Source organism: Streptomyces sp. GS7, from assembly GCF_009834125.1.
GTDB lineage: Bacteria > Actinomycetota > Actinomycetes > Streptomycetales > Streptomycetaceae > Streptomyces.
Genome location: NZ_CP047146.1, coordinates 5,090,601 through 5,205,943, shown reverse-complemented (window position 1 = coordinate 5,205,943; position 115,343 = coordinate 5,090,601). Strand labels below are relative to the sequence as shown.

44 protein-coding genes, 1 tRNA gene and 2 pseudogenes (2 of these 47 cut by a window edge) are annotated in these 115,343 nt (G+C 72.0%); 18 read left to right on the top strand and 29 right to left on the bottom strand.

The annotated features are described in order from the left end of the window. On the bottom strand, positions 1-1,616 hold the 5' portion of the coding sequence (locus tag GR130_RS22760; RefSeq protein ID WP_159506404.1) for an ABC transporter ATP-binding protein. 193 nt of this gene lie to the left of the window's left edge; 1,616 of the gene's 1,809 nt are visible here — the first part of the coding sequence; its start codon is at positions 1,614-1,616; its stop codon lies off the left edge, out of view. A 347-nt stretch (positions 1,617-1,963) separates the two neighbouring features. Between GR130_RS22760 and GR130_RS22755 the strand changes: the two genes are divergently transcribed. From GR130_RS22755 to GR130_RS22715, 9 genes and pseudogenes are all read left to right on the top strand, one after another. After that, positions 1,964-2,998, top strand: coding sequence for a GDP-mannose 4,6-dehydratase (locus GR130_RS22755; RefSeq protein ID WP_159506403.1), 1,035 nt, complete (start codon positions 1,964-1,966; stop codon positions 2,996-2,998). 223 nt (positions 2,999-3,221) lie between these two features. Continuing rightward, positions 3,222-3,989, top strand: a complete 768-nt coding sequence (locus tag GR130_RS22750; protein WP_159506402.1) for a thioesterase II family protein — start codon at positions 3,222-3,224, stop codon at positions 3,987-3,989. A gap of 132 nt (positions 3,990-4,121) precedes the next feature. After that, on the top strand, positions 4,122-7,010 hold the full coding sequence (locus tag GR130_RS22745; protein WP_159506401.1) for a helix-turn-helix transcriptional regulator: 2,889 nt from the start codon (positions 4,122-4,124) through the stop codon (positions 7,008-7,010). 19 nt (positions 7,011-7,029) lie between these two features. After that, positions 7,030-9,843 (top strand): helix-turn-helix transcriptional regulator, encoded by a 2,814-nt coding sequence (locus GR130_RS22740; protein ID WP_236573386.1) that lies wholly within the window; start codon positions 7,030-7,032, stop codon positions 9,841-9,843. Beyond that, positions 9,833-12,613, top strand: coding sequence for an ATP-binding protein (locus GR130_RS22735; protein WP_159506400.1), 2,781 nt, complete (start codon positions 9,833-9,835; stop codon positions 12,611-12,613). Before GR130_RS22740 ends, GR130_RS22735 begins: the two co-directional genes overlap by 11 nt. Before the next feature lie 377 nt (positions 12,614-12,990). Next, the gene (locus GR130_RS22730; RefSeq protein ID WP_268977977.1) at positions 12,991-13,674 is read left to right on the top strand and encodes a LuxR C-terminal-related transcriptional regulator; all 684 of its coding nucleotides are present in this window, start codon (positions 12,991-12,993) and stop codon (positions 13,672-13,674) included. Positions 13,675-14,028: 354 nt separating this feature from the next. Next, on the top strand, positions 14,029-42,519 hold the full coding sequence (locus GR130_RS22725) for a type I polyketide synthase (RefSeq protein ID WP_159510151.1): 28,491 nt from the start codon (positions 14,029-14,031) through the stop codon (positions 42,517-42,519). Positions 42,520-42,569: 50 nt separating this feature from the next. Next, positions 42,570-47,993, top strand: a pseudogene (locus GR130_RS22720) (type I polyketide synthase); the annotation flags it as partial. A 36-nt stretch (positions 47,994-48,029) separates the two neighbouring features. After that, a complete protein-coding gene (locus GR130_RS22715; RefSeq protein WP_159506397.1) occupies positions 48,030-54,131 on the top strand; it encodes a type I polyketide synthase in 6,102 nt (2,033 codons plus the stop codon). Between the two features lie 360 nt (positions 54,132-54,491). Here GR130_RS22715 and GR130_RS22710 read toward each other — a convergent pair whose 3' ends face one another. Together GR130_RS22710 and GR130_RS22705 are read right to left on the bottom strand one after the other, a co-directional pair. Further along, the gene (locus GR130_RS22710) at positions 54,492-55,868 is read right to left on the bottom strand and encodes a glycosyltransferase (protein ID WP_159506396.1); all 1,377 of its coding nucleotides are present in this window, start codon (positions 55,866-55,868) and stop codon (positions 54,492-54,494) included. Between the two features lie 248 nt (positions 55,869-56,116). After that, positions 56,117-57,310: a cytochrome P450 gene (locus GR130_RS22705; RefSeq protein WP_159506395.1), complete on the bottom strand. Its 1,194-nt coding sequence runs from the start codon at positions 57,308-57,310 to the stop codon at positions 56,117-56,119. A 258-nt stretch (positions 57,311-57,568) separates the two neighbouring features. Here GR130_RS22705 and GR130_RS22700 point away from each other — a divergent pair, with 258 nt between their 5' ends. Next, entirely contained in the window at positions 57,569-77,956 is a 20,388-nt protein-coding gene (locus GR130_RS22700) for a type I polyketide synthase (protein WP_159506394.1), read from the top strand. A 385-nt stretch (positions 77,957-78,341) separates the two neighbouring features. Here the strand turns inward: GR130_RS22700 and GR130_RS22695 are convergent, their stop codons facing one another. The 6 genes from GR130_RS22695 to GR130_RS22670 form a co-directional block, all read right to left on the bottom strand. Next, positions 78,342-79,463 carry a tyrosine-protein phosphatase gene (locus GR130_RS22695; protein ID WP_159506393.1) on the bottom strand — a complete coding sequence of 374 codons (1,122 nt, stop codon included), beginning with the start codon at positions 79,461-79,463 and terminating at the stop codon, positions 78,342-78,344. Positions 79,464-79,561: 98 nt separating this feature from the next. Next, on the bottom strand, positions 79,562-84,793 hold the full coding sequence (locus GR130_RS22690) for a type I polyketide synthase (protein ID WP_159506392.1): 5,232 nt from the start codon (positions 84,791-84,793) through the stop codon (positions 79,562-79,564). 81 nt (positions 84,794-84,874) lie between these two features. Next, positions 84,875-85,066, bottom strand: a complete 192-nt coding sequence (locus tag GR130_RS22685; RefSeq protein WP_159506391.1) for a ferredoxin — start codon at positions 85,064-85,066, stop codon at positions 84,875-84,877. Positions 85,067-85,145: 79 nt separating this feature from the next. Further along, positions 85,146-86,387 carry a cytochrome P450 gene (locus GR130_RS22680; RefSeq protein WP_159506390.1) on the bottom strand — a complete coding sequence of 414 codons (1,242 nt, stop codon included), beginning with the start codon at positions 86,385-86,387 and terminating at the stop codon, positions 85,146-85,148. Positions 86,388-86,416: 29 nt separating this feature from the next. Then, a complete protein-coding gene (locus GR130_RS22675) occupies positions 86,417-87,475 on the bottom strand; it encodes a DegT/DnrJ/EryC1/StrS family aminotransferase (protein ID WP_159506389.1) in 1,059 nt (352 codons plus the stop codon). A 399-nt stretch (positions 87,476-87,874) separates the two neighbouring features. Further along, positions 87,875-89,482 carry a GMC oxidoreductase gene (locus GR130_RS22670; RefSeq protein WP_159510150.1) on the bottom strand — a complete coding sequence of 536 codons (1,608 nt, stop codon included), beginning with the start codon at positions 89,480-89,482 and terminating at the stop codon, positions 87,875-87,877. Between the two features lie 539 nt (positions 89,483-90,021). On the opposite strand from GR130_RS22670, the gene GR130_RS22665 reads away from it, so the two are divergent. Both GR130_RS22665 and GR130_RS22660 read left to right on the top strand, forming a co-directional pair. Next, positions 90,022-90,549, top strand: a complete 528-nt coding sequence (locus GR130_RS22665) for a hypothetical protein (RefSeq protein WP_159506388.1) — start codon at positions 90,022-90,024, stop codon at positions 90,547-90,549. Between the two features lie 19 nt (positions 90,550-90,568). Then, positions 90,569-91,498 (top strand): ribosome-inactivating family protein, encoded by a 930-nt coding sequence (locus GR130_RS22660; protein ID WP_159506387.1) that lies wholly within the window; start codon positions 90,569-90,571, stop codon positions 91,496-91,498. 158 nt (positions 91,499-91,656) lie between these two features. Here the strand turns inward: GR130_RS22660 and GR130_RS22655 are convergent, their stop codons facing one another. From GR130_RS22655 to GR130_RS22645, 4 genes are all read right to left on the bottom strand, one after another. Beyond that, positions 91,657-92,139, bottom strand: coding sequence for a hypothetical protein (locus GR130_RS22655; protein ID WP_159506386.1), 483 nt, complete (start codon positions 92,137-92,139; stop codon positions 91,657-91,659). Next, positions 92,136-92,354, bottom strand: a complete 219-nt coding sequence (locus GR130_RS40865) for a hypothetical protein (protein WP_236573383.1) — start codon at positions 92,352-92,354, stop codon at positions 92,136-92,138. The genes GR130_RS22655 and GR130_RS40865 overlap by 4 nt, the downstream gene beginning before the upstream one ends. Before the next feature lie 69 nt (positions 92,355-92,423). Continuing rightward, complete coding sequence (locus tag GR130_RS40860; protein ID WP_236573381.1) at positions 92,424-92,597, bottom strand: hypothetical protein; 174 nt, start codon at positions 92,595-92,597, stop codon at positions 92,424-92,426. Positions 92,598-93,798: 1,201 nt separating this feature from the next. Next, on the bottom strand, positions 93,799-94,200 hold the full coding sequence (locus tag GR130_RS22645; RefSeq protein WP_159506385.1) for a hypothetical protein: 402 nt from the start codon (positions 94,198-94,200) through the stop codon (positions 93,799-93,801). A 200-nt stretch (positions 94,201-94,400) separates the two neighbouring features. Here GR130_RS22645 and GR130_RS22640 point away from each other — a divergent pair, with 200 nt between their 5' ends. Beyond that, positions 94,401-94,781: a hypothetical protein gene (locus tag GR130_RS22640; RefSeq protein ID WP_159506384.1), complete on the top strand. Its 381-nt coding sequence runs from the start codon at positions 94,401-94,403 to the stop codon at positions 94,779-94,781. A 661-nt stretch (positions 94,782-95,442) separates the two neighbouring features. Here GR130_RS22640 and GR130_RS22635 read toward each other — a convergent pair. The 3 genes and pseudogenes from GR130_RS22635 to GR130_RS22625 form a co-directional block, all read right to left on the bottom strand. Beyond that, a pseudogene (locus GR130_RS22635) lies at positions 95,443-95,625 on the bottom strand (NUDIX domain-containing protein); the annotation flags it as partial. 343 nt (positions 95,626-95,968) lie between these two features. Continuing rightward, positions 95,969-97,240: an IS256 family transposase gene (locus GR130_RS22630; protein WP_159506383.1), complete on the bottom strand. Its 1,272-nt coding sequence runs from the start codon at positions 97,238-97,240 to the stop codon at positions 95,969-95,971. A 176-nt stretch (positions 97,241-97,416) separates the two neighbouring features. Next, a tRNA-Tyr gene (locus tag GR130_RS22625) sits at positions 97,417-97,506 on the bottom strand. 179 nt (positions 97,507-97,685) lie between these two features. On the opposite strand from GR130_RS22625, the gene GR130_RS22620 reads away from it, so the two are divergent. After that, positions 97,686-97,889 carry a hypothetical protein gene (locus tag GR130_RS22620; protein WP_159506382.1) on the top strand — a complete coding sequence of 68 codons (204 nt, stop codon included), beginning with the start codon at positions 97,686-97,688 and terminating at the stop codon, positions 97,887-97,889. Here GR130_RS22620 and GR130_RS22615 read toward each other — a convergent pair. The 3 genes from GR130_RS22615 to GR130_RS22605 all read right to left on the bottom strand — a co-directional run bounded on the left by GR130_RS22615 (position 97,878) and on the right by GR130_RS22605 (position 100,663). Continuing rightward, positions 97,878-98,696 carry an IS5 family transposase gene (locus GR130_RS22615; RefSeq protein ID WP_159504155.1) on the bottom strand — a complete coding sequence of 273 codons (819 nt, stop codon included), beginning with the start codon at positions 98,694-98,696 and terminating at the stop codon, positions 97,878-97,880. The two genes, GR130_RS22620 and GR130_RS22615, sit on opposite strands and share 12 nt — an antisense overlap. An 83-nt stretch (positions 98,697-98,779) precedes the next feature. Then, positions 98,780-99,025 (bottom strand): hypothetical protein, encoded by a 246-nt coding sequence (locus tag GR130_RS22610; RefSeq protein WP_159506381.1) that lies wholly within the window; start codon positions 99,023-99,025, stop codon positions 98,780-98,782. A gap of 987 nt (positions 99,026-100,012) precedes the next feature. Beyond that, on the bottom strand, positions 100,013-100,663 hold the full coding sequence (locus GR130_RS22605; protein ID WP_159506380.1) for a TetR/AcrR family transcriptional regulator: 651 nt from the start codon (positions 100,661-100,663) through the stop codon (positions 100,013-100,015). 134 nt (positions 100,664-100,797) lie between these two features. Here GR130_RS22605 and GR130_RS22600 point away from each other — a divergent pair, with 134 nt between their 5' ends. The 4 genes from GR130_RS22600 (at position 100,798) to GR130_RS22585 (ending at position 105,630) form a co-directional block, all read left to right on the top strand. Next, the gene (locus GR130_RS22600; RefSeq protein WP_159506379.1) at positions 100,798-101,829 is read left to right on the top strand and encodes a medium chain dehydrogenase/reductase family protein; all 1,032 of its coding nucleotides are present in this window, start codon (positions 100,798-100,800) and stop codon (positions 101,827-101,829) included. 316 nt (positions 101,830-102,145) lie between these two features. Beyond that, positions 102,146-102,652 (top strand): nuclear transport factor 2 family protein, encoded by a 507-nt coding sequence (locus GR130_RS22595; protein ID WP_201304970.1) that lies wholly within the window; start codon positions 102,146-102,148, stop codon positions 102,650-102,652. 321 nt (positions 102,653-102,973) lie between these two features. Then, complete coding sequence (locus GR130_RS22590; RefSeq protein WP_159506378.1) at positions 102,974-104,335, top strand: carotenoid oxygenase family protein; 1,362 nt, start codon at positions 102,974-102,976, stop codon at positions 104,333-104,335. 614 nt (positions 104,336-104,949) lie between these two features. Continuing rightward, the gene (locus GR130_RS22585; protein ID WP_159506377.1) at positions 104,950-105,630 is read left to right on the top strand and encodes a phosphatase PAP2 family protein; all 681 of its coding nucleotides are present in this window, start codon (positions 104,950-104,952) and stop codon (positions 105,628-105,630) included. A 12-nt stretch (positions 105,631-105,642) separates the two neighbouring features. Here GR130_RS22585 and GR130_RS22580 read toward each other — a convergent pair whose 3' ends face one another. The 10 genes in view from GR130_RS22580 to GR130_RS22535 are tightly spaced (at most 13 nt apart) and all read right to left on the bottom strand, a layout consistent with a single transcriptional unit that may run on beyond the window. Then, positions 105,643-107,055, bottom strand: coding sequence for a glutamate-1-semialdehyde 2,1-aminomutase (locus GR130_RS22580; RefSeq protein WP_159506376.1), 1,413 nt, complete (start codon positions 107,053-107,055; stop codon positions 105,643-105,645). Between the two features lie 7 nt (positions 107,056-107,062). Continuing rightward, positions 107,063-107,614, bottom strand: a complete 552-nt coding sequence (gene rfbC, locus GR130_RS22575; protein ID WP_159510148.1) for a dTDP-4-dehydrorhamnose 3,5-epimerase — start codon at positions 107,612-107,614, stop codon at positions 107,063-107,065. A gap of 11 nt (positions 107,615-107,625) precedes the next feature. Then, on the bottom strand, positions 107,626-108,873 hold the full coding sequence (locus tag GR130_RS22570; RefSeq protein ID WP_159506375.1) for a polysaccharide pyruvyl transferase family protein: 1,248 nt from the start codon (positions 108,871-108,873) through the stop codon (positions 107,626-107,628). Beyond that, on the bottom strand, positions 108,870-109,817 hold the full coding sequence (locus GR130_RS22565; RefSeq protein ID WP_159506374.1) for a glycosyltransferase family 2 protein: 948 nt from the start codon (positions 109,815-109,817) through the stop codon (positions 108,870-108,872). Before GR130_RS22565 ends, GR130_RS22570 begins: the two co-directional genes overlap by 4 nt. Continuing rightward, positions 109,814-111,124 carry a hypothetical protein gene (locus GR130_RS22560; RefSeq protein WP_159506373.1) on the bottom strand — a complete coding sequence of 437 codons (1,311 nt, stop codon included), beginning with the start codon at positions 111,122-111,124 and terminating at the stop codon, positions 109,814-109,816. The genes GR130_RS22565 and GR130_RS22560 overlap by 4 nt, the downstream gene beginning before the upstream one ends. A 5-nt stretch (positions 111,125-111,129) precedes the next feature. Next, on the bottom strand, positions 111,130-112,413 hold the full coding sequence (locus tag GR130_RS22555) for a DUF4910 domain-containing protein (RefSeq protein ID WP_159506372.1): 1,284 nt from the start codon (positions 112,411-112,413) through the stop codon (positions 111,130-111,132). Continuing rightward, positions 112,401-113,426, bottom strand: a complete 1,026-nt coding sequence (locus GR130_RS22550; RefSeq protein WP_159506371.1) for an NAD-dependent epimerase/dehydratase family protein — start codon at positions 113,424-113,426, stop codon at positions 112,401-112,403. Before GR130_RS22550 ends, GR130_RS22555 begins: the two co-directional genes overlap by 13 nt. 3 nt (positions 113,427-113,429) lie before the next feature. Beyond that, entirely contained in the window at positions 113,430-114,077 is a 648-nt protein-coding gene (locus tag GR130_RS22545; RefSeq protein ID WP_159506370.1) for a PIG-L deacetylase family protein, read from the bottom strand. Then, positions 114,074-114,901 (bottom strand): glucose-1-phosphate cytidylyltransferase, encoded by an 828-nt coding sequence (locus tag GR130_RS22540; protein ID WP_159506369.1) that lies wholly within the window; start codon positions 114,899-114,901, stop codon positions 114,074-114,076. Before GR130_RS22540 ends, GR130_RS22545 begins: the two co-directional genes overlap by 4 nt. A 13-nt stretch (positions 114,902-114,914) precedes the next feature. Further along, positions 114,915-115,343, bottom strand: the end of a protein-coding gene (locus GR130_RS22535) for a class I SAM-dependent methyltransferase (protein WP_159506368.1). 816 nt of this gene lie beyond the right edge of the window; 429 of the gene's 1,245 nt are visible here — the last part of the coding sequence; its start codon lies off the right edge, out of view; its stop codon occupies positions 114,915-114,917.

The following is a 115,343-nucleotide window of genomic DNA, read 5'->3' as shown; positions in this document are numbered from 1 at the left end:
ATGCGCCGCGCGCGGCGGACGGTGCTGACGCGCTGGGCGACGGTGAGCACCGTCGCCCCGGAGAGTTCGGGCTCCAGGGCGGCCCGCAGCGCGGCGTCCGTGGCGTGGTCCAGCGCGGAGAAGCAGTCGTCGAAGAGATAGATGTCCGGCTTGCGGAGCAGGGTGCGGGCGATCGCCAGACGCTGCCGCTGCCCGCCGGACACATTGGTGCCGCCCTGGGTGATCGGGGCGTTCAGCCCCTCGGGCAGGTTCCGTACGAAGTCGCGGGCCTGGGCGATCTCCAGCACGCGCCAGAGTTCGTCGTCGGTGGCGTCCGGGTCGCCGAAGCGCAGATTGCCGGCGACGGTGCCGGAGAAGAGGTACGGCCGCTGCGGTACGAAGCCGACGGTGCGGCGCAGCACCTTCGCGTCCAGTGCGCGGACGTCGACGCCGCCCACGTGGACGGAGCCGCCGGTGGCGTCGAAGTGCCGCAGCACGAGGTTGAGCAGGGTGGTCTTGCCACTGCCGGTGCTGCCGAGGATCGCCACCGTCTCGCCCGGCCCGGCGCTCAGGTCGATCCCGCGCAACACCGGCTCCTCGGCCCCCGGATAGCGGAACTCGACGTCATATAACGCAAGTCGGCCGGATTCGGGCACGGCGGGCACAGGCTCGTGCGGCGCCGCCACGCTCGGCTCGGTGGTCAGCACCTGCTGGATGCGCTCGGCGGAGACTCTCGCCCGTGGCATCGCCAGGCACACGAACGTCACCATCACCACCGACATCAGGATCAGTGCCAGATAGCTCAGAAAGGCGCTGAGCGCGCCGAACGGAATCGCTCCGGCCTCGACGCGGTGGGCGCCGAACCACAACACGGCCACCATGAAGCCATTCAGGGCCAGCAGCACGACGGGGATGACGGCCGCCAGCAGCCGGCCGACGCGCAACGAGATGTCGCGCAATTCTGAATTGGTGCGGTCGAATCTCGCGCTTTCGTGGGCGTCGCGCACAAAAGCCCGTACGACACGGACTCCGGCAATGCGTTCGCGCAGCAGCCCGTTGATGCGGTCCAGGTACTCCTGCATACGGGCGTAGAACGGATCGGTACGGCCGAGAATGAGTCCGAAGCACATTCCGAGGACCACTATCAGTGCCACGAGGAGCAGGGAGAGCTCGATGTCCTGCTGGAGGGCGAGCGCGACGCTGCCCAGACACATCAGGGGCGCTGACACGGCGACGTCGAACGCGGACGCCGCCAGCATCTGTACCTGCTGCACGTCGTTGACGGTCCGCGTCAACAGCGACGGGGTGCCGAACTGCCCGACCTCGCGGGCGGAGAAGTCCAACACCCGGCGGAAGACCGCCGAGCGGATGTCGCGGCCCATTGCCATGGCCGTGCGGGCGCCGAGCGACACCGCGCCCACGGACGCCGCGACCTGGACGAGCGCCACGGCCAGCATGGCCAGGCCGGCCCGGATGATGTAGCCGCTGTCGGCCTTGACCACGCCGTTGTCGATGAGTGCGGCGCCCAGCGTCGGCAGGGCCAACGTGGCGAGGATCTGCGCCAGTTGCAGCAGCCCCAGCACGGCGACGGAGCGCCGGTGGGGCCGCACATGGATTCGCAGGAGTCTGAGCAGCACCGGGCGACGCTCCAGAAGACGGGCAGGTCCGTTCGGCGGGAGGGGCGACGGCGCCGACCGGGGCCTGGGGGGACACCTGGACAGTGCAGCGCACCGCACACCGGAAAATCCCTAGTTTCCGCCGGCGCGTCCCAACAGGCAGGTAAATCCTGGTGGTTGGACTCGGGAATTCCCTAGTGTGCCCGGAATTTCTTGACACCGCGATCGGTCGCTTGGAAGGTGTGATTACCCAGCGTGTGGACCGCGGCTGTTTTTGCTGTCACAAAAAACATTCGACGCCAAGCGGTCAAGTAGCCGACTCGGCTCTGCGTTTGGGCGCTCTGTTCTGTGCGTAGGAGAGGAATGAGATGTCCAAGCGTGCGCTGATCACCGGAATTACCGGGCAGGACGGCTCCTATCTGGCCGAGCACCTGCTCGCGCAGGGGTACCAGGTGTGGGGCCTGATACGGGGTCAGGCCAACCCCCGCAAGTCGCGGATCAGTCGGCTCGTCTCCGAACTGTCCTTCGTCGACGGGGACCTGCTGGACCAGGCCAGCCTGGTCTCCGCCGTCGACAAGGTGCAGCCCGACGAGATCTACAACCTCGGTGCGATCTCCTTCGTGCCGCTGTCCTGGCAGCAGGCCGAACTCGTCACCGAGATCAACGGCATGGGCGTGCTGCGGATGCTGGAGGCGATCCGCATGGTCAGCGGCCTGAACGGCTCGCGCGGCGGCGACGGAGGCGGCGGGCAGATCCGCTTCTACCAGGCGTCCTCGTCGGAGATGTTCGGCAAGGTCGCCGAGACCCCGCAGTGCGAGACCACCATCTTCCGGCCGCGCAGCCCCTACGGCGTGGCGAAGACCTACGGGCACTTCATCACCCGCAACTACCGCGAGTCCTTCGGCATGTACGCGGTCTCCGGCATGCTCTTCAACCACGAATCCCCGCGCCGTGGCGCGGAGTTCGTGACCCGGAAGATCTCCCTCGCGGTGGCGCGCATCAAGCTCGGCTACCAGGACAAGCTGTCCCTGGGCAATCTCGACGCCGTGCGCGACTGGGGCTTCGCCGGCGACTACGTCCGCGCCATGCACCTGATGCTCCAGCAGGACGAGCCGGGCGACTACGTGATCGGCACCGGCGAGATGCACTCGGTCCGCGACGCCGTCCGCATCGCCTTCGAGCACGTGGGCCTGAACTGGGAGGACTACGTCACCATCGACCCCTCGCTGGTGCGTCCGGCCGAGGTGGAGATCCTGTGCGCGGACGCCGAGCGCGCCCGCAACCAGCTGGGCTGGAAGCCCAGCGTCGACTTCCCCGAGCTGATGCGCATGATGGTCGACTCCGACCTGCTCCAGGTGTCCCGCGAGCGGGAGTACGGGGACCTGCTGGCCGCCACCTGGTAGTCGGGCGGGCGCACGGGGTACCGCCGGCGTGCGGGCCCCCGCCCCCGGGTGTATCCCGTACGGCTTCTCGACGGGCGGGCAGCCGTCACGCAGAGCATGGAAACTAGGTGATTTCCCGCATTCCTCCCTGTGGAATGGGCGGGTGGACCACAGGAGCCGGTGTCCGGCCGCCGCATCCCGGCGGGACGGTCCGGCGCCCTCGCGAGGAGGAGGAATCAGCGCTATGACGAGAACCACGGCGGAAGGGCTCTGGGCCCGGTGCTACCACCCTGCGCCGGACCGCCCGCGCCAGCTCGTCTGCTTTCCGCACGCGGGTGGTTCGGCCTCGTTCTTCTTCCCGGTGTCAGTACAACTGTCGCCCGTGGCGGAGGTTCTGGCGGTGCAGTACCCCGGCCGTCAGGACCGGCGCACCGAGACCAGCCCCGGCGACATCGGAACCATGGCCGATCAGGTCTACGCGGCCCTGCGGGACCGGATCGGGTCGCTGCCGACGGCGTTCTTCGGGCACAGCATGGGCGCCATGGTCGCCTTCGAGGTGGCCCGGCGGCTGGAGGCCGACGGCGGCGAACTGACGCACCTCTTCGCCTCGGGACGGCGTGCGCCCTCGCGCTACCGGGCGGAAAGCGTGCACCGGCGCGACGACGACGGGATCGTCGCCGAACTGAAGCTGCTCTCCGGTACGGACGCCTCACTGCTGGGCGACGAGGAGTTGCTGCGCATGATCCTCCCGGCGATCCGCAGCGACTACACCGCGGTGGAGACCTACCGCTGCGCTCCCGGGGCGACGATCAAGGCGCCGATCACCGCGTTGACCGGTGACGCCGACCCCAAGACCACGCTGGAGGAGGCCGGGGACTGGCGCGCGCACACCACGGGCGCGTTCGACCTCCAGGTCTATCCGGGCGGCCACTTCTTCCTCGGCTCCCAGGCCCCCGCCGTGCTGGCGCTGCTGCGTGGACACCTCACCGCCGCCGGGGAGTTGACACGCTGAGAGGCGTCCTGGCCAGCGATTCTGTGATCATGTACTCTGACGTACGTCGGACATCACTCTTTCGGGTGATTTGCAGCGTGATGTGGTGGAGTCCCGCCATATCGGCTGTATCTCCGAGGTGCGAGGAGCCCTATGGTGCGAGACCGGATCGGCAATTCCGGTTTAGCCAGCGGCTTGGTCGGCCGCGTCGATGATGTCCGGGCGCTCAACCGCCTTGCCCACGCGGCGCGCCGAGGGTGCGCACGCTCGGCGGTCGTGACCGGCTCCACCGGGATCGGCAAGTCCGCTCTCTTGCACGCCTTCCTCAGTGGGGACGCCTGCCGGCACGCGACGGTTCTGCACGGCTCGTGCGAAGAGGGCACCGCGGGCGACTCCTTGGGCGGCGTACGCACCCTGCTCGGGCCGACCGCGCGGGAAGGCGCCGCCCGGTACGCCCGCCGCGCCCTCGTCCCCGGCGCGCTGGCCGGTGAGCCGCCGCACGCTCCCGCCGTCCAGCACGCGTTCCACGGCCTGTACCGGCTCGCGGCGGACGCACTGAGCCGCCGCCCGCTGGTCCTGGCCCTGGACGACGTCCACCACTGCGACGAACTCTCCCTGCGCTGGCTGGACTTCCTGCTGCGCCGGGCTCACGCCCTCCCCCTGCTCGTCGTCCTCACCCAGCAGACCGAGGCCGCGGCCCTCGCGCACGGCGTCCCGGCCGGCCGCGCCCTGGCGGACCTCATCGCCCACCACCGCACCACGACGCTGCGCCTGCGCCCGCTGACCGAGACGGATGTCGCCGAGGCCGTACGGCGGTGCTTCCCGGAGCCCGCCGCCCCCGCCTACGCCACCGGTGCCTGGGCCGTGACCCGTGGCAACCCCCACCTCCTGGACCGCCTGCTGAGCGCGCTGCGGGCCGAGGGAGCCGGCCCGAGCGAAGGCGGCGCCGACCGGATCGCCGGGAGCGGCTCCCGCGTCCTGGCGCGCTGGGCACGCGATCTCCTGGACCGTCGCCCGCCCTGGGTCGGCGAGGTCGCGCGGGCGGTGGCGGTCCTCGGTGAGCGGGGCGCCGACCGCGTCGGGCCCCTGGCCGCCGTCCCCGCCGAGGTCGTCGAGGACGCCCTGACGGTGCTGCGCGAGGCCGGACTGCTGGCAGCCGGCGGCAGGCACCTGATGGACGACGCGGTGCGGGCGGCGGTGCTGGCACCCCTGGACGCCCGGGGGCTGTCGGACCTGCGCACCCGGGCCGCGCTGCTCCTGAGCGACGCGGGCCGTCCCGCCGAGGACGTCGCCGAGCACCTCCTGCCGCTGCCCTGGATCCGCGAACCGTGGATGCCCGGCGTCCTGTTGGAAGCCGCGGCACAGGCCGAGGCGCGCGGCGCCCCGGAAACCGCGGCCCGCTACCTGTACCGGGTACTGGAAGGGGACCCCGGCAGCGTGGAGGTCCGCGTCCGGCTGGCCGGAGTGCTGGCCGAAACCGACCCGTCCGAGGCCATCCGCCTGCTGCGCGGGGCGCTGGCGCCGAGCGTCGACGTCCGCACCCGGGCGAGGATCGCCGCGCAGTTCGGCACCACCTCCCTGGCCGCGCGCGAGGGCTCCGCCGCGCTGGGCATGCTGGAGGACGTCCTGGGCGCGCTCGACGCCGAACTCGGCCCCGACCCGCTGCCCGCCGACCGGGAACTGCGCACGCTCGTCGAGTCGGTGCTCCTGATCGTGGGCTCGCATGGCCGCAGCACGATCGCCGCGACACGGAAGCGGGCCGCGACGATGACCGTCCCCGAGGGCGACACCCCCGCCCAGCGGCAGAAGCTGGCGGCGATGGCCGTCCTGACGGCACTCGACGGCCAGGCCCCCGAAGCGGCGGTGCAGTGCGCCCAGCGCGTGGCGAGTTTCTCCCAACTCCCCCTGAAGAGCTGGTCCCTGATCAACTCCGCCTTCGTCCTGGGCCTCGCCGACCACACCGACGACGCGCTGCACGAGCTGGACCGTCTCCTGCGGCACGGCCGGGAGAACTCCGCGGTATGGACCTACTCCGTGGCCCTGGCCACCCGCGCCATGCTCCTGCACGGCCTGGGCGCGCTCCCCGAAGCGCTCGCGGACGCCAGGACGGCGGTGCAGATCAGCGGCGCGGAACGGTGGGCGGGGACCGTGGTCCTGCCGCGCCTGGCGCTGGCCGGCGTACTGGTGGACCGGGGCGAGGCCGTGCACGCCGAGAAGCTGCTGACCGGCACCGAACCCGTCTGGCGCGACCCGTACATGTGGACCCACCACCGCTACCTCATGGTCCTCGGCCGGACCCGCCACGCCTTGGGGGACGCGGAGGGCGCACTGGCGCTGTTCCGCGAGTGCGGCAGGTCACTGGAGGAGGCCGAAGTGCGCAACGCGGCATACCTGCCCTGGTGGGCGGAGGCGGCCTGCGTGCTCGCGGAACTGGGCCGCGCCGAGGAGGCCCAGGAGCCCGCCGCGCACGGCACGCGGCTCGCCCGGCGCTGGGGTACCTCGCGCGCCCTGGGCCTGGCCGCTCTGGCCCGCGGCGTGGCCACTCCGGGCGAGGAGGGTGTGGAACTGCTGGGCGAGGCGGTGCGGGAGCTGTCCGCCTCTCCGGCCCGCGTCGACCACGCCCGCGCCGAACTCGTCCTGGGCCGGTCCCTGTTGGCGGCCGACGACCGCCGCGCCGCACGCGAGCACCTGCGCGCCGCGGCCGACCTCGCGCAGCGCTGCGGCGCCCTCGCGCTGGGGCAGCAGGCCCGCGGCGCCCTGTTGGCGGCGGGCGGCCGCATGCGGAGGATGACCACCTCGCCCCTGGACCTGCTCACCAGCATGGAACGCAAGGTCGCCGGCCTCGCCGCCGGCGGCGCCGGCAACCGTTCGATCGCACAGTCGCTGCACGTCACCGTGCGCACGGTCGAGACGCATCTGACAAGCGTGTACCGCAAGCTGGACATCGCCGAGCGCGCCCAGCTCGCCCAGGTCCTCCGCTCCCCGGGCGTCCGCGGGGCTCCGGCGCCACGGCAGGTGCCGCGGCCGCGCGGACAGCGCTGACGACGGCCGGAGGGTGTCCGTGACGAGGCTGACCGATGAGCAGCTATACGCTGGATTCATACGGGCGGGGCGTGGGCGTACCGACCCGCCCCTGCTCGAACGCGAGGAGGAACAGGCGCAGTTGCGCGACGTGGTGGCCGCGCTCGACGAGGGCCGCCCCGCCGTCGTCTCGGTGACCGGCCGCCCCGGTTTCGGCCACAACGCCCTGCTGCGCTGGACCGCCCGCCTCGCCGAGGAGCGCTCGGTGCGCGTGCTGCGCGTCAGCGGATCCCTGGCCGAGCGCGACCTGCGCCACGGAGCCGTGACCCAGCTCCTCGCCATGCTGAGCGAGCCGGTCGAACCGTCCCTGCGGGCCCTGCGCGGGCACCGCGACGCGGACGGCCTGCCGGGCCTGCCCCAACTCCTGCAGACCACGCGCCGCACCCCCACGCTCGTGACGGTGGAGGACGCACAGTGGCTGGACGCCGCCTCCCTGGACTGGCTGCAGGCCCTGGTGCGCCGGCTGTCCACCGGCATCCCCCTCGCACTGCTCATCGGCCGCACCGGCATCGACCCGTACGGGCCCGACTGGCTGGCCGACGCCGCCCCCTCCGCGCGGCTGACCCGCCACCTCACCGTGCGGCCGCTGAGCCCTCACGCGGTGGCCGCCCTCGTCGAACGGATCTGCGGCACACCCTGCGACGAGGCGTTCGCCGCCGCGGCCGCCCAGGCGTCCCAGGGCAGCCCGGCCGTACTGGACGCGGCCCTGCGCTGCTTCGCCGACGCCGGCCACCGGCCGACCGCCGACCGCCTCCCGCAGCTGTGCGGCCTGATCACCGGCATCATCGGCGACCGCTCCGGGCGCGCCCTGAGGGGACTGACCGACGAGGCCACCGCCGTGCTGCGCGCGCTGGCCGTCGGCGGCGACCTGCTGGACTTCACGCTGGCCTGTTCGCTGGCCGGGCTGCGCACCGTACCCGAATCGCGGCTGCGCGCGGCACTGGAGATGGCCGGCTTCACCGCTCCCGACGGTTCCTACGCACGCATTCGCCTGCCCATCGTCCGGGGCCGCGTCCTGGAGGACATGCCCGCCGCCGAACGCGCCGACCTGCACGCCCGCGCGGCCCACCTCGCCTACCGGGCCGTGGCCGACGACGAGGACATCGCCCGCCTCCTTCTCCAGGCGCCCCCCATCGGCGAGCCCTGGGCGGTCCACACCCTGCGCGGCGGCTTCGGCGCCGCCCTGCGCCGCGGCGACTTCGCCCGCGCCGCCAGCTACCTCAACCGCGCCCTCGACGAGCCCCAAGCCCCCCTGGAACGCGCCCACATCAGCCTCAAACTGGCCGCCGCCGAGGCGGTCGCCGCCCCCGATGCCAGCGACCGCCGGCTCACCGCCCTCCTCCGCACTCCGGGCGAGGGCGGAGCCTGGGCCCAACTGCGCGTACGGGCCCTGGACATGGGCCTGGCCCGGGGCGACGACTCCTGGGGCCGCCGCGCCGCCGTCCAGGCCCTCGCCACCGCAGACGGCAGCGAGCGCGACGACCTGATCGCCCTGTACTGGTACGCCGCCCAGAACCGGCCCGAGGCCACCGACGTGCCCGCCCCCGGCGTCCCCGTCCTGCCCGAAGACCCCCTCGCCCCCGCCCAGGCCGGCATCCGCGCCTGGCAGCTCGTCGCACGCGGCCAGCACCGCGCGAGGGCCGCGGAACTGGCCCGCCGCGCCCTGGAAGCCGGCAGCGCCGCCCCCGTAATGCCGCGCCTGATCGCCGCCAGGGCACTGTGGCTCACCGATGCCGCCGCCGAGGCCGAGGACCACCTTGCCGCCATCGTCGCCGAAGTGCGGCGCCGCCACTGCCATCCCGCCCTCGCCCGCGCCCTGGTCCTCTCCGCCGAACTGCACCTGCGCGGCGCCCGCGTGGACGCCGCCGAACGCGCCGCGGACGCCGCCCAACAGGTGATGCCCGCCGCCGCCTGGCACCCCCTGGCCGCCCCGCACCTCATGGCCGTGCGCACCGTCATCGCCCTGGAGACGCGCCACCACGACGAGGCCCGTGCCCTGTTCGACGCCCCCATGCCACCCGGCTCCGAATACGGCGCCCACTGGTCCTACCTCCTGTTCGCCCGCGCCCTGGTGGCTGCCGAGGCGGGACGCTGGGCCGTGGCTGTCGAACTGTTCAAGGAGAGCGGACGCTGGCTGCTGCGCAAACACTGGACCAACCCCATCGTGCTGCCCTGGCGTTCGCTGGCCGCCCGGGCCTGTCGCACCCTCGGCGACCAGGAACAGGCCCAGCGCCTGATCAGCGAGGAACTCACCCTGGCCCACCGTTGGGGCGCCCCCAGCGCAGTGGACCTGGCCCACCTGTGCGCCGGCCCCATCGACGGCCGGAAACCGCAGGCCGGCGCCGGCACCGGCGCACCCGCCCCGCGCGAGCTGCCCGCCCGGCTCACCCACGCCTGGGTCCTGGCCGACCTCGCCACCGAGGAACTCACCAGGGGCGACCGCGCCACCGCGGTCCAACTGCTGACCGAGCTGTCCCGTTTCACCGTCACCCACACCTCCGGTCGCCTGGCCGAACGCGTACGGTGGCTGATCGCCCAGCTGGAACAGCCCGCCGCCCCCGACGACGCCGCCCTCCCCGGAGGGTGGGCGGCCCTGTCGTCGGCCGAGCGGCAGACCGCCGAACTGGCCCGCCGCGGACTGGGCAATCGGGAGATCGCCGAACAGCTCTCGGTGAGCCGACGCACCGTCGAGCACCGGCTGAGCAGTACGTACAAGAAGCTGCGCATCACCTCACGCAAGGAACTCCGCGCGCGGAGCCGACCGACGGAAGAGGACATAACCGATGCTGTATGAGCGGGAATCCGAACTGGCCCGCATCGACACCGCAGTGCGTCGGGCGCAGGCGGGCCGTTTCTCCGTACTGCTGCTGACCGGACCGCTGGGTATCGGCCGGTCGACCCTACTCCAGGAAGCCGACGCCCATCCCCGCGACAGCATACGGGTGTTGCGGGCCAACGCCGCATCCATGGAGCAGGACTTCGCCTTCGGCATCGTCCACCAGCTCCTCGGCCCCATCATGGCCGGCGACCGCACCGGCCCTGCCGACCAGGACGCGGGCAGCGCCGCCCGGCCGCTCCCGCCCGACCGCCTCCCGGCTCCCGGCGGCGAGGGCGCCCCGGCTTCCGAAGCGGCCCTGCACGACCTGCGGTCCCTGCTGGCCGAAGCCTGCGCCACCACCCCCGTACTCCTCCTCGTCGACGACCTGCAGTGGGCCGACCTCCCCTCCCTGCGCTGGCTCGCCTACCTGGCTCGGCGCCCGCACGGGCTGCGCGCCACCCTCGTGTGCACCGTGCGCGACGGCGAATCCCGCGCCCAACACCCGCTCATCCGCGACATCGCGGACGCCGCCGACGTCCTGCGCCCCGCCCCGCTCTCGCTCGGCGGCACCCGCGCCCTGATCCAGCACCACCTGGGCGAACCCGCCGACGACGCCTACGCCCACGCCTGCCACGACACCTGCGCCGGGAACCCCCTCTTCCTCCAGTACGTCCTGCGCGACCTGGCGTCGAGCGGCCACCGACCCACCGCCGAACACGCCGGTCAGGCCCGCGCCCAGCGACCCGTCCAGCTCCGCGACCGCCTGGTCAGCTGCCTGCATGCCCAGCCCGGCCCGGTACGCGACCTGGCCGCGGCCATCGCCGCCTTCGGCGACCACGGCGAACCCGACCTCGTCCGGCGCCATGCGCGACTGGACGCCACCGGCCACCAGCAGGCCCTGCGCACCCTGCACCACCTCGGCCTGCTGGCCCCCCACGACACCCCGCGCTTCGTCCACCGCGTCGTCCGCGACGCGGTCGAGTCCGGCCTCACCGTCGCCGAGCGCGAACGCTCCCGCAACGCCGCGGCCGAACTCCTCCACCAGGCCGGCCGCCCCGCCGAACACGTCGCGGACCTGCTGATGGCCGTCACCGCCACCGATCAGCCATGGTCGGTAGGGGTACTGCGGACGGCCGCGGACGCCGCCCTGCGCCGTGGTGCGGCGGACACCGCCGCCCACTACCTGCAACGCGCCCTGCTGGAGAGCACCGTGGACGACGACGTACGCGCCCGCCTGCTGATCGAGTTGGCCAACGCCGAACGCGGCATCGACCTCGCCGCCTGTGAACGCCACATCAGCCAGGCCGTCCGCCTCCTGCCGTCGGCCACCGGCCGGGCCGCCGCCGTTCTGCGCATCCCGCCCAACCTCCTGGGAGAGGCGCCCTCTTCGGCAGTGGACCTGCTGCGCCACGTCTTCAACGACCTCGACCCCGCGGCACCACACCAGGGGCCGGCCCGCGAGATCGCCCTGCGTCTGGAAGCGCGCCTGTGGCACGCCGGACACGAGAACCCGGCCGAACTGACCGGTGCGGTAACACGCCTGCGCGCCTTGGGTACCCCGCCCCCCTTGGACACCGGCGGCGCCCGCGAACTGGCAACCGTCCTGATCAACGCGGGGGTCCTGTCCAGCGCCTTGTCGGCACCCGAGGTCGCGGACCTGGCCGGACAGATCCTGGAGCGCGAGCCGTCGACCTCGGCACGCGCCTGCACCGCACTCCCGCTGCTCTCGGTAGCCCTGTACGCCGCCGACACCGTGGAGGGCATCAACACCCGTCTGTCCTGCGAGCCGCACTCCGACCGTCCGCACGCGGTGGTGCACGCCGAGAACGCCCTGATCCAGCTCGCCTGCGGCCGCCTGACCGAGGCCCGTGACCAGGCCGACCGGGCCGCCGAGTCGGCCGACGCGGACTGGCGGGAGCCGACCGCCGTCGTCCGGGCCGCGGTGGCCATGGAGACCGGCGACGTCCAGCTGATCGAGCGTCTTCTCACGGACGCCGGGCGGAGCTGGCCGCACAGCCTCGCTCCGGCGGCCATGCTGCAACTCCTCAAGGCCTCGCTCGACGCCCGCCGCGGCCACGCCTCCTCCGCCCTGGGATCCGTCCTGGCGTGCGGCCGCCAACTGGAAGCGGTCGGTTGGCGCAACTCCGCCCTCTTCCCCTGGCGGCCCCGCGCCATCGTCCTCCACCACCGCCTGGGCGAGTCCTGCCCGGCCATGGCCCTGGCGGAGGAGGAACTGGCCTGGGCGCGGCAATGGGCGGCCCCCGCCGCCCTCGGCCGCGCCCTGCGCCTGAGGGCCCTGCTGCCCGGCGGTGGGGGCGTCCCCGCCCTGCGCGCGTCCGCCGAGATCCTCCGCACCTCCGCCAACCAGCTCGAACTCGCCCGTACGCTCCTCCATTTGGGCCGGGCCCTGGAGGGCGGCAAGGAATCGACGGCGGTGCTGCGCGAGGCCGCCGACCTCGCCGCCGGCTGCGGCGCCCCCTGGCTGACCGAACGCGCCCGTGCGGCGCTGGGAACCGAGGCCCCCAGTGCGGAGACCCCGCTCACCCACAGCGAGCGCAAGGTCGTCTCGCTTGTGGGTCGGGGGCTGACCAATCAGGAAATCGCCGATGAACTGGGTGTGAGTACACGTGCCGTGGAGAAGCGGCTGACTTCGTGTTACCGGAAGCTGGGCGTTGCGGGGCGACGTGAACTGCTGGGCGGCCGGGGGAGCAGGCGGGGTGTTCGTTCCGCACTGAGTATGCCGTGACGCACGTCACTTTCATTACGGCTTACCGTCGGTAAACGGTGCGGAGTGTTCGGGGGGACCGAAAGGGCGGTGCGGGACCGTACCGTGCGGGAGGGCGACCACAGGTTTAGCGGTGGGGGGCCGAGTCGGCGTTGACGCTTGTCCGGACAGCTCCCTAGTGTCGATTGCATCGGGGGATCGGAATTCTTTCCCGGCGGTTGCCGGGAGCTCGGCTTCCCCGTCCTGCTTCATTCTCAGGAATTCTCCCTCTCGCTCGATCTCTCTTGAGTACCGGTTTGCAGACGGGGGTTGGAAAGGATGTCGGTCCCTTGAAGGTTTCTGCTCTGGTGGATTCTCCGCAGATTTCGACAGGCCGGGGTGCGGCCGGCGGGGTCGGTGTGGCGGGACGGCGGGAAGAGTGTTCGTCGTCCGACCAGTCCGGCGTGTGCATGGCCGTCCTGGACCCCGAATTGACGGTCCGGCAGGCCAACCAGGACTTCTTCCACCACTTCGCGACCGCCGCCGCGGCCTGTGCCGACGTTCTCGACTCGTCCGCCGTATCCGGGTCCTCGACCACGGCACCCGACGTCTGCGGGCGCAACTTCCGCGATCTGGTGCACCCCAGCGTGCGGCAGCCGCTCATGCGGCAGTTCGAGAGACTGCTGGAGGGCCGGCGGGACCGGTTCGCCGCGCGCGTGGTGGCGCTCAGACCGACGGGTGACGCGTTCACCGGCAGTCTCACGGCCTCCGCGGTGCGCGGCTACCACCCCGACCCGACCGCGGTTCTCGTCCTGATGCGGTCGGGAGAGGGCACGGAGGACGATGCGGTGGTGGCGCCGCGGAAGAAATTGCTCAGCGAGATCGACGCGCGAATTCTGGAGGGAATCGCGGCGGGTCTGTCGACCATTCCGCTGGCCTCCCGGCTGTATCTCAGCAGGCAGGGTGTGGAATATCACGTCACCGGACTGCTGCGGAAACTGAAGGTGCCCAACCGCGCGGCCCTGGTCTCCCGCGCGTATGCGATGGGGGTGCTCACGGTGGGGACCTGGCCGCCCCGTGTCGTGGACGACTTCATCAAGTAACACACCCGCATTCCCGAGGTTCGCCACGCGGACTCGTGAGCCGGGGCCGGCCTTTGGGCCCGGCCCGCGGGCCGAAAGGGAACCACCGCACACAAGGCGCCGGGGGTGCCGCGGATCATCCGCGGCACCCCCGGCGCCTTCTGTGCGGCCGGTCCGGGGGCGGGCCGACACTAGGGAATTCCATGGCCGCCCCCGTCGAGACTGGGCAGGTGGCGTGCGGGAAGTCGAGCTGCTCATGTCGGGCACACAGATAACTCAGTCGCTGTGGCACAGCTGTCCCCAGCGCCGGATGCCCACATCGAAATCCTCTGCTGTCCGCCGGTCTTGAGATGGGTTGGGTTGAACGTGGCGAACATCGACCAGGAACAGAAGCTCCGCGACTACCTCAAGCGGGCCGGCGCCGACCTGCGGCGCTCCCGGCAGCGCGTGAGCGAGCTGGAGGCGGCCTCCCGCGAGCCGATCGCGATCGTGGGCATGAGCTGCCGCTTCCCGGGAGGGGTGAGCAGCCCCGAGGAGCTCTGGTCCCTGCTCGTCGCCGACGGGGACGGCATCACGGCGTCCCCCGACGACCGCGGCTGGGAGCTGTCGGCCGAGGACGCCGGGGAGTTCTCCGGCGGATTCCTGCACGACGCGGCCGAGTTCGACGCCTCCTTCTTCGGGATCTCCCCCCGTGAGGCGCTCGCCATGGACCCGCAGCAGCGGCTGCTGCTGGAGTCCTCCTGGGAGGCCTTCGAGCGGGCCGGCATCGACCCGGCGGCGGTCCGGGGCACCAGGACCGGCATGTTCGTCGGGGCGATGCCTCAGGAATACAGGGTGGGCCCGGACGACGACGTCCAGGGCTTTGCCCTGACGGGCACCACCACCAGCATCATCTCCGGCCGGCTCGCGTACTTCTTCGGCGCCGTCGGCCCGGCGGTCACCATCGACACCGCCTGCTCGTCCTCCCTCGTGGCCCTGCACCTGGCCGCCCACTCGCTGCGCCAGGGCGAGTGCTCCCTGGCGCTGGCCGCCGGCGTCACCGTGATGTCCAGCCCCACCACCTTCGTCGAGTTCAGCCGCCAGGGCGGGCTCTCGCCCGACGGGCGCTGCCGCTCCTTCGCCGACTCCGCCAACGGCACCGGCTGGGCCGAGGGCGTGGGCGTCCTGGTCCTGGAACGCCTCTCGGAAGCCCGCCGCAACGGGCACGAGATCCTGGCCGTCATCCGGGGCTCCGCCATCAACCAGGACGGCGCCTCCAACGGGCTGACCGCGCCCCACGGCCCCTCGCAGCAACGCGTCATCGAGCAGGCGCTGGTCAGCGCGCGGCTCTCGGCCGACGAGGTCGACGTCGTCGAGGCGCACGGCACCGGAACCACTCTCGGCGACCCGGTCGAGGCCCAGGCACTGCTGGCGACCTACGGTCGCAACCGCGACGAGGAGCACCCGCTGCTGCTGGGCGCTGTCAAATCCAACCTCGGCCACACCCAGGCGGCGGCCGGCATGGCCGGCGTCATCAAGATGGTGCTGGCCATGCGGCACGGCCTGCTCCCGCGCACGCTCCATGTGGACGCCCCGTCCTCGCACGTCGACTGGTCCCAGGGAGCCGTGCGCCTGCTCACCGAGCAGGTCTCCTGGCCCCAGGGCGAACAGCCGCGCCGGGCCGGCGTCTCCTCGTTCGGGCTCAGCGGCACCAACGCGCACACCATCCTGGAGGAGGCCCCGGCCGTCCCGTCCCCCGAGTCCGACCAGGAGGACGCCGCGGTGCCGGCCGCCGAGACCGTGCCGGCCGGCGCCGTCCCGTGGCTCGTCTCCGGCCGCACCCGCGAGGCGCTGCGGGCCCAGGCCGCGCGGCTGCTCGACCACCTCTCCACCCACCCCGCTCCCACGCCCGCGGACGCGGCCTACTCCCTTGCCACGGCCCGCTCCGGCCTGGAACACCGCGCCGCCTTCCTCGCCGCCGACCTGGACGGTGCCCGTGCCGCCCTCGCAGCGCTCGCCGACGGCACACCTGCCCCGGGCCTGGTGCAGGACACCGCCCGGACCCGGTCCAAGCTGGCCTTCCTCTTCGCCGGCCAGGGCTCCCAGCGGCCCGGCATGGGGCGCGAACTCGCCGCTCGCTTCCCCGTCTTCGCCGCCGCCCTCGAAGAGGTCCTCGACCACCTCGACCAGGGCCTGCAACGGCCCCTGAAGGAGCTGCTGTTCGCCGCCGAGGGCACGCCCGAGGCCGACCTGCTCGACGAGACCGGCTACGCCCAGCCCGCGCTGTTCGCCATCGAGGTGGCGCTGTACCGGCTCGCCGAATCCCTCGGCATCAAACCGGACTTCCTCGCCGGGCACTCCATCGGCGAGATCGCCGCGGCGCACGTGGCCGGCGTCTTCACCGTGGCCGACGCGGCGGCTCTGGTACTCGCCCGCGGCCGCCTCATGCAGGCGCTGCCCGAGGGCGGCGCCATGATCTCCCTCGAAGCCACCGAGGAGGAGGTCCGGCCCCTGCTGGCGGGCCGGGAGGAGCGGGCCTCGATCGCCGCGGTCAACGGGCCCGAGGCCGTCGTCGTCGCAGGGCAGATCGACGACGTCACCGCCGTCGCCGAGCACTTCGCCGCGCTGGGCCGCAAGACCAAGCGGCTGCGCGTCTCGCACGCCTTCCACTCCCCGCTCATGGAGCCGATGCTGGCGGAGTTCCGCTCGGTCGTCGCCGGACTCACCCCGCAGGCACCCGAGTTGCCGGTCGTCTCCGGCCTGACCGGCACCCTCGCCACGGTGGAGCAGCTGACCTCGCCCGACTACTGGGTGGACCACGCCCGGCACGCCGTGCGGTTCGCCGATGCCCTCGCCTGGCTCGACGGCCACGGCGCCGCCACCTACCTGGAACTGGGCCCGGACGGCGTCCTGTCCGCCATGGCCCAGACCTGCCTGGCCGCGACCGGCGCCGCCGACGGTGTCGACGGCGTGCCCGCGACGCTCGCCGTGCTGCGGCCCGGACGCCCCGAGGCCGAGACCCTCACCACCGCGCTCGCCGGCCTGCACACCCGCGGCGTGACCGTCGAGTGGGAGCCCTACTTCCAGGGCACCGGCGCCGCGCACACCGACCTGCCCACCTACGCCTTCCAGCGCCGCCGCTACTGGCCCAAGAACGTGCCCGCGACGGGCGGTGACGTGCGCGCCGCCGGCCTGGGCGCGGCGCACCACCCGCTGCTGACCGCGGCCGTTTCGGTCGCCAACGCCGACGGCCTGCTGCTCACCGGCCGACTGTCCCGGCGCACCCACCCCTGGCTCGCCGACCACGCCGTGCGCGGCACCGTGCTGCTGCCGGGTACCGCCTTCCTGGAACTGGCCGTGCGCGCCGGTGACGAGGCCGGCTGCGGCCGGGTGGAGGAACTCGCCCTGGCCGCCCCGCTGGTGCTGCCCGAGGAGGGCGGCGTCCAGGTGCAGGTGTGGGTGGGCAGCCCCGACGAGACCGGCCGGCGCACCGTGAGCGTCCACTCCCGCCCCGACGGGCCGGAGGAGCTCCCCTGGACCCAGCACGCCGCCGGTACCCTCGTCACCGGCGAGCACCACGCCGACTTCGACGCCACCGTCTGGCCCCCCGCGAACGCCCGTCCGGTGGACCTGGACGGCTTCTACGACCGCATGGCCGACACCGGCTTCGGGTACGGCCCCCTGTTCCAGGGCCTGCGCGCCGCCTGGCGCAGCGGCGACGACGTCTACGCCGAGGTGGCGCTGCCGCAGGCCGCCGACGCCGACGCCGACGCCACCACGTCGTTCGGGATCCACCCGGCCCTGCTGGACGCCGCGTTGCACGCCGCGGCCTTCGTCGACCTGGGGGAGACCGCCCGCGGCGGCCTGCCCTTCCTGTGGCAGGACGTGACCCTGCACGCGAGCGGCGCGACCACGGTCCGGGTGAAGCTGACCGCGGCCGACGACGACGCGGTGGCGATCGCCGTCGCCGACACCACCGGAGCGCCCGTCGCCTCCATCGGGTCGCTCGTGCTGCGCACCGTGCCCGACGCGGAACTGGACGCCGCCAACTCCATCGTTAGCGAAGCCCTGTTCGAGCTGCGCTGGACCGAACAGCGGCAGGCCACCCTGGCGGCGCCCGCCTCGGTCGCCGTCCTCGGCCAGGACCCCTTCGGCCTGGCGGGGGCCCTCTCGACGCCGGACCGCACCGTCACGGCGCTGCCCGGCCCGGACGCCGCCACCCCCGTCCCGGACGTGGTCCTCGCCCCCGTCGAGGGCGCGGCCGGCGCCGCCGGCGACGAGGTCGTCACCGCCGTGCACACCCGCACCGCCGACGTCCTCGCGCGCCTGCGGACCTGGCTGCAGGACGAGCGGCACGCCGCGACCCGGCTGGTCTTCGTCACCCGGGGCGCGGTCGCCACCGACGCCCGGCAGGCGCCGGACCCGGTGACCGCCGCCGTCTGGGGCCTGGTCCGGGCGGCGCAGAGCGAACACCCCGACCGCTTCGGGCTGCTGGACCTCGACCCCGCCACCGTCGAGCCCGCCGCGGAACCGCTGGCGCGGGCCCTGGCGCTGGTCCCGGACGAGCCGCAGACCGCCGTCCGCGGCACCGCCGTGCTCACCGCGCGGCTCGCGCGCGCCCGGGTGTCGCAGCGCGCCACGGAGTGGGATCCGGAGGGCACCGTGGTCCTCACCGGAGCCACCGGCGGCCTGGGCCGCGTACTGGCCCGGCATCTGGTCGCCGAGCGCGGCGTGCGGCACCTGCTGCTCGCCAGCCGTCGCGGTGCCGAGGCCGGCGGCGCAGCGGAGCTCGTGGCCGAACTGACCGGGCAGGGTGCGCAGGTGACCCTCGCTGCCTGCGACCTGGCCGACCGCGCCGCCGTGCGGCGCCTGCTGGCCGAGGTGCCCGCCCAGCACCCCGTCACCGCCGTCGTGCACAGCGCCGGCACCCTCGACGACGGCGTGATCGAGTCGCTCACCCCCGAGCGGATCAGCGCCGTCCTGCGGCCCAAGGCCGACGCCGTGTGGCACCTCCACGAAGCCACCTCGGACCTGGACCTGGCCGCCTTCGTCGTCTTCTCCTCCCTCTCCGGCACCGTCGGCGCGGCGGGCCAGGGCAACTACGCCGCCGCCAACGCCTTCCTCGACGCACTCGCCCAACTGCGGCGCGCCCAGGGCCTGCCGGGCCTCTCCCTGGCCTGGGGCCCGTGGGAGCCCACCGCCGGCATGACCGGCGGCCTGACCGACGAGGATCTCGACCGCCTGGCCCGCATGGGAACGCCGGCGCTCACCGAGGAACAGGGCACCGCCCTCTTCGACGCGGCCACCGCCACGGACGCCGCCGCCCTGCTCCCGACCCGGTTCGACCTGTCCGTCCTGCGTCTCCAGAGCGAGATACCGGCGCTGTGGCGCGGCCTGATCCGCACCCCCGCCCGCCGCGCGGTGGTCTCCGGCTCCGAGGCCGCCGTCACCCTCGTGCAGAGGCTGTCCCGGTTGGACCCGACCGACCGCCGCGAGGTCATGCTCGACCTCGTCGCCGGCCAAGTGGCCGCCGTGCTCGGCCACTCCAGCACCGCCGACATCGATGCCCGGCGCCCGCTGCGGGAGCTGGGCTTCGACTCGCTGACCGCCGTGGAACTCCGCAACCGGCTCAGCGCGGCCACCGGCCTGCGCACCGCCGCGACGGTCATCTTCGACTACCCGACCGTCGACGCCCTCGCCGCGCACCTCCTCGCCGAACTCATGGGCTCCGAGGCCGCCACCGCGGTCGGCGCCCCCCGCGCCGCCACCGACGAGGACCCCATCGTCATCGTCGGCATGAGCTGCCGCTACCCCGGCGGCGTCGCTTCGCCCGAGGACCTGTGGCGCCTGGTGCGCGAGGGCACCGACGCCATCTCGGGCCTGCCCACCGACCGCGGTTGGGACCTGGACGCGCTCTACGACCCGGACCCGGACCGCACCGGCACCTCCTACTCGCGCTTCGGCGGATTCCTGCACACCGCCGCCGACTTCGACCCCGCCTTCTTCGGGATGAGCCCCCGCGAGGCCCTGGCCACCGACCCCCAGCAACGGCTGCTCCTCGAAGCGTCCTGGGAGGCTGTCGAGCGCGCGGGCATCGACCCGGTGTCCCTGCGCGGCAGCCAGACCGGCGTGTTCGCGGGCGTGATGTACAACGACTACGCCACGGTGCTCTCCGGCGGGCAGTTCGAGGGCCACCAGGGCAGCGGCACCGCCCCGAGCGTCGCCTCCGGGCGCATCTCCTACACCCTCGGACTCGAAGGCCCCGCCGTCACCGTCGACACCGCGTGCTCGTCCTCGCTGGTCGCCATGCACTGGGCGATGCAGGCGCTGCGCGCGGGGGAGTGCTCGCTCGCGCTGGCCGGCGGCGTCACGGTCATGTCGACGCCAGGTGCCCTCATCGAGTTCTCCCGGCAGCGCGGCCTGTCCCCGGACGGCCGCTGCAAGGCGTTCTCCGACGGCGCCGACGGCGTCGGCTGGTCCGAGGGCGTGGGCATGCTCGTCCTGGAGCGCCTCTCCGACGCCCGCCGCAACGGCCACCACGTGCTGGCCGTCGTCCGCGGCTCCGCAGTGAACCAGGACGGCGCCTCCAACGGCCTGACCGCCCCCAACGGCCCCTCCCAACAACGGGTCATCCGGCAGGCACTGGCCGCCGCCGGCCTGGCCGCCGCCGACATCGACGCCGTCGAGGGTCACGGCACCGGCACCGCCCTCGGCGACCCCATCGAGGCCCAGGCACTCCTCGCCACCTACGGCCAGAACCGCGACCCGCAGAGTCCCATGCTGCTCGGCTCCGTCAAGTCCAACATCGGCCACACCCAGGCCGCGGCCGGTGTCGCCGGCGTCATCAAGATGGTCATGGCCATGGACCACGGCGTGCTGCCCCGCACCCTGCACGCCGACGAGCCGTCCTCGCACGTGGAGTGGGACACCGGAGCGGTGCGCCTGCTCACCGAGGAGGTGCCCTGGCCGGGGACCGACCGGCCGCGCCGCGCCGCCGTCTCCTCCTTCGGCTTCAGCGGCACCAACGCGCACGTCATCGTCGAGCAGCCGCCGGCCAGCCCCGACCGGCGCGCACAGCCGGAGCCCGGCCCGGCGGTCGTGCCCTGGACCCTGTCGGGCAAGAGCCGGGCGGCGCTGCGGGACCAGGCCGCCCGCCTGCGGACCTTCCTCGACCAGCGCCCCGCCCTCGACCCGGCCGACGTCGCGCTCTCCCTCGCCACCACCCGCTCGGCCTTCGACCAGCGCGCCGTCGTCACCGGCGACCGTGACGAACTGCTGCGCGCGCTGGCCGACCTGGCCGCCGACCGCCCCGACGCGGCGGTCACCGAAGGCGAGATCGGCGGCACCGGCAAGCTGTCCGTGCTGTTCGCCGGACAGGGCAGCCAGCGACCCGGCGCGGGCCGGGAACTCGCCGCCCGCTTCCCCGCGTTCGCCCGTGCCCTGGACGAGGTGACCGCCGCCCTCGACGCGCACCTGGACCGCCCCCTCAAGGACGTCCTGTTCGCCCCGGAGGGCAGCCCCGAGGCGGAGCTGCTGGACCGCACCGAGTGGACCCAGCCGGCCCTGTTCGCCATCGAGGTCGCGCTCTACCGGCTGCTGCGCACCTGGGGCATACGCCCCGACGTCCTGCTGGGCCACTCCGTCGGAGAGATCGCCGCCGCGCACGTCGCCGGCGTCCTCTCGCTCCCCGACGCGGCCCGCCTGGTCGCCGCGCGGGGACGGCTGATGCAGGCGCTGCCCGCCGGCGGCACCATGATCTCCCTGGAAGCCACCGAGGACGAGGTGGCCCCGCTGCTCGCCGGGGGCGAGCACGAGGTGTCCCTCGCCGCCGTCAACGGCCCCCGCGCCGTCGTCGTCGCCGGAGAGCCGGCCGCGGCCGAGGAGGTCGCCGCCCACTTCGCCGCGCAGGGCCGCAGGACCAAGCGCCTGAAGGTCAGTCACGCGTTCCACTCGCCGCTCATGGAGCCCGCGCTCGACGACCTGCGCGAGGTTGCCGCGCAGCTCACCTACGGCGCGCCGGAGGTGACCGTCGTCTCCGGCCTCACCGGACGGCCCGCCACCGACGACGAGCTGCGCTCCGCGGACTACTGGGTCGCGCACGCCCGCGGCACCGTCCGCTTCGCCGACACCGTGCGCGCCGCACACGACTGCGGCGCCGGCACCTTCCTCGAACTCGGCCCCGACAGCGTGCTGTCGGCGCCCGCCCAGGACACCCTGGGCGACGAGACGGACGCGGACTTCGTCGCGCTGCTGCGCGGCGGGCGCGGCGAGGAGCGCAGCGTGGCCACCGCGCTCGCCCGCCTGCACGTACGGGGCACGGCCGTCGACTGGTCCGGGTACCTCGCCGGCACCGGAGCCCGCCTCCTCGACCTGCCCACCTACGCCTTCCAGCACGAGCACTACTGGCCGGAGCCGGCCCCGGTCCGTCTCGCGCAGGGCGCCCCCGACCCCGCGGACGCCGACCTGTGGGGCGCCGTGGAACGCGGCGACGCCACCGAACTGGCCACCCTCCTGGGGCTCCGCGACGAACAGCACGCCTCCCTGTACGCGCTGCTGCCCGCGCTGTCCTCCTGGCGCCAGCACCGGCACGAGAAGGCCCTGCTGGACTCCACCCGCTACCGCGTCGCCTGGCGCCCCGTGCGGGCGAGTGCCGCGCCCGTCCTCGACGGCACCTGGCTGCTCGTCACCACCGACGGCATCGACAGCGACGAGGTCCGCGACGCGCTGCGCGGCCACGGAGCCCAGTTCGAGACCCTCGTCCTGGACGCCGCCTGCCACGACCGCGCCGAACTCGCCACCCGACTCGACGCGGTGCGGGCACCGGACCGCGCCTTCGCCGGCATCCTGTCCCTGCTCCCGCTCGCCGACGGCCCCGGCACCGAGGTCGGCGCCGAGCCGCCCACCGGGCTCGCGCTGAGCCTCGTCCTGATCCAGGCACTGGCCGACACCGATCTCGCCGCCCCGCTGTGGACCCTGACCCGCGGCGCCGTCACCACCGGCGCCGACGACCCGGTCACCGACCCGCTCCAGGCCGCCGTCTGGGGCCTGGGCCGGGTCGCCGCCCTGGAGCACCCGCAGCTGTGGAGCGGCCTGCTCGACCTGCCGCCCGCCCTCGACGCCCCCGCCACCCAACACCTGGTCAGCGCGCTGGCCGCACGGGGCGGCGAGGACCAGATCGCCCTCCGCGCCACCGGAGCGCTCGGCCGGCGCCTGGTGCGCCACCCGCAGGCCGAACTGCCCCCGGCCGAGGCGTTCACCGCGCGCGGCACCGTCCTCGTCACCGGCGGCACCGGAGCGCTCGGCGCCGAGGTGGCCCGCTGGCTCGCCCGCAGCGGCGCCGAGCACCTCCTCCTCACCAGCCGCCGCGGACCCGACGCCCCCGGCGCCGGTGAACTGGCCGCGGAAATCGAGAGCTTGGGGGCCGAGGTCACCATCGCGGCCTGCGACACCGCCGACCGTGACGCGCTCGCCGCGCTTCTGGCCGCCGTCCCCGCGAGGCACCCGCTGACCGGCGTCGTGCACGCGGCCGGCGTCGGCCAGAACGCCGCCCTCACCCACACCCCGCTGGCGGACGCCGCGGCGGCGATGTCCGCCAAGATGCTCGGCGCGGCTCACCTCGACGCCCTCCTGGAGGGCCACGACCTGGACTTCTTCGTCCTCATCTCGTCGATCGCCGGCGTGTGGGGCAGCGCCGGGCAGAGCGCCTATGGCGCCGCCAACGCCTACCTCGACGCCCTCGCCGAGCACCGGCGCGCCCGCGGCCTGCCCGCCACCTCGGTGGCCTGGGGCCCCTGGGCCGAGGCGGGCATGGCCACCGACGAGGCCGTCACGAACCAACTCCACCAGCGCGGACTGCGTTTCCTCGCACCCGCGACCGCCCTGGCCGAACTGCGGCGCGCACTCGTCCACGACGACGCCACGGTCACCGTCGCCGACATCGACTGGGAGCGCTACCACCCCCTCTTCACCTCCGCCCGCCCCAGTGTCCTGTTCGACGAACTGCCCGACGTCCAGGCCCTCGTCCACGCCGACGGCGCGGGCGAGAGCGCCGCGTCGCAGTTCGCCGCCCGCCTGCGCGGCCTGGACCAGGACGAGCAGGAGCGGCTGCTGGCCGACCTGGTGCGCGCCGAGGCGGCCGTCGCCCTCGGCCACGACTCCCCGGACGCCATCTCGGAGCGGCGGGCCTTCCGCGACGCAGGCTTCGACTCGCTGACCGCGGTGGAACTGCGCAAGCGGCTGGCCGCCCTCACCGGCCTGGCGCTGCCCGCCACCCTCGTCTTCGACCACCCGACCCCCGCCGTCCTCGCCCGCCACCTGCGCGAGGAACTCCTGGGCACCGGCGGCGCCCAGGCCGCCCCGACGGCCGTGGCCGCGTCGACGTCGGGAGGCTTCGACGAGCCCATCGCCATCGTCGGCATGAGCTGCCGGTTCCCCGGCGGCGTCCGCTCCCCGCAGCAGCTCTGGGACCTCGTCAGCGACGGCGTCGACGCGATCACCGACTTCCCCGTCAACCGCGGCTGGAACACCGAGCTCTACCACCCGGACCCGGACAACCCCGGCACCACGTACTCCACCCAGGGCGGCTTCCTGCACGACGCGGGCGAGTTCGACGCCTCCTTCTTCGGCATCTCGCCGCGCGAGGCGCTGTCCATGGACCCCCAGCAGCGGCTGCTGCTGGAGACCACCTGGGAGGCGTTCGAGCACGCCGGCATCGACCCCACCACCGTCCACGGCAGCGCGACCGGCACCTTCGTCGGCTCCACCTACCAGGAGTACGGACTCGGCGTCGAGGACGGTTCCGCCGGCCACCTGGTGACCGGCACCAGCCCCAGCGTGCTCTCCGGGCGCCTGGCCTACCTCTTCGGCCTCGAAGGGCCGGCCGTCACCGTCGACACCGCCTGCTCCTCGTCCCTGGTCGCCCTGCACCTGGCCTGCCAGTCGCTGCGCAACGGCGAGAGTTCCCTGGCCCTGGCCGGCGGCGCGACCGTGATGACCAACCCCAACCCGTTCGTCGCCTTCAGCCGGCAGCGGGCCCTGGCCAACGACGGCCGCTGCAAGGCGTTCTCCGACGGCGCCGACGGCATGACCCTCGCCGAAGGCGTCGGGATCCTCGTCCTGGAACGCCTCTCCGACGCCCAGCGCAACGGCCACGAGGTCCTCGCCGTCGTCCGCGGCTCGGCCATCAACCAGGACGGCGCCTCCAACGGCCTGTCCGCACCCAACGGCCCGTCCCAGCAGCGCGTCATCCGCCAGGCCCTGGCCAACTCCCGCCTGGCCCCTGCGGACATCGACGCCGTCGAGGCCCACGGGACCGGCACCGCCCTGGGCGACCCCATCGAGGCGCAGTCCCTGCTCGCCACCTACGGCCGGGACCGCGACCCGCAGAGCCCGCTACTGCTGGGCTCCGTCAAGTCCAACATCGGCCACACCCAGTCGGCGGCCGGCGTGGCCGGCGTCATCAAGATGATCCTGGCCCTGCGCAACGGACAACTGCCGCGCACCCTGCACGCGGAGACACCCTCCGGCCACGTCGACTGGACCCCGGGCACCGTCTCCCTGCTGACCGAACCCGCCGACTGGCCCGAGGGCGAGCGGCCGCGCCGCTGCGCGGTCTCCTCCTTCGGCATCAGCGGGACCAACGCCCACACCATCCTCGAAGAGGCCCCCCGCCCGCACGAGACGGCCCCCGCGCCGGCGGTGCCCCCGGCCGGCGGCGCCGTCCCGTGGGTGCTGTCCGCCCGGACCCCCGGAGCCCTGCACGCCCAGGCCGCGAACCTGGCCGCCCACCTCGACGGCGGGCAGGCGCCCGACGCGGTGGACGTCGGCCACAGCCTGGTGGCCTCGCGCACCCTCTTCGACCACCGCGCCGTCGTCGTCGGCACCGACGACCGGAGCCGCCGCGCGGCACTCGACGCCCTCGCCGCCGGCGGCTCCGCCCCCGGTCTCGTCCAGGGCACCGCCGACACCGAGGGCAAGACCGTCTTCGTCTTCCCCGGCCAGGGCTCCCAGTGGGTCGGCATGGGCGCACGGCTCCTTGAGGAGTCCCCGGTCTTCGCCGAGCGCCTGACCGAATGCGCCACCGCCCTCTCGGAGTTCACCGACTGGTCCCTGCTCGACGTGCTGCGCCAGGCCGACGGCGCGCCGACGCTGGAGCGCGTCGACGTCGTCCAGCCCGCCTCCTTCGCCGTCATGGTCTCCCTGGCCGCGCTGTGGGCCTCCCACGGCATCACCCCCGACGCCGTGGTCGGCCACTCGCAGGGCGAGATCGCCGCGGCGGCCGTCGCCGGGGCGCTCTCCCTGGAGGACGCGGCCCGCGTCGTCGCGCTGCGCAGCCAGGCCATCGCCCGCGGGCTGGCCGGAACCGGCGGCATGATGTCGGTCCCGCTGCCCGTCGCCGACGTCGAAGCGCGCCTCGCCGGGTACGAGAACCTCTCGGTCGCCGCGGTCAACGGCCCCCGGTCCACCGTCGTCGCCGGCGCCGTCGCCCCGCTGGACGCCCTCCAGGCCGAGCTGGTCGGCGAGGACATCCGCGCCAAGCGCATCGCCGTGGACTACGCCTCGCACTCCGCCGAGGTCGAGCGGGTGCGGGACGAACTGCACACCGTCCTCGCGCCGGTGCGCCCGGGCCCGTCGCAGGTGCCGTTCTTCTCCACCGTCACCGGCGACTGGCTGGACACCACCGGCATGGACGCCGACTACTGGTACACCAACCTGCGGCAGACCGTGCGCTTCCAGCCCGCCATCCGCGAACTCCTCGCCCAGAACCACCACTTCTTCATCGAGGTCAGCTCCCACCCCGTACTCGCCACGGGCGTCCAGGCCACCGCCGAGGAAGCCGGCAGCCCGGCCGCGGTGCTCGGCACGCTCCGGCGCGACGCGGGCGGCACCGACCGCTTCCTGACCTCCCTCGCCGAGGCGTTCGTCAGGGGCGCGCACGCCGACTGGCCCGGTGTCTTCGCCGGCACCGGTGCCCGCCGGGTACCCCTGCCCACCTACGCCTTCCAGCGCGAGCAGATGTGGGCCATCCCCGACCGGCCTCGGCACCGGCCCGAAGCGGACCCCGCGGACGCGGAGTTCTGGACCGCGGTGGAGGAGGCGGACGTCGACTCCCTCGCCTCCAGCCTGCGCGTGGACCGCACCGCGCTGGAGCCCGTCCTGCCGGCCCTGACCGACTGGCGCCGGCGCCGCCGCGACCTGGCGGCCGTGGACTCCTGGCGCTACCGCGCCGCCTGGCAGCCGCTGACCGCCCTCCCCACGGCGGCCCTGACCGGCACCTGGCTCGTCGTCACCACCGAAGACACCGCCGGCGAGGACATCACCGGCGCCCTCGCCGCGCACGGCGCCCAGGCACGCACCCTCGTCCTCGACGACTCCTGCCTGGACCGTGCGACGCTGGCCGCGCGCCTGACCGACCTCGACGGCGCCGCGGACCTCGCGGGCGTGGTGTCGCTGCTGGCCGCGGCAGAGGAGCCGAGCCCGCGCCACCCGGCGCTCAGCCGTGCGGTGGCCCTGACCGTCGGGCTCGTCCAGGCACTCGGCGACACCGGGATCGACGCACCCCTGTGGTGCCTGACCCGGGGCGCCGTCTCCACCGGCCGCGCGGACCGGCTCACGCGCCCCGCCCAGGCCCAGATCCACGGCCTCGGCTGGACGGCCGCCCTCGAACACCCGGACCGCTGGGGCGGTCTGGTCGACCTGCCCGAGGTACTGGACCCGCGAGCCGGTGAGCGCCTGGCCGCGGTCCTGACCGGCCGCACCGGCGAGGACCAGCTCGCCGTCCGCGCCTCGGGCGTCCTCGCCCGCCGCGTCGTGCGCGCCACCCCCGCGGACACCGCCCCGGCCAACCCCTGGACGCCGAGGGGCACCACCCTCGTCACCGGCGGCACCGGCACGCTCGCCCCGCACCTGGCGCGCTGGCTCGCCCAGCAGGGCGCCGAGCACGTCGTGCTCACCAGCCGCCGCGGCCCGGCCGCCCCCGGATCCGACGACATCGTCCGGGAACTGGCCGAGTCGGGCTGCGAGGCCGACGTCGTCGCCTGCGACCTGACCGACCGCGACGCGGTCGCCCAGATGCTCGCCACGCTCGCGGCCGAGGGCCGCACCGTGCGCACCGTCGTGCACACCGCCGTCACCATCGAGCTGGCGACGCTGCACGAGACGACCCTCGACGACTTCGCACGGGTCATGGACGCCAAGGTCACCGGAGCCCGGCACCTGGACGAACTGCTCGGCGACGACCTCGACGCCTTCGTCCTGTACTCGTCCACCGCCGGCATGTGGGGCAGCGGCGCCCACGCCGCCTACGTCGCCGGCAACGCCTACCTCGACGCCCTGGCCGAACACCGCCGCGCCCGCGGCGCCCGGGCCACCGCCGTCTCCTGGGGCATCTGGGCCGACGACCTCAAGCTCGGCCGCGTCGACCCCGGCCAGATCCGCCGCAGCGGACTGGTCTTCATGGACCCGCAGTTGGCCCTCACCGGGCTGCGCCAGGCCCTCGACGACGACGAGACGCACCTGGCCGTCGCCGACGTGGACTGGGAGCGCTACCACCCGGTCTTCACCGCCGCGCGGCCCACCCGGCTCTTCGACGACCTGCCCGAAGTCCGGCGGCTCGCGGAGCACACCGCCCAGGTCGAGGACTCCGGCAGCGAGTTCGCCAACCGGCTCCTCGGGCTGGCCGCCGTCGAGCAGGAGAGGCTCCTGCTCGACCTCGTCCGCGGCGAGGCCGCCACCGCGCTCGGCCACGCCTCACCCGACGTGCTCTCCGGACAACGCGCCTTCCGCGACGTCGGATTCGACTCGCTGACCGCCGTCGACCTGCGCAACCGGCTCGCCGCCGTGACCGGGCTCGCGCTGCCGAGCACCATGGTCTTCGACTACCCCAACCCGCCGGCCCTCGTCGCCTTCCTCCGCGAATCCCTCGTCGGGTCCGCCACGGGCACCACCACCACGGCCACGCACACCGCCGCCGACGACGAGCCCATCGCCATCATCGGCATGAGCTGCCGCTACCCCGGCGGCATCGGCTCACCGGAGGACCTGTGGCGCCTGGTCGCCGAGGGGGGCGACGCCACCAGCGAGTTCCCCACCGACCGCGGCTGGGACGCCGAGGGCCTCTACGACCCCGACCCCGACCGGGCCGGCCACACCTACTCGACCCGGGGCGGTTTCCTCCACGACGCCGCCGCATTCGACGCCTCCTTCTTCGGCATCTCGCCCCGCGAGGCGCTGGCCATGGACCCGCAGCAGCGGCTGCTGCTGGAGACCTCCTGGGAGGCGATGGAGCGTGCCGGCATCGACGCCGCCACCCTGCGCGGCACCAGCACCGGCACCTTCATCGGCGCCAGTTACCAGGACTACGGAGCCGCCGGCGCGAGCCAGGAGGGCGCCGAGGGACACCTGATCACCGGCACCATCTCCAGCGTCCTGTCCGGCCGGCTCTCCTACACCTACGGCTTCGAGGGCCCGGCCGTCTCCCTCGACACCGCCTGCTCCTCGTCCCTGGTCGCCCTGCACCTGGCCTGCCAGTCCCTGCGCAACGGCGAGAGCACCCTGGCCCTCGCGGGCGGCGTCAGCATCATGTCCACGCCCGGCGCCTTCGTCGGCTTCAGCCGGCAGCGTGCGATGGCCCCCGACGGCCGCTGCAAGGCGTACTCCGACCAGGCCGACGGCATGAGCCTGGCCGAGGGCGTCGGCCTGGTCCTCGTCGAACGGCTCTCCGACGCCCGCCGCAACGGGCACCAGGTCCTGGCCGTCATCCGCGGCTCCGCGGTGAACCAGGACGGCGCCTCCAACGGGCTGACCGCGCCCAACGGCCCGTCCCAGCAGCGCGTCATCCGCCAGGCCCTGGCCAACGCCAAGGTGGACGCCGACAGCGTCGACGTCATCGACGGCCACGGCACCGGCACCGCCCTCGGCGACCCCATCGAGGCGCAGGCCCTGCTCGCCACCTACGGCCGGGAGCGCGACCCCGAGCACCCACTGCTCCTGGGCTCGGTGAAGTCCAACATCGGCCACACCCAGATGGCGTCCGGCGTCGCCAGCGTCATCAAGATGGTCATGGCCATGCGCCACGGCACCGTGCCGCAGAGCCTGCACATCGACCGGCCCTCCGCACACGTCGACTGGAGTTCCGGCGCCCTCCACCTGCTCACCGAGCCGCTTCCCTGGCCCAGCACCGGACACCCGCGCCGGGCGGGCGTCTCCTCCTTCGGGCTCAGCGGCACCAACGTCCACACCATCCTCGAACAGGCCCCGGAGGAGCGGTCCGAGGAAGCGACCGACGCGGCGCCGGCCCGCCCGGCCGACCCCGAGCCCGTCCCCCTGACCCTGTCCGGACACACCGAAGCGGCCCTGCGCGCACAGGCCGGACAGCTCCTGTCCCACCTCATCACCCACCCCGAACTCCCGCTCGCCGACGTGGCGTTCTCCCTCGCCGGCTCCCGTAGCGCCCTGGAGCACCGCGCGGCCGTCGTCACCGACGACCCCGACGCCCTCGTCCGCGCGCTGACCGCGCTGCGCGACGCGGCCCCCGACGGCGGGCTGCTCACCGGCCGCCCGGATCGCGGCCGGCTGGCCTTCCTCTTCACCGGCCAGGGCAGCCAGCGCCCCGGAATGGGACGCGAGCTCTACGACCGCCACCCGGTCTACGCCCAGGCCCTGGACGCCGTGCTCGCCCGCTTCGACCTCGAACTCGACCGGCCGCTGCGGGAGCTCCTCTTCGCCGCCCCGGACACCCCAGAGGCCGCTCTGCTGGACGACACCCGCTACACCCAGCCCGCCCTCTTCGCCCTCGAAGTGGCCCTGTTCCGCCTCACCGAGTCCTGGGGGCTGCGCCCCGACTACGTCGCGGGCCACTCCATCGGCGAGTTCGCGGCCGCGCACGCCGCCGGAGTCCTCTCCCTGGAGGACGCCTGCACCCTGGTCGCCGCCCGCGGCCGGCTGATGGCCGCACTGCCCACGGCAGGCGCCATGGCCTCCGTCGAAGCCACCGAGGACGAAGCGGCCGCCGCGCTCGCCCCGTACGAGGGACGGGCCGCGGTCGCCGCCGTCAACACCCCGGCGTCCCTGGTCGTCTCGGGCGACGAGGACGCGGTGCTGGCCGTCGCGGCGCACTTCGAGGAGCGCGGCCGCCGCACCAAGCGGCTGCGCGTCAGCCACGCCTTCCACTCGCCGCACATGGACCCGATGCTGGCGGACTTCGCCCGCGTCGTCGGCTCCGTCACCTGCCACGCACCGGCCGTGCCGCTGGTGTCCACCGTCACCGGCGCTCTGCTCACGCACGACGAACTGGCCGCGCCGGAGTACTGGACCGGGCAGGTCCGCGGCACCGTCCGCTTCGCCGACGCCGTGCGGCACCTCATCGAGCACGGCGTGACGACCTTCTTCGAACTCGGCCCGGACGCCGTGCTCAGCGGCGCGGTCCGCGAGGGCGCCGACGAGCAGGACCACGTCACCGCCGTACCGGCACTGCGCCGCGACCGGCCCGAGGCCCCGGCGCTGACCACGGCACTGGCCCGGCTCCACGTCCACGGCGCGCCGGTCGACTGGGACGCCGTGTTCGCGGGAAGCGGTGCCCGCCGGGTCGACCTGCCCACCTACCCCTTCCAGCGCGAACGCTACTGGCCCGAGCCGACCGCGGTCACCGGCGCCCCCACACACCCCGCCGACGCCGCGGACACGGAATTCTGGTCGGCGGTGGAGCGCGCGGACCTCGCGTCCCTGGGCTCCTCGCTGGAACTGGACGACGACACCCTCACCGCCGTCGTGCCCGCCCTCTCCTCCTGGCGGCGCCGGAGCCGGGAGCGGGCCACCGTCGACGGCTGGCGCTACCGGACCACCTGGAAGCGCGGCACCGTCCCGACCACCGCGGGACACCCCGCCGGGACCTGGCTGGTGCTCGCACCGGCCGACGGCGAGCGGGCCTGGCCCGATGCGGTCGCCGGCGCCCTGGGCGCCGACTCCGTACGCCTTCCCGTCGCCGCCCCGCAGCGCGGCGAACTGGCCGGGCGGCTGGGCGAACTGGCCGCCGAGCACGGCGGGTTCGCCGGCGTGCTGTCGCTGCTGGCGACGGCCGGCGAGGGAACCTCGGCCGCCACGACCGAGGGCCTGCTGCTGACGGCGACCGCCGTCCAGGCCCTGGGCGACGCGGGCATCGAGGCCCCCCTGTGGTGCGTGACCCGCACCGCCGTGGCCGTCGACCGCGCCGAACACCCGGTCCGCCCCGCCCAGGCCGCCGTATGGGGCCTGGGCAGGGTGGCCGCACTGGAGCACCCGCAGCGCTGGGGCGGTCTGGTCGACCTCCCCGACGAACTCGACGACACCACCCTGCGCCACCTGGCGGCCGTCCTCGCCGACAGCGGCGGCGAGGACCAGATCGCCGTGCGCACCACCGGGGCCTTCGTCCGCCGCCTGGCACACCACCGAGCCGAACCGGCCCCCGAGACGGGCACGTTCAGCCCCACCGGCACCGTGCTCGTCACCGGCGGCACCGGAGCCCTCGGCGGCCACGTCGCCCGCTGGCTGGCCGAGGCGGGCGCCCCGCACCTGCTGCTGGTCAGCCGCCGCGGCGCCGACGCTCCCGGAGCCACCGAACTGGTCGCACAGATCGAGGACCTGGGAGCCCGCGTCACCGTCGCGGCGTGCGACACCGCCGACCGCGACGCGCTCACCGCCGCCCTGGCCGCCGCCCCCGACGAGCACCCGCTGACCGCGGTGTTCCACACCGCCGGCACCGTCGACGATGGCACCCTGGACACGCTCACCCCCGATCAGTTCACCGCCGTCCTGCGCGCCAAGGTCACCGCCACGCTCAACCTGCACGAGGCCACCCGCGACCGGGACCTGAGCGCCTTCGTGCTCTTCTCCTCCGTCGCCGGCACCCTCGGCGCGCCCGGCCAGGGCAACTACGCCGCCGCCAACGCCTTCCTCGACGCCTTCGCCGAGCACCGGCGCGCCCACGGCCTGCCCGCCACCTCGCTGGCCTGGGGCCCCTGGGCCGAGACCGGCATGGCGGCCGACGGCACCGGCGTCCAGGACCGCATCCGCCGCGGCGGCTTCCACCCGATGCCACCGCGAACGGCCCTCACCGCCCTGCGGCGGGCGATCGAGCAGGGCGCCACGACGCTGACCCTCGCCGACATCGACTGGCCGCGCTACGCCGAGGTGTTCACCTCGCTGCGCCCCAGCCCCCTCGTCGGCGACCTGCCCGAACTGCGCCGGGCCACGCCGGGCGCCGGGGCGACGGAAGCCGCCCTGCGGGAACCGGCCCTGCGCCGGCGGCTCGCCGGACTCTCCCCGTCCGCCCGCCCCCGCTTCGTCCTGGACCTGGTGCGCACCCACGTCGCCGCGGTCCTCGGACACGCCGGCACCTCGGACATCGGCGCCGAACGCGCCTTCAGCGACCTCGGTTTCGACTCGCTGACCACCGTCGAACTGCGCAACACCCTCACCGCCGCCACCGGCCTGAAACTGCCCGCGACCCTCGTCTACGACTACCCGACCCCGACCTCCCTCGCCGACTTCCTGCTCGCCGAACTCCTGGGCACCCTGCCCGACCCCGGCACCGACACGCCGGCCCCCGCCGGGCGGGCGGCCGACGACGACCCCATCGCCATCGTCGGCGTCAACTGCCGCTTCCCCGGCGGCGTACGGTCCCCCGAGGACCTCTGGCGGCTGCTGAGCCACGGCGAGGACGCGATCAGCGGCTTCCCCGCGGACCGCGGCTGGGACCTCGACGCGCTCGCCCAGGGCGCCTCCGCCACCCTCGAAGGCGGGTTCCTGGACGGCGTCGGCCTCTTCGACGCCCCCTTCTTCGGCATCTCGCCCCGCGAGGCGCTGGCCATGGACCCCCAGCAGCGCCTGCTGCTGGAGACCTCCTGGGAGGCGTTCGAGCGCGCCGGCATCGACGCGACCACCCTGCGCGGCAGCCGCACCGGCGTGTTCGTCGGCACCAACGGCCAGGACTACGCCACCCTCCTGCGCCGGGGCACCGGCACCGCCGACCTGCGCGGCCACGTCGCCACCGGCAACACCGCCAGCGTCATGTCCGGCCGCCTGTCCTACGTCTTCGGCCTGGAGGGCCCGGCCGTCACCGTCGACACCGCCTGCTCCTCCGCGCTGGTCGCCCTGCACATGGCGGCCAACTCCCTGCGCAGTGGCGAGTGCACCCTCGCACTGGCCGGCGGCGTCTCGGTCATGTCCAGCCCCGACTCCTTCACCGAGTTCACGGTCCAGGGCGGGCTGGCCGCCGACGGGCGGTGCAAGCCCTTCGCCGACGCCGCCGACGGCACCAGCTGGTCCGAGGGCGTGGGCGTCCTCGTCCTGGAGCGGCTCTCCGACGCCCGCCGCAACGGCCATGACATATGGGGCATCGTGCGCGGCACCGCCGTCAACCAGGACGGCGCCTCCAACGGGCTGACCGCGCCCAGCGGGCGAGCCCAGCAGCGCGCCATCCGCCAGGCCCTCGCCGACGCCGACCTCACCCCCGCCGACGTCGACGTCGTCGAGGCCCACGGCACCGGCACCACCCTAGGCGACCCCATCGAGGCGCACGCCCTCATCGCCGCCTACGGACCGGACAGGCGGCGCCCGCTGCTCGTCGGCGCCGTCAAGTCGAACCTGGGCCACACCCAGGCCGCCGCCGGCGTCGCCGGCACCATCAAGGTGCTCCTGGCGATGCGGCACGGCGTCCTACCCAAGACCCTGCACGTCAACTCCCCGTCCTCGCATGTGGATTGGACGGACGGCACGGTCTCGCTCGTCACCGAGCAGCAGGACTGGCCCGAGACCGGGCAGCCCCGACGGGCCGGCGTCTCCGCCTTCGGCGTGAGCGGCACCAACGCCCACGTCATCATCGAGCAGGCGCCGGACGTCGAGGAGCCCGCGGCGGCGGAGTCCACCACGCAGCCGGGCCTCGTGCCCTGGCCGGTGTCGGGCAGGTCCGAGGCCGCACTGGAGGCGCAGATCGAGCGGGTCTCGGCGCTGACCGGTCCGTCACCGGTCGACGTGGGCCACTCCCTGGCCACCGGCCGGGCAGCGTTCGCCCACCGCGCGGTCCTCGCGGCCGACGGCGCCGGCGTACGGGAACTCGTACGCGGCGTCACCCAGGAGACCGACGGGAAGCTGGCGGTGCTGTTCTCGGGGCAGGGTGCGCAGCGGGTGGGGATGGGTCGGGAGTTGTACGGCCGGTTCCCGGTGTTCGCCGAGGCGTTGGACGAGGTGCTGGCGCACTTCGAGGGCGAGTTGCGGGATCTGCGTGCGGTGATGTTCGGTGAGGTGGAGGGTCTGGATGAGACCGGGTTCACGCAGCCGGCGTTGTTCGCGGTAGAGGTGGCGTTGTTCCGGTTGGTCGAGTCCCTTGGGTTGCGGCCGGACTTCGTGGCGGGGCATTCGATCGGTGAGGTTGCGGCGGCGTATGTGGCCGGGGTGTTCTCGCTGGCTGATGCGTGTGTGTTGGTGGCGGCGCGGGCGCGGCTGATGCAGGCGTTGCCTGTGGGCGGTGCGATGGTGGCCGTCCAGGCAGGCGAGAGCGAGGTGGAGCCTCGGCTGTCGGATGGTGTGTCGATCGCTGCGGTCAACGGTCCCGAGGCGGTGGTGATCGCCGGTGATGAGGCCGAAGTTCTGCGTGTCGCGGGGGAGTTGGCGGCTGAGGGGCGCAAGACGCAGCGGCTGTCGGTGAGCCATGCCTTCCACTCGGAGCTGATGGAGCCGATGCTGGAGGAGTTCCGGCGGGTGGCGGAGGGGCTGACGTATGAGGCGCCGCGGATCCCGCTGGTCTCCAACGTGACGGGCCGACTGGCCGCCGACGATCTGGTGTGCTCGGCGGAGTACTGGGTCCGGCACGTGCGGGAGACCGTACGGTTCGCCGACGGCGTGCGCGCCCTGGAGACCGAGGGCGCCCGGGTCTTCCTGGAGCTGGGCCCGGACGGGGTGCTGGCGGCGATGGCCCAGCACACCCTGGACGGCACCGCGACCGTCGTTACGGCCCTGCGCAAGGACCGGCCCGAGGAGACCGCGCTGCTGACCGCGCTCGCCCACCTGTACGTCACCGGCGTCGGGGTGGACTGGTCCGGGATCTTCGACGGCACCGGCGCCCGCCGCGTCGACCTGCCCACCTACCCCTTCCAGCAGGAGTGGTACTGGCCGGAGGCCGCGCCCGCCGGGCACCCGCAGGACGGCCCGCAGGACCCCGTCGACGCCCAGTTCTGGGACGCGGTGGAGCGGGCGGACCTCGCGTCGCTCTCGGACGGCCTCGAACTCGACGACGCCGCACTGTCGGCGTTGGTACCCGCCCTGTCCGCCTGGCGCCGTAAGCGTGTCGAGCACGCGACCGTCGACGGCTGGCGCTACCGCGTGACCTTCGCGCCGCTGACCGGCACCGCGCCGGGCACCCTCACCGGACCGTGGCTGGCGCTCGTCCCCGAGGGCGGCGCCGACGACGCGTGGATCGCCGCCGTCCGCACGGCACTCGGCGAGTCGACCGTCACCGTCGAGGTCGACCCGACCGACCGCGCCGCACTCACCGGACGACTGGCCGAACTCGCCGCGGAGGCCGCCGGGTTCACCGGAGTGGTGTCCCTGCTCGCGGCCCCGTACACCGACGCCCTCCCCGCCGGGCCGGCATGGCCGAACGAGGCGCTGGCGGCACTCGCGGAGGCTGGAGTCGACGCCCCCCTGTGGTGCGTCACCCGCGACGCCGTGTCGGTGGGCCGCTCGGAGACCGAGGTCAGCCCCGCCCAGGCCACCGTGTGGGGGCTCGGCAGGGTCGCGGCCCTGGACCACCCGGACCGCTGGGGCGGCCTGGTCGACGTACCGCAGGTGCTCGACCGGCGCTCGGCCGAACGGCTCCGCACCGTCCTCGCCGGGATCGGCGACGAGGACCAGGTGGCGCTGCGGCCCGCCGGCCTCTTCGGGCGACGACTGGTGCGCGCGACGCACGACGCCCCCGCCACCCCGTGGCGGCCGACCGGCACCGTGCTGGTCGTCGGCCCGGCGAACGGCACCGGCGGACACTCCGCCCGCTGGCTCGCCGAACAGGGCGCCCAGAACCTGGTGCTGGTCGACTCCACCGGATCGGACACGGCACCGCTGCGCGCCGAACTCGACGCCCTGGGCGTGCCGGTGACGGCGCTCGACTGCACGCCGGCCGACGGCGACGCACTGCTCACCGCGCTCGCCGCACTCCCGGCACAGGCACCGCTGACCGCCGTCGTCCACACCGACGGGCCGTCCGACGCCGACGCCCACGGATCCGCCACCGCCGAGGATCCGGGCGCCGCCCTGGCCGCGCTGCGCGCCGACGTGGAGAACCTGGCAGAGGTGGCCGAGGCCGCGTCCGGCGACCGTCCCCTGGACGCGTTCGTCCTCTTCTCCTCGATCGCCGGGACCTGGGGTGCCGGCGGCCGGGCCACCGAGGCCGCCGCGGGCGCCCAACTGGACGCGCTGGCCCGAACGTTGCACAGGCGCGGACTGCCCGCCGTGGCCGTCGGGTGGGGAGGCTGGTCCGCCACCACCACCGACAGCCTGGCCGCCCACCTGAGGGCCAACGGGCTGCCCCCGATGGACCCCGCGCGGGCCCTGACCGCCCTCGCCCGCTCCCTCGGCACCGACGCCCCCTCGCTGACGGTCGCCGACGTGCGGTGGGAGCAGTTCGCGACCGCCTTCACCCGCAACCGGCGCAGCGCCCTCTTCGCGGAACTGCCCGAGGCCCGCGAGGCGTTGACGGACCCGGCCGGCACCGAGGCCGGCACGGCGCGCGGCGCGACCGGCCTGCGGGCCGAACTCGTGGCCCGTCCGGACGCCGAACGCACCGAGGTCCTGCTGGCCCTGGTCCGCGTCCACGTGGCCGCCGTGCTCGGGTTCGCGGACGCCGACGCCGTACCCTCCGGCCAGGCGTTCAAGGACCTCGGCTTCGACTCGCTGACCGCGGTCGACCTGCGCAACCGGCTCGCCACCGCGACGGGCCTGGCCCTGCCCGCCACGCTCGTCTTCGACTACCCCACGGCCCACGCGCTCGCCGACCACCTGCGGGCCGAACTCCTCGGCGAGGCGGCCGCGGAACTCCCCGCGGCGGCCGGGTCGCGGCACGTCGACAACACCGAGGACCCGGTCGTCATCGTCGGCATGAGCTGCCGCTATCCGGGCGGGATCCGCTCGCCCGAGGACCTGTGGCAGCTGGTCATGGGTGAGGTCGACGCCATCGGAGGGTTCCCCGCCGACCGCGGCTGGGATCTGGGCCGGCTGCTGCACGGCGACCGGGACGGCCGCGGCCGGACCGTCACCGGCGAGGGCGGGTTCCTCTACGACGTGGCCGACTTCGACCCCGGATTCTTCGGGATCGCGCCGCGCGAGGCGATGGTGATGGACCCGCAGCAGCGCATCCTCCTGGAAGCCACCTGGGAGGCCCTGGAGCGCACCGGCATCGACCCCGCCACCCTGCGCGGCGGCGACACCGGCGTCTTCATCGGCGGCGGCTCGGGCGACTACCGGCCCGAAGCGGGCCAGCTCGGCCACGCGCAGACCGCGCAGTCGGCGAGCCTGCTCTCCGGCCGGGTGTCCTACACCTTCGGCCTGGAAGGCCCCTCCGTCAGCGTCGACACGGCCTGCTCGTCGTCCCTGGTGGCGCTCCACCTCGCCGCCCAGGCACTGCGCAACGGCGAGTGCGTGCTCGCCCTCACCGGCGGTGTGACCGTGATGTCCAGCCCGGTGAACTTCGTCGAGTTCGGCGAGCTGGGAGCCCTCGCGCCGGACGGCCGCTGCCGGCCCTTCGCGTCCTCCGCGGGCGGCACCGGCTGGTCCGAGGGCGTCGGCGTCCTCGTCCTGGAACGGCTCTCGGACGCCCGCCGCAACGGGCACGAGGTCCTCGCGGTGCTGCGCGGCTCGGCGATCAACCAGGACGGCGCCAGCAACGGCATCACCGCCCCCAACGGCCCCTCGCAGCGCCGCGTCATCCAGCGGGCGCTGGCCGACGCGGGCCTGGCACCGGCCGACGTGGACGCCGTGGAGGCGCATGGCACCGGCACCACCCTGGGCGACCCCATCGAGGCGCAGGCGCTGCTGGCCACGTACGGACAGCGGCGCGACCCCGAACTGCCGCTGCTGCTCGGGTCGGTGAAGTCCAACATCGGCCACACCCAGGCGGCCGCCGGCGTCGCCGGCGTGATCAAGATGGTGCTGGCGATGCGCCACGGCGTGCTGCCCAAGTCCCTGCACATCGACGAGCCCTCGGCACACGTCGACTGGAGCGCCGGAGCCGTCGAACTGCTGGCGGAACCGGCCGACTGGCCGGACACGGGTCGCCCGCGCCGGGCCGGGATCTCGGCCTTCGGCGCCAGCGGCACCAACTCCCACGTGATCGTCGAGCAGCCCGCGACGATCGCGGCGGACGAACCCGAGCGCCCTCAGGAGGCGGCCGGCCCGCTGCCGGTGCCCGTGTCCGGCGCCGTGCCGGACGCGCTGCGGGCCCAGGCCCGGCAGCTGCACGCCTATGTCACCGCCCGACCCGACCTCACCGTCGCGGAGTTCGCCCGGTCCACGGCCGCGACCCGCTCGGCCTTCACCCACCGGGCCGCCGTCCTCGCCGAAGGCCGCGAGGAACTGCTCACCGGCCTGGCATCGCTCGCCGACGGACTCGACACCCCCCAGGTCCTTCAGGGCCGGGCGGCCGAGCGCCGCGGCAAGCTGGCGGTGCTGTTCTCCGGCCAGGGGTCCCAGCGCGTCGGCATGGGCCGGGAACTCCACGCCCGCCACCCGGTGTTCGCCGAGGCCCTGGACGCGGTGACGGCACGCCTGGACGCGGAACTGGACATCCCCCTGCGGGACGTCATGTTCGGCGACGCGGAGCGACTGAACCAGACCGGCTTCACCCAGCCCGCGCTGTTCGCCATCGAGGTGGCACTGTTCCGGCTGGTCGAATCCTGGGGCATCCGCCCGGACTTCGTCGCCGGGCACTCCGTCGGCGAGATCGCGGCCGCGCATGTGGCCGGGGTGCTCTCCCTGGACGACGCCTGCCGACTGGTGGCCGCGCGGGCGCGGTTGATGAACGCCCTGCCCGCGGGCGGCGCCATGGTCGCCATACAGGCCACCGAGGAGGAGGCCCGGATGCTGCTGACCGACGGCGTGTCCCTCGCCGCGGTCAACGGACCGCGGTCGGTGGTCCTCTCCGGCGACGAGACAGCCGTCCTCGACATCGCCGAGAAGTTCACCGCCGACGGGCGCAAGACTAGGCGTTTGCGGGTCAGCCATGCGTTTCACTCACTGCACATGGACGCCATTCTCGACGACTTCCGACGAGTCGCCCGGGGCCTGGACTACCACGCCCCCGCGATCCCGCTCGTGTCCAACGTGACCGGCGAGGCGGCGACCGAGCAGCAGGTGTGCTCCCCGGACTACTGGGTGCGCCACGTCCGCGAGGCGGTCCGCTTCGGCGACGGCGTCGCCACCCTCGCCGAACGCGGCGTGACCGTCTTCCTGGAACTCGGCCCCGACGGCGCGCTGTGCGCCATGGCTCAGGAAACCCTCGACACCCTGCCCGCGCAGGCGGTCACCGTACCGGCGCTGCGCCGGGACCGGGGGGAACAGGAGTCCGTGGTCACCGCCCTCGCCCGGCTGTACGTCGACGGAACCAGCCCTGACTGGGACGCCCTGCTAGAAGGGGCCGCGGCCGGCCCCGGGCGCACCGACCTGCCCACCTACCCCTTCCAGCGCCAGCGGTACTGGCCGGCCGCTCAGCCGGCCACCGAATCCACCGCACCGGCCGACGAGGACGACGGCTTCTGGTCGGCGGTGCGCGAGGCCGACTTCGCCGAGCTGCAGACGACGCTGAACGTCGACGGCGAATCCCTGGCCAAGGTGCTTCCCGCACTCGCGGACTGGCGCCGCCGGCGCGGCGAGGACAGCACCGTCGACGGCTGGCGGCAGCAGATCGCCTGGCAGCCGCTGACCTCGCAGCCGGCGCACGCGCCGGCCGGCACCTGGCTCGCCGTGCTCCCGGCCGGCCACCTGGACGACCCCTGGGCCGCCGACGCCGTCGCCGCCCTGGGCCCGGACACCGTGCGCCTGGAGGCCCCCGGCCCCGACCGCGCGGGGCTGGTCGAACGGCTGCGCCAACTGACCTCCGACGGAAAGGAGTTCGCGGGGGTGGTGTCCCTGCTCGCCCTCGCCGCCGCACCCGCGGACGGTGCGGACGCCCCCGAGGGACTGGCCCTGACCACCGCCCTGATCCAGGCGCTCGGTGACGCGGAACTCACCGCACCCCTGTGGTGCATCACCCGCGGCGCGGTCGCCGCCACCCCCGCCGAACCGGTGCCCGGCCTCGCCCAGGCCGCCGCATGGGGCGTGGGGCGGGTCGCCGCCCTGGAGTACCCGCAGCGCTGGGGCGGTCTGATCGACCTGCCCGACACCCTCGACGAGCGGACCACGGCCCGCTTCGCGGAAACCCTCGCGGCCCCCGGCGGCGAGGACCAGATCGCGATCCGGCCCTCCGCCGCCCTCGGCCGCCGGCTGGTCCCCGTACCGGCCGGGCACGGCACTCGGGAGTGGCAGCCCACCGGCACCGTCCTGATCACCGGCGGCACCGGAGCCCTGGGCGCCCACGTGGCCCGCCGGCTCGCCGAGTCGGGTGCCCGGCACCTGCTGCTCCTCAGCCGCCGGGGCGCGGCCGCCCCGGGCGCTGAGGCCCTGAGGGACGAACTCACCGCACTGGGCGCGGAGGTCACCCTCACCGCCTGCGACGCCGCCGACCGCGACGCGCTCGCCGAGGTCCTCGCCGCGATCAGCGAGGAAGCGCCCCTGACCGGCGTGATCCACACCGCGGGCGTCCTGGACGACGGTGTCCTCGACAGCCTCACCCCGGACCGCTACGAGGCCGTCTTCCGCGCCAAGGCCGCCTCGGCCCTGGCCCTGCACGACCTCACCCGGGACCTGGACCTGGCCGTGTTCGCCCTGTTCTCCTCGTCCTCCGGAGCGGTCGGCAACGCCGGCCAGGCCAACTACGCCGCCGCCAACGCCTACCTGGACGCCCTCGCCGAACAGCGCCGGGCCCAGGGCCTGGCCGCGACCTCGATCGCCTGGGGCGTGTGGGGCGGCGACGGAATGGCTGCCGACCACCGAGCGGCCGATGTGGCCCAGCGCACCGGAATCCGCCCGCTGGACCCGGACCTCGCCGTCGTTGCGCTGCGCCGGGCCGTCATGGACGGGCGGCCCAACGAGGTCGTCGCCGACATCGAACGCGACCGGTTCGTCCGCTCCTTCACCGCCGTACGCCCCAGCCCGCTCCTCGGCGCCGCGAACGCCGCCGAGCACCGGGCGGTGGGAGCGAGCGGCGAGGAGGACACCGGCGAAGCGCTGCGCGAGAAGCTGACCGGCCTGCCGGCCGCCAAGCGCTCCCAAGCCGTACTGGACCTGGTCCGCACCCGGGCCGCGTCCGTACTGGGACACCCCACCGCCGACGTGGTGGGTGCCGACCGGGCGTTCCGCGACCTCGGCTTCGACTCCCTCAGCGCCGTCGAACTGCGCAACCAGCTCGGCGCCGCGACCGGACTGACGCTGACGGCCACGCTCGTCTTCGACCACCCCACCCCCGTCGACCTGGCAGAGCACATCCTCGGCCTGCTCCTCCCCGACGAGGGAACGGGACAGGGGACCGGCGCCGACGACCTGGACGCCGCCGGCATCCGGGCCCTGCTCGCCTCCGTCTCCCTGAACCAGCTGCGCGAGATCGGCGTACTCGAACCCCTGATGAAGCTCGCCGCGGAGCGGACCGCGGTGTCCAACGGCGAGGCCGTCGCCGCGACGGCAGCGGACGCCTACGACCAGTCGATCGACGCGATGGACGTCGCCGACCTGGTGCAGGCGGCACTCGACGGCAACTCCTCCCAAGAGCGTTGACAGAGCGGAAAGAGCGGACCATGACCACATCCAGTGAAACCGTCGTCGAAGCCCTCCGCGCCTCGTTGAAGGAAGCCGAGCACCTGCGCCGACAGAACCGCAAGCTGGCCGCCGCGGCCACCGAACCGATCGCGATCGTGGCGATGGCCTGCCGGTACCCCGGCGGCGTGCGGTCACCCGAGGACCTGTGGGAACTCCTGGCCGCGGGCAAGGACGCGATCGGCGCGTTCCCCACGGACCGCGGCTGGGACCTGGACGCGCTGCGGGACGCCGGGGTCGACGCACGCGGCAACGCCGTCAGCCAGGAAGGCGGATTCCTCGACGGCGTGGGGGACTTCGACGCCGGCTTCTTCGGCATCTCCCCGCGCGAGGCCGTCACCATGGACCCGCAGCAGCGGCTGCTCCTGGAGACCTCCTGGGAGGCCATCGAGCGCGCCGGCATCGACCCGACCACCCTGCGGGGCAGCCGCACCGGCGTCTTCGTCGGCACCAACGGCCAGGACTACGCCTACCTGCTGGTGCGCTCGCTGGCCGACGCCACCGGCGACATCGGCACCGGGATCGCCGCCAGCGCCACCTCCGGCCGGCTGTCCTACACGCTGGGCCTGGAAGGCCCGGCGGTGACCGTCGACACCGCGTGCTCCTCCTCGCTCGTGGCCCTGCACACGGCGACCCACGCCCTGCGGGCCGGCGAGTGCTCGCTGGCCCTGGTCGGCGGCGTGAACGTGATGTCGTCGCCGGGTTCCCTGATGGAGTTCAGCCGGCAGGGCGGCCTGGCGGCGAACGGCCGGTGCAAGGCGTTCGCGGACGCGGCCGACGGCACCGGCTGGTCGGAAGGCGTCGGCGTCCTCCTCGTCGAGCGGCTGTCCGACGCGCGCCGCAACGGGCATCCCGTGCTCGCGGTGGTGCGGGGCTCGGCCGTCAACCAGGACGGTGCCTCCAACGGCTTCACCGCGCCGAGTGGTCCGTCGCAGCAGCGGGTGATCCGCCAGGCGCTGGCCGGTGCCGGGTTGGCGCCCTCGGATGTGGACGTGGTCGAGGCGCATGGTACGGGTACGCCGCTGGGTGACCCGATCGAGGCGCAGGCGTTGCTGGCCACCTACGGTCAGGGGCGGGACGCCGAGCGGCCGCTGCTGCTGGGTTCGGTGAAGTCCAACCTCGGCCACACGCAGGCCGCGGCCGGTGCGGCGGGGATCATCAAGGTGATCCTGGCGATGCGGCACGGCGTGCTGCCGCAAACCCTGCACGTGGATCAGCCGACATCGCACGTCGACTGGTCCTCCGGTGCGGTGGAGCTGCTGGCGGAGCCCCGGGAGTGGCCCAAGGCCGACCGGCCGTGGCGAGCCGCCGTGTCGTCGTTCGGGATCAGCGGCACCAACGCCCACGTCGTCATCGAGCAGGCGGATGCGCCCGAAGAGCCTCGAACCGAACCGGCGTTGACGCCCTCTGTCGTCCCGTGGCTGGTGTCGGGCAAGTCCGAGGAGGCGCTGGCGGCGCAGCTCGAACGGATGTCGTCGCGCGGCACCGCGACGTCACCGGTGGACGTGGGCTTCTCGCTCGCCACGGGCCGTTCGACCTTCGCGCACCGCGCGGTGCTGCTGGCGCAGTGCCCCGACGGCGAACTGACCGAGGCGGCCCGCGGCCGCGCGGAAACGGGCCGCCCACTCGCGGTGCTGTTCTCGGGGCAGGGTGCGCAGCGGGTGGGGATGGGTCGGGAGTTGTACGGCCGGTTCCCGGTGTTCGCCGAGGCGTTGGACGAGGTGCTGGCGCACTTCGAGGGCGAGTTGCGGGATCTGCGTGCGGTGATGTTCGGCGAGGCGGCGGGCCTGGATGAGACCGGGTTCACGCAGCCGGCACTGTTCGCGGTCGAGGTGGCGTTGTTCCGATTGGTGGAATCCTGGGGGATTCGGCCGGACTTCGTGGCGGGGCATTCGATCGGTGAGGTTGCGGCGGCGCATGTGGCCGGGGTGTTCTCGCTGGCTGATGCGTGTGTGTTGGTGGCGGCGCGGGCGCGGCTGATGCAGGCGTTGCCTGTGGGCGGCGCGATGGTGGCCGTCCAGGCAGGCGAGAGCGAGGTGGAGCCTCGGCTGTCGGATGGTGTGTCGATCGCTGCGGTCAACGGTCCCGAGGCGGTGGTGATCGCCGGTGATGAGACCGAAGTCCTATGCATCGCGGAGGAGTTGGCGGCTGAGGGGCGCAAGACGCAGCGGCTGTCGGTGAGCCATGCCTTCCACTCGGCGTCGATGGATCCGATGCTGGAGGACTTCCGACGGGTTGTGGTCGGACTGTCGTTCAAGGCACCCCAGATACCCCTCGTCTCCAACGTGACCGGTGAGCTGGCTCCCGAGGAACTGGTGTGCTCGGCGGACTACTGGGTTCGTCACGTACGGGAGACCGTCCGCTTCGCCGACGGTGTGCGGACACTTGAGGCCGAAGGCGCCTCGGCCTTCCTGGAGTTGGGTCCGGACGGGGTGCTGACGGCGATGGCCCAGCACAGCGCGGACGGGGCAGCGGTGTTCGTCAGCGCTCTGCGCAAGGACCGGTCCGAGGAGTCTGCCCTGCTGACCGCGCTGGCGCGGCTGCACGTCACGGGTGTCGAGGTGGACTGGCCCAGGATCTTCGACGGCACCGGTGCCCGGCGCATCGACCTGCCCACCTATCCCTTCCAACACGAGCGGTACTGGCCTCGGCCGGCGTTGGTGTCCGGTGATGTGGCCGGTGCGGGTCTGCTGGCCGCGGAACACCCGCTGCTGGGTGCGACGATCACCGTCGCGGACTCCGGCGCGGTGGTGTTGACGGGCAGGCTGTCGCTGCAGACGCATCCCTGGCTGCTCGACCACGTCATGGGCGGCAGCGTGCTCTTCCCCGGAACAGGCTTCCTGGAGTTGGCGATGCGTGCCGCCGACCATGTCGGCTGTGACCGGGTCGAGGACCTGGTGCTGATGACGCCGTTGGTGCTCCAGGAGGAGCGTGCCACGCGGATCCAGGTGCTGGCCGGGGCCGCCGATGAGGCGGGCACCCGTACCGTCTCGGTGTATTCGCGCCCGGAGGGTGACCCGGATGGGCCGTGGGTCCAGCACGCGGGTGGCACGCTGACCAGCGGTGAGCGGGTCGTGGACTTCGGTTCCGGGGTCTGGCCGCCGCAGGACGCGGTGGCCGTCGACCTGGCGGGCTTCTACGACGGGACCGGCTACGGCCCCGCGTTCCAGGGGCTGCGTTCGGTGTGGAAGAGCGAGGACGGTGTCTTCGCCGAGGTGGCGCTTCCGGACCACGTCGCAGGGGATGCCGGGGCGTTCGGGCTCCACCCGGCGCTGCTGGACGCGGTGTTGCAGTCCCACCGGCTGGCCGGGGTCGGCACCGAGGACGATCAGTTCCTGCCGTTCGCCTGGCGGGGCGTGTCGCTGCACGCGGGCGGCGCCTCGGTACTCCGGGTGCGGGTCGTCAAGACCGCTGACGACTCGATGTCCATCGCGGCCGTCGACGTCGAGGGCGCGCCCGCCCTGTCCGCCGAGGCAATGGTGATGCGGGCCTACCGGGACCCCGGCACCGGCCGGTCCGCGGCGCGGCGCGGCGCGGTGCGCGACGGGCTGTTGTCGTTGGAGTGGGTGGCGGCTCCTGGGGTGGAGTCGGCTGAGGTCCGGTGTGTGTCCCTGGGCGCGGACGTTCTCGGCCTGGATGCGTCGGCCGCTTCGCTGGCGGACCTCACCGGGGACGAGGACCTCGTGGTCGTGCCCGTGTCGGGCGCGGATGGTGATGTGCCTGCCCGTACACATGAGTTGACGGCTCGGGTTCTGGGTGTGTTGCAGGAGTGGTTGGGTCGGGAGAGGACGGGGGCCTCGCGTTTGGTGTTTGTCACCCGTGGCGCGGTTGTTGCCGGCGAGGGTGAGGGCGTGGTGGATGTGGCTGGTGCTGCGGTGTGGGGGTTGGTGCGTTCGGCGCAGTCGGAGCATCCGGGGCGGGTTGCGTTGGTGGACCTTGAGGTTGGCTCTGGGGCTGATGGGTTGGTGTCGGTGCTGGGGGTGGTTCCTGGGTTGGTGGCTGCCGGGGAGGGGCAGTTCGTCGTGCGCGGGGGTGTGTTGCGGGTGGGCCGGTTGGCCGAGTTGGGCGGTGGTGTTGAGGGGGTGTCGCGTGCCTGGGATCCGGAGGGGACGGTGCTGATCACGGGTGGCACCGGGGGGCTGGGTCGTGAGGTGGCTCGGCATCTGGTGGGTGAGCGTGGGGTGCGGCATCTGTTGCTGGTCAGTCGTAGTGGGCCTGCGGCGTCTGGTGTGGAGGAGCTGCGGGAGGAACTGACCGCGTGTGGTGCTGAGGTGATGGTGCGGGCGTGTGATGTGGCTGATCGGGGGGCGGTGGATGCGGTTGTTGGGTCGGTGTCTGTGGCGCATCCGTTGACGGCTGTGGTGCATACGGCGGGTGTTGTCGATGATGGTGTGATCTCGTCGTTGTCGTCGGAGCGGTTGTCGGCTGTGTTGCGTCCGAAGGTGGATGCTGCCTGGCATCTGCATGAGGCGACGAAGGGGTTGGATCTGTCGGCGTTCGTGTTGTTCTCGTCGGTTGCGGGTGTGTTGGGTGGTCCGGGTCAGGGGAATTACGCGGCGGGCAATGTGTTCTTGGATGCGCTTGCTTGGCATCGTGTGGGGGAGGGGTTGCCTGCTCTGTCGTTGGCGTGGGGTGCTTGGGATCAGGGTGGTGGGATGACCGCGTCGCTCTCGGATGCGGACATGCAGCGGATGGCTTCGTATGGGACCGTGCCGTTGAGTCCGGAGCGGGGTTTGGCGTTGTTCGACGCTGCCACCGCGACGGATGCCGCCCACCTCGTCGCGGTCGGCCGAGTATCCGGACCGGTGCGGATGCAGGGCTCGGTGCCGTCGGTGCTTCGAGGGCTCGTCAAGGGTGCCCGGCGAACGGCCGCGAGCTCGACGGGCGGTGCCGCCGCGGGCGCGGTCGCGATGCTCGTCGATCGGCTGCGGGCGGCCCGCCCGGAGGAGCGTACGCGGCTGATGACCGACGTCGTCTGCACCGAAGCCGCCGGCGTGCTCGGACACGCCTCGGCCAAGAGCATCGACGCGCGCCGGGAGTTCAACGAGCTCGGCTTCGACTCACTCACCTCCGTCGAGCTGCGCAACCGTCTCTCCACGATCACCGGACAGCGGCTGAGCGCCACCCTCGTCTTCGATTACCCCAACCCCGCCGCACTCGCCGACCACTTCGTCACGGAGCTCGTGGGACACGCCGACTCGGGCCCGACCCTCCTGGCGGAGGTCGAGCGCCTCGGCTCCGCACTCGCCGCCAGCGAGCCCGACACCCGTACCAGGGACGCGGTCGCCGACCGGCTGGCGCGGATCCTGGACAACTGGCGGGGCGCCCACGAGGAGGAGCACGGCGCCGAGGTCGCCGAGCGGCTCGAAGCCGCCAGCACCGACGAGATCTTCGCCTTCATCGACAACGAGCTCGGCCGTCTCAGCGAGCGCTGAGACCGGCCCCCTTATTCACACGGAAGGGTCCACGGCATGCCGAACGACAAGAAGCTCGTTGACTACCTCAAGTGGGTCACCAACGATCTGCACCAGACCCGCCAACGGCTTCGCGAGGTCGAGTCCGCCAAACAGGAGCCCATAGCCATCGTCGGGATGTCCTGCCGGCTGCCGGGTGGCGTGCGAACGCCGGAAGACTTCTGGCAGTTGCTGGACGACGGCCGGGACGGCATCTCCGCGTTCCCCACGGACCGCGGCTGGGACCTCGACGTTCTCACCGGTGACGGCAGCGGCAGCAGCGCGACCACCGAGGGCGGCTTCGTCGACGCCGCCTCGTTCGACGCGGACTTCTTCGGCATCTCGCCCCGCGAGGCCGTGACGATGGACCCGCAGCAGCGGATCCTGCTGGAGGCGTCCTGGGAAGCACTGGAGCGCGCCACCATCGACCCCGTGTCCCTGCGGGGCACCGAGACCGGTGTCTTCGTCGGCACCAGCGGTATCGACTACGTCAACACCGTGATGAACTCCCGCGAGGACATCGAAGGGCACGGCAGCACCGGCCTCATCGCCAGCATCCTGTCCGGCCGGGTCTCGTACAGCTTCGGCCTGGAGGGCCCGGCCGTCACCATCGACACCGCATGCTCCTCCTCGCTCGTCTCGTTGCACCTGGCGATCCAGGCGCTGCATTCCGGTGAGTGCTCGCTGGCCCTGGTCGGCGGAGTGACGGTGATATCGACGCCGATGAGCTTCGTCGGATTCACCAGGCAGGGCGGCCTGGCGACGGACGGCCGGTGCAAGGCGTTCGCCGATGCGGCCGACGGCACCGGTTGGTCCGAGGGCGTGGGCGTCCTCGTCGTCGAGCGGCTGAGCGACGCGCGCCGCAACGGGCATCCCGTGCTCGCGGTGGTGCGGGGCTCGGCCGTCAACCAGGACGGTGCCTCCAACGGCCTCACCGCGCCGAGTGGTCCGTCGCAGCAGCGGGTGATCCGCCAGGCGCTGGCCGGTGCCGGGTTGGCGCCCTCGGATGTGGACGTGGTCGAGGCGCATGGTACGGGTACGCCGCTGGGTGACCCGATCGAGGCGCAGGCGTTGCTGGCCACCTACGGTCAGGGGCGGGACGCCGAGCGGCCGCTGCTGCTGGGTTCGGTGAAGTCCAACCTCGGCCACACGCAGGCCGCGGCCGGTGCGGCGGGGATCATCAAGGTGATCCTGGCGATGCGGCACGGCGTGCTGCCGAAGACGCTCCACGTGGACGCCCCGACCTCGCACGTGGACTGGTCGTCGGGGGCGATAGAGCTGCTGACGGAACCGCAGAAGTGGCCCGAGGCCGACCGGCCGCGGCGCGCCGGCGTGTCGTCCTTCGCCATCAGCGGCACCAACGCCCACGTCATCCTCGAACAGGCACCGGTCGTCGAGGAGACCGACGACGAGGAAGAGCCGCGGACCTCGCCGGCGGCCGTGCCGTGGCTGCTCTCGGCGAGATCCGAGGAGGCACTGGCCGCGCAGCGAGAGCGTATCTCCGCGCTGACCGACCAGTCGCCCCTCGACCTGGGCTTCTCGCTGGCCGCCACCCGGGCACACCTGGAGTACCGGTCGGTGCTGTTGTCCGAGGGTGGCGAAACCGTCGAGGTGGCGCGCGGTCACGCTGGACACACGGCCGGGAAGCTGGCGGTGCTGTTCTCGGGGCAGGGTGCGCAGCGGGTGGGGATGGGTCGGGAGTTGTACGGCCGGTTCCCGGTGTTCGCGGAGGCGTTGGACGAGGTGCTGGCGCACTTCGAGGGCGAGTTGGCGGGGCCGTTGCGTGCGGTGATGTTCGGTGAGGTGGAGGGTCTGGATGAGACCGGGTTCACGCAGCCGGCGTTGTTCGCGGTAGAGGTGGCGTTGTTCCGGTTGGTCGAGTCCCTTGGGTTGCGGCCGGACTTTGTGGCGGGGCATTCGATCGGTGAGGTTGCGGCGGCGTATGTGGCCGGGGTGTTCTCGTTGGCTGATGCGTGTGTGTTGGTGGCGGCGCGGGCGCGGCTGATGCAGGCGTTGCCTGTGGGCGGTGCGATGGTGGCCGTCCAGGCAGGCGAGAGCGAGGTGGAGCCTCGGCTGTCGGATGGTGTGTCGATCGCTGCGGTCAACGGTCCCGAGGCGGTGGTGATCGCCGGTGATGAGGCCGAAGTCCTGTGCATCGCGGGGGAGTTGGCGGGTGAGGGGCGTAGGACGCAGCGGCTGTCGGTGAGCCATGCCTTCCACTCGGAGCTGATGGAGCCGATGCTGGAGGACTTCCGACGGGTGGCGGAGGGGCTGACGTATGAGGCGCCGCGGATCCCGCTGGTCTCCAACGTGACGGGCCGACTGGCCGCCGACGACCTGGTGTGCTCGGCGGAGTACTGGGTCCGGCACGTGCGGGAGACCGTACGGTTCGCCGACGGCGTGCGGACACTTGAGGCCGAAGGCGCCTCGGCCTTCCTGGAGTTGGGTCCGGACGGGGTGCTGACGGCGATGGCCCAGCACAGTCTGGACAGCGCCGATGACAGTGTGGCCGTGTCGGCCCTGCGCAAGGACCGGTCCGAGGAGTCTGCCCTGCTGACCGCGCTGGCGCGGCTGCACGTCACGGGCGTCGAGGTGGACTGGCCCAGGATCTTCGACGGCACCGGTGCCCGGCGCATCGACCTGCCCACCTATCCCTTCCAGCATGAGCGGTACTGGCCTCGGCCGGCGTTGGTGTCCGGTGATGTGGCCGGTGCGGGCCTGTCGGCCGCGGAGCACCCGCTGTTGGGTGCGATGGTCACCGTCGCGGATTCCGGCGGGGTGGTGTTGACGGGCCGGTTGTCGCTGGGGACGCATCCGTGGCTGGTCGACCACGTCATGGCCGGCAGCGTCCTCTTCCCGGGAGCAGGCTTCGTCGAGTTGGCGATGCGCGCTGCCGATCAGGTCGGCTGCGACCGGGTCGAGGACCTTGTCCTGATGACACCGCTGGCGCTGTTCAAGGACCGCGCCGTGCAGGTCCAGGTGGTGGTCGGCGCCCCCAATGACGTGGGGGCTCGCAGTGTCTCGGTGCATTCGCGCCCGGAGGGTGACCCGGATGGGCTGTGGGTCCAGCACGCGGGCGGCACGCTGACCAGCGGTGAGCGGGTCGTGGACTTCGGTTCCGGGGTCTGGCCGCCGCAGGACGCGGTGGCCGTCGACCTGGCGGGCTTCTACGACGGGACCGGCTACGGCCCCGCGTTCCAGGGGCTGCGTTCGGTGTGGAAGAGCGAGGACGGCGCCTACGTGGAGGTGGCGCTGCCTGACCCGGTCACCGAGGGGGCCGGGGCGTTCGGGCTCCACCCGGTGCTGCTGGATGCGGTGTTGCAGTCGCGCAGGCTGGCCGGGGTCGGTACCGCGGGGGATCAGCTCCTGCCGTTCGCCTGGCGTGGGGTGTCGCTGCACGCCGGTGGAGCGTCGATCCTGCGGGCCCGGGTGACGAAGACCGGTGAGGACTCGGTGTCCGTCGCCGCCGTCGACGTCGAGGGCGCACCTGTCCTGTCCGTTGAGGAACTCGTCCTGCGCGGCGGTCAACCGTCCGATTCGGACCCGCAGGCCGCGGCGCGGCGCGCGGCGCGCGAGGGACTGTTGTCGTTGGAGTGGGTGGCGGCTCCTGGGGTGGAGTCGGCTGAGGTCCGGTGTGTGTCCCTGGGCGCGGACGTTCTCGGCCTGGGTGAGTGGGTCGCTTCGCTCGCGGACCTCACCGGGGACGAGGACCTGGTGGTGGTCCCCGTGTCAGGCGTCGGGGACGATGTGCCTGCCCGTACGCATGAGTTGACGGCTCGGGTTCTGGGTGTGTTGCAGGAGTGGTTGGGTCGGGAGAGGGCGGGGGCCTCGCGTTTGGTGTTTGTCACCCGTGGTGCTGTTTGTGCCGATGCGGGTGAGGGCGTGGTGGATGTGGCTGGTGCTGCGGTGTGGGGGTTGGTGCGTTCGGCGCAGTCGGAGCATCCGGGGCGGGTTGCGTTGGTGGACCTTGAGGTTGGTTCGGGGGTTGATGGGTTGGTGTCGGTGCTGGGGGTGGTTCCTGGGTTGGTGGCTGCTGGGGAGGGGCAGTTCGTCGTGCGCGGCGGTGCGTTGCGGGTGGGCCGGTTGGTCGAGTTGGGTGGTGGTGTTGAGGCGGCACCGGGTGCCTGGGATCCGGAGGGGACGGTGCTGATCACGGGTGGCACCGGGGGATTGGGTCGTGAGGTGGCTCGGCATCTGGTGGGTGAGCGTGGGGTGCGGCATCTGTTGCTGGTCAGTCGCAGTGGGCTTGCGGCGCCTGGTGTGGAGGAGCTGCGGGAGGAACTGACCGCGAACGGTGCTGAGGTGATGGTGCGGGCGTGTGATGTGGCTGATCGGGGGGCGGTGGATGCGGTTGTTGGGTCGGTGTCTGTGGCGCATCCGTTGACGGCTGTGGTGCATACGGCGGGTGTTCTCGATGATGGTGTGATCTCGTCGTTGTCGTCGGAGCGGTTGTCGGCTGTGTTGCGTCCGAAGGTGGATGCTGCCTGGCATCTGCATGAGGCGACGAAGGGGTTGGATCTGTCGGCGTTCGTGTTGTTCTCGTCGGTTGCGGGTGTGTTGGGTGGTCCGGGTCAGGGGAATTACGCGGCGGGGAATGTGTTTTTGGATGCGCTTGCTTGGCATCGTGTGGGGGAGGGGTTGCCTGCTCTGTCGTTGGCGTGGGGTGCTTGGGATCAGGGTGGTGGGATGACCGCGTCGCTCTCGGATGCGGACATGCAGCGGATGGCTTCGTATGGGACGGTGCCGTTGACTGCGGAGCGGGGTTTGGCGTTGTTCGACGCTGCCACCGCGACGGATGCCGCCCACCTTGTCGCGGTCGGCCGAGTATCCGGACCGGTGCGGATGCAAGGGCCGGTGCCGTCGCTGCTGCGCGGACTGATCAGGGGAACCCGGCGGACGGCCGCGAGTTCCACGGTCGGCTCCGGTGCCGACGGAGCCGTGGGGTTCGTCGATCGGCTGCGGGCGGCGCGTCCCGAGGAGCGTACGCGGCTGATGACCGATGCCGTCTGCACCGAGGCCGCAGCCGTGCTCGGACATGCTTCGGCCAAGAGCATCGACGCGCGCCGGGAGTTCTACGAGCTCGGCTTCGACTCACTCACCTCCGTCGAACTGCGCAACCGCCTCTCCACGATCACCGGACTGCACCTGTCGGCGACCGTGGTCTTCGACAGCAAGACCCCCGGCGATCTCGCAGCCCGCCTCTACGGTGACCTGGCCGCGCAGGAGTCCCTGGACGGCTCCGGGGCCGAAGCGGGCCTCCGCCAGGTCGCCGCGCCGGAGAGTGACTCGCTGGAGCGACTGTTCCTCGATGCCCTGGAGAACGGCAAGATCCCGGAGGCACAGCGCATGCTCTCCGCCCTGAGCGCGCTCCGTCCCAGCTTCGAGAACACCGCCGAGCTGGAGGATCTGCCGCTGCCGGCCACCCTCGCCGAGGGCCCCGGCCGGCCGCGGCTGATCTGCGTCAGCACGCCCACCGCCAACGGCGGCGTACATGAATACGTCAGACTGGCCGCGCCGTTCCGGGGTGAGCGGCACGTCAGCGCGCTGCCGCTGGTCGGCTTCGCCACGGGGGAGCGGCTGCCGGGCACTGCCGAGACCGCGGTGCGGGCCGTCGCGGAGAGCGCGCTGCGGGCGAGCGACGGTGAGCCGTTCGTACTGGTCGGGCACTCCTCCGCGGGAGCCTTCGCGTACCTGGCCGCGGCTCTGCTGGAGAACACCTGGGGCATCAGGCCGGAGGCCGTGGTGCTGCTGGACACCATCAGCATCCGGCACCAGAAGAGCGATGGTCTCGACTACCGGGGACTGATGCGACGCCACTTCATGGTCGACGAGGTCTCCCCGGTGCGGATGACCAACTCCAGGCTGTCCGCCATGGCGCGCTGGCTGGGCATGCTGAGCCAACTCGAACTGCGGCACACCACCGCCCCCGTGCTGCTCGTCCGCGCCGGCAAGGAGACGTTGGGCATCGAGACCGACACTTCCCTCGGTGCCGAACGGCACGGCGGTCGGCCGACCGCCGTCCACAGCGTGGACGCGGACCACTTCTCCATGGTGCGCGACGACGCGCCGGAGACCGCGCGGATCGTCAAGGAATGGCTGGACTCCCTCGGCAACGCGTAACGACGGCACACGGGCAACCGGGTGACAACGACACCGGAGTACAAGCCAGGCGGGCGGTCCTCGGACCGCCCGCCTGGGCGTTCCCCGGTTGAGCCCAGGGAGCCGTGAGCCGCCGGGGAGGCCGTACGCATCAGCGGAACGACGCAGTCGGCCTTGTAGGTTGGCGCGTGGGAACAGGCCGGTTATGGCGCGCGGCGGTCCGTACGGTGAAAAGGCAAGCGCCTCCGCCAATGACTGGGCGGAGGCGCCGAGTTGCCCGGTCCGCTGCCCCGGACCGTTGTGTGGGAATCTCCCTTCGCGCTCCGCCGCGCTGGTGTGCCGGCGACGGGAAGCGGCCAGGGCGGGTGAGGCCGGTGGCCCCTACGCCAGGGCCGGGTGCGCGAGAACCATGCCGGCGGCGGTCTCGCGCCCGCCGGCCGAGCGCATCAGGGCGGCCCGCCGCTGCGCCTTCTCGTGGAAGGAGGGGGTGCTGAGGACCCTCGTGAGCTTGTCGACGACATCGTTGACGTCGATGGTCTGCGGCTGGTCGAGGGTGAGGCTGATGCCGAAGTCCCGGCCGCGGACGGCCTGGTCGTAGCAGTCCACCCAGAGCGGTCGCACCACGAGCGGTTTGCCGAAGTACATGCCCTCGTTGAAGCCGTTGCCGCCGCCGTGGGTGAAGAACACCTTCACGTTCGGGTGGGCGAGTACGTCCATCTGCGAAGGCACCCAGCTCTCGACACGGAGGTTGCCCGGCAGCGATTCCCTGGGCGGCAGCAGGTGCTGCTGTTCCGAGGGCAGCTTCCACAGCATCTGGTGCCGGCCTCCCAGACGACGGGCCACCTCCACCATGGAGTTGACCTCGTCCCGCGTCAGCCGGGTGATCGTCCCGAGCCCCACGTAGACCACGGAGGACTGGGCGTCCAGCCACTGCGAGAGGTCCTTGTCGTCCGGCGCTTCGGGGAGCGGCGGCACCATGGCACCCACCAGCAGCATCTTCTCGGGGATGGCGAAGGGGTAGTCCAGCTCGGCGATGGAGTTGCACAGCACCAGGTCGGCGTGCTCGATCCTGGCCATGGTGCTGGGCGCCGGCAGCCCGGCCTCCTTGCGCCGCCGGGCGTCCTCCTTGAGGACCTTGCTCATCTCGGGGTTGAGGAACATCGCCAGGGTCCGCCACTTGAACAGCTCGTTGCTGACGCGCTGGGTGAGCGTCATCCGCCGCGAGAGCCCCGTGTGCGGGACGGGGAAGCCCCGCGGGGTGTAGCTCTTGGTGAAGGGCGTGTGCGCGGTCAGCACATTGCTCGGCAGGAACGGAACGCTCAGCACGTACGGGATCTTTCGGGCGATGGCCACGTCGACGGCGAAGCTGCTGATGCAGTCGATGACCATGAGCGCCGGCTGGACCTCGTCGACGACGGCCTGGAGTCGGCGGGACTTCTCCCTCTGGAGCTCGGGCCGGTAGGTGTGCCGCACGACCGCGCGGTGCGCCCTGAACCGCGAGGACTGGGTGACCTCACGGTAGATGTCGTCGGTCCAAGTCACGGCCGACATCTCGGAGTCGACACCGCCCAGGGAGGCGAACTCCACCGGGGAGCCCTCCGCGATCCCTTTCACATCGTTGCGGCGCGGCTCGTCGGTGGCGAACCAGAGGTCCGCCACGCCTTGGCGGGAGAGTTCACCCGCCAGTACGAGCAGCGGATTGAGCAGACCGCTCTCCGGAAGGCTGACGAAGAGGATCGGCCGTCGGGCGGATTCCATGAATTCCCTTTCACCGGTGGCAGGCTGGACTCGGCGAGCACGCCTGGGTGCGGGGCGATTGACCGCACCGTGCCTTTGATCTCACGCCGGGTGCCGGGAAATCCTTAGACTCGGCCACCGCGCCGAGGGAGCCTGGCCACGGCGGCGCGCGGCCGGGTCGAGCGCCTTCGCGCCGGCCTGGCCGCGGCGCACGCGCGCTCCGGCCAGGCCGGGTTGTGGCGCGGCAGGCGGTGCTACCGGGACGGTCCCTACCAGGTGATCCGAAGCTCGGCGAAGCCGCCGGACAGCTGGCCCTCCTTCAGGCGCAGCTCCTCCACCGGGTGTTCCAGACGCAGTTCCGGCAGCCGCGTGAACAGCTTGGTGAACATCGTCTTGAGCTCCAGGCGCGCGAGGGGGGCGCCGATGCAGTGCCAGATGCCGTGGCCGAACGACAGATGCGGGTTGGGTGCCCGGTCGACGTCGAACTCCTCCGGCCCCGTGAACGCTCGCTCGTCGAAGTTGGGCAGGCCGAGGTCGAACAGGACCAGATCCCCGGCCCGGATCGTCACCCCGCCGAACTCCATGTCCTCGCTGGCGTAGCGCGGAGGCAGCACCGACCCACCGGCCCGCGCCGACCGCAGCACCTCCTCAACGGCGCGCGCCATCACCTCGGGGTCGGCCAGCGCCGCCGCGCGCTGGTCGGGGTGGGCGGCCAACAGCGCCACGCCGTTGTCCAGGATGCTCGCGACGCTGTCCAGCCCGGCGAACAGCAGCCCCGACGCCAGGTGCGTCACGCGGTCCTCGGACAACTCGCCGCCGTTCAGCCGGGAGATGATGTCGGGGCCGGGCTCGGCCCGCTTCAACTCGACCAGCCGTGCCACGAACGCGGACAGGTCGCGCTGTGCCCTTAGGGCTCCGTCACGGTCGTCCAGCCGGGCGATGCCGGACAGCAGAGTGGTCAACTCCGCCCGGCGTTGCGGCGGTACGCCGATGACCTCGCAGAGCACGGCGAGCGCGAACGGGTAGGAGAGCTCGCCGTGCAGGTCGCCCGGAGGCCCCTGGGCGATGAACGCGTCCAGCAGGGCCTCCGCGGCCTCCTCCACCTTCGGCTGCATCTCCCTCACGCGCCGGGCCGAGAACAACGGTGTGAGCAGGCGACGGGTCTCGGCGTGCTGCCGACGCCCGGTCTCGGCATCGGCGTCGCTGATCAGCAGGTTCAGGAACGGACTGCGTACGTACTGCGCAGCGGAGTCCGGGTCGGGGTGCGTGCGCCCGATGCGCTCGTCGTGCAGCAGCAGCTTGAGTTCGGCGTGGCGGGTCACCAGCCACGCCTCGTCCCCGGCGGGCGTGCGCACCCGGTGGATCGGCCCCTGGTCCTGCAACCTCTGCAGGAGCGGGCTCAGCTGAAGCATCTTGGGCGGTTCGAGGTCGAGGCAGGGCAGGTCTTGGGAGGCAGTGGACATGGGGAGACCCCTTACATGTGCTTCGTGACGTGACGCGTGCGGCGTGACGTTAGCGATCCGGGGACCGGAAAAACCCTACAAACGGCTCGGCGGGCAGGAGCACGGAGCACGTCGTGAGCATCCCTCCGCTCGCAGAGCGGGCGTCATCTAGGGAAACCCGCAGTCGACCTTGACGAAGATGGCAGGGAAACGGTCGGACGTGCGTGTCGGCGCTCTGTGCCCCAAGTCCGGCATTCCCCCGAGCGATTGGCGTCCTGAATGTCGAACGAGGAGAAGCTGCGCGAGTACCTCAAGCGCGCGATCGCAGACCTTCACGAGACTCGTCAGCAGTTGGACGAGACGGAGGCGAAGCAGCGGGAGCCCATCGCGATCGTCTCGATGGCCTGCCGTCTCCCCGGCGGCGTCCGCTCGCCGGAAGAGCTGTGGGAACTGCTGAGCGGCGGCGTCGACGCGATCTCCTCCTTCCCCCGCAACCGCGGCTGGGACCTGGAGTCGCTCTACCACCCCGACCCGGCCCACCAGGGCACCGCCTACGCGCGCGAGGGCGGATTCCTGCACGACGGGGGCGAGTTCGACCCCGGCTTCTTCGGGATCTCCCCGCGCGAGGCGCTCGCCATGGACCCCCAGCAGCGGCTGCTGCTGGAGACCGCATGGGAAGCCGTCGAACGCGCCGGCATCGACCCGGAATCCCTCGCCGGCAGCCGCACCGGCGTCTTCGTCGGCACCGGCCACGGCGGGTACGACGCCGAGGGGCACAAACGCGCCGACGAGGTCGGCGGACACCTGCTGACCGGCAACCACATCAGCATCGCCTCCGGCCGGATCTCCTACGTCCTGGGTCTGGAAGGCCCCGCACTGACCGTGGACACGGCCTGCTCCTCGTCGCTGGTCGCCCTGCACCTGGCCGCGCACGCGCTGCGGCGCGGCGAGTGCACCATGGCCCTGGTCGGCGGCGCGACCGTGATGTCCACGCCGCAGATGTTCGTCGAGTTTTCCCGGCAGCGCGGCCTGGCCCCCGACGGCCGCTGCAAGCCGTTCGCGGCCGCCGCCGACGGCACCGGCTGGAGCGAGGGCGTCGGGCTGCTGCTCGTCGAGCGGCTCAGCGACGCCGTGCGCAACGGCCACCCCGTACTCGCCGTGCTGCGGGGCTCCGCCGTCAACCAGGACGGCGCGTCCAACGGCCTGACCGCCCCCAACGGCCCTTCGCAGCAACGCGTCATCCGCCAGGCACTGGCCGGCGCGGGCCTGGTCGCCGCGGACATCGACGCGGTGGAGGCCCACGGCACCGGCACCGCCCTCGGCGACCCCGTCGAGGCACACGCCCTCCTGGCCACGTACGGGCAGCAGCGCCCCGTGGACCACCCCGTCCTCATCGGCGCCATGAAGTCCAACATCGGGCACACCCAGGCCGCCGCCGGTATCGCGGGCGTGATGAAGATGGTCCTGGCGATGCGGCACGGGCAACTGCCCAAGACCCTGCACCTGGACGCACCCACCGGGCACGTCGACTGGAGCGAGGGCAACGCCAGGCTTCTCGCGGAGCCCGAACCCTGGCCGGGCACCGGCCGGCCCCGCCGCGCCGCGGTCTCCTCCTTCGGCATCAGCGGCACCAACGCCCACGCCATCCTCGAAGAGGCACCCGCCCCCGAGGCCGAACCGGCCCCCGAGCCGGCCGCCCGGTCCGGCGCGCTGCCCTGGATCCTGTCCGCCCGCACCGAAGGAGCCCTGCGCGCCCAGGCCGAACGCCTCGGCCACCACATACGGGACCGGGCCGACCTCGAACCGGCCGCCGTCGCCCACGCCCTCGTGGACACCCGGACCCTCATGGACCACCGCGCCGTAGTCGTCGCCGACGACCGGGCGGCCTTCCTACGCGGCCTGGACGCCCTGGCCGCGGGCCGCGACACCGCCGGCCTGGTCAGCGGTCTCGCCACCAAGACCACCACCGCGTTCCTCTTCGCCGGGCAGGGCTCCCAGCGCCCGGGCACGGGACGCGAACTGCACGCAGCGCACCCCGCGTTCGCCACCGCCTTCGACGCGGTGTGCGCCGAGATCGACCCGCACCTCGACCGGCCGCTGCGCGACGTCGTCTTCGCCGAGGAAGGCAGCGCCGAGGCCGCCCTGCTCGACCGGACCGCCTACACCCAGGCCGCCCTGTTCGCCCTGGAGACCGCCCTGTTCCGGCTCGCCGAATCCTGGGGCGTGGTGCCCCGGTTCGTCGCCGGACACTCCATCGGCGAGATCACCGCCGCCCACGTCAGCGGCGTCCTCACCCTCCAGGACGCCGCCCGGCTGGTCGCCGCGCGCGGCACCCTCATGCAGGCGCTGCCCGAAGGCGGGGCCATGGTCGCGATCCAGGCCACCGAGGAGGAGATCCGCGAACGACTCGCGGGCCACGAGGACCACGTCGCCCTCGCGGCCGCCAACGGGCCCGACTCCACCGTCATTTCCGGCGACCAACAGGCCGTCACCGAGATCGCGGCCCACTGGGAGGCGCAGGGCCGCCACACCAAGCGCCTCCGGGTCAGCCACGCCTTCCACTCCCCGCACATGGACGGCATGCTGGAGGACTTCCGGCGCGTCGCCCGCGGCCTGACCTTCCACGCCCCCCGTATCCCCGTGGTGTCCACGGTGACCGGTGCCCTGGCCACCGAAGCGGAACTGCGTTCGCCCGACTACTGGGTCAGGCAGGTCCGCGAAACGGTCCGCTTCTGCGCCGCCGTGCGCACCCTCGAAGCCGAGGGCGTCACCGCCTTCGTCGAGATCGGCCCCGGTGGCGTCCTCACCCCCATGGTGCAGGACTGCCTGACCACCCTCGACGGGCCCGTACCCCCTGGCTCCCCTGCTCTCGTATCCCTCCTGCGCACCGGCCGCCCCGAAGTCCCCACCCTCACCGAGGGCATCGCCACCGCCTTCGTGCACGGCGTCCCCGTCGACTGGTCCGCCTGCCTGGACACACCCGACGCCCCCCGCGTGGAACTGCCCACCTACGCCTTCCAACGCCAGTGGTACTGGCTGGACCCCGCCGACCACGACGCGGCCCAGGCGGCCGCCGCGGAGGCGGGCGAGGCCGGGTTCTGGGCAGCCGTCGAACGCGAGGACCTCCAGGAACTGTCGGCCGTCCTGGCCATCGACGGCAGCGAAGCGGACTCCCTCGGCAGCCTCCTGCCCACCCTCTCCTCGTGGCGCAGGCAGCGCCGGACCCAGGCCGCCGCGGACCGCCTCGGCTACCGCACCCACTGGACCCCGCGCACCACCTCCGACGGCCCCGCCGCCACCGGACACTGGCTCGTCGCCCTGCCCGACGGCGCCGCCGACGACCCGTGGACCATCCGCCTGCTCGACGCCCTGCGCGACCACGGCCTGCACACCGACGTCCGCGTACTCCCCGGCACCGACGACCCCGGCGACGCCCTCGCCCGGCCCGACACCCCCGTCGACGGCGTGCTCTGCCTGCTGGCCCTCGACGAGCGCCCCCACCCGCGGCTGCCCTCCGTACCGCGCGGCCTGGCCGCCACCACCGCGCTGCTGCGCGCCCTGGAGGCCGCGGACATCCAGGCACCGCTGTGGAGCGTGACCCGTCGCGCCGTCGCCGTCGACCGGCACGACGCGCTCAACAGCCCTGCCCAAGCGCAGACATGGGGCCTGGGCCGGGTGGCCGCGCTGGAGTTCCCGCAGACCTGGGGCGGACTCGTCGACCTCCCCGAGGACCTGGACGGGCGGGCCGTCGCCGCGCTGCTGAGCGCCCTCGCCTCGGACGAGGACCAGGTCGCGATCCGCCCGTCCGGAACCTTCGCCCGCCGCCTGGAACGGACCGCACCCGGCGGCGAGGCCGAAACCCCATGGAGCACACACGGCACCGTGCTGGTCACCGGCGGCACCGGTGCCCTCGGCACCCACCTCGCCCACTGGCTGGCCGACGCCGGAGCCGAACACCTCGTGCTCACCAGCCGCCGCGGCCCGCAGGCCCCCGGCGCACCCGAACTCGCGGCCGCACTCACCGACCGCGGCGTGAAGGTGACCCTCGCCGCCTGCGACGCCGCCGACCGCGACGCGCTGGCCGCCGTCCTCGCGGACATCCCGCCGCACCTGCCGTTGACCGGCGTCGTGCACGCCGCCGGCGTGCTGGACGACGGCGTGCTGGACGCACTCACCCCCGAGCGCTTCGAGACCGTACTGCGCCCCAAGGCGACCGCCGCGCGGAACCTGCACGAACTCACCCAGGACCTCGACCTGGACCACTTCGTGCTGTTCTCCTCGATCGTCGGCGTCCTGGGCAACGCCGGTCAGGGCAACTACGCCGCCGCAAACGCCTACTTGGACGCCCTCGCCGAGCAGCGCCACCGGCAGGGCCTCCCGGCCACCTCCGTGTCCTGGGGCCCCTGGGCGGGCGACGGCATGGCCGTCGACAGCGATGCCGCCGACCGGATGAGCCGCGACGGACTGCTGCCCATGGCCGCGGCCCCCGCGCTCGCCGCGCTGCGCCAGGCACTCACCCAGGGCATGACGCACGTGACCGTGGCCGACATCGACTGGAGCGCCTACGCCCCCGCGCTGACCGCCGTCCGCCCCAGCCCCCTCATCGGCGACCTTCCCGAGGCCCGCCGCGCGATCCGCCCCGCGGACGGCCCGCGCCGCGAAGGCTCCCCCCTGCGCGACCGGATCGGCGCACTGCCGCCCGCCGAACAGGAACAGGCGTTCCTGACCATGGTCAGGGAAGAGGCCGCGAAGGCCCTCGGCCACCCCTCGCCGGACACCGTCGACGCCCAACGCGCCTTCCGCGAGCAGGGATTCGACTCGCTGATGGCGGTCGACCTGCGCAACCGGCTCTCCGCCGCGACGGGCCTGCGGCTGCCCGCCACCCTGCTCTTCGACCACCCCAGCGCCGTCGCGGTCGCCGCATACCTGCGCACCGAGGTCCTGGGCACGGCGGGCCCCGCCACGGTCGTGCAGGCGTCGGCCGCCGCCCTCGACGAGCCGGTGGCGATCGTCGGCATGGCCTGCCACTTCCCCGGCGGCGTGGACTCGTCCGAGGCCCTGTGGCGGCTGCTCGCCGAGGGCGGCGACGCCATCACCGCCATGCCCACCGACCGCGGCTGGGACCTGGACCGGCTCTACCACCCCGACCCCGACCACCAGGGCACCAGTTACGCCCGCGACGGCGGCTTCCTGTCCGACGTGGCCGGCTTCGACGCCGACTTCTTCGGCATCTCGCCGCGCGAGGCCCTCGCCATGGACCCCCAGCAGCGACTGCTCCTGGAGACCACCTGGGAGGTGCTCGAACAGGCCGGCATCGACCCGGAGTCCCTCCGGGGCAGCAGCACCGGCGTCTTCGCGGGCACCAACACCCAGGACTACGGGGCGGTCCTGGACACCGCACAGGACGAGGCGGGCGGGCACCGGCTCACCGGCAACGCCATGAGCGTCGTCTCCGGCCGGGTCTCCTACACCTTCGGCTTCGAAGGACCCGCCGTCACGGTGGACACCGCGTGCTCTTCCTCGCTGGTGGCCCTGCACATGGCGGCGCAGGCGCTGCGGGCGGGCGAGTGCTCGCTGGCGGTCGCCGGCGGCGTGACAGTGATGTCCACCCCGTCCTTCTTCGTGGAGTTCGCCCGGCAACGCGGCCTGGCGCCCGATGGCCGCTGCAAGCCGTTCGCGGCCGCCGCCGACGGCACCGGCTGGAGCGAGGGCGTCGGCCTGCTGCTGGTGGAGCGGCTCAGCGACGCCGTGCGCAACGGCCACCAGGTGCTCGCCGTCGTACGCGGCTCGGCCGTCAACCAGGACGGCGCGTCCAACGGCCTGAGCGCACCCAGCGGTCCGTCCCAGCAGCGGGTGATCCGCCAGGCACTGGCCAACGCCCGACTGACCGCCGCCGACGTGGACGCCGTGGAGGCGCACGGCACCGGCACCACGCTCGGTGACCCGATCGAGGCCCAGGCGCTGCTGGCCACCTATGGTCAGGAGCGTCCGGTGGAGCGGCCGTTGCTGCTGGGCGCGGTGAAGTCCAACCTCGGGCACACCCAGGCCGCCGCCGGTGTGGCGGGCGTGATCAAGATGGTGCTGGCGATGCGGTACGGAGTGCTGCCGCGCACCCTGCACGTCGACGAGCCCACCGGCCACGTCGACTGGACCGCGGGCGCGGTCGAACTGCTCACCGAGAACACCGACTGGCCCGAGACCGACCGTCCCCGCCGCGCCGCCGTCTCCGCGTTCGGCATCAGCGGAACCAACGCGCACGTGGTCCTGGAAATGCCCCCGGCCCCCCGACCCGAGCTGCCCACCACCGCCCCCGAAGGGACGGTACCGCTGCTGCTCTCCGCCAAGAGCGAGAGCGCCCTGCGTGCCCAGGCGGCCCGGCTGCGCTCCCACCTCGACCGCGAACCCACGCCCCGGCTCACCGACGCCGCCCACACGCTGACGACCCACCGCACGGCCTTCGCCCACCGCGCGGCCGTCCGCGCCGACGACCACGGCGACGCGCTGCGCGCCCTGACCGCACTGGCCACGGGCGAGGCCGACCCCGCAGTGGACACCGGCACCGCCCACACCGGCCGGGACGCCTTCCTCTTCTCCGGCCAGGGTTCGCAACGCCTCGGCATGGGACGGGAGTTGTATGACCGCTATCCGGTGTTCGCCGAGGCGTTCGACGCGGTGTGCGCCGCACTGGACGAGCACCTGGACCGGCCCCTGCGCGAGGTCGTCTGGGGCACGGACGCGGAGCTGCTGAACCAGACCGCCTACGCCCAGGCGTCCCTGTTCGCCATCGAGGTTGCGCTGTACCGCCTGGCGGAGTCGTGGGGCGTGCGCACCGACTTCGTGGCCGGGCACTCCGTCGGGGAGATCGCCGCCGCTCACGTCGCCGGGGTGTTCTCGCTCACTGATGCCTGTGTGTTGGTGGCGGCGCGGGGTCGGTTGATGCAGGCGTTGCCGGTCGGTGGTGCGATGGTGGCGGTGCGGGCGACGGAGGAGGAGGTGCGTGCGCGGCTGGTCGGCGGTGTGGCGATCGCTGCGGTCAACGGTCCGTCGTCGGTTGTCGTCTCCGGTGTGGAGGAGGCGGTGCTTGCCGTTGCCGCGTATTTCGAGGGTGAGGGTCGCAAGACCAGTCGGCTGCGGGTCTCGCAGGCCTTCCACTCCCCGCTGATGGAACCGATGCTTGCCGACTTCCGCGCCGTCGCCGCGGAACTGTCCTACGGCGAGCCGCAGTTGGCCGTCGTCTCGAACGTCACCGGCGAACTCGCCACCCCAGAGCAACTGCGCACACCCGAATACTGGGTGACCCACGTCCGCGAGGCCGTGCGGTTCGCCGACGGGATCGGCGCCCTCTCCGCCCAGGGCGTGACGCGGTTCCTCGAACTCGGCCCGGACGGAACGCTCGCGGCCATGGCCCGCGAGTCGCTCCCCGACAGCGGTGATGCCGCCGACCGGGAGGCGCCCGACGAGACCGTCCTCGTCCCCGCCCTGCGCCGGGATCGCCCCGAGGCGGCAACACTCCTCGCGGCCCTCACCCGACTGCACGTGCACGGCGCCGCGATCGACTGGGCCGCATACCTCGTCGGCCGGGACGCGCACACCGTCGACCTGCCGACGTACGCCTTCCAGCACCAGCGGTTCTGGCCGACCCCCGACCACACCCGGACCGGGGACATCGGTGCCGTCGGCCTCGAAGCTGCCGGACACCCGCTGCTGAGCGCCGCCGTGGAACTGCCCGACGGCGACGGCGTGCTGTTCACCACGCGGCTGTCGCTCGCCTCCCACCCGTGGCTGGCCGGGCACGTCGTGATGGGCTCGGTCCTGCTGCCGGGCACGGCGTTCGCCGAACTCGCGATCCGCGCCGCCGACGAGGTGGGCTGCGACCGCATCGACGAACTGACTCTGGCCGCCCCGCTCGTCCTGCCCGAACGAGGCGGCGTGCACCTCCAACTGCACGTGGGACCGGCCGACGAGGCCGGCCGCCGCACCTTCAGTGCGCGCTCCAGGACGGACGGCGACGGCGACCGCCCATGGACGCAGCACGCCACCGGCGTACTCGCCACCGGCCCGCAACCGGCCCCGGAGGACGTCGACTTCACCTCGGCGTCCTGGCCACCCGCCGACGCCGAACCCGTCGACCTGACCGACTTCTACCCCCGCCTGGCCGACCGCGGATTCGACTACGGCCCGCACTTCCAGGGCCTGCAGACCGCATGGCGCCGAGGCGACGTGGTCTTCGCCGAAGTCGCCCTGCCCGCCGTGGCCGAAGACGACGCGCCCGCCTACGGCCTGCACCCGGCGCTGCTCGACGCGGCCCTGCACGTCGTCACCTTCAACGGAATCGACCAACAGGTCGTGCCGTTCTCCTGGGAGGGCGTCTCGCTGCACGCCTCCGGCGCCGCGACGGTCCGCGTCCGGGTTACCCGGCACGGCAACGACACGGTGTCCGTCGACGTCGCCGACACCGCGGGCGAACCCGTAGCCACCATCGGCGCCCTCGTCCTGCGGACGGTCTCCGCCGACCAGTGGCACAGCGACCCCGACCCGGTCGCCCGCGACGCGCTGTTCCGCCTCCAGTGGAACCCCGTACACCTGCCCCAGGCCGGCGCGGAGACCGTCGCCGCGATCGGCTTCCCCACGGGCCCGACCGCCCAGTGGCCGGCGGACGTGGTCGAGCACCACACGGACTTGGACGCCCTGGCCGCATCCGCCCGTACGCCCGGTGCGGTGCTGATGCCGGTGCCTGCCGGCACTGCCGAGTCCGTCGGCACGGTGGAGTCCGTTCACGCGGCTACGGCGTGGGCGTTGGAGGTGATTCAGTCGTGGCTGGTCGATGACCGGTTTGCTGCGTCGCGTCTGGTGTTCGTGACGCATGGTGCGGTGTCCGGTGTGGATCTTGCGGGTGCTGCGGTGTGGGGTCTGGTGCGGTCGGCCCAGTCGGAGCATCCGGGTCGTTTCGGTCTGGTGGATCTGGACGGTGAGGCCGAAATGGGGCTTCTGCCTCGGGCGTTGGCGTCGGATGAGCCGCAGCTGGCGCTGCGTGGTGGTGAGGTGCTGGTGCCGCGGTTGGTGCGTGCCGAGGTGCGGGGGGCTCATGTTTGGGATGTGTCGGGCACGGTTTTGATCACGGGTGGTACGGGTGGTCTGGGGCGTGTGGTGGCTCGGCATGTGGTGGCTGAGCATGGGGTGCGGAGTCTGTTGCTGGTGAGCCGTCGTGGTCCGGCCGCGGAGGGGGCTGAGGAGCTGGTCGCCGAGCTTCGGGACTGCGGTGCCGAGGTAGTGGTGGAGGCGTGCGATGTCACGGATGCGGTGGCTGTGGCGGACTTGATCGGTCGTCATGCTGTGTCGGCTGTGGTGCATACGGCGGGTGTGTTGGATGACGGTGTGGTGGAGTCGTTGACGCCGGGGCGGTTGGCTGCGGTGTTGCGTCCGAAGGTGGATGCGGCCTGGAATCTCCACGAGGCGACCAAGGGCATAGAGCTTGACGCGTTTGTGGTGTTCTCGTCGGTGGCGGGCACGATCGGTAGTCCCGGTCAGGCCAACTATGCTGCGGGCAACGCCTTCTTGGACGGATTGGCGCGTCACCGTCGTGCGGTGGGGCTTGCGGCGACGTCGTTGGCGTGGGGCCCGTGGTCCCAGGACAGCGGTATGACCGGTACGCTCACCGATGCCGACCTGCAGCGCATGGCCCGTCAGGGCATGCCACCGCTGTCTGCCGAGCAGGGCGTGGCACTCTTCGACGCCGCACTGGCGGCCGAAGGTGCCGAACTACTCCCCGTGCGCTTCGACTTGGCGGGACTGCGCGAGCAGGGAGAGGTGCCCCCCTTGCTGCGCGGTCTGATCCGGACCCGCGCCCGGCGCTCGGCGGTGGCCGACTCGGCCGCGGCCGCCGGCCTGCTGGGGCGTCTGTCCGGACTCGGCACGGCGGAACGGCGTGAGGCACTGCTGGACTTGGTGCGCGCCCAGATCGCCGTGGTCCTGGGTCACGCGAGCCCGGAGACCGTCGATCCGGACCGGGCCTTCCAGGACCTCGGTTTCGACTCGCTGACCGCGGTCGAACTCCGCAACCGGCTCAACACGGCGAGCGGCATGCGCCTTTCGGCCACCGCGGTCTTCGACTACCCCACGGCCGGCACGCTCGTCGACTTCCTGCTGGCCGAGTTGTTCGGCGCGCAGGGGGAGGCCGAGGCGTCGGTGAGGGTGCCGTCGCTGGTGGCGGCGGCCGACGACCCGGTGGTGATCGTCGGCATGAGCTGCCGCTACCCGGGCGGCGTCGCCTCTCCCGAGGACCTCTGGCGGTTGGTGTCCGAGGGCGTGGACGCGGTGTCCGACTTCCCCACCGACCGCGGTTGGGACGTGGAAAGTCTCTACAACCCGGACCCTGAGGCGCTTGGCACCTCGTACTCCCGCTCCGGAGGATTCCTCCACGAGGCACCGGAGTTCGACCCGGAGTTCTTCGGGATGAGCCCGCGGGAGGCGCTGGCGACGGACTCGCAGCAGCGGCTGCTGCTGGAGACGACCTGGGAGGCCATCGAGCGGACGGGCATCGACCCGACGTCGCTACGCGGCAGCCGGACGGGTGTCTTCGCAGGCGTGATGTACACCGATTACGAAGACCTCCTCGTAGGCGACCAGTTCGAGGGATTCCGCAGCAACGGCAGCGCGGCCAGTATCGCCTCCGGCCGGGTGTCGTACACCTTCGGTTTCGAGGGTCCGGCGGTCACGGTGGATACGGCGTGCTCGTCGTCGTTGGTGGCGTTGCATCTGGCGGCGCAGGCGTTGCGGGCGGGTGAGTGCTCGCTGGCGCTCGCCGGCGGCGTGACGGTGATGTCCACCCCGACGACGTTTGTGGAGTTCTCGCGGCAGCGCGGACTGGCCGCCGATGGGCGTTGCAAGGCGTTCGCGGATGCGGCCGACGGTGTCGGTTGGGGCGAGGGCGCGGGCATGCTCGTGCTGGAGCGTCTGTCGGATGCGCGTCGTCTGGGGCACCGGGTGTTGGCGGTGGTGCGTGGTTCCGCGGTGAATCAGGATGGTGCGTCGAATGGTCTGACGGCGCCGAACGGTCCGTCGCAGCAGCGGGTGATCCGCCAGGCACTGGCCAATGCCCGACTGACCGCCGCCGACGTGGACGCCGTGGAGGCGCACGGCACCGGCACCACGCTCGGTGACCCGATCGAGGCCCAGGCGCTGCTGGCCACCTACGGCCGGGAGCGTCCTGCGGATCGGCCGTTGCTGTTGGGTTCGGTCAAGTCGAACATCGGCCATGCGCAGGCGGCGTCGGGTGTCGCGGGGATCATCAAGATGGTGTTGGCGATGGGGCACGGTGTGCTGCCGCGGACGCTGCACGTTGATGCTCCGTCCAGGCATGTGGACTGGAGTGCGGGCTCGGTGGAGTTGTTGACCTCTGCGACCGAGTGGCCACAGGGGGAGGGACCGCGCCGCGCGGGCGTCTCCTCGTTCGGCGTCAGTGGCACGAACGCGCACGTGATCCTGGAGCAGCCCGAGCCGGTCGCGGACGACGCCATACCGGAGGAGGCCGAGGACGAGCCCGGCGCGTCGGCGTGGGTGCTCTCCGGCAGAAGCGAGGCCGCGCTGCGCTGCCAGGCGGCACGCCTGCTTTCCCTGGTCGCCGGCCGCGAAACGCTGTCCGCGCGGCACATCGGCCACTCTCTGGTGACGGGACGGTCCAGCTTCCAAAACCGTGCGGTGGTGTGGGGCCAGGACCGCGAAGCGCTGGTGCGCGCCCTGTCCGCGCTCGCGGTGGGTGAGTCCGACGCCGGCCTGGCGGAGGGCCCGTCGGGCACAGGGAAGACCGCCTTCCTCTTCTCCGGGCAGAGTTCGCAACGTCTGGGTATGGGGCGGGAGTTGTATGACCGCTATCGGGTGTTCGCGGAGGCGTTCGACGCGGTGTGCGCCGCACTGGACGAGCACCTGGACCGGCCCCTGCGCGAGGTCGTCTGGGGTACGGACGCGGAGCTGCTGAACCAGACCGCCTACGCCCAGGCGTCCCTGTTCGCCATCGAGGTTGCGCTGTACCGCCTGGCGGAGTCGTGGGGCGTGCGCACCGACTTCGTGGCCGGGCACTCCGTCGGGGAGATCGCCGCCGCTCACGTCGCCGGGGTGTTCTCGCTCACTGATGCCTGTGTGTTGGTGGCGGCGCGGGGTCGGTTGATGCAGGCGTTGCCGGTCGGTGGTGCGATGGTGGCGGTGCGGGCGACGGAGGAGGAGGTGCGTGCGCGGCTGGTCGGCGGTGTGGCGATCGCTGCGGTCAACGGTCCGTCGTCGGTTGTCGTCTCCGGTGTGGAGGAGGCGGTGCTTGCCGTTGCCGCGTATTTCGAGGGTGAGGGTCGCAAGACCAGTCGGCTGCGGGTCTCGCACGCCTTCCACTCCCCGCTGATGGAACCGATGCTGGAGGAGTTCCGTGCCGTGGTGGCCCGACTGTCCTTCGGCACCCCGACGATCCCGGTCGTTTCCAACCTGACGGGCCGACTCGCCGAGCCCGAACAGCTCGCGCAGGCCGACTACTGGGTCCGGCACGTCCGCGAAGCGGTGCGCTTCGCGGACGGAATACGGGCCCTGCGGACGGAAGGCGTGACACGCTTCCTCGAACTCGGCCCGGACGGTGCGCTCTCGGCGATGGCCCGGGAGTCGGCACCGGACGACGCCGTGCTCGCTCCCGTACTGCGCAAGGACCGGCCCGAGGAGACGGCACTGCTGGGCGCCCTGGCACAGCTGTACGTCCGGGGCGCGAGCGTGGACTGGGCAGCCCTGTTCACCGGTGTGGGTGCGCGGTGGGTGGATTTGCCGACGTATGCGTTCCAGCGTGAGCGGTTCTGGCCGTCGGGTGGGGTTGTGCGTGTGGGTGATGTGCGGTCGGTGGGTTTGGGTTCGGTTGGGCATCCGTTGTTGGGTGCGGTGGTGGAGCTGGCTGGTTCTGGTGGGTTGTTGTTCACGGGGCGGTTGTCGTTGTCGTCGCATCCGTGGTTGGCGGATCATGTGGTGTTGGGGTCGGTGTTGGTGCCGGGGACGGCGTTGGTGGAGTTGGTGTTGTGGGCGGCCGGTGAGGTCGGGTGTGGTGTGGTGGAGGAGTTGACGCTTGCGGCGCCGTTGGTGTTGCCGGTGTCGGGTGGTGGTGTGCAGGTGCAGGTGTGGGTGGGGGAGTTGGAGGGGGGTGGTCGCCGGTCGGTGTCGGTGCATGCGCGTGTGGGTGAGGGTCCGTGGACGTTGCATGCCAGTGGTGCGGTGGCTTTGGGGGCGGAGGTGGTTTCTTTTGATGCTGCGGTGTGGCCTCCGCGGGGTGCGGAGCGGGTGGAGGTGGCGGATTGCTATGACCGTCTCGCTGATGCTGGGTTGATGTATGGGCCGGCTTTCCAGGGTTTGTTGGCGGCCTGGCGGCTTGGTGAGGAGGTGTATGCGGAGGTGGGGTTGCCTGAGGGGGTGGATGGTGCTGGTTATGGGCTGCACCCTGCGCTCTTCGATGCTGCGTTGCATGTGGCGGCGCTGGGGGGTGCGGAGGCTGGGGCTGTTCCCTTCTCGTGGGGTGGGGTTTGTCTGCATGCGTCTGGTGCTTCGCGGGTGCGTGTCCGGGTCCGCACCGCGGGTGGTGTGTTGTCGGTCGCGATCGCGGATTCGGCCGGTGTGCCGGTGGCGTCGGTGGAGTCGCTGGTGGTGCGTCCGCTCTCGGCCGGGCAGTTGCAGGCCGCTGAACGGGACACCCTCTTCACGGTCGACTGGGTCCCCGTACCGCTCACGGACGACCGCGTCGAGCTCGGCACCGGCCCGGAGGGCGAGCCGTTGCGGACGTACCCGGAAGCAGCTTCCCTGACCGAGGCACCGATGCCCGGAACCTTCCTGGTCGCGGTGCCTGCCGGCACTGCCGACTCCATCGGCACGGTGGAGTCCGTTCACGCGGCTACGGCTTGGGCGTTGGAGGTGATTCAGTCGTGGCTGGTCGATGACCGGTTTGCTGCGTCGCGTCTGGTGTTCGTGACGCGTGGTGCGGTGTCCGGTGTGGATCTTGCGGGTGCTGCGGTGTGGGGTCTGGTGCGGTCGGCTCAGTCGGAGCATCCGGGTCGTTTCGGACTGGTGGACTTGGACGGTGACGCCGATGTTGCCGTGTTGGCGCAGGGGCTTGCGACCGACGAGCCCGAGCTGCTGGTGCGTGGTGGTGAGGTGCTGGCGCCGCGGCTGGCCCGTGCCGAGGTGCGGGGGGCTCATGTTTGGGATGTGTCGGGCACGGTTTTGATCACGGGTGGTACGGGTGGTCTGGGGCGTGTGGTGGCTCGGCATGTGGTGGCTGAGCATGGGGTGCGGAGTCTGCTGTTGGTGAGCCGTCGTGGTCCGGCCGCGGAGGGGGTTGGGGAGCTGGTCGCCGAGCTTCGGGACTGTGGTGCCGAGGTTGTGGTGGAGGCGTGTGATGTCACGGATGCGGTGGCTGTGGCGGACTTGATCGGTCGTCATGCTGTGTCGGCTGTGGTGCATACGGCGGGTGCGTTGGATGACGGTGTGGTGGAGTCGTTGACGCCGGGGCGGTTGGCTGCGGTGTTGCGTCCGAAGGTGGATGGGGCCTGGAATCTCCACGAGGCGACCAGGGATCAGGACTTGGACGCGTTTGTGGTGTTCTCGTCGGTGGCGGGCACGATCGGTAGTCCCGGTCAGGCCAACTATGCTGCGGGCAACGCCTTCTTGGACGGGCTGGCGCGTCACCGTCGTGGGGTGGGGTTGGCGGCGACGTCGTTGGCGTGGGGCCCGTGGTCCCAGGACAGCGGTATGACCGGTACGCTCACCGATGCCGACCTGCAGCGCATCGCCCGTCAGGGGATGCCACCGCTGTCTGCCGAGCAGGGCGTGGCACTCTTCGACGCCGCGCTCGCCACCACCGAACCCATGGCGCTCCCCGTGCGCCTGGATCTGGCGGCGCTACGCGCCCAAGGCGAGCCCCAGCCACTGCTGCGCGGCCTGATCCGGACGCGGACCCGCAGGTCCGGCGCCGTCGCGGCAACCGGCATCGTGCAGCGCCTGACCGGGCTGTCCACGGCGGAGCGCCGCGAGGCGTTGCTGGACCTCGTACGCGGCCAGATCGCGACGGTCCTGGGTCACGCGAGCCCGGAAACGGTCGCTCCGGACCGGGCCTTCCAGGACCTCGGTTTCGACTCGCTGACCGCGGTCGAACTCCGCAACCAGCTGGGCAAGGCCACCGGACTGCGGCTCCCGGCCACGACCGTGTTCGACTACCCGACCGCCGAGGCCCTGGCGGGCCACCTCCTGGACGAGCTGTTCGGCGCGGAGTCGGAGACGGAGACCGGGACGCCCCTACCGGTCTCCGCCCTCCCGTCCCTGGCGGACGACCCGGTGGTGATCGTCGGCATGAGTTGCCGCTTCCCGGGCGGTGTCGGCTCGCCCGAGGATCTGTGGCGGCTGGTGTCGGAGGGAGTGGACGCCATCTCGGACTTCCCGACCGACCGGGGCTGGGAGATCCCGGACACCGACGACCCTGAGCAGGAGGGCGCCGTCGCCACCCGCTCCGGTGGGTTCCTCTATGACGCCGCGGAGTTCGACCCGGAGTTCTTCGGGATGAGTCCCCGGGAGGCGTTGACGACGGACTCGCAGCAGCGGCTGCTGCTGGAGACGACCTGGGAGGCGCTGGAGCGCGCCGGAATGGACCCGGCCGCCCTGCGGGGCAGCCGGACGGGTGTCTTCGCCGGCGTTATGTACCACGACTACTCGACGCTGCTCTCGGGGCGCGAGTTCGAGGGCTACCAGGGCAGCGGCAGCGCGGGCAGCGTCGCCTCCGGCCGGGTGTCGTACACCTTCGGTTTCGAGGGTCCGGCGGTCACGGTGGATACGGCGTGCTCGTCGTCGTTGGTGGCGTTGCATCTGGCGGCGCAGGCGTTGCGGGCGGGTGAGTGCTCGCTGGCGCTCGCCGGCGGCGTGACGGTGATGTCGACGCCGCTGACCTTTGTGGAGTTCTCGCGGCAGCGCGGACTGGCCGCCGATGGGCGTTGCAAGGCGTTCGCGGATGCGGCCGACGGTGTCGGTTGGGGTGAGGGCGCGGGAATCCTGGTGCTGGAGCGTCTGTCGGATGCGCGTCGTCTGGGGCACCGGGTGTTGGCGGTGGTGCGTGGTTCCGCGGTGAATCAGGATGGTGCGTCGAATGGTCTGACGGCGCCGAACGGTCCGTCGCAGCAGCGGGTGATCCGGCAGGCGTTGGCCAGTGCGGGGTTGGCCGCGGCGGATGTCGACGCGGTCGAGGCGCACGGTACGGGTACGACGTTGGGTGACCCGATCGAGGCCCAGGCGCTGCTGGCCACCTATGGTCAGGAGCGTCCTGCGGATCGGCCGTTGCTGTTGGGTTCGGTCAAGTCGAACATCGGTCATGCGCAGGCGGCGTCGGGTGTCGCGGGGATCATCAAGATGGTGTTGGCGATGGGGCACGGTGTGCTGCCGCGGACGTTGCACGTTGATGCTCCGTCCAGGCATGTGGACTGGAGTGCGGGCTCGGTGGAGTTGTTGACCTCTGCGACCGAGTGGCCGCAGGGGGAGGGACCGCGCCGCGCGGGCGTCTCCTCGTTCGGGATCAGTGGCACGAACGCGCACGTGATCCTGGAGCAGCCCGAGCCGACCACGGACGCGACCGAGCCGGACGAGGCCGACGACGCGGCGGCGGGGGCCGAGGTTCCCGTGCTGCTGTCGGCCCGGAGCGAGCCGGCGTTGCGGGCCCAGGCGGCCCGACTGCTGTCCCGCCTGTCCGACGGAGAACCGGGGGCGCGGATCACCGACGTCGCCCACGCACTTGCGAGGGGCCGCTCGGCGTTCACCCACCGCGCGGTGATCCTGGCCGCGAACCGGGAGGAACTGCTGCGCTCGTTGTCCGCCCTCGCCGAGGGCCGCAGCGAGCCCGCCGTCGTGGCCCAGGACCGGACCCGCACCGGCAAGCTGGCCTTCCTCTTCTCCGGGCAGGGTTCGCAGCGCCTGGGTATGGGGCGGGAGTTGTATGACCGCTATCGGGTGTTCGCGGAGGCGTTCGACGGGGTGTGCGCCGCCTTGGACGAGCACCTGGACCGGCCTCTGCGGGACGTCGTCTGGGGTACGGACGCGGAGCTGCTGAATCAGACCGCCTACGCCCAGGCGTCCCTGTTCGCGGTCGAGGTTGCACTGTTCCGCCTGTTGGAGTCCTGGCACGTGCGCCCGGACCACCTGCTGGGGCACTCCGTCGGGGAGATCGCCGCCGCTCACGTCGCCGGGGTGTTCTCGCTCACTGATGCCTGTGTGTTGGTGGCGGCGCGGGGTCGGTTGATGCAGGCGTTGCCGGTCGGTGGTGCGATGGTGGCGGTGCGGGCGACGGAGGAGGAGGTGCGTGCGCGGCTGGTCGGCGGTGTGGCGATCGCTGCGGTCAACGGTCCGTCGTCGGTTGTCGTCTCCGGTGTGGAGGAGGCGGTGCTTGCCGTTGCCGCGTATTTCGAGGGTGAGGGTCGCAAGACCAGTCGGCTGCGGGTCTCGCACGCCTTCCACTCCCCGCTGATGGAACCGATGCTTGCCGACTTCCGCGCCGTCGCCGCGGAACTGTCCTACGGCCAGCCGCAGTTGGCCGTCGTCTCGAACGTCACCGGCGAGCCCGCCGCCGCGGAACAGCTGTGCTCCGCGGAGTACTGGGTCAGCCACGTCCGCGAGGCCGTGCGGTTCGCCGACGGCGTCGGCGTGCTGCGTGAACAGGGCGTCTCTGCGTTCCTGGAGCTCGGTCCCGACGGCTCCCTCTCCGCGCTCGCCGCGGAGTCCGCCGCGGACGAGTCGGTACTGGCACCCGTACTGCGCAAGGACCGTCCCGAGGCATCGGCCCTGCTCACGGCCGTGGCACGACTGCATGCCCACGGCGTGCCGGTCGACTGGTCCACCGTCATCGCCGGTGTGGGTGCGCGGTGGGTGGATTTGCCGACGTATGCGTTCCAGCGTGAGCGGTTCTGGCCGTCGGGTGGGGTTGTGCGTGTGGGTGATGTGCGGTCGGTGGGTTTGGGTTCGGTTGGGCATCCGTTGTTGGGTGCGGTGGTGGAGCTGGCTGGTTCTGGTGGGTTGTTGTTCACGGGGCGGTTGTCGTTGTCGTCGCATCCGTGGTTGGCGGATCATGTGGTGTTGGGGTCGGTGTTGGTGCCGGGGACGGCGTTGGTGGAGTTGGTGTTGTGGGCGGCCGGTGAGGTCGGGTGTGGTGTGGTGGAGGAGTTGACGCTTGCGGCGCCGTTGGTGTTGCCGGTGTCGGGTGGTGGTGTGCAGGTGCAGGTGTGGGTGGGGGAGTTGGAGGGGGGTGGTCGCCGGTCGGTGTCGGTGCATGCGCGTGTGGGTGAGGGTCCGTGGACGTTGCATGCCAGTGGTGCGGTGGCTTTGGGGGCGGAGGTGGTTTCTTTTGATGCTGCGGTGTGGCCTCCGCGGGGTGCGGAGCGGGTGGAGGTGGCGGATTGCTATGACCGTCTCGCTGATGCTGGGTTGATGTATGGGCCGGCTTTCCAGGGTTTGTTGGCGGCCTGGCGGCTTGGTGAGGAGGTGTATGCGGAGGTGGGGTTGCCTGAGGGGGTGGATGGTGCTGGTTATGGGCTGCACCCTGCGCTCTTCGATGCTGCGTTGCATGTGGCGGCGCTGGGGGGTGCGGAGGCTGGGGCTGTTCCCTTCTCGTGGGGTGGGGTTTGTCTGCATGCGTCTGGTGCTTCGCGGGTGCGTGTCCGGGTCCGCACCGCGGGTGGTGTGTTGTCGGTCGCGATCGCGGATTCGGCCGGTGTGCCGGTGGCGTCGGTGGAGTCGCTGGTGGTGCGTCCGCTCTCGGCCGGGCAGTTGCAGGCCGCTGAACGGGACACCCTCTTCACGGTCGACTGGGTCCCCGTACCGCTCACGGACGACCGCGTCGAGCTCGGCACCGGCCCGGAGGGCGAGCCGTTGCGGACGTACCCGGAAGCAGCTTCCCTGACCGAGGCACCGATGCCCGGAACCTTCCTGGTCGCGGTGCCTGCCGGCACTGCCGACTCCATCGGCACGGTGGAGTCCGTTCACGCGGCTACGGCTTGGGCGTTGGAGGTGATTCAGTCGTGGCTGGTCGATGACCGGTTTGCTGCGTCGCGTCTGGTGTTCGTGACGCGTGGTGCGGTGTCCGGTGTGGATCTTGCGGGTGCTGCGGTGTGGGGTCTGGTGCGGTCGGCTCAGTCGGAGCATCCGGGTCGTTTCGGACTGGTGGACTTGGACGGTGACGCCGATGTTGCCGTGTTGGCGCAGGGGCTTGCGACCGACGAGCCCGAGCTGCTGGTGCGTGGTGGTGAGGTGCTGGCGCCGCGGCTGGCCCGTGCCGAGGTGCGGGGGGCTCATGTTTGGGATGTGTCGGGCACGGTTTTGATCACGGGTGGTACGGGTGGTCTGGGGCGTGTGGTGGCTCGGCATGTGGTGGCTGAGCATGGGGTGCGGAGTCTGCTGTTGGTGAGCCGTCGTGGTCCGGCCGCGGAGGGGGTTGGGGAGCTGGTCGCCGAGCTTCGGGACTGTGGTGCCGAGGTTGTGGTGGAGGCGTGTGATGTCACGGATGCGGTGGCTGTGGCGGACTTGATCGGTCGTCATGCTGTGTCGGCTGTGGTGCATACGGCGGGTGCGTTGGATGACGGTGTGGTGGAGTCGTTGACGCCGGGGCGGTTGGCTGCGGTGTTGCGTCCGAAGGTGGATGGGGCCTGGAATCTCCACGAGGCGACCAGGGATCAGGACTTGGACGCGTTTGTGGTGTTCTCGTCGGTGGCGGGCACGATCGGTAGTCCCGGTCAGGCCAACTATGCTGCGGGCAACGCCTTCTTGGACGGGCTGGCGCGTCACCGTCGTGGGGTGGGGTTGGCGGCGACGTCGTTGGCGTGGGGCCCGTGGTCCCAGGACAGCGGTATGACCGGTACGCTCACCGATGCCGACCTGCAGCGCATCGCCCGTCAGGGGATGCCACCGCTGTCTGCCGAGCAGGGCGTGGCACTCTTCGACGCCGCGCTCGCCACCACCGAACCCATGGCGCTCCCCGTGCGCCTGGATCTGGCGGCGCTACGCGCCCAAGGCGAGCCCCAGCCACTGCTGCGCGGCCTGATCCGGACCCCTGGTCGCCGCACGGCCGCGGCGGACGGCGACGCCGCGGCCGCTTTCGCCCAGCGCCTGGCCGGCCTATCGGCGGCAGAGGGGCGCGAGGTCGTACTGGACGCCGTACGAGCCCAGGTCGCGGCGGTTCTCGGGCACACCGGAGGCACGGAAATCGACCAGGACCGTGCGTTCCTGGACCTGGGTTTCGACTCCCTGACCGCGGTCGAACTCCGCAACCGCCTGAGCGCCCTCACCGGAATCCGCCTGCCGGCGACCCTGCTCTTCGACCACCCGACCCCGGCGGAACTCGTCGATCACGTCCATGCCCGGATCGCCCCCGATCCCTCTTCCGGCCCGGAGGCGCTCCTCGGCGAACTCAAGAGGCTGGAGAAGACCTTCGGCGGACTCGACGTCACGGCGGAGGTCCACAAGCAGATAGCCGGCCGCCTGGAGGTCCTCACCGCGAAGTGGAACGCCCTGCGGGACAACGGCGGGGCAGTCGGGCACGACGAGTCCTCGCCTGACGGCGACTTCGACTTCGAGTCCGCCTCCGACGATGAGGTCTTCGACCTCCTCGACAACGAACTCGGCCTGTCCTGAGCCGACGGGCCGGCCGGTACTGATATCTCCCGGACAGTACCGGCCGGTTTGCACGCACCGACAACTGTGCGCCACCGGAAAGCCCGGCGGCGCACAGTGCTGTGTGGCGATGGATGCCGGGCACGGGCAGCTCTCGTACCGGCCCGGGGCGCAGTCCGTCGCGTGATGTCGCGTGATGGGGACGGGAATCGGCTCTGGTCCGCAGGTGGATCCGTCGGAGGCGCTGTCGGGTAACGGCGCGGAATGTCAGGGGAGTTGTGCGATGGCGCCATGCCTCGTCGCGGGCTCGATCGCAACGGGTTCCGCACCGCACCGTTCCGCGAGCGGGCGTCGCCAGGTCAGGCCGGTTTCGCGCCCAGGGGCCGCTGTTGCCCCACGGCGCCGATCAGTCGGTGAGCAGTGCCTCGCGCAGCCGCTCCAGGTCCTGCTCGTTCAGGCCCAGCCCGTCCCGCAGATACCCGTCGAAGGTGCCGAAGCGGGTCATGACCTGGTCGAAGCACGCGTTGAGGTAGGCGGCCCTGCAGTCCAGGAGCGGCTTGAGGCGGGCGGCCACCGCGGGGGGCTGCTCGGCGAGGGCGGCGGCATTGCTCGCGGCGAGGTAGTCGTTGGTGGCCAGGTAGTCCCGCATGACCGTGTCACGGTCCACGCCGAGGGCCGTGAGCAGGGCGGCGGTGGCCCAGCCCGTACGGTCCTTGCCGCGGTCGCAGTGGTAGGCCAGCGCGTGGGAGCCGGGGTCGTTCGCGTGGCGGAACAGCGAACGGTAGGCGTCGAGCGCCGGGGGATCGGCGACGAGCCCCCGGTGAGAACGGATCATCATCCGCTCGACCGTCCGGGCCGCGGCGGGGAGCCGACCCGTGCCGTGCCCGCCGAAGGGATCGGCCGCGACATAGCGCGCGCCCGCGGGTACGCGGTCCGGGGTCGTGGCGCGCTCGCCGGGTGTGCGCAGGTCGAAGTCCGTCCGGATGCCCAGCCGCTGGAGCTTGGCGAGGTCGGCGTCGGTGAGGGCGTGCAGGTCGTCGGCGCGGTACAGCACGCCCATCCGCACCCACCGGCCGTCGATGGTGCGATACCCGCCCGCGTCGCGGAAGTTGGCGGCACCCTCCAGGCGGAGCGAGCGGTCGGTGAGGGTGAGCGGGGCGCCCTGGTCGGGGACGAGACGGAACCACCGGCGGTCGGTGGTGGGCAGTCCGCGGACGGTGACGTCGTCCTCGGCGCGGCCGTGCGCCACGGCCCGGTCGTCGGCATAGACGGTCACCGAACCGACGCCGGGCGCCTTCCAGGACACCAGGAACGAGCCGTCCTCCTGCTGGGTCACCGTGGCGTCGGTGAACGGGATCCCGTGCGTGGGGAACGGTGCCTGCGGCGCGTGCCGGCTCGCTCCGGTGGGCGTGCCGAGGGGATCGGCCGAGGCCAGGGGCGGCGTGACCCCCACTGCCGATATGGCCGCCACGAACGATACGGCGATGCGGCGGGCGGTCAGCGCCGCCGCCGGGGAATGGGAGTTCATGCCGGGACCATACGGGCCGAAACGGCATGGAATTATCTAGTGTTGGCGAGGTGGGTGGTGGAGGCGGGTGCCCCCGGAGGCCCTGCACCCACCACTCGTCAACTCTCCGAGTCCATCAGCCGGAACAGTTCCTCGTCGCTGACCGATGCCAGGTCCAGCGCCGTGTGGGGAGTGCCACCCGTGTCGGCGCCCGTACCGCCGCGGCTGCCCGCCGTCACCGCCCGCAATCGCGTCACCGTCTCCGCCGAGAACTCCGCACCGGCCGCGAGCAGGGACTCCAACGCGGCCACGGCGGCGGCCACATCGCGCGCGGGGGTGGCCGGTGGTGCGAGGCGTTCGCGGACGAGACGGGCGACGGCGTTCGGCGTGGGGTAGTCGTAGACGAGCGTGGCGGGCAGCCGCAGATCCGTGGCTTCGATCAGGCGGTTGCGCAGTTCCACCGCGTTCAACGAGTTGATGCCCAGCCCCTTGAACGTGCGGCTGCCGTCCTCGTCGGGCGGCTCCTGGCCGCCGAGTGCGGCCGAGGTCTCGGCGAGGACCAGGGCAAGTACGAGCGCGTCCTGCGCGGTGTCGTCGAGACCGGACAGGCGGGCCCGAAGTGCCGGCGGCTCCGCACCGGCCGCCGTACCGTCGGCGGCATCCGCGGCGCCCGCGATGCCCGGGGCGCCCGCGACGGCGGTCCGACCCGCGGGGCCCACGGGAACCGGCGCCAGCCAGAACCGCCGCCGCTGGAACGGGTACGTCGGCAGGGCGACCGGCCGGGCCCCGGGGAGCACCGCGCCCCAGTCGACGGGAACGCCGTGGGCGTGCATCCGGGCGACGGCGGTGAGCAGGGCGTGCTGCTCCGACACTCCGGTGCGCAGGCTCGGTACCACGGCGGCCCCGGGCTGCGGGTCGGCCGACTCCAGGCACTCGTCGATCATCGGTGTGAGCGCCGGCTCGGCCCCCAGCTCCACGAACCCGGCTACGCGCTCGTCCCGGAGCCGGTCGATTGCGTCCTTGAAGCGCACGGACTGCCGCACGTGCCGCACCCAGTGGTGCGGGTCGCACGCCTCCTCGCCGGTCAGCGGCCGGCCGGTGACGGTGGAGACGAGAGGAACGGAGGGTGCGGCGAAGGACAGCGTGCGGACGACCTCGCCGAACTCCTCCAGCATGGGCGCCATCAGCGGTGAGTGGGGCGCGGTGCTCACCATGAGCCTGCGGGTCTTGTGGCCGGCGGCGGCGAGTCGTTCCGCGAGCGCGGTGAGCGGGGCTTCGGCACCCGAGAGCACGAGGGAGTGCGGGCTGTTGACCGCCGCGATGGCGACGGAGTCCGTCAACTCCGCCAGCCACGGGGCGACGTCGGCCTCCGTGGTGCGCACCGCCAGCATCGCGCCGCCGGGCGGCAGCGCGCCCATCAGCCGGCTCCGGGCCGCCACCAGGGTGCACGCGTCCTGGAGGCCCAGCACGCCCGACACATGGGCGGCGGAGATCTCGCCGACCGAGTGCCCCACCAGGTGGTCGGGGACCACGCCCCAGGACCCGAACAGCCGGTAGAGGGCGACCTGGACGGCGAACAGCGCGGGCTGCGTGTAGGTGGTGTCGTCGAGGAGGGCCGCCTCCTCGGAGCCGGGAGCCGCCCACATCACCGAGGTCAGCGGCCGCGCCAACAGCGGATCCAGCGCGGCGCACACCTCGCGCAGCGCCTGCCCGAAGACGGGGAACGCCTCGGCCGCCTCGCGCCCCATGCCGTTGCGCTGGCTGCCCTGCCCGGAGAAGACGAAGGCCAGCCCGCCCGGTGCGGAACCGTGCAGTGCGACGCCCGCGGCCCGCTCGCCGCGCCCGAACTGAGCAGTCGTGGACAGTAGTTGGGTCCGGTCGGAGCCGCTGACGACGGCCCGGTGCTGGTGCAGGGAACGGGTGGTGGCCAGGGCGTGGGCGACGTCCTGGGCGCGCAGACCGGGGTCGGCGGCCACATGCTCGGCGAGGCGCCGCGCCTGCGCGCGCAGCGCGGTCCGGCTGCGGGCGGACAGCACCCACGGCGTGGCGCTCCCACCGGCCGGCTCCGGGGCCCCGGCCGGGGAGGACGCGGACCGTGCCTCCTCCGGCACCGCCTCCGCCTCCTCGCCCGGCGCCTCCTCCAGGATCACGTGCGCATTGGTGCCGGTGAGCCCGAACGAGGACACCCCCGCCCGGCGCGTGCGTCCGTCCTCCCGCGGCCAGGGCCGTGCCTCGGTCAGCAGCCGTACCGCACCGGCGGACCAGTCCACCTTGGTCGAGGGGGTGTCCACGTGCAGCGTCCTGGGCAGGACGCCGCGGTGCAGCGCAAGCACCGTCTTGATGACCCCGACGACCCCGGCGGCGGCCTGCGTGTGCCCGATGTTCGACTTCACCGACCCCAGCCACAACGGCCGTTCTCCGGATCGTCCTTGGCCGTACGCGGCCAGCAGGGCCTGGACCTCGATGGGGTCGCCCAGCGGAGTGCCGGTGCCGTGCCCTTCCACGGCGTCCACGTCCTGCGGCGCCAGCCCGGCGTCGGCCAGGGCCTGGCGGATGACGCGCTGCTGTGCGGGCCCGCTCGGCGCGGTGAGCCCGTTGGAGGCGCCGTCCTGATTCATGGCGGAACCGCGTACCAGGGCCAGGACTCGGTGGCCGTTGCGCCGGGCGTCGCTCAGCCGCTCCAGCAGCAGCAGTCCCGCGCCCTCCGACCACGCGGAGCCGTTCGCGGCGTCCGCGTACGCCATGGAGCGGGAGTCGGGGGAGAGCGCGCGCAGCCGGGAGAAGTGCGCGAACGGCGCCGGGTTCGCCATGACGGTGACGCCGCCGGCCAGCGCCAGGTCGGTCTCGCCCGACCGCAGGGACCGGCAGGCCAGGTGCAGGGCGACGAGGGAGGACGAGGAGGCGGTGTCGACCGTCAGCGCGGGGCCTTCGAGCCCGTAGGTGTAGGCGATGCGCCCCGAGATCGCGCTGCCGGCGGTCCCGGTGATGAGCATGCTCTCCCACGCGCTGGGCGCGGCGGACGCGCTCGCGCCGTAGCCGCGGTCCATCGCGCCCGTGAACACGCCGGTACGGGTTCCCCTCAGCGACACCGGGTCGATGCCCGCCCGCTCGAAGGTCTCCCAGGCCGCCTCCAGAAGCAGCCGCTGCTGCGGATCGGTCGCCGTCGCCTCCTGGTCGGACAGGCCGAAGAAGCCCGCGTCGAAGTCGCCCGCGTCGTGCAGGAAGCCGCCCTCGCGCGCGTAGGAGGTGCCCGGGCGGTCGGGGTCCTCGTCGAAGAGTCCCGCCAGGTCCCAGCCGCGGTCGTCCGGGAACGGGGACATCGCGTCGGTCCCGCCGGCGAGCAGGTCCCACAGGGCCTCGGGGGAGTCGGCTCCGCCCGGCAGCCGGCAGGCCATGCCGACGATCGCCACCGGGTCGGCGCCGTCCGCCGGGACCTGCCGCGCCGGCTCGTGGGCCGGCTCCTCCTGCTCGACCAGTACGCCCGCGACGGCCCGCGGGGTGGGGAAGTCGAAGGCCAGGGTGACCGGGAGCGGCAGCCCGGTCTCCTCCCGCAGAAGATTCCGCAGCCGCACCGTGCGAATGGAGTCCAGGCCGAGCTGGCGGAAGTCCGCGTCGGGGGAGAACGGCACGGCCGTGCCGGCCTTCCCCAGCACCCGGCCGACGCAGTCGCGGACCAGTTCCAGCGCCTCCTCGACCATGTTCGGCGGGACCGCGCCGAGCCGGGCCGGAACGGGCACCGCCGCAAGGTCGGCGAGCCGCCGCTTGAGCGCCGTGCGGTCCAGCTTCCCGGCGGGGGAGAGGGGGAGTTCGCGCACGGTGACCAGTTCGAGGGGGATCTTGTGGTCGGCGAGCCCCTGCCGGCGCAGGAACGCGGTCACTTCGCTCAGGCCGATGGTGCGGTCCGTGCGGTCGCTCACGACCAGGCACGGGTACTCGCCGAGCCGGTCGTCCGGTGCGCCGACCACGGCCAGCGGGCCCAGGCCCGCGAGGCCCGCGAGCAGCCCCTCGACCTCGGTGGCGGGGAACTTCCGGCCCCCCGTATTGATCAACTCGGCTGCCCGGCCGTGCAGCACCACCAGGCCGTCCGCGCCGATGGCCGCGAGGTCGCCGGTCCGCAGCCAGCCGTCCTCGGTGAGGGCCGAGCGCGTCAGCTCCGGCTCGCGGAAGTAGCCGCGGAACAACCCCGGTCCCCGGTACTGGAGTTCCCCGGTATCGCCCGGCGCCCGCACCTCGCCGCGCTCGTCGACGACTCGCAGTTCCACGCCGCGGACCGGCCCTCCCACGCTGCCGTCGGGATCGTGGGCCCGGGTGCGGGTTCCGGTGCCGACCTCCGACATCCCCCACACCACGACCAGTTCGCTGTCGAGGGCGGCGCGCACCCGTGCGGCGAGCGGGGGCGCGACGGCGGCCCCCGCGGTACGCACCTGGCCCGGCGCGAACCCCGCCCGCTCGCCGGTCCTGTCCAACCACGCGACGACGTCCAGGAGTTGGGTGGGGACGGCGAAGACGACACGGGGGTCGTGCGCCCGTGCCAGTGCCAGGAAGCGTTCCACGTCCCAGTGGGTCAGCAGGACCTGCCGACAGGCGGCGAACAGCGCCGCGTGCATGGCCTGGAGGCCGAACAGATGGGTCATCGGGCAGGCCGTGAGGACCGTGCCGGTGAAGGCGTCGGCGGCCTCGGCGGTGACGGCCGCGGTGTTCGACAGCAGACCGTGGTGGCTGTGCACGCACAGCTTGGGCCGCGCCGAGGTCGTCCCGGACGAGGGGATCAGGACGAGCGGCAGGTCGGGGGTGACGTTCACCGGCCGGGGTCCGCTCCCCGCCCAGGCCGCCAGCAGACCGGTCAGCGATCCGACCCCCGGTTCCTCGGCCCGTGCCTCGGCCGCCCCGGTCAGCAGCACGCCGCGCAGCGACGGTACGCCCTCCAGAAGCGAACGGGCCGTCGCCAGGTCCTGGCTCCCGGAGGCCGACAGGACGAGGAGGACGGGTTCCGCCCGGGTCAGCAGCGCGCGGACCTCCGGGGTCGTGGTGCCCTCATGGACGGGCAGCAGCACCGCTCCGACGGCTGCGACGGCCAGGTGCAGGGTCTGCAGCTCCCAGCAGTTCGGCAGCCGCACCGCCACCACGTCGCCGGGCGCGACGCCCGACTCCTGCAGCCCGCGGGCCAGCGCGTCGACGTCCGCCCGCCACTGCGCCCACGTCCACGAGCGGTCCCCGTCGACGACGGCCACCGCGTCGGGGACGGATCCCACGGCGGTCCGGAACACCTCGGGCAGCGTGCCGCCGCCCGGTACATCCGCCGCGCCGGTGGGCGGCTGGATCGCGTAGTCATCTGTGTGGACGGGCACCATCGCTCCCGGATCTCAAGCATTCTCGTCGGTCGTGGGGGACACGCCGGGGTTCGAAAGACGGGCTCCCGCCCGCATCGGGCGTCAGCCCTCGTGCACCGTGATCGCCTGGGACGGGCACAGGGCGGCCGCCAATCGGCCCGCGGACTCCTGGTCGGCGCCGGGCTCGGCGAGGAGGGTGACGAGCCCGTCCTCGTCCTGGTCGAAGAGGCGGGGCGCGTTCAGCACGCACTGGCCCGCCCCCACGCAGCGCTCGGGGTCAACGGTGATACGCATGTCGATGTCTCTCCTGGGGTGGGGTGGGCCGCCCGGCGACCGGTGGCCCGGCGCCGCCGGGCGGACGGGGCCGGGGCGGCTACCAGCGGACGGGCAGCTGGTGCAGCCCGTAGAGCACGCCGTCGTACTTGATGCCCAACCTGTCGAGGGGCACGTCGAGTTGGAGGTTCGGGATGCGCTCGAAGAGCTTCCGGTAGGCGACCTCCATCTCGACCCGCACCAGGTTCTGCCCCAGACACTGGTGCACGCCGTACCCGAACGCCACGTGCGAGCGGGCGGACCGCGACGGGTCGAACGCGTGGGGGCAGGCGAAGACGTCCTCGTCGTGGTTGGCCGCGGCGACCAGGGGAATGATGCCCTCGCCCGCCTTGATGAGCTGCCCGGCGATCTCCACGTCCTCGACTGCCACCCGCAGGGACACGATGTCGGCGACGGAGTGGAAGCGCAGCGTCTCCTCCACGGCCCGGTCGTCACCGATCCACTGCGGGTTCGTCAGGAGCGTGACCACGCCGAGCGCGATGTTGTTGGCGGTCGTCTCGTGGCCGGCGATGAGCAGCAGCATCAGCACGCCGGACAGCTCGTGGGGCGCGATCGAGCCGGTGGCCAGCAGCCGCGTGATGAGGTCGTCGCCGCCCCACTTCTGCTTGATGTCCACCAGTCGGCTGATGTAACGCAGGAGGTCCTTGGTGGCGGCCATCCGGTCGTCGTCGGTCGCGGTGCGGAGGGAGACCAGCACGCGGGTCCGCGACTCGAAGAACTCGCGGTCGGCGGGCGGCACACCGAGCAGCGAGGAGATCACCAGGGAGGGGATGGGCAGTGCGAAGTCGGCGACGAGGTCGGCGGTGTCGCCCGCGGCCAGCATGGCGTCCAGTTGCGCGTCCACCGTGCGCTCGATCGCGGGCCGCATCGCGCGCACCCGCCGCACGGTGAACTCCGGGATGAGGGCCTTGCGGAACCGGTCGTGCTCGGGGGAGTCCATCCCCACGAACCAGCCCGGGATCTGGTCCTGTGTGGGCACTCCGCCGGTCGTGCCGATGTTGGGGAAGCCCTCGTGCGCGGGGTTGGAGCTGATCTCGGGGCTGGTCAGTACGGTGCGTACGTCCTCGTGCCGGGTGACCAGCCACACCCGCCTGCCGTCGGGCAGGTGCGAGAGGACCAGTCCCTCGTGGTTGCGGTAGTCGGCGTAGTGGGGCGGCGGGAACGGCACGCCGGGCCGGCGCAGCGGCAGGTCGACGACCAGCGGATCGGTCGAGTCCGTGGCCGGGGCTGTCCCCGCCGCGACCGGGCAGGTCTGCGGCGCGGCCGGGTCTGTGGGCGTCATGGGTCGGAATCCCCTCTCGAACGGACCGGTCAGCCGGCGCCGTAGAACGCGCGGACCCGGTCGATCACGAAGTCCTGGTCGGCGGCGGTCAGTCCGGTGTGCGTGGGAAGGTAGAGGCCGTCCTCGGCGAACGTGTTCGCCTTGAGCGAGGGCCAGTCGGGGTGGAGGTACATGGGCTGCCGGCTCATCGGCTTGAAGAACAGCCGGGTCTCGATCGACTCGTTCGCCAGGAACTCCCGCAGTTCCTCCCGGCGTTCGGCCCGCAGGTCGTACATCCACAGCACGTCCCTGGGCGGCATCAGCGTGATACCGGGAACTCCGGCGAGCCCCTCGTCATAGCGCCGCTCGATCTCCCGCCGCGCTTCGAGGATCTCCTCCAGCCGCTCGACCTGGGCGAGGGCGACGGCGGCCTGCATGGCCGTCATGCGGAAGTTGTAGGCGACCTTCTTGTGCAGGAAACTGTGGTCCTTGGTGAAGGCCATGGCCCGCAGATGCGCCAACTGCCCTGCCAGCCTGGGGTCGTCGGTGAGGCAGATGCCGCCCTCGCCCGCCGTGATGATCTTGTTGGCGAACAGCGAGTAGCAGGCGATGTCCCCGACCGGACGGACGCCGTGAGCCTCGGCGCTGTCCTCCACGACCCGCAGGTTGTACTGGTACGCGATGTCCATGATCGCGTCCATGTCGCAGCGGCGGCCGTAGATGTGGACGGGCATGATGGCCTTCGTCCGTGGGGTGATCTTCTCCTCGATGAGGGCGATGTCGATGTTGAGGTCGTCCGCGCAGTCGACGAAGACGGGGGTGGCGCCGGTGTAGGTGACCGCCCACGCCGAGGCGACCATCGTGAACTCCGGAACGATCACCTCGTCACCGGGGCCGATGCCCAGCGCCCGCAGCGCCAGCGTGAGCGCCGCCGTCCCGGACGAACAGGACACGCCGTGCGCGACCCCGTTGTAGTCCGCGAAGGCGCGCTCGAACCGCCCGACCATCGGGCCCTGGGACGAAATCCAGCCGTCCTCGACGGCACCGGTCAGATACTCCAGCTCTCTGCCGTCCAGAGCGGGCCTGGACACGGGGTACTTGAACGACATCCGCTGCTCTCCCTTGTCTTCCTCGTGGTCCTGGTGCGTGCGTGGTGCTCGTGCGGCCTCATGCCGGGGCAGGGGTCGGACGTGTCGGGATCGGCTCGGCCGCGGTCCCACGGCCGCCCACCGCGCGCTCCGACCACCTGGCTCGCCTCGGACGGGCCGGACACCGCCGGGGGCCGCCCCCTCTTTGATCTCACGCCACCCACCGGAAAATCCTTAGACCCCGTGCGAGGGCCTTCGCGACAGGGACGAACCGGCCCTCCGCACGAGGGGAGAGCCGGAACGTCCGCCGCACCCGCCGCCGATCCGGACACCAGCTCCCGCAGCGCGACCAGCACATCGGATCGCCGCCCGCACCGGCCCGCTCCGCGGCGGCGGAAGGGGCCGACCGTAACGTGCGTACTAGCGCGCGGTCTTGACGTCCTTCGCGATGATCTGCTCGATGTTCCGCTCGGCCAGCGCCGTGATGGTCACGAAGGGGTTGACCCCGATGGAGCCCGGTACGAGCGCGCCGTCCGTGACGTAGAGGTTGCGGTAGCCCGCGACCCGGCCGTAGAGGTCGGTGGCCTTGCCCAGGACGCAGCCGCCGAGCGGGTGGTAGCAGAAGTCGTCGGCGAAGTTCTTCAGCTGCGGCCCGAACAGGTCGTAGCGGTACATCGTCGTGTTGGCCGAGTTGATCCGGTCGAAGAGCGACTTCGCGGCGTTGACGGCGGGCGTGTTCTGATCCCGGGTCCAGCGCAGCACGGCCCGGTCGCTTGCCTTGTCGTAGACGAAGGTGCCGCGCTCGGGGTTCTTGGTGATCGCCAGGTAGAGGCTGACCCAGGTCTCGATGCCGGCCGGCATCGGCGCGATCTCCGCGAAGACCGGGGCGGCGGGGTTGTCCCAGTCGTCGATGCCCAGCGCGGGGATCGACGACTGGTGGGCCCCGGTGGGGTTCCAGACATGGTTGGCCCGGCCGGTCATGATGTTGCCGTTGGGACCCCAGCCCGCGCCGACCTCGGCGTTGAGGTCGGGCAGTGTGCCGGTGTCCCGGGCGCGCACCAGCAGCTCGGTGGAGCCGAGGCTGCCGGCGCCGAGGAACAGGTGGCGGCAGGCGATCTCCTTGTGGGCCACGGTCTTGCCGTCGGCGTCGATCTGGTCCACGGACAGCACGTAGTTGCCGTCCGGCTGCTGACGGATCGCCTTGACCTGGTGCAGGGTCTCGATGGTGACCTTGCCGGTGCCGAGCGCAGCGGCCAAGTAGGTCTTGTCCAGGCTCTGCTTGCCGTGGTTGTTGCCGTAGATGACCTCGCCCGCCAGTGCCGACTTGGGCGCCTCACCGGCCGCCTCGCGCCGCATGTGGTCGAAGTCGTAGACGTTGGGGACGAAGGTGGTGCCCAGGCCCGCCTTGACCGCCTGTTCGCGCGAGACCCGCGCGAACTTGTACCACTCCGTCTCCTCGAACCAGCCCTTGTCGATGTGGTTCACCTTGAGCATGGCGTTGGCGCGCGGGAAGTACCGGTCGTACATCTCGGCGACATCCACCCGCGGGAGGACCTCCTCGAAGTACGAGCGCTTCGGCACCACGGCCATGCCGCCGTTGACCAGCGAGCCGCCGCCCACCCCGCGCCCCACGTACACCGACATCTGGTCGAAGTGCACCTTGTCCAGCACGCCCGCGTACGGGTCGATGTCCCGGTTGATCACGTCCAGCCACAGGAACGACCCCAGCGGGGCCTCGGTGCGGTGCTTGAACCAACTGGAGCGGCGGTCGGGCTTGAGCATGCCGCAGAAGATGTTGCCGTCGTCGGCGGGTTTGTTCCACAGCTGGCCCATCTCGAGCATGAGCGTGGGAACGCCGGCCTCGCCGAGCCGCAGCGCGGACACCGCGGCGCCGTAACCCGTACCGATCACCACGGCCGGTACGAACGAGCCGCTGTCGGCCCGCGGACCGCGCTCGTCGGCGGCCGCACGCGGGGCGGCGGAAATCGTGGTCATTCCGGCGACGGCGGCGCCGCTGAGGGCGGCCATTCCGAGCAGACGCCGCCGTGACAGATGCTGGTTCTCGAACACGCTGGTAGTACCCGACCTTCGCAGAAAGGAGCCTTCCCCGCAGGGCTGTTCCGCGGGGCCGTCCCGGTGGGAACCGCGAGCCGTGTCCATCAGCCCGTGCCGCCGCGCGCCATCATCCTGATCACGAAAGACTGGGGGAAATGCCAGTGATTCGGGGGTGACCGACCGGAGAGCGACGAGGCCCTCCGGAACGGTGGCCACCAAGGGCCCTTCCTCGGCTGCGGAAAGGCCCGTGCCCGTTGGTGCGCCGGCCGCTCGTTCGGTGGGGCCTCGGCCGACCCACCGGGCACCTGGAGGGACATTGAGGCGGAGGTCCGCGACGTCATCGTCGTGCCTCGCATACGGGCGTGAAGGCTCGCGTCGAGAGGTCGTCAACGGAACGTTGAACGCCGCTCCCTAGCGTCTCTGGTGCATCAATCACCGATCAACGGCAAGGTGGGGCAGGCATGTTGTTCCGTACACGAGTCAAGGGAAAAGTTTCTTCCCTGTGCGCCGGGGTGAGCAAGCCTCGGCGGCGGGCCGCGGTCATGGCCGGGGTGCTCGCGAGTGTGTCCGTGGTGGCGCTGGGGACGGCCTCCGCGGCGTCGCAGGGTTCGGGCAGGTCGACGACGGCCGCCGTGCAGGCGGTTCCGGCGACCGACTCGGTGCGTGAGCACTGGCAGCCGCCGACGCACCAGAGCCCCGGGGACCCCGCGATCAACACCAACTACCCGATCAGTGAGGTGTCGCCGGCGCAATACCGCGGCTGGTGGTACCAGTCCCACCTCACCGGCATCGACGTGACATGGATGACGCCCTCGGGGCGGGATCCGTACGACGGCTGGGACTGGATCGAGATCCTGGACAGCAAGGGCAATCGCATCACGTGGGACTGGGCCTGCGGCAACGCCCACTGCGGCTCGTACGGCTCGACCATGATCGGAATGTGGATGAACAAGGGCGAGGAGTACAAGGCCCGCTACTGGAGCGACGGAGGCCGGGTCACCAAGGGCCACCTGCAGGCCGAGTCCGACTTCTGGGCCTGACATGGGAGACCGGGAAGAGATGACGCGAGGAACCGAACACGGGTCGCGGCGGCGGCGGTTGATCAGTGCGACGGTCGTGGTTTCCGTGCTGGCGGGCACACTCGGTGCGGGCAGCGCGGTCGCCCAGAACAGCCCGGAGGCCCGGCCACATGCCCGGTCGCAGGCGCAGGCCCAGCCGCAGTCGAGGGCGGTGGGAAGCGACGAGGAGTACGCCAACCTCTACACGCACCTGGTCGGGAACGTCCGCAGCGCGACGCTGGGGGACGAGGCCGCCAGGCGGCCCGGGTCCGGCCATCTGATCCGGAACCCCGACCCCGGAGCCTTCCAGTCGATCAACATCGGACGGCTCGCCGAGCGCGGCGACGTCGGGGGCGGCGCGGTCCGAGGACTCTTCCGCCGGTCCGACAACTATCTGCTGGGCTTCTACGTGCAGCACGGGAACCGCGAGATCGTCTACACGTTCACCGAGGACGGCAACGACATGGTCTCGGGAGATGTGTACCCACAAGCGCAGAGGTCGCGTTTCCCCTTCCCCGTCACCTATCGCGACCTCCCCACCATCCAAGTCGGCCGGGGCCACCTGAGGGACGCCGTACGCCAGCTGTTCGACAACGACCCCGGCACGAGCAACCACCATCTGCGGGACGGTGTCGAGACGCTGGCCGTGGCCCTGGCCGAAGGGGCGCGGTTCCAGGTGATCCCCGGGCTGATCGCCCAGCACATCCGGGGCGGTCAGGACTGGACCGTGAACCGCCACGCGGACGAGATCCAGAACTGGGGCCAGCGGTCCGGGGTCGTCGTGGACGCGCACCGGGCCGACCCGAGTGGCAACAACGGCTCCGTGTGGCAGCAGCAGCGCTCGTACAGCTGGAACGGCACCAACGTGATGCTGACCGATCTGGACCTGGCCCGCCGGCTGTACCTGATCAAGCCGCCGCCGAAGCGCTGACGTACCGACCGGGCTTCCGCACTCCACGCTCGCCGCGCTACGGCCACCGCCCCCTCCACGGTCTCCCGGGCCATCGGCGAGATCCGCCCGCTGCCGGCGGCGCGCGGCTTCGCGATCCCCGACCACCCGGTGTCCGGCGAACGCGTTTCCCGACCGGGTCAGTGCCCCACCGAAGAAGCCGAGAACGACGCGCCGCTCGGCGAGCAGCAGGCCTGGCGGGAGACGCGATGGCGGCAGCCCTCCCGGCGGAATCGGACAGAGCCCAGTGGCCGGCGGCAGGATGGGCCGCCGGGGCGGTTGCGATGGTGTCGGCGTAGAGCCGGCCGTCCTTCGGGGCCGGGGTGGACGCCGTCGTCGCCCAGCAGGGTTTCGTGGCCGGTGACGGCCTTGTTCCAGTCGGCGATGGCGACATTGCGGTTGCGTACCGCCACCGTGCTTACGGCCCGGTTCACCGAGTCCTGCCACGAACGCGGGACACGGCAGGTGACCAGGATGATCCGTTTGCCGGGGCCGATGGCATCGATGGCGGCTTGAAGGTCGGACACCCCGCCGGTGCCGTTGGCGCCGAGGCCGATGACCACCGTGTCCCCCAACTCGCCCTGCTCCCGAAGGGTGTTGACTTCCTGGGGGGCGGCGGTCAACTGATCTCCTCGTGGTTACCACTGCTCTCGGACAGCAGCCCTCCAGCCACGATCTCTGCCTCGTTGCGCCAGAAAAGCTGCGGCATCACCAGCAGCCTGGGGTCCTGCTGATGCATCAGCGCGCACCACACCAGCTGTAGCAGGTCCTTCCCCTCCGGGAACTCCAGCCCCGGCGCATCCCGGGCGAACAGCTGGAGGATCGGAACCATAGGCACCGCGCCCGGGACGATCTCGGTCCTGTTGGACGGGTCGGAGCCGACCGTCCAGTGGTCTTCCTGCGTGCACTACGGCCACGGCTCGTCCGCGGGCCACAGCGGCTTGCCTCCCAGCGAACTCTCCCGCACGCCAGGGTCGCCGGGCTCAGGGTTGAGGAGGATGGTTTCCCGGGCAAGGCCCGCGTACTCCGGTATCAGGGTGCGCAGGTCCTCGGCAGGCAGCTCGGGTGCGTCTCCGGGCATCATGGCTCCTCAGGCGTACAAAAATCGACAGAACGCTGCGGGCACGTTAGTACGTGCCACCGACAAACCCACCTGCAGACCTCGTCGCTCTGTTCTCCGCTGGTGGCGGTACAGCAGCGAAGTACCGGAACCGCATCGACCGAGAGCGGCCTGCCACGGCTGCCTGAGACCATGGTTTAGCCGGAATGGCCCTCAGTAACCTTTCTGCATAGAGCTACGGATCAGAAAGTGCCGCGGCCGGTGTCACGTGCCAGCCGCGATGAGCAATGCCAAGGCGGAGGTGACACCACCACGGACCTCGCTCAGTACCACACCTCAGCTGGGCAAACCCTTTTTCAGGGGCAAGTACGGCTTGCCCGTCCGGGTAGTGCCCCGTTGGCTCACGTGCCGGGGCCGTTCGGCCCTATCGGCTGCGAGACCCGCGATGAAGGCTTGAGGGAAAGGAAGAGTGAAGGTGGCTCCGAGCGCTCAAGGCGAGCCGGGCCACCAAGTCGGCTGCCGATGTGCCGAATCCTTTTGCTCACCCCCCTGAAGGGGGATGTCACATGGTTACCAAAGCAGTGCGGTCGGTGATCGCTGCTGTGTGTGTGGCACCCATCCTCGCCGTTGCAGGTGGTGTCGGTACTGCACGTGCGGCCGATCATCTCTCGGCCACGTCATCCAAGCCCATGGTTTCCGCCGCCTTCCGGGTGCCGACTTGCGCCATGCCGCCGTGCCCAGGGGACGAAGGCTACGGCCAATGGGGGCAGTATGGAGGTTATGGCCACCATAGAGATTATGGCCACCATGGAGGTTATGACTACCGTGGAGGTTATGACTACCGTGGCCACCACGGACGTCCGGGCTAGCCACATCTCGGCCTGGCAGCTGGAGTATTAGGCGCTGAGCAAGCACGCCCACAAGTGTCCCAGCTGTCCGAATGTCTGGTTATGGCTCCCACCTGCATAAACACCCTGGACAGCCAGAAATGAGGCTGTCCAGGGTGTCCGGTCAGGGGCCTTCCACCTTCCGAGGCTGTGGGATTTGAACCCACTGTGGCGTTGCCTCCACGACAGTTTTCAAGACGGTCCCTCGGGCACGCCGAGGACGCGCTGGACCGTACCCGCGATGATATGCCCCGGCCGGTGTGGCTGAAGGTGTTCTCCTGCCCATCCGCATGGGACGGCGCCCGGCTAACCCGTGACGGCAGGCGAGGTGATCGTCATTTGCCCTTGACCCGGCGGGTCCCTTCTTGTGAACTCCGATCGCCGCGATTCGAGAGGTTAGATTCCTTGTGGTGGGCTTTCGGAGGATTGTGCCGTTCCAAATTCTTCATGATTTCCGTGGCAAGGTTCTCCGCTAGCGCTGGGGCGAGTGCGTCGGCCAGCGCGGTGGCCAGGGCCTGCGCAAACAGAATTTTCTCAAGTTCTGACATACCGGAGGATGCCGGGTGCGACAGCGAGGCCGCAGCCGACTCAAGCAGGGTTGCTGTCAGAGGATCTTTACCGTATTTCCCCACACCTTTGTGCGAGGCTCCGACCTCCCGCATCATTTCTTCGAAGGCTTCGTCGACGAAGGACTGCACCGGATCCCTTTCCGCCTCGTCGCCGGGTTCAGCTGCCATTTTGTTCTCCTCGATTGGTGGGGCGTTCGTATGGGCCCCACCCTCCAGCCGTTGCCTGACGCAATAGCTGAAGAGCAGGACCCGTTACACGGCTTGGCCCCACGTCACACGTCTCCGCGTTCGCGACGCGATCGGGAGACGGGCAAGGTGGGCCGGGCTTTCGTTTCTCAGCGGCGCATGAGGGCGGCGAGCAGGAGGGGGTGTCCGATCAGGCTCTCCCCGCCTTCCTCGCGACGACGGCGCATGAGGGCGGCGAGCAGAAGCGGGTGCTCGATCAGGCTCTCCCCGCCTTCCTCGCGACGACGACGCGTCAGAGCGGCGAGCAGAAGCGGGTGCTCGATCAGGCTCTCCCCGCCTTCCTCGCGACGACGACGCATGAGAGCAGCCAGCAGAAGCGGATTCTCGATCAGGCTCTCCCCGCCTTCCTCGCGACGACGACGCATGAGAGCAGCCAGCAGAAGCGGATTCTCGATCAGGCTCTCCCCGCCTTCCTCGCGACGACGACGCGTCAGAGCAGCCAGCAGAAGCGGGTGCTCGACAAGTCCCTCGCCACCCTCCTCACCGTGCTCCGCGCGCCGTGAGAGCAAGGCAGCCAGGAGAACAGGGCTGATGCCGGATTCCTCGCCTACCTCTTCTTGCTGTTCGCGCGTGGGGCTTTGCGTAGCCGATGTCATTCCTTTTCCCTTCGGGGTGAATAGATGCACTGGAAGCGAGGGATTTCAGCCGCAGCGGCTGCCTTCTCGCTCAAATCATCGTCACCCGCGTCAGCGCTCCCCGCACATTCGGATCGCCTCTGATGCCCAAACAGCGGCGTCAATTCGCGCAGTCCAGCGATCGGGTAAATCCGACTGGCGCAGCACAGTTTGCGCGATACGCTTCCTCCACTTAGGGCGGCACACATCTCGGCCAACAACAGGGTGTCATGACGGGCGCTCGCCGACTGCAAGCTGGAGGGCCGGATGGGTGATTCGCTCCACGAGGAAGGCCGCCTCGACACCGACCTGCGCACTGAGGTTTTCTCAACGGTGATCATTTCCAGATTCTGTTGAGGACGAGGGCGGCGCGGGTGATGTCGCCGATCCGGCTGGGGCTGAGCGTGACGTACTGGAGGGTGCGCCATCGCTGCTTGAGCTCGGCGGCTGTGCGCTCGCCGAGAGCCCATGGCGCGAGCGTAGACCGCCGCCCTTGCCTGATCCTCTTTCGCAGGTGAGATCCGAAGTGATCACCGCTGAGAAGGCCTCACTCGATGCGGTCGGATTCGTTCTTCTCCGTCGGAGGCCCGACGTAGGTCGCGCCGTCAGCCCGGAAGACGTGGTGCTGCGAGTCCGTGATCCCGTTTGCAGGCTCCGCGTAGGTCAACGGCTTCACCGGCCCAAGACGCCAGCCAGTCTCCTCCAGGACCTCACGGGACGCCGCCTGTTCAGGTCGGCGCGAAGGAGAGGATCTCCTCATGCCCATCGTTGCCGCAGGCCGCACGACACCCGGACAGGGTTGGCAGACCTACGACGGTCCGGTAGACGCGATACGGCCGCGAGTCCCTCGACGGCACAGGGGACGGCTTGCATATCTGGCTCGGCAACCCGCTCGGCAACATCGTGTATCTCCGCCGCAGGTAGACGACAGGCCGTATCGGCCGCTCCGCCCAATGGGGCAGAGGCACGTCCGACATGCCTTTCAAGCCCGCTGAACGTGCCAGATCCGTGCCAGACAGGGCGGTAAAACGCGGTCAAGAAGGGCGTGTACGGAGCTTTGTGTAAGTCCTCTATTTTCACTTGGTGTTGAGCCGGTTCTCGAAGAAGAGTGAGAACCGGTTGAGTGCCTTCTTCCAGTGTGCCGCGACGTGGTTGACATCGCGCGCTCTGGGGGTGATCTGCTCGCGGACGGCGAGGTAGAGCACCTTCAACGCGGCCTGCTCGGAGGGGAAGTGTCCGCGGTTGCGGGTGGCTTTCCGCAGCCGTGCGTTGATCGACTCGATCAGGTTCGTCGAGTAGACGACCTTCCTTATCTCCGGCGGGAAGGCGAGGTAAGGCGTGAATTCGCTCCACGCAGCCTGCCAGGTCCGGACAATTGCCGGATACCGCTGGCCCAGCTCGCCTGCGGCGAAGTCGGCGAGGGCCTGCTCGGCGGCCTGCTCGGTCGGCGCTGTGTAGATGGCCTTCAACTCCGTGACCAGCTTTGCGTGGTGCTGCTTGGAGGCGAACCTCAGCGAGGCACGGATCAAGTGGATCACACACGTCTGAACGGTGGCTTTGGGCCAGGTTGCGGTGACCGCGTCGGGCAGGCCCTTGAGTCCGTCACAGGCGACGATGCACACGTCCTCGACCCCGCGGTTGCGGAGCTCGGACAGCACGGTCATCCAGGTCGTGGCGCCTTCGCCCTCGTCGCCGGCCCACAGCCCGAGCACGTCCTTGCAGCCGTCCATGTCCACGCCGACGGCCAGGTAGACCGGCCGGGAGGCCACGGATCTGGAGCGGATCTTCACCCACAGTGCGTCGATGTAGATGATCGGCCACAGGGCGTCCAGCGGTCTGCTCTGCCATGCGTCGAGCTCGTCGGTGACGGCGTCGGTGACCTTGCTGATCAGGTCCGGTGAGACCTCGACGCCGTACATGCCGGCCAGGTGCGAGCGGATGTCGCGCACCGACATGCCGCGTGCGTACAGCGACAGGATCTGCTCGTTGAAGCCTGCCAGCCGCCTGGCGTGCTTGGGTACCGGCTGCGGTTCGAAGGACCCGTCACGGTCCCTGGGAACGTCCAGCGTGGCCGCCCCGGCGTCGGTCAGCACCGTCTTCGGCGAGGTGCCGTTGCGGCTGTTGCCCGAGCCGCGGCCCGCCCGATCGTGCTTCTCGTACCCGAGATGGTCGGTCATCTCCGCGTCCAGGGCCCGCTCCAGCACGGCCCGGGTCACCTCCGTCAGCAGCCCGCCTTCACCCAGCAGGGCAGCACCAGAGGCGTCGACGCGGTCCATCAGCCGCTGGACGACCTCATCCACGAGCTTGTCCTCGACCGGCTCGACAGCCGGGATCTCGTTGTCGTTCATGTCCGTCCGTCCCGGCTGGTCAAAGCCCAGGTCAGGGCCCCGACCAGCCTGTCACATCACGGACTTACGCGATCTTTCGGACATATCTGTCAAGAACGGTCAGCCATGGATGCATGGCGATCGTGAACGAAGAAGGCCCCCGACCGGGAGTTCCCTGGTCAGGGGCCTTCTGCCTGTGGAGGCTGTGGGATTTGAACCCACGGTGGCGTTGCCGCCACGACAGTTTTACAGACTGTCCGCGTATCCCTCGATAGGGCAGCTTGGCCGTGGCTTTAGTGATCAGGCGGGTTCCCAGCGCCATCCGTGGTTGTCCCGACAGGCGATGGGGTTGCCGTCGCCGTCGATACCGCTCATTCCGTGGTCGGATTTACGGCAGTACTCGCCGGGTCGGTAGCAGTTGCCGCTGTTGGCGGTCGGGTAACAACCGCCTCCGCCGGAGCCGCCAGTGGAGGAGTCGCTTGACCCGCCACCGCTGGTCACGGCGGCGGCGCCGCCTGAGGCGCTCGACGATCCTCCACTGTTGTCCGACGATCCGCCGGAGCTAGAGCTGTTGTCGGCCTGGGTGTGCGTCGGCTTCGGGGTCGAGTGCGTTGGCGTGGGCTTCGGTGTCGGCGTCGGGGACGCCGACTTAGGATTCCTAGCAAAATGAGGTTTTCAGGCGTCGCCAGCAGATGATGCTGCAGCCGAGGATGAGGAAAGCTTCGTGGAGGTCTTCCCTGATCTCCCAGCGGATGCGCAGGCGCCGGAACCAGTGCAGGAGGGCGAAGGCTGCTTCGGCGACCCATCGGTGGATGCCCAGACCGGAGCCGTGCTGGGTGCCGCGGCGGGCGATGAGGGGGCGGATGCCCACCTCGCGCAGTTCGCGGCGGTAGGTGTCGGAGTCGTAGGCGCGGTCGGCGAACAGAGCGCCGGGGCGCTTTCGGGGGCGCCCCCGCTTGCCTTTGACGGCCGGTATGGCGTGGACCAGCGGCATGAGCTGGGTGACGTCGTGGCGGTTTCCGCCTGTGAGCGTGGCCGCCAGCGGGATGCCGTGCGCTTCGGTGATCACGTGGTGCTTGCTGCCTGCCTTTCCCCGATCCACCGGTGAGGGCCCGGTCTTCGCGCCGCCCTTCATCGCCCGCAGATGGGAGCCGTCGACCGCGGCCCGGGAGAAGTCCAGCAGCCCGGCCGCACGTAGCTCGGCCAGCAGCAGCTCATGAAGAGCCTGCCACACCCCGGCCTGATGCCAGTCGCGCAGCCTGCGCCAGCACGTGCTGCCCGAGCCATATCCCAGCTCCTGGGGCAGGAACTCCCAAGGGATGCCGGTGTACAGCACGAACAGGATCCCGCTCAGCACCCGCCGGTCATCGAGCCGTTTGCGACCCGGATACCTCACGCGGCGCTCAATCACCGGCAGCAGCCCGGCAATCCGCTCCCACAACCCGTCCTCGACTTCCCACGGCCTCCGCTGCACCATGCCCAACGCCCCCACCACAACACCAGACAGAGGCACAACACCGGCTGACGGCCTGTCATTCCAAGGCAGTACAGCTCATTTTGCTAGGAGTCCTTACTCGGCATCGGTGTCGGGGACGTCGACTTGCTCGGTATCGGCGTCGGGCTCGACGAGGGGTTCTTGTTTGAACTGGTGTTCTGGCTAGCAACACTGGCCACGCCCGCGATGATGAAGAGCAGGACGATCGCGCCCAGGCAACCCAGGCAGCCGAGCAGGCCCTTGTTCGTCTTCTTTTGCGGCGGCTGCGGCGGCACCCATTGCGGCTGGGCAGGCCATTGCGGGTACGACATGGATTCCCCCCGAGCGCGAGAAGTTTATGTGGAAGTGTGGCAGAAGATCGCAGATTATGTGACCAGTCCGTTTGACCTGGACAAACAACGACATGCCGCAGCGGAGCGGGCGCAAGTGGAAGATGAAGGTGGGTTGGTGGCGCCTGTCAGCGGAAGCGCTTGTCCCAGGCGATCCCGGCCAACACCGCCAGGGCGACCGCACACCAGGATTGCCTTGAGTGTGGCACGGATGCGGGGTGGGGCTACTACGACGGGAAGGCCCACCGGTACGTCGCGGGTGTCGGGGGCCTGGACAGCTCGGAGGCTCCGAACTCGTCGCGGGATGACATCCAGCCCTGACATCAACGAGGACGAACGCCAGCACATCTGGACGTCTCCCAGCACACGGGCTGATGCCAGGTAGTCAGCGCTGGGCAGCCATGCGGTGGGTGGCGGATCGAACCCTGTGTGCATGTCGAGTGTCTTTGGGAACGGCACCGAGCTCGGCCGTGCCAGAACCGTGCCGGATGACTCGGTCAACCACGGTCAACCAGGCGACAGAGGGGTGTCACGGGCCGCGCCCGGACCAAAGTTGATGAGAGCCAGGTCGGCCAACAGATCCGCCCAATTCCCCACCGTCAGGCTTGATGATGAGGTCATGGCCGATGGTTCCCGCATCGAGCACACCTGTTGTGGAATGTTGCAACACCTCCGGACGGAGTTCCCCGAGGCGGCGACGCAGACGTACACGTCGGCGAACCCGTGACCAGGGCTCAGGCATCGCGCCGCTTGTCATTCCGACGGTGGCTGTGTCGCCGGACCGGCACTGGCTGGAGGAGTCGCCGAGGGCGCTCCTCGGCGCGTGGTGGGAGCAGTTGCCGGCCCACAACGGACGGGACGTCGCGGGCTTCGACGTCGTCCCTCGCGGTGGGTACGAGAAGAAGGAGAACTCGTCACCGTCCCGGCCGTGGCGCGTGGCCACGGCCTCATGCACGGCGGCGGCGACGGTCAACGGCCCGCGAGGGACTGCGTTTCGGCGGCGTAGAGCTGGGCGGGGTCGAATCCCATGCCGGTGAAGTGGCCGGCGAGTTCGAGGGAGAGCTCGCCGTGAAGGCGGGTCCAGAAGGTGAGGGCGCGGCGGAGCGCTGCCGGGGGGGCCGGGTGCTCTCCGGCCCAGGTCCGGCCCTCGGCCAGGTGCGGGTCGAGCGGGGACTGCGGCGTGTCGGGCGGTTGCGCGGCGGTGCAGGCGTCGAGGAGGACGGCCATGATCTCGGAGGCGATTCGCCTCGTTTCTTCGGGCGCTTGGTATCCGGGCACGGGGGTGCCGTAGACGAGGAAGTAGCGCTGGGGGTCGTCCAGAGCCCACTGGCGCAGGGCGTGTGCCAAGGCGCCGAGGTCGGCGCCGACCTCGGCGCGGGTGCGGAAGGTGTCGGCCAGGCTGCGGTAGGCGTCCTTGACGAGTTCGGTGATCAGCTCGTCGCGGTTGGCGAAGTACCGGTACAGGGCCGGTCCGCTCACGCCCATCTGCTTGGCGATGGCGTTGAGGGACAGGGCGGAGGCCCCGGCGGCGGCGATCTGCGCCCATGCGTGCTGCTTGATTTCCTCCCGCACCTGGGCGCGGTACCGCTCCCTCGGAGTACTCGTGTCCGGCTCGATCACGCCCTGTCTCCCGTTCTCCCGAAGCTTCGGCACCACTTGGTTAGAGATTATCACCAACGTTCTTGACTCTCACTCTCGACGCAGTTATAACTTCTAACGAACGCAAATTCTTCTAGCGAGAACAGGAGGCGATCATGGGCAGCGAACACCTCGTCCAGGTCGTTCTGCCGGGCATCGTGGCCCCGGAAGGTCTGGAGATCCGCGAAGCAGTCGTGCCGGATGCCGGGCGGGGACAGATCGTGATCGCCATGGAGGCGACCGGCGTGTCGTTCGCCGAGCAGCAGATGCGTCGCGGGCGGTACTACGACCAGCCGCCGTTCCCGTTCGTGCCCGGCTACGACCTGGTGGGTCGGGTGCTGGCGACCGGCGAGGGTGTCGATCCGGGCCTGGCCGGTCGGCGGGTGGCCGCCCTGGTGAAGGTCGGTGGGTGGGCCAGCCATGTGGTGCTCGACGCCAAGGACGCGGTCCAGGTCCCGGACGGCCTCACGGCGGCGGAGGCCGAGACCGTGGTGGTCAATGGCATCACCGCCTGGCAGATGATGCACCGCAAGGCCCGGGTGCGCGCCGGACAGACGATCCTGGTGCACGGCGCCAGCGGCGGTGTGGGCTCCGTCCTGGTCCAACTCGCCCGCACGGCGGGCGTGAAGGTGATCGGCACGGCCTCCGCCCGGCACCACGACGCCCTGCGGGAGTTGGGCGTCATCCCGGTCGACTACCGCGCCGGCGACGTGCCCGGCCAGGTCAGGGAGCTGGCGCCCAGTGGGGTCGACGCCGTCTTCGACCACGTCGGCGGCCGAAGTGTCACCGACTCCTGGCACCTGCTCGCCCCCGGCGGCACCCTCGTCTCCTACGGCAGTGCCTCCACCCGCGACGACACCGGCTCCAAGCAGTGGCCCGTGCTGAAGATCCTCGCCCGCGTCTCGCTGTGGAACACCCTGCCCAACGGCCGCCGCGCCTACTTCTACAACATCTGGGCCGGCCGGTCCCTGAGCAAGGACCGCTTCCGCGCCCGGCTGCGAGCCGACCTCACCGAGGTATTCGCCGCCGTCCGCCGCGGCGACGTCACCGCCCGCATCGCCGCCCAACTGCCGCTCACCAGGGCCGCCGAGGCGCTGCGCCTGGCGGAGTCCGGCACCGTCACCGGCAAGGTCGTCCTGACCCCCTGACGCGTACCGCCCCGGGGTGTCGCCGCCCGCCGGTCGTCGGACGAAACCGACCAGCACCCCCGCCGCCGGCAACCCGCTGAGCGCACCGCCCGTGGCCGAACTCGACGAGCGCGGTGCCCAAGAGTCGGACCGCCGAAGGCCCGGCCGCGCCTCATCGTCCCCGGTCGTGGCCCGTGATTCCGCCGCTGTCCGGCCTCTCCGCCGGACCGCGCCGTGAGACGTGCCAAGGCCGCCCAACCGTCAACGCCGCTTTCACGGCACCGAACGCTCGCCCGGATCCGTCACCTGACACGTCATCACACCAAGGGCCATCACCATGAAGCTTCGTTCGCACCGTGCCATGACGGCGGCGATCTGCGCCACGACCGTTTCCACCGCACTCGGCACCACCGGCTTCGCCGCGCAGCCCGCCGACCAACACCTGCCGAGTATCGTCGCCCAGTGGGCCGCTGCCTGGAACGGCACCGACGCCCGGACACTCGGCGCCCTGTTCACCGCCGACGGCACCTACACCGACCACGCCGTGGGTGTCACCTTCCACGGCCGCCAGGAGATCGCCGGATGGAAGGCCCGCGCCGACAGTGTCATCGACAACGTCCACGTCACCGTGCGCGCCACCCACCGCGACGGCGACCACCTCACCATCGAGGCCGTCTACTCCGGCCACCTCAAGGGCGCGCCCAAGCCCTTCGCCGTGCCGATGGCCACCCTTCTCGATCTCGACAGCCGCCGACACATCACCGGCGACCAGGATTACTACAGCCTCAACGCCGTCCTCGCCCAGTCCGGCCTACCCGCCGACTGGACCCCGCCCACCCCGTGACCCCCAGCAGCCCGCAGTCAAGACCGCACACCACAACGGGCCTTCCAGGCGCCGGAAGGCACCCCCGCATCGGCCCGACGTCCTACCAGGCCGCCGCGCGCGTGGACGGGCGGCGGGAGACAGCCTCCCGCCGCCCGGACCGGTGAAACCCGCGTCTTCGTCGCGCTCCTACCGTCGCCCCTGCCGCCACGCCGCCCGGCTTGCAGACGGCGTCGGTCCCGTCCGGCCCCAGGACGGTGCGGTGGTGAGGGCGCCGGACCCGTTGACTCCTCCCACCCGGCGGCGCATATCCACCGAGCCCAGCGAAACGAGGTTCCCGAAATGACCGGCAAGCCGTACCTGACCGGCCACTACACGCCCGCCGTCGACGAGACCACCGCCACCCGGCTCACCGTCGAGGGCACACTGCCCCCGGAGTTGACCGGTCGGCTGATCCGCAACAGCCACAATCCCAAGCCCGGCGTCACCCCCACCCACTGGTTCAAGGGCAGCGGCATGGTCCACGGCATCCGCCTGCGTGACGGCCACGCCGAGTGGTACCGCAACCGCTGGGTCCGGACCCCCGCCCTCGACGGCGCCCCCTACACGACCGAGACCGGCCCCGACCTGACCGCCAGCACGGCCGGCACCCATGTCATCGAACACGCCGGCCGCCTGCTCGCCCTGTCCGAGGCCAGCTTGCCCTTCGAGCTCACCCCGGACCTGGACACCGTCGGCGCCTACAACTTCAACGGCCGGCTGCGCAGCGCGATGACCGCGCACCCGAAGACCGACCCCGTCACCGGGGAACTGCACTTCTTCGGCTCCTCTCCCGTCCCGCCCTTCCTGATGTACTACGTGGCCGACGCGAAGGGGGAGATCACCCACAGTGCCGCAATCCCGGGCGCCACCGCTTCCCTCAAGCACGACTTCGCGATCACCCGGCACCACGTGGTCTTCGTCGAGGGCTCGGTGACCTTCGACCCGACCCAGCACTCGGGCATCCCCTACGGCTGGAGCGACGACCAGCCCGCCCGCATCGGCGTCATGCCGCGCAGCCCGCAGGGCGCCGGCAAGATCCGCTGGTTCCCCATCGCGCCCGGCAACATGCTGCACACCGCCAACGCCTACGAGGACGCCCAGGGCCGCATCGTCCTGGAGGGCCCCACCGTCGACCGCGAGGGCTTCCACCTCTCGTGGAACTGGTGGGTCGGCGCCCCCGGCCGCGGCACCGAGCCGAACGCCCTTTCCTGCACCCGTCGTTGGACGATCGACCTGGTCGCCGGAACCGTCGACGAGCGGACCGTCGACGACCTCACTGTCGAGTTCCCCACCCTCAACGACGAGTTCATCGGCGCCGAGCACCGCTACCAGTACGCCGTGTCCTTCCCCGACCACCACGGCTTCGGCGGCTACGGCATCGTCAAGTACGACCGTTTGACGGGCGACCGGCGCGTCCACGAGGTCGGAGACGCCCGGCTGCCCAGCGAGGCCGTCTTCGTCCCGGCCGCCGCTGCTGCCAACGAGGACGACGGCTACCTGCTCACGGTCATCTCCGACCTCAAGCAGGACGCCTCCCGGCTTCTCGTCCTCGATGCCTCCCGCCTCGACCTCATCGCCACCGTCCGCCTGCCCCGCCGGGTCACCGCCGGCATCCACGGCTCCTGGATCCCCGACGCCGCCCTCGACGGCAACCAGAACTGACAAGCCACCACACGCCCTGGGGGCCGGCACAGCTCGCCCCCAGGGTCGCAGGCCGGCGTCGGGCCACAGGTTGCTCTCGACGAGTGGCGCCGACGCCGGCGGGGGCGGTCGGATTTCGTCGACCGGGTGCCACGTGTAGGGGACCCGATCTCGGTTGGACCGCCGGTCGAGGTGGTTGAGCGGCTGGGGCGGCAGGAGGTCGCGGGTGGGGGCGGCGAACCGGATTGTTGGCTAGGGTGACAACTGGAGGAAGATTCCGATGCGTTGGGCGGGACGATGGCCGGGCCGGCGAGTTCGGGGCTGCACAGGCTGACGGCTCCCGCGGCGTCGTACAGGCCAGGAGCGGGTGCCCGCGGGGCGGTTGTGGCCGCTGGAGGGTGAGTCGGACACGACGGGGGGCTCGCGTTGGATCGCCTGGCCGGAGCGGAACGGGAAGTCGGCTCAGCCCAGTTCGTGGTGGGCGGGTTTGTCATCTTGCGCGGTCCAGCCGCACAGCCCGTACAGGCTGACGGCCCCGGCCGGGTCGGCAGGCGGCAACGGGCGGTTCTTGCGGGGCCCGACCGCCGCCACGTAGGGGGTTGCGGCGCGGCAGGCCGACCGGACGCGGTGGGCGTGTGAACGGCCGGACAGCGCCCGCGGTGCTGCCTCCGTCGCTGCGCGCGCGGCTCGGGCCGATTGCGGTCCTGGCCGCGCTGGTGGTCGTCGTGCTCGGCGTCCTGTATGCCGACGACAGCAAGCCCGGCGTGGTGGACGCGCGGATCTCGGCGGCGGTGGACGGTGTGGGGCCACCGTGGCGGTATGTCGCTCTGGCCGCGGACTTCTTGGGGGAGCCCGTAGGAGCGGCGACGCTGGTCGTGGCCACCGTGACGGGCTGTCTGCTGCTTCGGCGTCCTCGCGCAGCGGTGCTCACCGTTGCCGGCGTCGGCATGACCGTGGGGGCGGCGACGCTGCTCAAGCACCTGGTGGGACGCACCATCCACCGCGGGTACCTGTCCTACCCGAGCGGGCACACCGCCTTCGTCACCGCGCTCGCCCTCGTGGTGGCGCTGCTCGCGACCGGCCGGCTCGGCCTCGGCAGGACGGCCGGCACGTTGCTCGTGCTCGCCGCGGCGCTGGTCGCCGGCGCCGCCATGGGCTGGGCGCAGGTCGCCCTGGGCGCGCACTACCCGACCGACGTCCTCGGCGGCTGGTGCACCGCGCTGGCGGTGGTACCGACGACCGCGTTGCCGGTCGACCGGATGGTCGACCGGCTGGTCCGTCGGAGGGCCGACGCCGATCGGCAGGAGCGTCGCTGACGTCACGTCATGTCATGCCAAGCGGCGGAACACTGGCTTCACCGGCCGCCCGGCCAACCAGGGAGTGGGGTCGGCGGCGTCCAGTGCCTTCCGGTACACCGCACACGCCTGGGCCACCACATCGACGGTGCGGTCGATGTCGGCGTCGTCGAGCGCGCTGCTCACCACGAACGACGGAGCCAGCACTCCGCCCGCGAGGAGCCGGCGCAGGAACAGGGTGCGGTACTGCTGCGACGGCTGCCGGTTCTCGTCGAGGGTGGCGAAGACCAGGTTGCTGGCCCGGCCCCGGACGACGATGTGGTCGCCGACGCCCATGCTCGCCGCGGCGTCGCGGACACCGGCGGCCAACCGCTCGCCGAGGGCGTGCAGCCGCGCGGTGATCCCCTCCTCGGTGTAGATGGTCTGCACGGCCATCGCGGCGGCCAGGGAGTGCGTTTCCGCACCGTGCGTGGTGGACAGCAGGAACACCCGGTCGCGGGAGTGACGCAGCCCGCCCCGCTCCATCAGGTCGCGGCGACCGGCCAGCGCGGAGACGGCGAAGCCGTTGCCCAGCGCCTTGCCGAAGGTGGAGAGGTCGGGGACGACGCCGTACAGGCCCTGGGCGCCCGCCTCGGACCAGCGGAAGCCGGTGATCATCTCATCGAAGATCAGTGCGCAGCCGTGCCGGTCGGCCAGCTCGCGCAGGCCGGCGAGGTACCCGGGAGTGGGGTCTTCCCTGCTCTGGGGGCCCCTCCCGGCCGAAGGCCGGGGGAGAAGTCGAGAGCCAGGGGAAGGCTGGGTGTGGGTGTGGGTGTGGGTGGCGGGTTCGAGGATCAGGCAGGCGATCTCGTCCTGGTACCGGGTGAGCAGCTCCTGTGTGGCGGCCAGGTCCCCGTAAGGGAACGCCACGGTGAGCTCGGTGGTCGCCGCCGGAACACCGGCGGGCATCGGCGTGGTGCCGATGAACCAGTCGTCGACCGAGAAGAACGGATGGTCGCCGCAGACCGCCACCCGCGGGCGCCCGGTGACGGCGCGGGCGAGGCGCACCGCCGCGGTCGTGGCGTCGGAGCCGTTCTTCGCGAACTTCACCATCTCGGCGGTGGGCACTGTTGCCAGGAAGCGTTCCGCGGCCTCGGCCTCCACGATGGACGGCCGGACGAAGTTGCTGCCGCGGTCGAGTTCCCGCCGCACCGCCTCGATCACGCGTGGGTGGGCGTGGCCGAGGCTGACCGACCGCAGGCCGGAGCCGTACTCGATGTAGCGGTTGCCGTCGACGTCCCATACGTGGGCACCGCGGCCGTGGCTGATGACCGGGGCCAGGTTCTCGGGGTACTGGTCGTCGCCCTTGGCGTAGGTGTGCGCGCCCCCGGGGATCAGGGCGTGCAGCCGCTCGTTCGCCTGCCGCGACCGGGGCAGGCTGAGCTCTTCGGTGTCTTCGGTGGCCACGCCGACCTCAACTCTCCGTGTGCTGAAGGACCTTGGCGAGGCTCGGCGCCTCCCGGTCCCGCTGGGACATCGATGTGACCGGCAGCGGCCAGGGAACGGCGAGCTCCGGGTCGTCGAAGGCGATCGTCACGTCCTCGGCCGGATCGTGCGGGCGGTCGATCCGGTACGAGATGTCGGCGGTTTCGGTCAGTGCCTGGAAGCCGTGCGCGCACCCCGCCGGGATGTACAGGGTCACCTGCGTCTCGCCGGACAGCTCGAAGAAGGCCCGGTTGCGGTAGGTCGGCGAGTCCGTCCGCAGGTCCACGACGACGTCGAAGATCCTCCCGTACGAGCACCGCACCAGCTTGGCCTCGCCGGCGCCGGAGCGCAGGTGCAGGCCGCGCAGCACGCCCCGGACCGAACGGGACACGCTGTCCTGGACGAAGGCGTCCGGGTCGAGGCCCACCGAGCGGACCACGTCGGCGTCGAAGGTGCGGCAGAAGAAGCCGCGCTCGTCGGCGTACGGCGTCGGCTCGAACAGGTACGCGCCGGCGATCGCCGGGACTTCGGTCGCTTTCATTCCGGGCGCAGTCATGGAGCCTCCCGCAAGGCGTGGTCGTGGGCGTGGTCGGCCGCCGGGAACAGGGCCGCGGTCAAGTCGGTGAATTGGTGCCCAAGTCGCCGGGTGGCGACCAGGTTCCGCTCGGTGAGGGTCCGCCGCAGCTCCACCGATCGCCGCTCCAGCGCCCGGAACTGCTCCAACAACCGGTCGGCGTCGACCTCGCGGGCCGGGTGGCAGTACGCGCCGAGACCCATCTGAGCCATGAGCGCGTCGCTCTTCGCCGCATAGCTGAGTGCGAGCGTCGGCGTACCGGCCTTCAGCGCGCAGACCAGGTTGTGGTAGCGGGTCGCCACCACGGTGTCGGCACCCGCCATCTCCCTCATCAGGTCGGCCAGCGAGCACGCCTGGGCGGCGGTGACCAGCGGCGAGTCCACCGCGCCGAGGATCGCGGCGACCACCGGCCCGTCGCACTCGTCGCCGGTGAGCAGCCGGACCGGCCTGCCGTCCTCGACCAGCGTGCGGACGAAGCGAGTTGTCCCGTCGAGGTAGCGCCGGTGGATCTCCTCGGCCCGGGCGCGGTCGTCGTTGCCGCCGTGGAAGGCCATGACGCCGACGCAGACCGGGCCCGGCGGGACGGGGTTCTTGTCGGGTCCACTCGCCCGCGGCGTCGGCAGGGCGAAGGCGAGGTCCGGGTAGACCTCGTCGCGCGCGGTGTCCACGCCCATCTCCCGCATCGCGTCGCGGGACGGGGCGTCCCGGTACGACCGGTAGGTGGCCAGCCGCGCCGACCAGCGCACCAGGGCCCGGGTCGGCCGGTTGCCGATCGGGGCGGCGCCGACGCCGACCAGCGCGACCCGGGTGCCGAACAGCCGCCCTGTCGCGCAGAGCAGGAACAGCGAGTACGGGAAGCCCCACGGCCGCAGCGGCAGCGTGGCCTCCAGGACGCCCATGCCCGGCACGATCACCACGTCGTGCCGGCGCACCCAGGCAGCGGTGCGGACGGCGTCGACGAGTTTGCCCAGACCCTTCGCCGCGATCGCGCCCGCACGCGACGCGGTGCGGTATTCCCCGCGGTACCAGTGCAGCCGCGTCGCGGGGATCCGGTACCGGGTCGCGACGACCTCGGGTCCGCCGCACAGCGCGTCCACGACCGCCTCCGGGTGCTCGGCGCGGAGGTATCCGAGCAGAGCCTCCAGCGACCCGTCGTTGCCGAGATTGCCGGAGCCGAGCAGGCCGAACACCCCGACGCGCACCGGAGTTTCGTCCGCAGACGTCATGCCTGCCTCCCCTCGCGCCCGGCGACGAGGGCGTCGACGGAGACGGTGAGCCGGCCCGGGTCGACCGGGGCGCGGTCCTCGACCCGCTCGCCGGCACCCGGCCGGACCCGGCTGGCCATCCATGCGGCCAGGTGGCGGTAGCACGCGCGCCGGTCGGCCGGTGACAACGGCGCCCGCCGGACCGCCGAGGCGAAGCCCCAGACGTACTCGGCGAGCAGCCGGGGTGCCGGGTGCAGCGGGCCTGCCCGGCGCGGGTCCAGGTTGACGCACCGGGAGCGCTTGGAAGGGTTCGCCCGCTCGGCGCGGGTGGGGTGGTCGCGGCGGAAGTACAGCAGCTCCGGCACCTGGTGGAAGGGTCCGTGCAGGGTGATCTCGGCGACGAACGTACGGTCCGCGTGGTGGTAGCTGTCGTGCGGCCTCACCCGGCGCAGCACGTCGGCCCGCATCACCCCGTAGAAGTCGTCGCCACCGGGCTCGAACAGCAGACTGCGGAAGCGCTCCGGCGCGTGCGGCGAGTCGGTGGCGAGCCCGTACTCGTACGGGACCTTCACCCGGCCGTCGCCGTCGATGACCGCCTGACCGCTGTGTGCGAGGATCACGTCCGGCCGCTCGTCCAGCGCCTCCACACAGCGCCGCAACAGGTCCCGGGCGTACAGGTCGTCGTGCGAGGCCCACTTGAACAGCTCGCCGCGGCACTCCGTGAACACGTGGTTGTGGTTCGGAGCGGCGCCGATGTTCCGGGGCAGCCGGAGGTATCGGATGCGCGAGTCCTGTGCCACGTACCTGCGGCAGATGTCCTGGGTCCCGTCGGTCGAGGCGTTGTCGGAGATGACCAGCTCGAAGTCCTCGTAGGTCTGGCCGAGCAGGGCGTCGATCGCCTCGGCGAGGTACTCCTCGCCGTTGTACACGGGCAGGCCGATACTCAACCGGGGATGGGCGGTCATGGCGTCCTCACTTCGGGGATGGGGTTGTGGTGGCGCTCGCGCAGGGCGGACCGCAGCTGCAGCCACCACACGGTCGAGCCGCAGACGGTCGCGGTGGCGACGCCCCAGGCGGAGCCGACCGTGCCGGCCGCGGCCGCCCCGCCGAGCCCGCCGCCGACGTAGCAGGCGGAGGCGAACAGCTGGCAGCGCAGGCTGCGCCGGGCCGCGCCGAGCGCGCGCAGCCCGGCCGCCGCGCCGCTGCCCAGGCCGGCGCCCGCGACGCCGAGCGCGGCCGGCACGATGAGCTGCGAGGCGGAGGGCCAGACGCCGCCGAGCACCAACTCGCCGAGCCTGTACGGCATCAGCAGCAGCGCCGCGCCCCAGAGCAGCGCGGCGGTGGCCTGCCCGCCGCCCAGCAGGAGGCAGAATCCGCCCAGCCGGTGCGGGGCCCGCCGCAGCACCCGTGCCGCCTCCGCGACGGTGACCAGCGACAGCCCCATGAGCACAGCCATGAACGGGCCGAGCAGGAGCTCGGCGCCCCGGACCGCACCCACCGCGCCGACCCCGACGATCGCGCCGAGCCCGTACGCCCGCAGCTGGCTCGCGCCGCTGAGGCTGACGTTCTCGACCAGGTACCGGTAGCCGAGGTCGCGCTGCTCGCGAAGCCACCCGCGCGCTCCGGTCATCCGGGGCCGGATGCCGGACTGGAGGCAGCCGTACCCCGCGGCCACCGCGGCGGACGCGCCCCAGGCGAGCACAAAAGCGGCCACGTTGCCCACGCGGGCCGCCACCAGCATGGCCGGGACGAGCGCGACGCCCCACACCAGGTCGTTGACGAACGCCTTTTGCCCGGTGCCGGCGGCGAAGAACGCGTACCGCCAGGCGTCCTGCAGCAGCAGCGCCGGCAGCACGACGCCGAGGCAGGCGATCGCGGGCCCCACGCGGCCGCCGAGACCCGGCCCGACCACCAGGCACGCGGAGCCGAGGGCGGCACCGACGCCGAGCGCGGTACCGGACGACCGGGCCACCGCCGCGCGCCAGGACGCGGCCGGCACGCCGCTGAAGCGCACCACGAGCGGGTCGGTGGCCAGCCCGCGGGAGACGTTGAGCACCACGCCGTAGGTCACCCAGGCCAGGCTGAACGCGCCGAACGCGGCCACTCCCAGCGAGCGGGCCACGTAGATCCCCACCGCGAAGTTGGTCATGCTGGAGGCCGCCTGGTCGGCCAGTCCCCACGACAGTCGGCCCGCTACGGCCCGCTTGGCGGACGACCGGGCGTGACCGGCCCGGGCTGCCGATGCCGTCGTCTTCTCCCTCTCGGTGGTCATCGGCGTCATGCCTTGATCAGCCCGGCGCCGTGCAGGGCGCCGGCCGCGGCGGCGACGGTGTCGAACGGCAGCCCGGACCGCTCGGCGACCTCCAGCAGACTGCGCTCGCCGTCGGAGAGGCTGAGCACCCAGAGCATGGCCATCTGGGCCTGCTTCGCATCACTGCGGCCGCCGAGCGAGTCGTACAACCCACGCCGGCCCAGCTGCGGTTCGCCGTAGGGGCTGAGGTTGAGGTACCGCCGGTTGCGGTCCAGCACGGCGAATGCCTCGCGGCAGACGGCGAGCGTGTCCGCCATCGCCTCCGGGGAGACGAAGTCCAGGTTGTCCGCCGAGGTGTGGTACTCGGGGTAGCCGGCGTACGGGGTCCGGCTGAGCGAGCCCACGCCGAGATCGAACCCGGGCGAGCAGAACTGCCGCTCGTCGTATCCGTACGGGGTGAACTCGGCGACGTGGTGAGGGCGTTCGGATGCGGCAAGCACGTGCCGCATCACCCGGTCGATCTCCGCGTCGCCGCGCCTGCTCTGCTTGTACGTCAGCCGGCCCGGGTCGCCGGCGCAGGCCAGCACAAGGCCGTGCTTGACCCGATCGATCCGCTCCGCGTTGCGGGCGAGCCAGGTGATCGCCCCGATGGTGCCGGGCGCGAAGACGAACCGGTAGGTGTAGTACGGCGTCTGCTCGGCCAGCGCCCGGGCCAGGAACGTCGCCACCGCGATGCCGGCCAGGTTGTCGTTGGCCAGCGACGGATGGCAGACGTGGCAGGAGACGATCACCTCGTCGGGGACCTGACCGGGGACCACGTGCTCGGCGTAGGTGAGGTGGCCATCGGTGAGTGTGGAGTCGATGCGCACCTCGTACTCGCCGTCCGGCAGCGCGTCCAACGTCGCCTGAGCCAGGCAGAACCCCCATTCCGGCTTGTAGTAGCTGGTGCGGTACGGCACCCAGGTCGGGTGGTCCGGCAGGGTGTGCAGATGCCCACGCAGCTCGGCCAGCGGCATGGTCGCCGACACCGGCACGCTGTAGCCGAGCACGTGCAGGCTGGACGCGGCGAAGTCGACGACCCGGTGGCCGGCGGTGTCGGCGATGTACGCGTCCCGGATGTTCCACTCCTGCGGCACCGTCCAGTCGAGCACCTGGGTCCCGGTCGGCACCTCGTGCACCTGCAGCGGGACGTACTCGCCGACGATCCCCAGGGTGGCGCGCACACCGTCGCCGGTGATGCTCCGGCACAGCGGGTACAGCCGCTCCACCAGCGCGTGCATCTCTTCGCCGGCCTCGGTCATCGGCGCCACCGCAGCGTGTCGTCGACGGCGCCGGCGTCGGACGCGGCGCGGAGCACGGCGAGGCGGGTGAAGCGCCTCTCGAAGTCCTCCCGGGTCAGCCCGTGTTTCCGGTAGGCATCGGCGAGTTCGAGTGCGCCCTGCTTCACCGTCCACGCGCAGTCGAACCCGGGCACCGCGGTGCGGAACCGGGAGAAGTCCACCCGGTACGACCGCGGATCGGCACCGGTCTCCCCGGTGATCACCACCCGCGAGCCGGATACCGCCTCGGCGACCTGCTCGGCGATCTCGGCGACCGTGACGTTGTTGATCTCGCTGCCGATGTTGAACGCCCGGTCGTGTACCGCTTCCCGCGGCGCGGTCAGCGCGGCCGCGAAGGCCCGGGCGATATCGGCGGCGTGTACCAGCGGGCGCCAGGGGGTGCCGTCGGAGAGCACCAGCACCTCGCCGGACAGAAGCGCGTGGCCCACCAGGTTGTTCAGGACGATGTCGGCGCGCGGCCGGGGTGAGTAGCCGAATGCGGTGGCATTGCGCATGTACACCGGGCTGAAGTCGCCGTCGGCCAGCGCGTGGAGGTCGTCTTCCACCCGCACCTTGGACTCCGCGTACGGCGTCACCGGGCGCAGCGGGGCGTCCTCGGTCACCAGGTCGTCTCCGCCGGCGGCACCGTAGACCGAGCAGGTCGACGCGTACAGGAAGCGCCGCACTCCGGCGTCGCGGGCCAGTCGGGCAAGGCGAACGGACGCGTGGTGGTTGATGTCGTAGGTGAGCTCGGGCGCCAGCGATCCCAACGGGTCGTTGGACAGCGCGGCCAGGTGGATCACGGTGTCCACCCCGGCCACGTGTTCGGCCGTGACGTCGCGCAGGTCCACCCGGTGCCCTGGCGGGTCCGCGGGCGGCGGGCCCAGCACGCAGTCGGCGAACAGGCCGGCGTCAAGGCCGACGACCTCGTGCCCGGCGGCGGCGAGGACCGGAGCCATCACGGTTCCCAGATAGCCCTGGTGTCCGGTCAGCAGTACGCGCAAGGTTCAACCCCCCAGGTTGAGAGTGAGTTTGGTGACGGCGAAGGCCTCGGCGTAGCGCGCGTGGCATTCGATGCCGCGGATCCGCGCAAGACCGAGGAAGGCCTCCCGGTCGTACCAGAGCCGGTGCCGCTGCGAGGGGTAGTGCTCCTGCAACAGCCGCACCTTCTGTTCGGCGATCTCGGGCGACAGCGGCTGGTACGCCGCCGGACGGCCGAGATCGCCGTCCCACTTGACGATCTCGTAGCCGAGCACGAGGTGGTCGCGGAACGCGGTGGTCAGCAGCTTCGCCAGACCGCGGTGGTCCTGGTGCGCGTCATCGGTGCGCGGCGCCAGGACCAGATCCGGCTCGGTCTGCAGGCGCAGCTCCTCGACCGCGGCCTTGGCCTCGTCCCAGTACGCCGGCAGCCGGCCGTCCGGCAACTTGAGCACGGTCAGCCGCAGTTCGGCGCCCGGGCAGAAGGCGGCGAGCGCGGCCTGCTCCTCCTGCTCCCGCTCGCTGCCGCCGCCGGAGAGCACCAGCGCGTCGACGCGGACACCCGGCCGCGCCAGGCACATCGTCAGCAGCGTGCCGCCGGCGCCGATGGCGATGTCGTCGCAGTGCGCGCCCACCGCGACGATCCGGTCCAGGCGCCCGGCCCCGAGCCGGATCACGCCCTCGCTCCGGCGCAGTCCCTGCTCCCGGTCGCGCGCGCCCCCGCGCCGTCCCGTTCCCACACGGCCCACGGGCGGTCGCCCCGGGTATAGGCGGCGTCGAGCGCGGCCCGCTCCTTCACGGTGTCGGTCGGCTTCCAGAAGCCGCGGTGCTGGTGCGCCACCAACCGGCCGCGCTTGGCGAGTTGGGCGCATCCGTCGGCGACCAGATCCCCGCTCTCCGGGATGTGGTCGAAGACCTCCTGGCGGAGCACGAAGTAGCCGCCGTTCTCCCACAGCGGCAGTTCACTCACCGCGGTGATGCCCCCCACCAGGCCGTCCTCGCCCAGGTCCACGCAGTGGAACGAGGACTGCGGCGGCACCACCATCATCGACGCACCGGCGTCGCGCCGGGCGAACCGGTCGATCATCTCCGGCAGCGGGGCGTCGGTGAGCACGTCGGCGTAGTTGGCGAGGAACATCTCGTCGCCGTCCAGATGGTGCCGCACCCGGCGCAGCCGCTCCCCGATCGGCGACTCGATGCCGGTCTGCGCGAACGTGATCGTCCAGGAGGCGATGTCGGTGGACAGCAGCTCGGTCCGCCCGTTGCGCAGCACGAAGTCGTTGGACGTCGTCTCCTCGTAGTTGAGGAAGAAGTTCTTGATGTGGTGCGCCCCGTACCCGAGGCAGAGGATGAACTCCGTGTGCCCGAAGTGCGCGTAGTAGCGCATGACGTGCCAGATCAGCGGCCGCGGGCCGACCATCGCCATCGGCTTGGGCATGTCGTCGGAGGCTCCGCCGCGCATGCGCAGCCCGTAGCCGCCGCAGAACAGTACGACCTTCATGCTGCAACCTCTTTCACGACGTGACCTCGACAATGCTCAGTTCCGGGATGGGAAAGACCAGCCGGCCGCCCCAGTCGTGCACGAAGGACAGCTGCTCGACCAGTTCGTCCCGCAGGTTCCACGGGAGGACGAGGACGTAGTCCGGTCTGTCGGCGCTGATCTGCTCGGGCGGCAGGATCGGGATGCGGGTGCCAGGGGTGAACCTGCCGTGCTTGTAGGGGTTGCGGTCGACGGTGTACGGGAGCAGGTCGGGCCGGATGCCGCAGTGGTTGAGCAGGGTGTTGCCCTTGCCCGGGGCGCCGTAGCCGACCACCGTCTCGCCGCGCTCGGCCGCCTCGATGAGGAATCGCAGGAGGTCCCGGCGCACCTTGGCCACCCGGGCGGAGAACTCGGTGTACCCGGACAGCTCCTGCAGTCCGGCGGCCTTCTCCCGGGCCAGAAC

Bases quoted from the DNA above. Each gene is read 5' to 3' on its own strand.
- GR130_RS22755 (WP_159506403.1), top strand. From the start codon at position 1,964: ATGTCCAAGCGTGCGCTGATCACCGGAATTACCGGGCAGGACGGCTCC.
- GR130_RS22750 (WP_159506402.1), top strand. From the start codon at position 3,222: ATGACGAGAACCACGGCGGAAGGGCTCTGGGCCCGGTGCTACCACCCT.
- GR130_RS22745 (WP_159506401.1), top strand. From the start codon at position 4,122: ATGGTGCGAGACCGGATCGGCAATTCCGGTTTAGCCAGCGGCTTGGTC.
- GR130_RS22735 (WP_159506400.1), top strand. From the start codon at position 9,833: ATGCTGTATGAGCGGGAATCCGAACTGGCCCGCATCGACACCGCAGTG.
- GR130_RS22715 (WP_159506397.1), top strand. From the start codon at position 48,030: ATGCCGAACGACAAGAAGCTCGTTGACTACCTCAAGTGGGTCACCAAC.
- GR130_RS22710 (WP_159506396.1), bottom strand. From the start codon at position 55,868: ATGGAATCCGCCCGACGGCCGATCCTCTTCGTCAGCCTTCCGGAGAGC.
- GR130_RS22705 (WP_159506395.1), bottom strand. From the start codon at position 57,310: ATGTCCACTGCCTCCCAAGACCTGCCCTGCCTCGACCTCGAACCGCCC.
- GR130_RS22700 (WP_159506394.1), top strand. From the start codon at position 57,569: ATGTCGAACGAGGAGAAGCTGCGCGAGTACCTCAAGCGCGCGATCGCA.
- GR130_RS22695 (WP_159506393.1), bottom strand. From the start codon at position 79,463: ATGAACTCCCATTCCCCGGCGGCGGCGCTGACCGCCCGCCGCATCGCC.
- GR130_RS22690 (WP_159506392.1), bottom strand. From the start codon at position 84,793: ATGGTGCCCGTCCACACAGATGACTACGCGATCCAGCCGCCCACCGGC.
- GR130_RS22685 (WP_159506391.1), bottom strand. From the start codon at position 85,066: ATGCGTATCACCGTTGACCCCGAGCGCTGCGTGGGGGCGGGCCAGTGC.
- GR130_RS22680 (WP_159506390.1), bottom strand. From the start codon at position 86,387: ATGACGCCCACAGACCCGGCCGCGCCGCAGACCTGCCCGGTCGCGGCG.
- GR130_RS22675 (WP_159506389.1), bottom strand. From the start codon at position 87,475: ATGTCGTTCAAGTACCCCGTGTCCAGGCCCGCTCTGGACGGCAGAGAG.
- GR130_RS22670 (WP_159510150.1), bottom strand. From the start codon at position 89,482: ATGGCCGCCCTCAGCGGCGCCGCCGTCGCCGGAATGACCACGATTTCC.
- GR130_RS22660 (WP_159506387.1), top strand. From the start codon at position 90,569: ATGACGCGAGGAACCGAACACGGGTCGCGGCGGCGGCGGTTGATCAGT.
- GR130_RS40860 (WP_236573381.1), bottom strand. From the start codon at position 92,597: ATGCCCGGAGACGCACCCGAGCTGCCTGCCGAGGACCTGCGCACCCTG.
- GR130_RS22645 (WP_159506385.1), bottom strand. From the start codon at position 94,200: ATGGCAGCTGAACCCGGCGACGAGGCGGAAAGGGATCCGGTGCAGTCC.
- GR130_RS22630 (WP_159506383.1), bottom strand. From the start codon at position 97,240: ATGAACGACAACGAGATCCCGGCTGTCGAGCCGGTCGAGGACAAGCTC.
- GR130_RS22615 (WP_159504155.1), bottom strand. From the start codon at position 98,696: ATGGTGCAGCGGAGGCCGTGGGAAGTCGAGGACGGGTTGTGGGAGCGG.
- GR130_RS22610 (WP_159506381.1), bottom strand. From the start codon at position 99,025: ATGTCGTACCCGCAATGGCCTGCCCAGCCGCAATGGGTGCCGCCGCAG.
- GR130_RS22600 (WP_159506379.1), top strand. From the start codon at position 100,798: ATGGGCAGCGAACACCTCGTCCAGGTCGTTCTGCCGGGCATCGTGGCC.
- GR130_RS22595 (WP_201304970.1), top strand. From the start codon at position 102,146: ATGAAGCTTCGTTCGCACCGTGCCATGACGGCGGCGATCTGCGCCACG.
- GR130_RS22590 (WP_159506378.1), top strand. From the start codon at position 102,974: ATGACCGGCAAGCCGTACCTGACCGGCCACTACACGCCCGCCGTCGAC.
- rfbC (WP_159510148.1), bottom strand. From the start codon at position 107,614: ATGAAAGCGACCGAAGTCCCGGCGATCGCCGGCGCGTACCTGTTCGAG.
- GR130_RS22570 (WP_159506375.1), bottom strand. From the start codon at position 108,873: ATGACGTCTGCGGACGAAACTCCGGTGCGCGTCGGGGTGTTCGGCCTG.
- GR130_RS22565 (WP_159506374.1), bottom strand. From the start codon at position 109,817: ATGACCGCCCATCCCCGGTTGAGTATCGGCCTGCCCGTGTACAACGGC.
- GR130_RS22560 (WP_159506373.1), bottom strand. From the start codon at position 111,124: ATGACCACCGAGAGGGAGAAGACGACGGCATCGGCAGCCCGGGCCGGT.
- GR130_RS22540 (WP_159506369.1), bottom strand. From the start codon at position 114,901: ATGAAGGTCGTACTGTTCTGCGGCGGCTACGGGCTGCGCATGCGCGGC.